Origin of the sequence: Quadrisphaera setariae (assembly GCF_008041935.1) — a bacterium.
Classification (GTDB): Bacteria; Actinomycetota; Actinomycetes; order Actinomycetales; family Quadrisphaeraceae; genus Quadrisphaera; species Quadrisphaera setariae.
In genome coordinates this window covers 29,053-129,458 of record NZ_VKAC01000014.1, presented here as the reverse complement: position 1 = coordinate 129,458, position 100,406 = coordinate 29,053, and the positions used below count along the sequence as shown (strand labels likewise).

At 71.1% G+C, this 100,406-nt stretch carries 91 protein-coding genes, 1 pseudogene and 3 riboswitches; of the genes and pseudogenes, 51 read left to right on the top strand and 41 right to left on the bottom strand.

Features of this window, described 5'->3' with window-relative positions; translation table 11 throughout:
* Positions 1-493: 493 nt before the first annotated feature.
* The 3 genes from FMM08_RS20090 to FMM08_RS20080 all read right to left on the bottom strand — a co-directional run bounded on the left by FMM08_RS20090 (position 494) and on the right by FMM08_RS20080 (position 3,351).
* Entirely contained in the window at positions 494-2,251 is a 1,758-nt protein-coding gene (locus FMM08_RS20090; RefSeq protein ID WP_139713824.1) for a ParB/RepB/Spo0J family partition protein, read from the bottom strand.
* Between the two features lie 175 nt (positions 2,252-2,426).
* The gene (locus tag FMM08_RS20085) at positions 2,427-2,993 is read right to left on the bottom strand and encodes an antirestriction protein ArdA (protein ID WP_147928123.1); all 567 of its coding nucleotides are present in this window, start codon (positions 2,991-2,993) and stop codon (positions 2,427-2,429) included.
* Between the two features lie 103 nt (positions 2,994-3,096).
* Entirely contained in the window at positions 3,097-3,351 is a 255-nt protein-coding gene (locus FMM08_RS20080; RefSeq protein ID WP_139713828.1) for a hypothetical protein, read from the bottom strand.
* Positions 3,352-4,123: 772 nt separating this feature from the next.
* Between FMM08_RS20080 and FMM08_RS20075 the strand changes: the two genes are divergently transcribed.
* The gene (locus FMM08_RS20075; protein ID WP_139713830.1) at positions 4,124-4,483 is read left to right on the top strand and encodes a YolD-like family protein; all 360 of its coding nucleotides are present in this window, start codon (positions 4,124-4,126) and stop codon (positions 4,481-4,483) included.
* Between the two features lie 487 nt (positions 4,484-4,970).
* On the top strand, positions 4,971-5,246 hold the full coding sequence (locus FMM08_RS20070; protein WP_139713832.1) for a hypothetical protein: 276 nt from the start codon (positions 4,971-4,973) through the stop codon (positions 5,244-5,246).
* Positions 5,247-5,250: 4 nt separating this feature from the next.
* Here the strand turns inward: FMM08_RS20070 and FMM08_RS20065 are convergent, their stop codons facing one another.
* The 5 genes from FMM08_RS20065 to FMM08_RS20035 all read right to left on the bottom strand — a co-directional run bounded on the left by FMM08_RS20065 (position 5,251) and on the right by FMM08_RS20035 (position 15,590).
* Positions 5,251-5,829 carry a hypothetical protein gene (locus FMM08_RS20065; RefSeq protein ID WP_139713833.1) on the bottom strand — a complete coding sequence of 193 codons (579 nt, stop codon included), beginning with the start codon at positions 5,827-5,829 and terminating at the stop codon, positions 5,251-5,253.
* Entirely contained in the window at positions 5,826-6,743 is a 918-nt protein-coding gene (locus FMM08_RS20060) for a glycoside hydrolase family 6 protein (RefSeq protein ID WP_187279889.1), read from the bottom strand. The genes FMM08_RS20065 and FMM08_RS20060 overlap by 4 nt, the downstream gene beginning before the upstream one ends.
* A 195-nt stretch (positions 6,744-6,938) precedes the next feature.
* Positions 6,939-10,814: a glycosyl hydrolase gene (locus FMM08_RS20055; RefSeq protein ID WP_187279888.1), complete on the bottom strand. Its 3,876-nt coding sequence runs from the start codon at positions 10,812-10,814 to the stop codon at positions 6,939-6,941.
* A 7-nt stretch (positions 10,815-10,821) separates the two neighbouring features.
* Positions 10,822-14,724 (bottom strand): LysM peptidoglycan-binding domain-containing protein, encoded by a 3,903-nt coding sequence (locus FMM08_RS24030; RefSeq protein WP_147928120.1) that lies wholly within the window; start codon positions 14,722-14,724, stop codon positions 10,822-10,824.
* A 26-nt stretch (positions 14,725-14,750) separates the two neighbouring features.
* Entirely contained in the window at positions 14,751-15,590 is an 840-nt protein-coding gene (locus tag FMM08_RS20035; protein WP_139713844.1) for a hypothetical protein, read from the bottom strand.
* A 910-nt stretch (positions 15,591-16,500) separates the two neighbouring features.
* On the opposite strand from FMM08_RS20035, the gene FMM08_RS20030 reads away from it, so the two are divergent.
* The 12 genes from FMM08_RS20030 (at position 16,501) to FMM08_RS19970 (ending at position 30,306) form a co-directional block, all read left to right on the top strand.
* On the top strand, positions 16,501-16,701 hold the full coding sequence (locus FMM08_RS20030; RefSeq protein ID WP_139713847.1) for a hypothetical protein: 201 nt from the start codon (positions 16,501-16,503) through the stop codon (positions 16,699-16,701).
* Positions 16,702-16,728: 27 nt separating this feature from the next.
* Entirely contained in the window at positions 16,729-17,577 is an 849-nt protein-coding gene (locus FMM08_RS20025) for a VirB6/TrbL-like conjugal transfer protein, CD1112 family (protein WP_139713848.1), read from the top strand.
* 1 nt (position 17,578) lies between these two features.
* The gene (locus FMM08_RS20020; RefSeq protein ID WP_180357942.1) at positions 17,579-18,019 is read left to right on the top strand and encodes a PrgI family protein; all 441 of its coding nucleotides are present in this window, start codon (positions 17,579-17,581) and stop codon (positions 18,017-18,019) included.
* Between the two features lie 142 nt (positions 18,020-18,161).
* A complete protein-coding gene (locus FMM08_RS20015) occupies positions 18,162-20,414 on the top strand; it encodes a VirB4-like conjugal transfer ATPase, CD1110 family (RefSeq protein ID WP_139713852.1) in 2,253 nt (750 codons plus the stop codon).
* Positions 20,415-21,150: 736 nt separating this feature from the next.
* Positions 21,151-22,371 (top strand): NlpC/P60 family protein, encoded by a 1,221-nt coding sequence (locus tag FMM08_RS20005; protein WP_187279887.1) that lies wholly within the window; start codon positions 21,151-21,153, stop codon positions 22,369-22,371.
* Between the two features lie 206 nt (positions 22,372-22,577).
* Entirely contained in the window at positions 22,578-23,180 is a 603-nt protein-coding gene (locus tag FMM08_RS20000) for a hypothetical protein (protein ID WP_139713857.1), read from the top strand.
* Between the two features lie 1,171 nt (positions 23,181-24,351).
* Positions 24,352-25,371, top strand: a complete 1,020-nt coding sequence (locus FMM08_RS19995; protein WP_222711003.1) for an AAA family ATPase — start codon at positions 24,352-24,354, stop codon at positions 25,369-25,371.
* Positions 25,372-25,716: 345 nt separating this feature from the next.
* Positions 25,717-26,499 carry a helix-turn-helix domain-containing protein gene (locus tag FMM08_RS19990; protein ID WP_147928118.1) on the top strand — a complete coding sequence of 261 codons (783 nt, stop codon included), beginning with the start codon at positions 25,717-25,719 and terminating at the stop codon, positions 26,497-26,499.
* 301 nt (positions 26,500-26,800) lie between these two features.
* Positions 26,801-27,361: a hypothetical protein gene (locus FMM08_RS19985; protein ID WP_139713863.1), complete on the top strand. Its 561-nt coding sequence runs from the start codon at positions 26,801-26,803 to the stop codon at positions 27,359-27,361.
* Between the two features lie 102 nt (positions 27,362-27,463).
* On the top strand, positions 27,464-28,591 hold the full coding sequence (locus FMM08_RS19980) for a hypothetical protein (protein ID WP_147928117.1): 1,128 nt from the start codon (positions 27,464-27,466) through the stop codon (positions 28,589-28,591).
* A complete protein-coding gene (locus tag FMM08_RS19975) occupies positions 28,588-29,472 on the top strand; it encodes an oxygenase MpaB family protein (RefSeq protein WP_147928116.1) in 885 nt (294 codons plus the stop codon). Before FMM08_RS19980 ends, FMM08_RS19975 begins: the two co-directional genes overlap by 4 nt.
* 477 nt (positions 29,473-29,949) lie before the next feature.
* Positions 29,950-30,306 carry an ATP-binding protein gene (locus tag FMM08_RS19970; protein WP_139713930.1) on the top strand — a complete coding sequence of 119 codons (357 nt, stop codon included), beginning with the start codon at positions 29,950-29,952 and terminating at the stop codon, positions 30,304-30,306.
* Between the two features lie 214 nt (positions 30,307-30,520).
* Here FMM08_RS19970 and FMM08_RS19965 read toward each other — a convergent pair whose 3' ends face one another.
* Positions 30,521-31,948: an MBL fold metallo-hydrolase gene (locus FMM08_RS19965; RefSeq protein ID WP_147928115.1), complete on the bottom strand. Its 1,428-nt coding sequence runs from the start codon at positions 31,946-31,948 to the stop codon at positions 30,521-30,523.
* A gap of 162 nt (positions 31,949-32,110) precedes the next feature.
* On the opposite strand from FMM08_RS19965, the gene FMM08_RS19960 reads away from it, so the two are divergent.
* The 4 genes from FMM08_RS19960 to FMM08_RS19945 all read left to right on the top strand — a co-directional run bounded on the left by FMM08_RS19960 (position 32,111) and on the right by FMM08_RS19945 (position 34,911).
* Positions 32,111-32,695: a rhodanese-like domain-containing protein gene (locus FMM08_RS19960; RefSeq protein WP_139713871.1), complete on the top strand. Its 585-nt coding sequence runs from the start codon at positions 32,111-32,113 to the stop codon at positions 32,693-32,695.
* Positions 32,692-33,549: a GntR family transcriptional regulator gene (locus tag FMM08_RS19955; RefSeq protein WP_139713873.1), complete on the top strand. Its 858-nt coding sequence runs from the start codon at positions 32,692-32,694 to the stop codon at positions 33,547-33,549. Before FMM08_RS19960 ends, FMM08_RS19955 begins: the two co-directional genes overlap by 4 nt.
* The gene (locus FMM08_RS19950; protein ID WP_139713875.1) at positions 33,546-33,932 is read left to right on the top strand and encodes a rhodanese-like domain-containing protein; all 387 of its coding nucleotides are present in this window, start codon (positions 33,546-33,548) and stop codon (positions 33,930-33,932) included. The genes FMM08_RS19955 and FMM08_RS19950 overlap by 4 nt, the downstream gene beginning before the upstream one ends.
* A 64-nt stretch (positions 33,933-33,996) precedes the next feature.
* The gene (locus FMM08_RS19945; protein WP_139713877.1) at positions 33,997-34,911 is read left to right on the top strand and encodes a sulfite exporter TauE/SafE family protein; all 915 of its coding nucleotides are present in this window, start codon (positions 33,997-33,999) and stop codon (positions 34,909-34,911) included.
* A 181-nt stretch (positions 34,912-35,092) separates the two neighbouring features.
* Here FMM08_RS19945 and FMM08_RS19940 read toward each other — a convergent pair whose 3' ends face one another.
* The 5 genes from FMM08_RS19940 to arsM form a co-directional block, all read right to left on the bottom strand.
* Positions 35,093-35,515: an arsenate-mycothiol transferase ArsC gene (locus FMM08_RS19940; RefSeq protein WP_139713878.1), complete on the bottom strand. Its 423-nt coding sequence runs from the start codon at positions 35,513-35,515 to the stop codon at positions 35,093-35,095.
* Positions 35,512-35,865 carry an arsenate reductase ArsC gene (locus tag FMM08_RS19935; RefSeq protein ID WP_139713931.1) on the bottom strand — a complete coding sequence of 118 codons (354 nt, stop codon included), beginning with the start codon at positions 35,863-35,865 and terminating at the stop codon, positions 35,512-35,514. The genes FMM08_RS19940 and FMM08_RS19935 overlap by 4 nt, the downstream gene beginning before the upstream one ends.
* Positions 35,866-35,987: 122 nt before the next feature.
* The gene (locus FMM08_RS19930) at positions 35,988-36,695 is read right to left on the bottom strand and encodes an arsenate reductase ArsC (protein ID WP_139713879.1); all 708 of its coding nucleotides are present in this window, start codon (positions 36,693-36,695) and stop codon (positions 35,988-35,990) included.
* Complete coding sequence (arsB, locus tag FMM08_RS19925) at positions 36,692-37,840, bottom strand: ACR3 family arsenite efflux transporter (protein WP_147928114.1); 1,149 nt, start codon at positions 37,838-37,840, stop codon at positions 36,692-36,694. The genes FMM08_RS19930 and arsB overlap by 4 nt, the downstream gene beginning before the upstream one ends.
* A 34-nt stretch (positions 37,841-37,874) precedes the next feature.
* Positions 37,875-38,663 carry an arsenite methyltransferase gene (gene arsM / locus FMM08_RS19920; protein ID WP_139713881.1) on the bottom strand — a complete coding sequence of 263 codons (789 nt, stop codon included), beginning with the start codon at positions 38,661-38,663 and terminating at the stop codon, positions 37,875-37,877.
* Positions 38,664-38,785: 122 nt separating this feature from the next.
* Between arsM and FMM08_RS19915 the strand changes: the two genes are divergently transcribed.
* The 3 genes from FMM08_RS19915 to FMM08_RS19905 all read left to right on the top strand — a co-directional run bounded on the left by FMM08_RS19915 (position 38,786) and on the right by FMM08_RS19905 (position 40,182).
* On the top strand, positions 38,786-39,163 hold the full coding sequence (locus tag FMM08_RS19915) for an ArsR/SmtB family transcription factor (RefSeq protein WP_139713882.1): 378 nt from the start codon (positions 38,786-38,788) through the stop codon (positions 39,161-39,163).
* A gap of 46 nt (positions 39,164-39,209) precedes the next feature.
* A complete protein-coding gene (locus tag FMM08_RS19910; protein ID WP_139713883.1) occupies positions 39,210-39,740 on the top strand; it encodes a GNAT family N-acetyltransferase in 531 nt (176 codons plus the stop codon).
* A 70-nt stretch (positions 39,741-39,810) separates the two neighbouring features.
* Positions 39,811-40,182, top strand: coding sequence for a hypothetical protein (locus tag FMM08_RS19905; RefSeq protein WP_147928113.1), 372 nt, complete (start codon positions 39,811-39,813; stop codon positions 40,180-40,182).
* A 162-nt stretch (positions 40,183-40,344) separates the two neighbouring features.
* On the opposite strand, the gene FMM08_RS19900 is transcribed toward FMM08_RS19905, so the two are convergent.
* On the bottom strand, positions 40,345-41,295 hold the full coding sequence (locus FMM08_RS19900) for a LysR family transcriptional regulator (RefSeq protein ID WP_147928112.1): 951 nt from the start codon (positions 41,293-41,295) through the stop codon (positions 40,345-40,347).
* A gap of 197 nt (positions 41,296-41,492) precedes the next feature.
* Here FMM08_RS19900 and FMM08_RS19895 point away from each other — a divergent pair, with 197 nt between their 5' ends.
* The 6 genes from FMM08_RS19895 (at position 41,493) to FMM08_RS19870 (ending at position 46,782) form a co-directional block, all read left to right on the top strand.
* On the top strand, positions 41,493-42,542 hold the full coding sequence (locus tag FMM08_RS19895) for a YeiH family protein (protein ID WP_147928111.1): 1,050 nt from the start codon (positions 41,493-41,495) through the stop codon (positions 42,540-42,542).
* A gap of 103 nt (positions 42,543-42,645) precedes the next feature.
* A riboswitch (Fluoride riboswitch) is annotated at positions 42,646-42,722 on the top strand.
* A gap of 18 nt (positions 42,723-42,740) precedes the next feature.
* Positions 42,741-43,340, top strand: a complete 600-nt coding sequence (locus FMM08_RS19890; protein ID WP_147928132.1) for a universal stress protein — start codon at positions 42,741-42,743, stop codon at positions 43,338-43,340.
* Positions 43,341-43,426: 86 nt separating this feature from the next.
* Positions 43,427-43,831, top strand: a complete 405-nt coding sequence (crcB, locus tag FMM08_RS19885) for a fluoride efflux transporter CrcB (RefSeq protein WP_439653576.1) — start codon at positions 43,427-43,429, stop codon at positions 43,829-43,831.
* Positions 43,828-44,208 carry a fluoride efflux transporter FluC gene (locus tag FMM08_RS19880; protein WP_147928109.1) on the top strand — a complete coding sequence of 127 codons (381 nt, stop codon included), beginning with the start codon at positions 43,828-43,830 and terminating at the stop codon, positions 44,206-44,208. The genes crcB and FMM08_RS19880 overlap by 4 nt, the downstream gene beginning before the upstream one ends.
* Positions 44,209-44,944: 736 nt before the next feature.
* A complete protein-coding gene (locus FMM08_RS19875) occupies positions 44,945-45,766 on the top strand; it encodes a DUF305 domain-containing protein (protein ID WP_147928108.1) in 822 nt (273 codons plus the stop codon).
* A 404-nt stretch (positions 45,767-46,170) separates the two neighbouring features.
* Positions 46,171-46,782 carry a uracil-DNA glycosylase family protein gene (locus FMM08_RS19870; RefSeq protein ID WP_187279886.1) on the top strand — a complete coding sequence of 204 codons (612 nt, stop codon included), beginning with the start codon at positions 46,171-46,173 and terminating at the stop codon, positions 46,780-46,782.
* A gap of 7 nt (positions 46,783-46,789) precedes the next feature.
* Here FMM08_RS19870 and FMM08_RS19865 read toward each other — a convergent pair whose 3' ends face one another.
* Positions 46,790-47,752, bottom strand: coding sequence for a LysR family transcriptional regulator (locus FMM08_RS19865; RefSeq protein WP_147928106.1), 963 nt, complete (start codon positions 47,750-47,752; stop codon positions 46,790-46,792).
* Positions 47,753-47,983: 231 nt separating this feature from the next.
* Here FMM08_RS19865 and FMM08_RS19860 point away from each other — a divergent pair, with 231 nt between their 5' ends.
* Both FMM08_RS19860 and ribA read left to right on the top strand, forming a co-directional pair.
* Entirely contained in the window at positions 47,984-49,108 is a 1,125-nt protein-coding gene (locus FMM08_RS19860; RefSeq protein WP_369431777.1) for a TDT family transporter, read from the top strand.
* Complete coding sequence (gene ribA, locus FMM08_RS19855) at positions 49,108-50,598, top strand: GTP cyclohydrolase II RibA (protein ID WP_147928105.1); 1,491 nt, start codon at positions 49,108-49,110, stop codon at positions 50,596-50,598. The genes FMM08_RS19860 and ribA overlap by 1 nt, the downstream gene beginning before the upstream one ends.
* A gap of 15 nt (positions 50,599-50,613) precedes the next feature.
* On the opposite strand, the gene FMM08_RS19850 is transcribed toward ribA, so the two are convergent.
* Genes FMM08_RS19850 through FMM08_RS19830 form a run of 5 tightly spaced genes read right to left on the bottom strand, consistent with a single transcriptional unit; the run spans position 50,614 to position 55,123 of the window.
* Positions 50,614-51,600 (bottom strand): lysylphosphatidylglycerol synthase domain-containing protein, encoded by a 987-nt coding sequence (locus FMM08_RS19850; protein ID WP_147928104.1) that lies wholly within the window; start codon positions 51,598-51,600, stop codon positions 50,614-50,616.
* Positions 51,597-52,430 carry a methyltransferase domain-containing protein gene (locus FMM08_RS19845; protein ID WP_187279885.1) on the bottom strand — a complete coding sequence of 278 codons (834 nt, stop codon included), beginning with the start codon at positions 52,428-52,430 and terminating at the stop codon, positions 51,597-51,599. The genes FMM08_RS19850 and FMM08_RS19845 overlap by 4 nt, the downstream gene beginning before the upstream one ends.
* Before the next feature lie 11 nt (positions 52,431-52,441).
* Positions 52,442-53,608, bottom strand: coding sequence for a glycosyltransferase family 4 protein (locus FMM08_RS19840; protein WP_147928102.1), 1,167 nt, complete (start codon positions 53,606-53,608; stop codon positions 52,442-52,444).
* Positions 53,609-53,626: 18 nt separating this feature from the next.
* Positions 53,627-54,031: a 6-pyruvoyl trahydropterin synthase family protein gene (locus tag FMM08_RS19835; protein ID WP_147928101.1), complete on the bottom strand. Its 405-nt coding sequence runs from the start codon at positions 54,029-54,031 to the stop codon at positions 53,627-53,629.
* Between the two features lie 9 nt (positions 54,032-54,040).
* On the bottom strand, positions 54,041-55,123 hold the full coding sequence (locus FMM08_RS19830; protein ID WP_147928100.1) for a zinc-dependent alcohol dehydrogenase: 1,083 nt from the start codon (positions 55,121-55,123) through the stop codon (positions 54,041-54,043).
* A 29-nt stretch (positions 55,124-55,152) separates the two neighbouring features.
* Here FMM08_RS19830 and FMM08_RS19825 point away from each other — a divergent pair, with 29 nt between their 5' ends.
* Positions 55,153-55,920 (top strand): CDP-alcohol phosphatidyltransferase family protein, encoded by a 768-nt coding sequence (locus FMM08_RS19825; protein ID WP_222710999.1) that lies wholly within the window; start codon positions 55,153-55,155, stop codon positions 55,918-55,920.
* A 291-nt stretch (positions 55,921-56,211) separates the two neighbouring features.
* On the opposite strand, the gene FMM08_RS19820 is transcribed toward FMM08_RS19825, so the two are convergent.
* The 9 genes from FMM08_RS19820 to FMM08_RS19775 form a co-directional block, all read right to left on the bottom strand.
* Positions 56,212-57,930: a VirD4-like conjugal transfer protein, CD1115 family gene (locus FMM08_RS19820; RefSeq protein ID WP_139713884.1), complete on the bottom strand. Its 1,719-nt coding sequence runs from the start codon at positions 57,928-57,930 to the stop codon at positions 56,212-56,214.
* A 29-nt stretch (positions 57,931-57,959) separates the two neighbouring features.
* The gene (locus FMM08_RS19815) at positions 57,960-58,760 is read right to left on the bottom strand and encodes a DUF3801 domain-containing protein (RefSeq protein WP_187279884.1); all 801 of its coding nucleotides are present in this window, start codon (positions 58,758-58,760) and stop codon (positions 57,960-57,962) included.
* A gap of 2 nt (positions 58,761-58,762) precedes the next feature.
* The gene (locus FMM08_RS19810) at positions 58,763-60,922 is read right to left on the bottom strand and encodes a relaxase/mobilization nuclease domain-containing protein (protein WP_255472641.1); all 2,160 of its coding nucleotides are present in this window, start codon (positions 60,920-60,922) and stop codon (positions 58,763-58,765) included.
* 17 nt (positions 60,923-60,939) lie between these two features.
* The gene (locus FMM08_RS19805) at positions 60,940-61,356 is read right to left on the bottom strand and encodes a MobC family plasmid mobilization relaxosome protein (protein ID WP_180357947.1); all 417 of its coding nucleotides are present in this window, start codon (positions 61,354-61,356) and stop codon (positions 60,940-60,942) included.
* Positions 61,357-61,871: 515 nt separating this feature from the next.
* Positions 61,872-62,069: a hypothetical protein gene (locus FMM08_RS19795; RefSeq protein WP_147928098.1), complete on the bottom strand. Its 198-nt coding sequence runs from the start codon at positions 62,067-62,069 to the stop codon at positions 61,872-61,874.
* Positions 62,070-62,604: 535 nt separating this feature from the next.
* Positions 62,605-63,798, bottom strand: coding sequence for a zeta toxin family protein (locus FMM08_RS19790; RefSeq protein ID WP_147928097.1), 1,194 nt, complete (start codon positions 63,796-63,798; stop codon positions 62,605-62,607).
* Between the two features lie 53 nt (positions 63,799-63,851).
* Positions 63,852-64,313, bottom strand: coding sequence for a helix-turn-helix domain-containing protein (locus tag FMM08_RS19785; RefSeq protein ID WP_180357948.1), 462 nt, complete (start codon positions 64,311-64,313; stop codon positions 63,852-63,854).
* A gap of 479 nt (positions 64,314-64,792) precedes the next feature.
* Positions 64,793-65,305, bottom strand: a complete 513-nt coding sequence (locus FMM08_RS19780; RefSeq protein WP_147928096.1) for a hypothetical protein — start codon at positions 65,303-65,305, stop codon at positions 64,793-64,795.
* A 260-nt stretch (positions 65,306-65,565) separates the two neighbouring features.
* Positions 65,566-66,510 (bottom strand): YfbU family protein, encoded by a 945-nt coding sequence (locus FMM08_RS19775; RefSeq protein ID WP_147928095.1) that lies wholly within the window; start codon positions 66,508-66,510, stop codon positions 65,566-65,568.
* A 153-nt stretch (positions 66,511-66,663) separates the two neighbouring features.
* Here FMM08_RS19775 and FMM08_RS19770 point away from each other — a divergent pair, with 153 nt between their 5' ends.
* Positions 66,664-67,911 (top strand): site-specific integrase, encoded by a 1,248-nt coding sequence (locus FMM08_RS19770; RefSeq protein ID WP_147928094.1) that lies wholly within the window; start codon positions 66,664-66,666, stop codon positions 67,909-67,911.
* 211 nt (positions 67,912-68,122) lie between these two features.
* Here FMM08_RS19770 and FMM08_RS19765 read toward each other — a convergent pair whose 3' ends face one another.
* The 4 genes from FMM08_RS19765 to FMM08_RS19750 form a co-directional block, all read right to left on the bottom strand.
* On the bottom strand, positions 68,123-69,160 hold the full coding sequence (locus FMM08_RS19765; protein ID WP_147928093.1) for a hypothetical protein: 1,038 nt from the start codon (positions 69,158-69,160) through the stop codon (positions 68,123-68,125).
* Positions 69,161-69,197: 37 nt separating this feature from the next.
* A complete protein-coding gene (locus FMM08_RS19760; protein ID WP_139713895.1) occupies positions 69,198-69,863 on the bottom strand; it encodes a hypothetical protein in 666 nt (221 codons plus the stop codon).
* 150 nt (positions 69,864-70,013) lie between these two features.
* Positions 70,014-71,018: a ComEC/Rec2 family competence protein gene (locus tag FMM08_RS19755; protein ID WP_139713896.1), complete on the bottom strand. Its 1,005-nt coding sequence runs from the start codon at positions 71,016-71,018 to the stop codon at positions 70,014-70,016.
* Positions 71,019-71,477: 459 nt separating this feature from the next.
* A complete protein-coding gene (locus tag FMM08_RS19750; protein WP_439653575.1) occupies positions 71,478-72,524 on the bottom strand; it encodes an arsenic resistance protein in 1,047 nt (348 codons plus the stop codon).
* 98 nt (positions 72,525-72,622) lie between these two features.
* On the opposite strand from FMM08_RS19750, the gene FMM08_RS19745 reads away from it, so the two are divergent.
* Together FMM08_RS19745 and FMM08_RS19740 are read left to right on the top strand one after the other, a co-directional pair.
* Positions 72,623-73,042 carry a MerR family transcriptional regulator gene (locus tag FMM08_RS19745; protein WP_139713898.1) on the top strand — a complete coding sequence of 140 codons (420 nt, stop codon included), beginning with the start codon at positions 72,623-72,625 and terminating at the stop codon, positions 73,040-73,042.
* 432 nt (positions 73,043-73,474) lie between these two features.
* A complete protein-coding gene (locus FMM08_RS19740; RefSeq protein WP_222710998.1) occupies positions 73,475-75,745 on the top strand; it encodes a cell wall-binding repeat-containing protein in 2,271 nt (756 codons plus the stop codon).
* Positions 75,746-75,876: 131 nt separating this feature from the next.
* On the opposite strand, the gene FMM08_RS19735 is transcribed toward FMM08_RS19740, so the two are convergent.
* The 5 genes from FMM08_RS19735 to FMM08_RS19715 form a co-directional block, all read right to left on the bottom strand.
* Entirely contained in the window at positions 75,877-76,995 is a 1,119-nt protein-coding gene (locus FMM08_RS19735; protein ID WP_187279882.1) for an acyltransferase family protein, read from the bottom strand.
* A gap of 576 nt (positions 76,996-77,571) precedes the next feature.
* Complete coding sequence (locus FMM08_RS19730; protein WP_147928090.1) at positions 77,572-78,117, bottom strand: hypothetical protein; 546 nt, start codon at positions 78,115-78,117, stop codon at positions 77,572-77,574.
* Between the two features lie 92 nt (positions 78,118-78,209).
* Positions 78,210-80,123 carry an apolipoprotein N-acyltransferase gene (gene lnt / locus FMM08_RS19725; RefSeq protein ID WP_306821823.1) on the bottom strand — a complete coding sequence of 638 codons (1,914 nt, stop codon included), beginning with the start codon at positions 80,121-80,123 and terminating at the stop codon, positions 78,210-78,212.
* A gap of 274 nt (positions 80,124-80,397) precedes the next feature.
* Positions 80,398-81,234, bottom strand: coding sequence for an undecaprenyl-diphosphate phosphatase (locus FMM08_RS19720; RefSeq protein WP_147928089.1), 837 nt, complete (start codon positions 81,232-81,234; stop codon positions 80,398-80,400).
* 216 nt (positions 81,235-81,450) lie between these two features.
* Positions 81,451-82,056: a cadmium resistance transporter gene (locus tag FMM08_RS19715; protein WP_139713904.1), complete on the bottom strand. Its 606-nt coding sequence runs from the start codon at positions 82,054-82,056 to the stop codon at positions 81,451-81,453.
* A 73-nt stretch (positions 82,057-82,129) separates the two neighbouring features.
* On the opposite strand from FMM08_RS19715, the gene FMM08_RS23855 reads away from it, so the two are divergent.
* The 8 genes from FMM08_RS23855 to FMM08_RS19675 all read left to right on the top strand — a co-directional run bounded on the left by FMM08_RS23855 (position 82,130) and on the right by FMM08_RS19675 (position 88,728).
* Positions 82,130-82,534 carry an ArsR/SmtB family transcription factor gene (locus FMM08_RS23855; RefSeq protein ID WP_222710997.1) on the top strand — a complete coding sequence of 135 codons (405 nt, stop codon included), beginning with the start codon at positions 82,130-82,132 and terminating at the stop codon, positions 82,532-82,534.
* A gap of 75 nt (positions 82,535-82,609) precedes the next feature.
* Positions 82,610-83,134 carry a signal peptidase II gene (lspA, locus tag FMM08_RS19705; RefSeq protein WP_139713905.1) on the top strand — a complete coding sequence of 175 codons (525 nt, stop codon included), beginning with the start codon at positions 82,610-82,612 and terminating at the stop codon, positions 83,132-83,134.
* Positions 83,135-83,286: 152 nt separating this feature from the next.
* Positions 83,287-83,787, top strand: coding sequence for a TlpA family protein disulfide reductase (locus FMM08_RS19700; protein ID WP_218974814.1), 501 nt, complete (start codon positions 83,287-83,289; stop codon positions 83,785-83,787).
* A 44-nt stretch (positions 83,788-83,831) separates the two neighbouring features.
* The gene (locus tag FMM08_RS19695; RefSeq protein WP_255472639.1) at positions 83,832-84,536 is read left to right on the top strand and encodes a cytochrome c biogenesis CcdA family protein; all 705 of its coding nucleotides are present in this window, start codon (positions 83,832-83,834) and stop codon (positions 84,534-84,536) included.
* Complete coding sequence (gene resB, locus FMM08_RS19690) at positions 84,536-86,197, top strand: cytochrome c biogenesis protein ResB (protein ID WP_139713907.1); 1,662 nt, start codon at positions 84,536-84,538, stop codon at positions 86,195-86,197. The genes FMM08_RS19695 and resB overlap by 1 nt, the downstream gene beginning before the upstream one ends.
* Before the next feature lie 50 nt (positions 86,198-86,247).
* The gene (gene ccsB, locus FMM08_RS19685) at positions 86,248-87,225 is read left to right on the top strand and encodes a c-type cytochrome biogenesis protein CcsB (protein WP_139713935.1); all 978 of its coding nucleotides are present in this window, start codon (positions 86,248-86,250) and stop codon (positions 87,223-87,225) included.
* A 117-nt stretch (positions 87,226-87,342) separates the two neighbouring features.
* Positions 87,343-87,840 (top strand): signal peptidase II, encoded by a 498-nt coding sequence (locus FMM08_RS19680; protein ID WP_222710995.1) that lies wholly within the window; start codon positions 87,343-87,345, stop codon positions 87,838-87,840.
* Positions 87,841-88,078: 238 nt separating this feature from the next.
* Positions 88,079-88,241, top strand: a riboswitch (cyclic di-AMP (ydaO/yuaA leader).
* Positions 88,242-88,248: 7 nt separating this feature from the next.
* A complete protein-coding gene (locus FMM08_RS19675) occupies positions 88,249-88,728 on the top strand; it encodes a C40 family peptidase (protein WP_139713908.1) in 480 nt (159 codons plus the stop codon).
* A 200-nt stretch (positions 88,729-88,928) separates the two neighbouring features.
* On the opposite strand, the gene FMM08_RS19670 is transcribed toward FMM08_RS19675, so the two are convergent.
* The gene (locus FMM08_RS19670; protein WP_139713909.1) at positions 88,929-89,240 is read right to left on the bottom strand and encodes a hypothetical protein; all 312 of its coding nucleotides are present in this window, start codon (positions 89,238-89,240) and stop codon (positions 88,929-88,931) included.
* Positions 89,241-89,602: 362 nt separating this feature from the next.
* Here FMM08_RS19670 and cmtR point away from each other — a divergent pair.
* The 10 genes and pseudogenes from cmtR to FMM08_RS19620 all read left to right on the top strand — a co-directional run.
* A pseudogene (gene cmtR / locus FMM08_RS19665) lies at positions 89,603-89,953 on the top strand (Cd(II)/Pb(II)-sensing metalloregulatory transcriptional regulator CmtR); the annotation flags it as partial.
* A 533-nt stretch (positions 89,954-90,486) separates the two neighbouring features.
* Positions 90,487-92,424 (top strand): heavy metal translocating P-type ATPase, encoded by a 1,938-nt coding sequence (locus FMM08_RS19660; protein WP_255472638.1) that lies wholly within the window; start codon positions 90,487-90,489, stop codon positions 92,422-92,424.
* A 268-nt stretch (positions 92,425-92,692) separates the two neighbouring features.
* Positions 92,693-93,124: a hypothetical protein gene (locus FMM08_RS19655; RefSeq protein ID WP_139713911.1), complete on the top strand. Its 432-nt coding sequence runs from the start codon at positions 92,693-92,695 to the stop codon at positions 93,122-93,124.
* Between the two features lie 741 nt (positions 93,125-93,865).
* Positions 93,866-94,507, top strand: a complete 642-nt coding sequence (locus FMM08_RS19650) for a DsbA family protein (protein WP_255472637.1) — start codon at positions 93,866-93,868, stop codon at positions 94,505-94,507.
* Entirely contained in the window at positions 94,504-95,256 is a 753-nt protein-coding gene (locus tag FMM08_RS19645; RefSeq protein WP_139713913.1) for a copper resistance CopC family protein, read from the top strand. Before FMM08_RS19650 ends, FMM08_RS19645 begins: the two co-directional genes overlap by 4 nt.
* A 110-nt stretch (positions 95,257-95,366) precedes the next feature.
* A complete protein-coding gene (locus FMM08_RS19640) occupies positions 95,367-96,083 on the top strand; it encodes a TlpA family protein disulfide reductase (RefSeq protein WP_218974816.1) in 717 nt (238 codons plus the stop codon).
* 121 nt (positions 96,084-96,204) lie between these two features.
* Entirely contained in the window at positions 96,205-96,975 is a 771-nt protein-coding gene (locus FMM08_RS19635; RefSeq protein ID WP_255472634.1) for a cytochrome c biogenesis CcdA family protein, read from the top strand.
* Between the two features lie 132 nt (positions 96,976-97,107).
* Positions 97,108-98,178, top strand: coding sequence for a cytochrome c oxidase assembly protein (locus FMM08_RS19630; protein WP_139713940.1), 1,071 nt, complete (start codon positions 97,108-97,110; stop codon positions 98,176-98,178).
* A 44-nt stretch (positions 98,179-98,222) separates the two neighbouring features.
* On the top strand, positions 98,223-98,564 hold the full coding sequence (locus FMM08_RS19625) for an ArsR/SmtB family transcription factor (protein ID WP_147928128.1): 342 nt from the start codon (positions 98,223-98,225) through the stop codon (positions 98,562-98,564).
* The gene (locus FMM08_RS19620) at positions 98,564-99,562 is read left to right on the top strand and encodes a cation diffusion facilitator family transporter (protein ID WP_139713914.1); all 999 of its coding nucleotides are present in this window, start codon (positions 98,564-98,566) and stop codon (positions 99,560-99,562) included. The genes FMM08_RS19625 and FMM08_RS19620 overlap by 1 nt, the downstream gene beginning before the upstream one ends.
* A 272-nt stretch (positions 99,563-99,834) precedes the next feature.
* Here the strand turns inward: FMM08_RS19620 and FMM08_RS23845 are convergent, their stop codons facing one another.
* Positions 99,835-99,963 (bottom strand): hypothetical protein, encoded by a 129-nt coding sequence (locus tag FMM08_RS23845; RefSeq protein WP_255472631.1) that lies wholly within the window; start codon positions 99,961-99,963, stop codon positions 99,835-99,837.
* A 281-nt stretch (positions 99,964-100,244) separates the two neighbouring features.
* A riboswitch (cyclic di-AMP (ydaO/yuaA leader) is annotated at positions 100,245-100,406 on the top strand.

The window sequence follows — 100,406 nt, the reverse complement described above, 5'->3', positions numbered from 1 at the left end:
GGAGTCCGACCTCGGGAGTCCGACCTCGGGAGTCCGACCTCGGGAGTCCGACCTCGGGAGTCCGACCTCGGGAGTCCGACCTCGGGAGTCCGACCTCGGGAGTCCGACCTCGGGAGTCCGACCCAACCTAGCGTGCCATCCAGCGCGCAGCATCGACTCCGTCAAGACGTTGCAAGTCTTCGTCGTCGAGCTAGCCGGCGTCGGTGTTCGCCTGCTCAGGGCCTATGAGGCTTCGTGGCGTGGACCAAGGCCGAGGCGCTGCCTGCTGGCGATGGTGGTGGTGCGCGGGGTGACGGTGCTGAGCCAGCCGCGGTGGTGAGGTGCCGTCAGGCGCTGCCGCCGGGGCTCGATGCCCCGGCGGCAGCGGTGCCGTGCCGCTCGGTGGTGGGGGGCTGGGGTCTTGGCGGGTGGCGGTGGGTGGCCGCCGGGGGTGGTGCCCGGCTCGGGCCGCCCCGGGGGCGGTGCGGGTGGGCACCGCCCCCGGGGGCTGGCGTCAGGCGGCTGCGGGTGCCTGCCCGTCAGCGGGCTGGCCGTCGGACTGGTGGTCGTGCGCGTCCTCCTGCGCGTCGTCGAGGGCCGGGGCCTGATCGGCCACATCGCCCGCGGCGGCGTCGGCGGCCTCGTCGGCGGTGGGCTGCTCCCCGCACGCCAGGCGCTCTACGTCCGAGCGCTCGTAGCCCCATCCGGCCAGTGCCGTCAGCAGCAGCCGCGTCGTCGGGTCCTCGCTGCGCCAGTGGTTGCGGTCGGTGTTGGCCTCGCACGCTGCGACGCAGGTGCCTAGGGCGATGACCAGGGCGCGGGCCTCAGTGGTCTTGGCCAGCGCGGCGGCGGCCTTGGCGGCGCCCGCGTGCCAGCGCCCCGAGGGGAGGGAGGCGCCCCCCATCAGGTTCCCCGACAGGCTGTTGGCGTTGTGGTGGCCCAGGACTGAGGCGTGCTGGGCGGCCACGGTGGCGATGAACGCTGCCGCCCCCTTCGGCGCCGTCTTGCGGGACAGCAGCGTCGAGCGGATCCAGTCGCGCCGGACCGGCTCGGCCACCCGCCACGCGGTGTTGTTGGCGATCACCCGGCGCCGCTCGGCGCGCTGGGCGGCCTTCTCGGCTTCGGCATCGACCGGTGACGCGCTGCTGGTCGTGGTGCGGGCGGGGGAGCGGGTGGGGTCGGTGTGGCCGTGGGCCTCGGGGTCGGTGCAGGCCCAGGTCAGCGCCCACACCTGCAGCCGCTGGCGCTCGTCGTCGTCCTCGTCGTCCTCGTCGTCGACGGACTCACCCGCGTCCTGAGCCTCGGCCTGGCCGTCCTGCTGGCTGTCCTGCTGGCCGTCCTGCTCGTCGGCCTGCTCGTCGGCCTGCTCGTCGGCCTGCTCGACCTCCTCCTCGGCCAGGGCCGACAGGTCCATGCGCTCGGGGCCGTCGATCACCGTCCATGCGTTGGTCAGGTAGACCGCCCGACCCGGGCAGGCCCGGTGCTCGGCGGGGGTGATGCGCGCCCCGTCCTGACGCAGCCGGGCCAGCGGTGCGGGCTTGTCCTGCCACGAAGGGCGCTCGATGACCGGGACGCCGCGCTCAGCCAGGACCGCCAGCGCTGCGCGCTTGCCCTGGGCCATGGCGCGGTTCTCCCGCTCGGTGGCGGCGACGTGGGCGAAGCGTCCCGGGCTGCTCTGCGCGGCGGCGTAGAGCCGCTGGGCGGCGTCGAGGTCGTCCTCGAACTCGGCTAGCACCGCGACCTGCGTCAGGTCTAGGTCGGGCGTCTTGGCCAGGGCGTGCCGGGCCACCTCAGAGCCAGCCACCGCCACGGCGGCGGCGGTGTAGGCCGGGCTGGTGTGGGTGCGCGCTGCGATCTGCTCGCTGCTCAGGCCCAGCAGGGCCATCTGCGCGACGGCGGCGACCTTGTCGGTGGCCGACAGGCCCTCGCGGTGCTCGTTCTCGGCCCACTGAACGGCCAGGCGGTCCAGAGCGGCAGCTGCTGCCTCGGGGTCGTCGGCCTGGCCGCTGGCCCGGGCCACGATGACCGGCAGGAGCCGGTCGGTCGCCATGCAGGCGGCGGCGCGGCGGTAGCCGTAGCGCAGCCGGACCTTGCCGTCCTCGGTGAGGATGCCGCGTGCGGGGGTCAGGACGCCGTGCTCGCGCACGGAGGCGATCAGCGTCTCGTCGGCGTCGCGGGCGGTGATGTTGCGGTCCAGCAGCAGGGTGTGGGGGTCCAGGTGCTGCAGCGTCTCGGTGACCTGCTCGCTGTGCTGGGCGGTGTTCGTGTCCACGAAAGCTTTCCTTTGTGTGGGAGGTGAGGCTTGGTGCCTTTCCTCTTGGCTGTGTTTTAGCCCCCCTCCTCGGCGCCTGTCTACTTTTCCCGCCTCAATTTTCCTTGCATTTGGCCGACCCAGGAGCGGGCCGGGGGTATTTTTGGCCCCCGACCCGCGCTGGGCTCCGTAAGGGTCAGTGAGAGCGAAATACCGCGACATTCCCGTGGGGCAGGAGGATGGAGAACATGACGTCAGAGAACATGGTGCAGGCGTAGGCGTCGATGTCGACGTAGGACGCGAAGGGCTCGGGTACAGCAGCGCCTGTGGCGATGTGCTGCTCTTTGAGGTCTTCGAGCCATGAGCCCGCGTAATCGCGTTCGGAGTCCCACATGCCCGCGTAGTTCTCGATGAATGTGGACAGGTGCTCGGCGGTGGTCTCGACGTTCTGGTGGGAGCAGTAGGCGGCGAACAGGTCCGGGTCGATGCCTGCGGCGCGGACTGCGGCGACGGCCTCGCTGGCGTCGTCGGCGGCGTCGGCGGTGGCACTGGCGCTGGCGCTGGCTGCGGGGTAGTACACCGGGCAGTCCGTCCGTCCACACACGTTGTGGGCGGCGAGGGTCCTGGCCAGCACCGGAATGCACCGGGCCGGGGGAGTGCCGGGGTGCCAGCCGGGTCCGTGGTCGGGGTTGGTGCAGTCCTGGCGGGTGTCGAACGGGGTAGCGGCCGGGGTGGCTCTGTGGGCGTGTGTAGAGGTGCCCATGGGCTCTCCTGGGCTTAGGGCGGGTGGCGTGGGGGATAGCTGCTGCCTGCTCCGAAACCGGGTGGCGACGGCCAGGAGGGCTGTCCTGGCCGCCGCTGGGGGCTTAGGCGGCGGCGCTGAGCAGGACCCGGAAGCGCTCCCCGTTGGACAGGAAGTGGGTGCTGGACTGGACCCCGTCGTGGGTGTAGGCGTCGACCTCGACAGCCTCGATGAACGCCCAGCGGCTGCCGGCGAAGGCGACGATCATCTGAGAGACGATTTCCAGTGGCGCTTTCTGCAGGCCGCTGCGGATGTGGCCCTGGGCGATGGGGGCTGCGCCGACCTTTAGCGCGTCGGAGATTTCGTAGTTGAATCCCATGCAGTGTGTCCCTTGGCGGGGAGGGTGTGCCTTGATGGCTTCCCTTGTGCTTTTATTCTATGTGGTGCGGGCTGTTATCGGCAAGCCATCGGGGCCCTTCTCGCCGCCTATTTCAGGGCCTTGGTTAGGGCGTCTCGACTTTATTGGCACCTGGGTCTGGGGGTGTCTATGCGTGAAGCCTGGGGGTGCCTGCTGGCCTTTTTGTGGTGCGCTTTCTTGGCTTCTCGAGCGGGGCTGTGTGTGGCTTTTCGGATGGTGGGTGGTGTGGGTGCGAGCCGCTGTGCGGGTCTGTGGCGGGCTGGGACCGGGAGCCCCGTGGGCTCAGCCGGGCGGGCTCGGCGGTGCCCGTGGCGGGCCACCTGGCCCCGGCAGAACCCCTCCCCGCCTCTGGGCCTGTCCGTCGGTGAGGGACCACACCAGCTGCGGCGCCTGGTGGGAGCCGGGACGCGCCCCGGGCCTCGCGCACTGCCTCGCGCGGTGAGGCAGCCCCGGCACGCACCGTGCTTACGCCGCTGCACCATCCTGCGACGCCGGCATCTCTGCTCCCCACGGCTCACGCGCGACAGGGGGACGCCGGCCTGGTCGTGCAGTGCCACCGCGGGCGCCGCGCACCCACGGTGGTGGCCACCGGCAAGTCGTGGCCACCTGGGGGATGGCGGAGGCCCCACGGGCCACCGCGACGTCGACGTCGTTCGCCTCCCGGTCGCCCACCCACCGCGAAACTACAGACGAACACGTGTCTCAGGCGCTGCGAGCCAAGTTCCTACTCCCGATGCCCGCGAACAGCATCAAGCCCGGCGCCACCGTCCAGCCCACCGTCCGGGCCCGCGGCGGGACCTACTGCTACGACCACCCCGTCCACGTCCGCATCCAGTGGGACAACGGCGACCTGGAGGAGGTCTGGGGGACGGTGACGGAGTGGAACGAGGAGGCGATGAGGGTGCACCTGAACCGCCATGGCGAGGGCTGGTACTGGTTCGCCCGCGCTGACGTGCGTCCCTGCACCGCCACCGAGCTCCCCCCGGACTGGACCGGCGTGCGCTCCCTGGGCCCCTCCCTGGGTCCGCTGATGCCCACGCCGGCTGACCGGACCCGTGACGGCCCGATCAGCCCTGGTGGGGTGCTCAGCTGATGCGTTGCGCCAGCTGTGAGCACGTCTAGCACGCCGGGGCCTGTGAGAGGGCAGTGCTGGTGGAACGTTCGATCAACGGCCACGTCTACGAGACGTTCGTGCGGTGCGAGTGCGCGGGACCAGAGCCCCTGGCGCCTGGCCTCGCCTGAGGCGGATCAGCCATCTCCGAAGACGTAGCCATTGGCGCAGCCGGGGCGCGGCTCCCGGGGCGCGTCCCGGCCTGGTCGGAGCGCTGCACGTCAGGTGGTCCCTCACCGCAAAGCAAGCCCTGAGGCGGGGAGCGGTCGCGGGGGGGAGAAAGGTGGCCCGCCACGGTCGCCACCGTGCTCGAGCACCTGGCGCACGGGGCCCTGGCGCCTGGTCACCGTGATGCCGGTGGCGCCCGCACCGCTGACGGCTGGGACCGTCACGGTGCTGCCAAGGGTGCTCGCCGTCGCTGACGGCGTGTCACCCTGCGTGTCGCTGGCTGGTCTGCCGATGCAGCGCCATGGCCGCGCGCACCCTCGCCCTGACTGCTGACATCCGCTGCCTGCTGGCCGGGGTGGCGGCCCTGCTCGCCGGGGGCCTGGCGTTCGTGCTCGTGGCGCTGCTGGCTGTGATCCTGCCCGCGGTCAGCGGCGCCTGGTTGGCGCTGCCGTGCGCGGTGATGCTGATGGGCGTCGGCGCGGCCGGCGCCTGGCTGATCTTCGGCGAGGGCGCGCGGCGCTTCGACGCGGCAGTCGTGGTCGACCAGGACTGGCACTGGGGGTCGGCGTCGCGCTGAGCGCTCAGGACCTCGTACCAGGAGGGTCCGTCGACGGGGGCGCCGTGCCGCCGCGGTGCTCGGCCAGCAGCCGCGGTGCCTCCTGCATGAGCTGGCTGTGGGCGCGCAGCAGCCTCGCATTGACCGCGCCGCTGCGGGTGCACAGGTAGGGCACGCCGATGGTGGAGGGGTCTCGGACCAGGCGCAGGTACTCCAGACCCGCCTCGATCTCCTCCACCTCGGCGTCGGTGCCCAGGAAGTAGGCCGGTGTGAGCCCGTAGCAGTCCGCCAACGTCGTCAACTGCACCGCCGTCAGGTCCACGGTGGCGCCGTTGTCACCGGCTAGGACGCGGTGCAGCAGGTCCGCGGGGATGACTCCGTCGGCGCGCAGCGCCGCGGTGTCCCGCTCGATCTCTGCGGGGGTCTTGGGCGCCTCCTTCAGGGAGCGGACGGTGTCGACGACGGTCCGCACCCGCGCGCCCAGTGGTGCCGGGGCTGGCGCGGGCCGCTCACGCCCCATGGAAGGCGCAGCCATGAGGCGCGCCGCGGGCTGGGTGCGCGCGGCGGGGCCTCGCCGCCGCAGCGCTCCCAGCCACGGGCTCACTGCTGCTCCTCGGTCCGAGTGGCTAGCTGACCGGGCTGACCGGGCTGAGCGGACGCGGCGTCGGCCAGGTCGATGGCGTACTGCGGCATCCACGTGCCCGCCGGCGGGTCGCCGCGGTCGCACTCCCCGTCGCTCTGCCCGACCTGCTTGACCCACAACAGCGCGTCATTGTGGGGCGCCGCGGGATCGTTCGGGCTCGTCGTGGGGGTCTGCCCCAGGGCGCGCCCGGCGGGGTTGCACCAGGCCAGGTTGCCGGTGGCGGGGCCGTTGCCGTTGCGGCTGGTGTCGATGACGTACCCGACCCCGCCGAGCTTGACGCTCAGGGCCTCCCCGTAAGCCTGCTCGTCGGAGGTGCGGTTGAAGTTGGAGGTGTTCAGCGCCACTCCGGCGGCGTTCTCGAGCCCGACGGCCTGCACGCGGGCGGCCATGGTGTCGGCGTCGACCCACCCGGAGTTGCCGGCGTCCAGGTAGGACGTCGCGCCGGTGCCCGCCAGGATGGCGAGCGCGTCGCGGAGCATCCCGGTGCGCTCATCGCCTCCGCCGACCTGGTCTATCTGTGCCAGGGCGTCGGGCTCGACGATGACGATGGCGCGCCGGTTCCCGATGCCGTCGGCGACGGCCTGCACCCACGCCATGTAGGCGCCCGCGTTGGCCGCGCCTCCGGCGGAGAAGCCGCCGGCGTCCTTGTCAGGGATGGCGTACAGCACTAGCACGGGGGCCTGTCCGGCGGCGGTAGCGGCGGTGGTGACCTGCTCGGCGCGGGCACGGGCCTGCTCCGCGCTCATCCAGTCGCCCAGCCAGACGGCGTTGGGGGTCTGCGCGATCCGGGCCAGGGCGGCAGCGCCGGGACCGTCCTGGCCGCGCTGGGCCAGCTCGCGGGCGGCGTCGCTGTCGGGGTCGGCCCACAGCTGCACCCCGGCCAGCGGGTTGCTGCCGCTAGCGGCGGCAGGGGTGGCCTGAGCCGCGGCAGCCCGCGTGCCCGTCGAGGTGCTGCTCGACGTCGTCGCCCGCGCGCCCGACGGCGTGCTGGTCGGCGTGCTGGTCGAGGGGCCCGTCTCAGGTCTCGGGGTGGGCGACGGGGTGCTCTGCGGCGCGGGGTCCGCTGATCTTCAAGTGTCGCCCTCGCCGGTGCGGTCCTCGAACCCGGCGGTGGCGTTGACATCGCCTGACTGCTCGGCATCGCCGTCGCCACCGCTCTGGCCAGCATCCTCGGCGACCTGCTGCTCGTCCTCGGCGGGCGCCTGGTCGCGGCTGGCCGCAGTGACCGCCGTCGCGCCGGAGCTTTCGCCGCCGCCGTTGGCGGCGGGTCGGGAGAACACCTCGCGGTAGGCCTCCGCGGACTGCGGCATCCGTGTCCCGTTGAAGAGGCGGAAGTTGTCGTTGTTGCGGTCGACGTTGAACATCACCTCGTACAGGAGCTGGCCGGGGCCGCTACCAGCGTTCTCCGCGAACCAGGTGCCGATCCCGGTGATGAACGCAGGGTCGTCGCCCTGCTCAGCGCGCCCGGACCACTCAGGCACCGCCAGCGGCACGCCCCACTCCCGGGCCTGCGCGGCGTAGGCGTTCAGGCCGATCGGGATGCCGTCGTCCCCGGTGACGTCTAGGCCGCTGGCCCACTCCTCGGCGGAGTCGTAGCGCTTGGGCGAACCGTTGTACATGTCGACCCCGAGCACGTCGACCTGGTCAGCACCGGGCCAGGACTTGCGCCAGTCCAGCCCGCCGGTGGAGTTGACGTTCGGGTTGTAGACCAGCTTGGCGGAGGGGAAGACCTCCTGCTGGATGGCGCGGTAGCGCGCCCAGGCGGTCTTGAAGATTTCTTCCTGGCCGGGGGCGACGGACCAGGGGTACCAGGTGCCGTTGAACTCGTGGAAGGGCCGGATGTAGGTGGTCCCCTTGCCCTGGCGGTAGCTGGCGGCCTTGGTCAGGCCCTCACGCCAGCGGTCGTCGTAGGCGCCGCTGGCGGCCGCGGCCCAGGTGTCGCCGTCGTTGAAGCCACCGGGGGCCAGGTCCAAGGGCTTGTCCCAGTCTCCGAACTCCTCTCCGGGGGAGAGGTTCCACATCTGGGTCTGGGCGTCGCCGGTGTCCTGCCAGGTGCCGGCGATCTGGACGGGCTTGCCGCGCCACTGGCCCAAGGAACCGTCCACGACGCCGTCTCCAGCGGCTCCGGAGAGCCAGCCGCCGGCGCTGTCGGCGGCGACCGTCCCAGCGGTCCTGGCGCCAGCGGTCGGCCCGCCGGCCTCAGAGGTGGACCGCTGCGTGGTGGTGGGCTGCTCGGTCGTGCTCGAGGTGGTAGCTGCGCTGTCCTCGGCCTGCCCGTCCTCCTGCTCGTCCACTCGCTCGTCCTGGGCCTGGTCGCGCTGGTCGACGTCGCCCTCGGTGGGCTCGTCGCCTGCGTCCTGCGCGGTCGGCGTCGAGGCGGTGGGCTCCTCGCTCGCCTCGCCGTCGCCCTGCTCGACCTGCTCGCCCTGCTCGGCGGCACTGGTCGCCGGCGCAGGCGCTGCGGCACTCGTCGCCGGCGCAGGCGCTGCGGTGCTGCTGGCGACGCCGTCGGAGTAGGCCTGCTGGTAGGCAGCGGAGGACTCCGGCATCCGCGTGTCCCCGAAGAGCTTGAAGTTGTTGTCGTCCTGGGGTGCGTTGAAGACGATCTCGTAGAGCAGCTGGCCGGGGCCGCTGCCGGCGTTCTGGGCGAACCAGCTGGTCATGCCCTCGACGTAGGCGGCTTCGTCGCCCATCTCCGCGCGTCCGGACCACTCCGGCACCGCCAGCGGCACGCCCCATTCGCGGGCCTGCTCGCTGTAGGCGTTCAGGCCGATGGGGATGCCTCCGTCACCGCGGGCGTTGGCCTGCTCGTTGAACTGGGCGTCGCTGTTGATGGTGGGCCAGCCGTTGTAGGTGTCCACGCCCAGCACGTCGGCGTTGTCCTTGCCGGGCCAGGTGGTGCGCCAGTCCAGGTCGGTGCCTGAGCTGGTGACGTTGACGCCGTAGACGAGCTTCGCCTCAGGGAAGACCTCGCGCTGGATGTCGCGGTAGCGCGCCCAGGCGGTCTTGAAGTCCTCGGCGTCGCCGGGCTGGACCGACCAGTCCCACCCGCCGAGGTTGAACTCGTGGAAGGGGCGGATGTAGGTGGTGCCCGCACCGGCGCGCAGGTCGGCCATCTTGGCCAGGGAGGCGCGCCAGCGGTCGTCGTAGGCCCCGGAGGCGGCGGCCGACCAGGACTCGCCTGCCAGCAGGCCGCCGGGGGCGATGTCCAGGGCGCCGTCAAAGCCGGCCCATTCCCCGCCATCAGCGATGGACCACAGCTCGGTCTGGTTGTCGCCCCGGTCGGCCCAGGTGCCGCCGATGGCGATGGGCTTGCCGCGCCAGGCGCCGAGCTGGCCGTCGTCGGCGCCGTCTCCAGAGGCCCCGGACAGCCACCCACCGCCGGCGGTAGCCGTCGCGGTGGTGGTGGCGTCATTAATGTCGGTGCGCTCAGGTGCCGTGGTGCGGGTCTGCTCCCCGGTGGGTGAGGTCGTCGAGGACGCGGAGCCCAGCTCCTGCTGCTCGTCCTCGTCGTCGGGGACCGGCACAGGGGCCGGCTGCTGCTCGCGGGTGGTGGTGGTCGACGTCGGGCCGGCGGTCGGCTCCGCAGCCGCCTCCGCGGTGGGCTCGGCGGTGGGCTCCGTGCTCGGCTCGGCGGTGGACGTCGAGGCAGGGGCACCGGCCCGCTGGGTCGCGGTGGGCTGCGCCGAGGGAGTCGAGGTCGCTGCGGGGGTCGACGTCGACGCGCTGCTCGCCGTGGCGGTCGCTGTAGGAGCCCCGGTCGGGGCGGCCGACGGGGCGGCCGTGACCTGGCCCTCGCCGGCCGGCAGGGTCGACGTGGCGGAATCGGTGGGGGAGGCGCTCGGGCGCTCGACTCTGTCCGGGTCGGCGGTGATCCCGGCCTGTGCCAGCGCGTCAGCGTTGTCTCCGGCTCGGGTCATTGCGTCGATCGCCTCGTCGAGCTCGGCGTCGTCGGCGGCCGTCCAGGTCGGCTCGTCGCTCTCCTCGCCGTTCGCCTCGACGCTGCCGGCGCTCGGGGAGGCGGACGCCGTCGTCCTGGTCAGCGCGGTTGCGGCCGAGGTTGGCGTCGCAGAGGGCCTGGCGGTGGCGGTGCTCACCGGCGTCGCGTTCGAGGGGACGGAGGCAGCGGGCGTGATCGTCGAAGCACTGGCCCGTCCCGAAGGGGTGGTGCTTGGAGTGGTCGTCGGCGCTGGCGCTGCCACCGCCGGGGCCGCCGAGGCGGTGGGAATCGGCGTCGAGGTGCTGGCCTGCCCTGTGGCGAAGGTGCTGGACGCTGCCGACGGCGCGGCTGTGGTCTGCGCGGGCTGGGCCTCGGTGGCGGTGGGCTCGTTGGTGACCACTGCGGCTTGGCTGTCGCCGTCGACGATAAGCGTGGCCGTGACGGGCCCCTCGGCCTCGATGTGCAAGGTGGCGCGCACTGGGGCCGCTGCGGGGGTGGGGGTCGCGGTCGGAGTGGCCGCAGTCAGCGCGATGTCGGACTGGCGTCGGGGGAGGTGTCCGCTGGCGGCGACACCTGCGGCGATGACCGTGGCGGCCAGCAGCGTCGTCCCACCCACGCGGGCGACCTGTCCGCGGTCGGTCCAGCGCAGCTGCCGCGGTAGAGATGCCTCGCCGCTGGTGATGTCGAAGGCCTCCGTCGAGGCCGAGGGGCCCGAGGCGGCCGGGGGTGTCGGCGTGGTGAGCCCGAAGCTGTCATCGCTGAGGCGAACCGCCCCCTCGGGCGTGACCATCAGCTGGCAGTAGCCCTCGGGGTCGTGGGCGTCCACGCGCACAGCCCTGCCGTGCACGCGAGCCACGTGCTCGGCCACGTACGCCAGGGCCTCTGTTCTCGCGAGCTCCAGGGACGTCGCCTGGACCCGGTGGTGCTCGTTGTCGACCCGGACGATGCCTTGGCCGGTGGGAAAGGCGACGACGGAGACGAGCGGCCAGCTGGGAAGGGTCTTCATGCAGTCCTCACCAAGACAGAGGGACGTCATAGGCGATCTGGCCGGCGCCGGTGCCCGCGTGGCTGGCGACGTAGGTGCGCAGGCCCTGAGCGAACCCGGCGGCGGGTCCGCTCTGGCTGAGGTGGGACCACTCACCGATGACCAGGGGCTTGCCCTGGCTCTCGGCGTGGAGGCGGTGGGCCTCCAGGCCCACCGGGGCGCCGAACCGGTCGCGCTGAGGCAGTCCCGCGACGAAGTCGTCGGGGGAGTGCTCAGCGCCCTCGTCGCTGGCGATGTAGTAGTCCACGCCGAACAGGTCGACGTCGTCTGCGCTGGGGATGGCGTCGGTCCAGGCGGCTCCGAGGCCGTCGGACTGGCGCGCGACACAGAAAACGAGCCGGGCCTCGGGGAAGACCTCGCGCCGCAGGGAGCTGTACAGGCTCCACGCGCGACTGAAGGGGGTCACTTCCTCCTGGCGTACCCGCCAGGGGTGCCAGGGAGCGTTCCATTCATGGGCGAAGCGGATGTAGGTCGATCCTTGGCCCGTACGAAGTTCGCGCAGGTGACTCAGACTGGTCCGCCAGCGGTCCGCGTAGGTCCCCTCGGCGGCGGCCTGCCAGGACTCTCCGTCCTCGATTGCTCCCACAGCGATGTCCAGGTCGCCTGCGTGGGAGTGCAGTGCGCCGCCGGGGCGCAGCGCGGAGAGCTGGATCTGCTCGGTGCTGCTCTCCGCCCATGCACCGACCGGCCGGGTCAGAGAGGTGACCATCGCGCGCAGGGTGGCGGCGGCCGACACGTCGCGGCTACGGCGGAGCTTCTTGGTACTGCCCACCAGCAGGAGGCTGCTGGCGATGCCTCCGGCGAGACCACCAGCGCCGTCGCTCGAGCCCTCGCCTGTGCGCGGCTGAGAGACCGTCGCCATCGTCGAGGTCAGGTCAGCTGCTGGGAGGTCGGTCGGCTCGGCCCATAGCGAGGGGGCCTCACTCGGCTCCGCAGACGGCGTTGCGCTGGACGGGTCGGTCAGCGTCGACGTCGACGCTGCAGTCGGCTCCGCCCGCAGCGAGGGGGCCCCATCCGGCTCCACGGACGGGGAGACGGTCGGCGTGCTCGACGGCTCGACGGTCGGCGTGCTCGACGGCTCGACGGTCGGCGTGCTCGACGGCTCGACGGTCGGCGTGCTCGACGGCTCGACGGTCGACTCGGCAGTCGGCTGCGTCGTCGGCTTCGCGCCCGGGACCACCCCAGGCACAAGGTCCCCGAGGTCAGGCACGCCGGCGCTCGGCTGCGTCGTCGGCTGCGTCGTCGGCTCGCCAGTCGGCTGCGTCGTCGGCTCGCCGGTCGGCTGCGTCGTCGGCCCTGCGCTCGGCTGCGTCGTCGGCTGCGTCGTCGGCTGCGTCGTCGGCTGCGTCGTCGGCTCGCCAGTCGGCTGCGTCGTCGGCCCTGCGCTCGGCTGCGTCGTCGGCTCGCCAGTCGGCTGCGTCGTCGGCTCGCCGGTCGGCTCGCCGGTCGGCTCAGCGCCCGGGACCACCCCAGGCACCAGGTTCCCGAGGTCAGGCAGACCCGGCAGACCCGCACTCGGCTCCGTCGTCGGCTGCGTCGTCGGCTGCGTCGTCGGCCCTGCGCTCGGCGCCGTCGTCGGCTCGCCGGTCGGCTCCGTCGTCGGCTCGCCGGTCGGCTCAGCACCCGGCCCGGTCGTGGGCTCAGCGCCCGGCTCAGGCTGTTCCTCCGGCGCGAGAGCATCTGCGTCGTCCGCAGCAGCGGGCGCATCGGTGACCGGGGGAGCGGTCAGTAGCTTCTGGCCGGCAAGGATGAGGTCGGGGGAGGGCAGCGCGTTCAGTCCAGCCAGCTGCTCGACGCTGGTGCGGGTCCGCTCAGCGATCTCCGTCAGGGTGTCGCCCCGCTTGACCGTGATCTCCTCCCCGGCCGCGGACTGCTCGGGCGCAGCCTCGGCGGCGGGGGCATCGCCATCTGAGGCAGCCGGCTGCTGCTCCGCGGTGTCCGACTCGGCGGCCGCGCGCAGGGCCGGACCCGCCACGACGAGCTCCTGACCGGCCTTGATCTCGTCTGCGGACGGCAGGTCGTTGGCGGCCACCAGGGCGGCGACGCTGGCGCCGACCTGGTCGGCGATGGCTCCCAGGGTTTGTCCGGCGGCCACGACGATCGACCCGTCAGCAGCGGGGGTCATCTGTGCGCGGTGCGGCTCCTCACGGCTGCTCTCCACACGCGGGGTGTCCTGCCGCACCGGCGCGGGGGTGGAGCGCTGCTGGGCTGCCTGCTCCGCGGCCTCCTGCACGGCAGGACCGGCAACGACGAGCCGCTGGCCGGCCTCGATCTCGTCAGCCGAGCGCAGGTCGTTCGCGGCCACCAGGTCCTCGACGCTCTCGCCGACCTGGTCGGCGATGGCGCTGAGGCTGTCCCCGGCCGCCACGGTGATGGACCCGTCAGCCGCGGGGGACGGCGAGGTCGTGCGTCGAGGCTGGTCCGGGTCGGCATTGGCCGGCGCGCTGGTGTCCTGCGGCTCGCGGCGGTCATCGCCAGAGGACGCTGAAGGTGCCGCTGACGGCGCCGAGGACTGGACGGGGGAGGACTCAACAGCGCTCGGCGCCGATGTGGGCGCCTGCTCTCCGGGGGTGCTGACCGGGGCAGTCGGTGCCGTGGGCGCCAGCGCGTCCGGGGTGGTCTGGGGTGCTCCCGAGGACTGCGGAGCCACTTCGGTCTCCTCGCCGCCGCTGCGCGGGGACGCGGTAGTGCGACCACCCGTAGGGCTCTGGCCGCCAGCACTGCCGCCCGCGGAGCCCTCAGGTGCAGTGTTCGCGCTGGATGGGGCCGGGGTGGGCTCGGGGGTGGCGGTAGTGGCACCGGTGGGCTCAGTTCCCAGGCCGAGCACCGTGGTGATGGGGGAGATCGACTGCGGTACTGCCAGGGCGGCGATGACCAGGGCGGCCAGAGCGGAGGTGGAGCCGATCACCAGCAGCTGGTTGCCCCGACCCGCGTGCTTACCCGCCGGTCGCTGGCGGGGGGCCGACTTCTTGCGGGGGCTGGCCGCCATGACCACGGGGACGACCGGGGGCTCCTCGGCGCGAGTTGATGTCGGTGCAGCGCCGTCGGGAACGCGAGTGACGTCTCCGTCCAATCCGACGATGACCTGAGTGGGGTCCGCCGTGGGGTCGATGACGTCGGCGCGTACGGGCCGCCCCAGCGGCACGGCACCGTGCTGGCGGATGTGCTCGAAGGACAGGGCACGCACCGCAGCCATCGACTCCGCCCGCAGGGGCCACTGCTCGGCGTCGATCCTGACGTTGGCTCCGCCGTGCTCCATCAGCATGACCAGCACCAGAGGCCACGTCGGCACATCGTGCGAGGGGTCGTGCACCCCTGCGCCGTTGGGCTCCTCGACCTGGCGGTCCTCGTCGAAGGGGTCGTACTGGCCCTCGGGTGCGCCTTCCTCACCTGCCTCCTCAGGCAGGGTCGCCAGCACAGCCAGCGGCACCTCGCCGTGCGCCGAGACGCGCAGGGGCTCCACGGTGCCGCACTGCGAGCAGCTGGCCGCGATGACCTCCTGCTCCTCCCCACAGGCACGGCAGGGCCCGGTGAACTGCGCGAGGTCTTCATCGCCGGTGATGGTCCCCTCGGAGCTGGGGACCTCCACCACGCCGTCGGGGCGGACCGCCAGGTCACGGGTGTCCGTGGCGCCCGTGGCATCGGTGACGCGTAGCAGGACCGGACGTCCCAGCTGAGCGGCGATGACGGCCGCGACGGCGATGACGCCGGCGCGCAGACCCGCGTCGGTGGGAGCACCACAGGTCAGCACCGACTCCCCGATGTCCAGGGTTCCGGTGTGGACCTGGCCGGAGTCGACCTCTGTGCCGTCGAGGCTGTCGCCAGCGGCGACGAACTCCAGCCGCGGCTTAGGGTCGACGGTCTGGTGCATGGGCGTGCTGCCCCCTTCGGTTGTGCTCACAGGCCACGCGCGACGGCAGCACCAGCAGAGAGCCAGGCGCGTCGGGTGGCCGGGCGCAGGGCGTCCAGCCGGAGCTGGCCCTCGACCATGGCCGGGTCGAACGGGATGGTGACGACGGTGCGGGCCTGCTTGGCGAAGCCACCGGCGACCCGCTGCAGGTCCGCCTTGGTGGCGTTGCGGTCAGCCTGGCTGACGATGACGACGGCGTTGCTGGCCAGCTGAGCGCGGTGCGGGTCGCGCTGGGCGAGGGTGTGCAGCAGCAGCGATGCGACCTCGGCGTGGTCGTCGCGGGTGGTGGTGACGACCACCAGCTGGGCGGTGTGGTCGACCATGCGCCGCCACATCGGGTCGGACTCGTCGTTGCCGGAGTCCATCACGATCAGCCGGTTGTACTTGCTGGCGACCTCGTGGATCGCGCTGACGTCCTCCGGACTGATCCGCTGCTCATCGGCCAGCAGCATCGGCTGGGCGCGCAGGACCGCGTAGCGGTCCTGGGTCTGGTGGTGGACGAAGGAGGCCAGGTCTCCAACTTGCGCCTGGCGCTCCAGCAGTGAGGGGACGGCGGGCAGCAGGTCCATCAGCGTGGCGTCGTGGAAGCCTTGCTCGGTACGCCAGCCCAGGGTGCCGCGGGTCTGGTTGTTCTCCCACGTCAGCACCCCCGTGCCGCCGTAGCGGGCAAAGACGGCTGAGAGCAGCGCGGCGGTGGTCGACTTCGAGCTGCCGCCCTTGGAGTTGACCACCGAAACCGTCCGCGGCCCTCGCCAGTGAGCGGCGACGGCGGCGATGTCGGCGCGCTCGGCGGCCTCACGCGGTCCGGGTGCCTGGGGCAGGCCCATCCGGGTCAGCAGTCCGCGCCAGCCCTGGGTGGCCGGGCTCCGGTCACTGTCCGGGCGCAGGAAGGAGGAACGGTCCTCCGTCGAGGGGGCCGCAGCGGGCTGCGCGACCTGGTGTGTGGCTGACCGTGCAGGCGGCTGCGCGGCCGACTGCGCAGCCGGGCGGGTAGAGGAGGACAAACCCGGTTCAGCCGTGGATTGGATGGCCGGGCGAGACCCGTGCGCTCGGGGCGCCGTCGCGTCAGGCCGGTCGGCGAGCTCGATCGGGCGACCTGGGCCCTCACGCTGGGCGCTGGGCGCTGCTGCGGCAGGGCGTTGCTGAGTCAAGTCTGCAGCGCGGGCCAGGGAGACCGCCCGCGGGGACATCCGCGGGGTCGTCTCGATGCTCGGGTCGTTGGACTCGGCTGGTCCCCCGGCGTACTGCGGGCTGGCCATCGTCTACTCCCAGGCTAGGCCGATCGTCGTGTGATCCTACCTAGAACAAGTACCGGTGACTCAACTGACATAGACAGGCGCGGGCTGCCGTCCCGGGGCCACGTCGCCTCCGAGGTCGACCCACGGTCCCGAGCGTCCAACGGGGCTGCCACCTGCGCTGGTTCGTCATCCGGGGCCAACACCGCGTCTTCGATCCTGCTCAAATGGGGTCAATGCGGCGCCCGTGACGTGAGTGATCTCGCCTCCCCGGGTCTCATGAAGGGTCGGGAGCCACTCGAGGGAGGGGTTGCCGATGCCCCGCCCTGGCCCCCGAGTAGTGCCCCCAGTACGCAGGCTGGGCCGCTATGGTTTTCCTACAGAAACGGTCCAACGGAAGGACGGTCGTGGAGAGCTTGCTTGATCGACTCTCTCGGCTACCGGTCAGCGTCATCGCTGACCATCTCCCCGAGGCCTTCGGCAGCAGGGAGGCCTGACCGGCATGCTCACCACCGTCCTGAACCTGATCGTGCAGTTCGTGACCGTGGGCGGCGGCCTGTGGCTCGTCTGGGGCGTCATCGTCCTGGCGGGGGGCCTGCGCAACCAGGAAGGTCCCCAGATCCAGTCCGGCATCTGGCAGGTCGTCGGCGGCGGGCTGATCATCGCGGCGGCTCAGCTGTTCAACACCATCGCTGTGCCCTGACGCCCCAGGCATCACCCGGAGGCGCCCGTGGACCAGTTCATCATCGCCATGCTCAACACCCTGTCCCAGGGTGCTAGCGCCGGGACCACCGATGACCTGCTGCTGAACCCTGCGGCCTACAACGCCACGCTGTACCAGGCCGCCGTCGACCTGCACCAGGCGGCGGTCGTCCCCATCACTGCACTGGTCCTGGCGATCATCGCCGTCCTGGAGTTGGGCAGCAACGCCGCTCGCATGGACTCCGGTGACGGCCAGATGGGCGTCCGCCAGATCACGGTCACCCTGATCAAAGTCGCCATCCTGCTGACCATCACCTCACAGGCCACGCTGTTGCTGGGCGGCATCGACGAGGTCGTCACCCGCATCGCCAACAGCGCCAACGGCCTCAACGTCGGCGCCGGCACTCCCACGACTCCCCTGGGCGACCAGCTGACCGACCAGGTCGAGTCGCTCGGCATCACCGACCAGCTCACCGTGCTGATCATCCTGCTGATCCCGTGGCTGGCCGTCGCCATCATCTCCGGAGTTGTGATCGCCATGATCTTCGTCCGGTTCTTGCAGCTCTACCTCATGACGACTTTCGCCTCGCTGCCCATGGCCTTCTGGGGGCACCAGGAGACCAAGAGCATCGGCACCAACTACGTCCGCGCCTACGCCGCCATCGCGCTGCACGGCGCCGTGCTCATCATCGCCATCAAGCTCTACCAGGCCTCGATCGGCGCTCGCCTGACCCAAGGGATCACTGTGGCGCCCGACACCGACGTCTTCGCCCTGGTCACCGACAACATCGGCCAGTTCTTCCTGGGCCCGCTCATCCTCGGCCTGCTGCTGTTCGGGTCGGTCAAGGTCAGCCGCGCCGTCGTCGGGGAGGCCTGAGGTGGCACTTGAGGTCAAGGTCTACCGCGACATCCGCGCCTACGAGGCGAAGGTCCTCTTCGGGTGCTCTTGGCGCCAGCTGGCCGTGGTGGCGTGCGCGTTGCCGGTCATGGCGCTGTTCACCTGGCTGCTGTGGGGCACCGGTGCCAACGGCTACCTGCTCTGGCCGGTCCTGGTCCCCGTCGTAGCCGTGGGCTGGTGGAGGCCCAGAGGGCTCAAGCCCGAGCGGTTCATGCCTTACGTCTTCGAGCGTTTCGTGGGAAAGAAGGTGCTGGTCCATGAGTCCGGTGATGCGCAGATCGAAGAGGAACGACGTCGCCAGCGAGACTCCCAGCGCCCCGACGTCGCCGAACTCGAAGGACGGGGCCTCCCTGCCCGGGCGCTGGGCCCGAGCCGCCCCGAGCCCCAGCGTCAGCCCCGCGGGCTTCGGCGCTCGGCGTAAGCCCTCCGCCCTCTCAGACGGCTCCGCGACCAGCACCTCAGGCGGGTCCACCGACCCCAACGGAAAGGCCAACGGCAGCTCCGGCAAGCGCAGCAGAGCGCGCAAGACCAAGATTCCTCCGACCGGCGGCGCGCTGCGCGTGGTGCCCTACGAGGCCATGCTCCCCGACGGTGTCGCCTGGCTCGGGGAAGACGCCTGGTCCATCAGCGCTGAGGCTGGAGACATCTCCTACCTGCTCAGCCCCGAGGAGGTCCAGACCGACATCCTCAACCGCTGGGGACGCTGGCTGAACGGCTTCGGCGGCGCCGTCGCCCTGCACATCACCATCGTCAACGAGGTGCGTGACTCCGACGCCTTCGGCCGCCTGGCCCGCATGTCCTACGCCGGTGAGGCCGAGGACGACCTTCGCGAGGACTTCAACACCCACATCACCCGCAAGCTGTCGACCTCTCGCGGCAACGTGCTGACCAGGCGCTACATCACCTTCACCCTCAAGGGCGAGAAGAACCGCGAGCAGGCCTGTGAGCGCCTGCACCGCACCATCACCGACGCCCAGGCCAGCCTGCGCCAGCTCGGCTGCACCGTGCGCCCCCTGGGACGCGCCGAGCGCTTGGAACTCCTCGCCAGCAAGACCCGCCGCGGCGAGCGCTTCACCTGGACCCCTGACCACCCCACCCTGGAGGCCGTCGCGCCACGCAGGGTCGAGGTCGCGCCCAGCCACCTCGTGCTGGGCGAGGGAGCGGACGCCTGCTTCCATGCCAGCGTCTGGGTCGGGAGGCTGCCGGCGTGGCTGTCTGACCGCCTCATCAGCGACCTGGCCGAGATCCGAGGTGACCTGACGATCTCGATGCACCTGCAGCCCTACGACAACGCCGACGGGCTGGACCTGGTGCGCGGCCAGATCGCCAACCTCGAGATGCAGTACATCAACGAGAAGAAGCGAGCCGCCAAGAAGGGCCTGGACGCCGACCAGGTCCCCCACGGGCTGACCACTGCCCGCGACGAGGCCAAGGAGCTGCGCCGGGAGCTGGAGTCCAGCACCGAGCGCCTGTGGTCGACCTTGACGACTATCGGGGTCACCGCCCCGACCAAGGCCGCGCTGGACTCCCTGGTGGAGATGGTGACCACCACGTTGCGCTCGCACAGCTGCGGCGGTCAGCGGCTGACATGGATGGGTGTCGACGCACTGCGCACCGAGCTTCCGCTGGGGTACCGAGCCCTGCCGATGGAGCGCACCTTGACCACCGGTGTGGTCTCAGCGATGCACCCCTTCACCACCCAGGAGCTCATCGACGCCGGCGGCATCTGCTACGGCATCAACGCCCGCTCCGGGAACCCCGTGATCGCCTCCCGCGCCGAGGCGATCAACGGCAACGGGTTCATCTTGGGCACCTCAGGATCGGGCAAGTCCCACGCCAGCAAGGCCGAAGCCCTCTCGGTACTGCTCACCACCGACGACGACGTCATCATCATCGACCCCGAGCGGGAGTACGCCGCGCTCACCGAGGAGCTGGGCGGACAGCGCATCGCCCTGAGCGCTGACGGACAGACCCACATCAACGCCATGGCCATCGACCTGGACAGCGCCGCGGAGAACCCGATCCTGGCCAAGGCACACTTTGTCCTGGGCCTGGCCAAGGCGCTCATCGGTGGCGCGGACGGCCTCAGCCCCGGCGAGCTCGGCCTGATCGACCGCAGCACCGTAGAGCTGCTGCGCGCCTACGCCCTGGACCCCGAGAACCGGACCCCACCGACCCTGACGGACCTGCGCGATGCCCTGCGCGCCCTGGAGGACCCCGAGGCGCGCGGCCTGGCGCGCTCTCTGGACCTCTACACCGACGGCTCGCTGGGCTCGTTCAGCAGGCAGACCAACGTCCGCCTGGAGGGCCGGCTGGTGTGCTTCGACATCGCCGATCTTTCCGCGGAGCTCAAGACCATCGGCATGATGATCATCCTCGATCAGGTGTGGCAGCGCGTCACCGCCAACCGCGCCCGCGGACGACGCACCTGGCTGTACGTCGACGAGTTCCACATGCTCTTCCGCAGCGCCGACACCGGCGAGCACTTCCTGACGATGTTCAAGCGCGCCCGCAAGTGGGGCCTGATGTTGACCGGCATCACCCAGAACATCGAGGAGCTGCTCGGCTACCAGAACGCGCGCCTGATGCTCGCCAACTCCGACTTCCTGATGCTGCTGAACCAGTCGGCCACCGACGCCGACGCCGTGCGAGACCTGCTGCGCATGTCCGAGGAGCAGCGCGACCTGTTCACCGGCGTCGCTCCCGGCACCGGCCTGTTGAAGTCCGGCAACGCCTTCATCCCCTTCGACAACCAGATGGAACGCACCGGGCGCCTCTACCGCCTGTTCAGCACCAAGTTCGCCGAGACGGCCTGACCCGATGGCCGCACCGCGCCCCAGGGGGCAGTTCAAGCTCAGCTTCCACGAACTGAACGTCGCTGCCGGCGCTCGACGCATCGCCCCGGTCAGCACCGCCATGGCCTCTAGTGCTCGCGGTGCGAGTGCCGTAGCCGGCCTGGCGCGCGCTGAGGAGCCCTCCGGCACTCACGACGGCGACAACGACCGCGGGCAGGACCTCTCTGTTGATGCGCTGCGCGTGGGAGCCGGCGCAGCCAGAGTCGCTTCGGGAGCCGCCGAGCACCGCATCCGCCGGGTACAGCGCAACGCCGGTGAAGGCGCCGAACGCATCCGCACCGCCGCAGCACCGAACACCCCAGCTTCCCCGGGCAGCAGTCCTCGAGCGGGTGCGGTGCCCACCGCGCGCAGCGCTGGGGCCTCGACCGCCAGTGCCCCCACGGTGCCCGGGACTGCTCCCGGCACCAGTCCCGACACCAGACCCGGCGGCAGTCCCGGCGGCAGTCCCGGCGGCAGTCCCGGCGGCGGTCCTGGTAGCGGTCCTGGCAGCGCTGCCGGCACAGCCGCAGCGGCGCCCCCGGGCACTGATCTCACCTACGGCGGCACGACCCCGACGTTGCCGCGCATCCGCTCCCGAGTCACCAGCAGCCCAGTCGGCAGCGCGCGCACCCCCTCTGCGCGCGCGGTGTCCAGCCGGACAGGCACCCCCGTCGGTCCCCGCCTGATGCGAGGGCCCCACCTCACGCGACGCAGCCCCTTGCTGCGCCGCACCCGCGCGGCCGCCGCCGGAACGCCCGGCACGGCCAGCCGGGTCGCGGCCCTGCTCAGTGGAGGCGGTCGCACCGGTGGGATCTTCGTGGCCCGCGCCGCGGCCGTCATCACCCAGCGCATCGCCGCTGTGATCGTCTCGGTGCTGGCCGCAGTCACCGGCGTCAGCTCAGGAACCATCATCGTCGCGGCCGTCGCTGTCGTCGCCGTCATCGCTGTCGCGCTGGCGTTCCTGCCGCTGATGAACCAGACCGCCCAGCAGCAGGCCACCTCCGGCAGCCTCACCGGAGCGTTGGCGGCGACCGGCACGGAGGTGCCGCCGGACCTGGTGCCGCTCTACAACGCTGCCGGGACGCTGTGCACCCAGATCCCCGCCACGCTGCTGGCCGCCCAGGGCAAGCAGGAAAGCGGCTTCAACCCCGAGGCCACCTCTCCCGTGGGGGCCCAAGGCATCTCCCAGTTCATGCCCGGCACCTGGGCCACCTGGGGCGCGGACGCCAACGGCGACGGCCGCGCTGACCCCTTCGACCCGGCCGACGCCATCCCCGCCCAAGGCCGCTTCATGTGCGACCTCGCCGCCAAGATCGAACCCCTGATCGCCAGCGGCGCGGTCCAGGGCGACGTCCAGCTCCTGACGCTGGCCGCCTACAACGCTGGCCTCGGCAACGTCACCAAGTACGGCGGCGTCCCACCCTTCGCCGAGACCCAGGCCTACGGCCCGCGCATCCTGGCGCTCGCTCAGACCTACGGCGCGACCCTGACCACCACCGTCGGGCTGCCGGGTGGAGTCGCTGGCACCGGCGACTACGCCGCAGTGATTGACGTGCTCACCGACGCCCTCGGCACCCCCTACGTCTGGGGCGGTGGGGGCGTCAACGGACCCTCCAAGGGCTTCGGGCGCGGCGCTGGCACAGTGGGCTGGGACTGCTCGAGCTTCATGCAGTACGGCTTCTACCAAGCCACCGGCGGCGCGCTCACCCTCCCCAGGACCGCCGCTGCCCAAGCCAGCGCCTACCAGGGCAACGCGGTGCCGGCGGACCAGCTACAGCCCGGTGACCTGCTGTTCTACGGCGGTATTGCCAGCGCCAACCACGTTGCTATGTACGTGGGCGACGGCAAGATGATCGAGGAGCCGAGGACCGGGCTGGCCGCACGGATCACCACAGCCCGCATGGACTTCACCCTGGCCGCGCGGGTGCCGCTGCCATGAGCGACAACGAAGGACCCCGCCCCATGAGGACCACACCGACGGTCCCTGCTCGCCTGTGGGCTCCCAGACCCACCCGAAGTGGCGACCGCGCTGCCAGACCGGCTCGCACCACCACTGCCCTGGCCCTCGCCCTGGGGGCCGTTCTCACCCTGAGCGCGTGCGGGTCACCCGACGCCTCGGACCCCACCACCACCTCGAGCACAGCGATGAGCGCCGCCTCCAGCAGCAGCGAGCCCAGCATCCCCACCGGCGGGACTACCAGCGCCTCCAGCACCCCGGCCACCACCTCGGCCGCCACCGGCGACGCCACTGCGAGCGCGAGCGGCAGCGCCAGCAGCCAGGCGGGCACCGAGACCCTGACCGTGCCCGCCGGCAGCCGGCCGCCGCAGCTGACCTGGTCCAGGACCGCTGACCCCGACGTCATCGCTGCCACCTTCGTCGCGGCCACCTGGCAGATGGACACCACCACCGACACCAGCCCCAGCGCAGCCCAGCAGCGAGCCGCGCAGCTCAGCACCGAGACCCTGGCGGCCACGCTCGCGCAGGCCCCCGTCAGCAGCGGCGGGGCGGCGTGGAGCGACCTGGCCTTCCGCAGCGGCTGGACCAGCGTCGAAGCAAGCTCCACCAGCACCCCAGACGCTCCCGACAGCGACACCGAGAGCTACCGGCTGGTCAACGCCACCATCACGGCTCACGGCTCCGACGGCTGGACCAGCGCCGACCTGTTCCCGCCGGTGGTCGTCTACGTCTCCCTCGTGCCCGATGGAGCTAGCTGGCGCGTCGAGGACGCCACCACCTACTCCTCATGACGACCTCCCCGCAGGCGAGACCTCAGATGACACCTCAGATGACCCAGCAGGCGACTAAGCAGACGAGATGGCAGGAGCCGGCGTGAACGCCCCCGAGCCCATGCGACCGGCCTCTGACCTGCCCGGTGCCACCCCGGGGCCGTTCGAGGGGACCAGTCCAGTCCAGCGTCATCACCTGCACTTCTTCGTCCAGGACGCAGGCGAGGGCCGCGCGATCTTGCGTCTGAGCCCCGCTGAAGATCGCCAGGGTCGGTCCTGGGACTGCCGCACGACGGGGGCCGCCGAGCGCGTGGCTCTGCGCTACGCCGCATCCGTGGCTGGCGAGAGCGGCCTAGCCCGCGTCGTCATCGAGTCCGAGCAGGACCGCCACCTGTGGGACGTGAGCGCCGCAGGCCCGCATCCGGTGCCAGCCCAGCATCCCGGCAGCAGCTCCGGCCAGACCACCTCGCGCTCCACCTCACCGCCGACCCCGGCCGCGCAGCCTCCCCTGCCGCCACCGGCGCTGTCCCCGCCGCCCTCATCACCGCCGGCTCCCAAGCGTGAGGTTGAAGACCCCTGGGTCTCCAAGCCGCGCCGCCTAAAGATCGTTCCGCCGCTATCCGCCCCGGCCGAGCCCCCTCCCAGCCAGGTGGACGTCAGCGAGGCAGCACAACCTGTTCGAGCAGAGACCCCCGCCGCGGATCTGCGTGACGACCCGTCGTCGGCGCCCACCGGCGCGCCTGGCGGGCAGCAGGCGTCAGCGGCCCCGCGGTCGATGCAGGAGCAGCTGCTCGCCTCACGCAACCGCTTGGCCGGTGCCAGCGCCCGGGTACCGCAGCCGGACTGGGACAGCATCGTCAAGGGCACTGATCCCACCCCTGCCCCGGCCGCGCCCCCGCTGGGGCGCGAGCCGCGCCCCAGTGACCTTCCGACCGCCGAGGTCATCGTGCGACAGACCGCCCCGGGCACCACCAGCGTCGTCGTCGACCCCGTGGTGACTCCGGTGATCAAGCCAGAGGCCCCGCCCGCCGCAGACGCCAGCCGATGGGTCGTCGCTTCCGCCGTCTCTGCGCCCCTGAGGGACCCTGTCGAGCAGAGGCTCGGCGGTCCCTTCGACGACCAGCTTGACGACCAGCTCGACGATTGGCTCGACGACGACCTGGTCGAGTCCGAGGTCATCACGACCGGTCCCATGCAGCAGCCAGCCCCCAGCGCCCTCCTCAGCGCTCCCGCACCGCAGTCCTCTCCCGCCTCGCAGCCTGCACCCGAGCCGCTGACCAGCCCAGCCCCGGCTGCCCTGCCCGCCCAGCGCGGCTGGCGGGGACTGCTGGTGCGAGCCGGATTGCGCGTGGGCCCGGGCGCCGCCGAGCGCAGCGAGCGCGCAGACCACGCCGCGGCCCGACGGTTCTGGACAGGGCCGCGCACCATCGCCGTGGTCAACCCCAAGGGCGGTGCAGGGCGCACCCCCACGACAGCGATGCTGGCAGCGGTCTTCGCCCGCCACGGCGGCGCTGTGGTGGCCTGGGACGCAGCCGCCGGCGCCGGCACGCTGGGCTGGCGCACCCAGCACCGCCAGCACGACGCCAGCGCCATCGACCTGCGCGACCACCTGGACGACTTTCTGTGGACCGACGCGCGGGCCAGCGACCTCATGTCCTTCGTCCACCACCAAGACGAGGACCTGTACGACGTCCTGCCCGGCCGTGCGATGGCGGCCGGCGCCCTGGATGAGTCCTGGAGTGCAGCCGACGTCGCTGAGCTCCACGGCCTGCTTGCCACCTACTACCGCCTGGTCGTCGTGGACACCGGCGCCAGCGCCGAGGACCCCGCCTGGCAGGCGGCTGTCGCCGCCGCCGACCAGCTCGTGGTGGTCGCCACCCCCCACCCGGCCGTCATCGCGAGCGGACGGCGTCTGCTCGAGGCGCTGACTCACCGCGGGGGCCACCATGCGGCGCTGGCGCGTGGCGCGGTCGGTGTCCTGACCGAGGCCGAGCCGGGAACCCACCGCGCCGCCGTGGCCGCAGCCGCCAGCGGCCAGCTGCTTGCGCCAGAGCAGGTCAGCGTGGTCCCCCACGACCCCGCCATGGTCGACGGCGTGCTCACCTACGACCGCCTTCACCGACGCACCCGACGAGCCTGGCTGCGTGCCGCAGCGATGACGGCGGCCGCCATGCCCGAGCACTCTGACGTCGTGGTGGGCGACCTTGCCTGAGCCGTCGCCACGGCCGCGGGTCATCAACGCTGGCCGGCAGTCGTGACGACCGGCGTGCGGGCGCCCGATGTGACCCTGCGTAGCCTTGACGTGCCTAGAACGACCCGCGGGCCGGTGACGTCCCCGGTGACGTCCCCGTTGACGCCCGCCTGCCCAGGATCCGGAGAACGACCCTGTGAGACCACCGGCAACCGGTCAACACCGTCGCGCCGCGGACCAGTTCTTGGCAGGTCGATGGGCCCCACCAGCGCCTAGGCTTGAGCACCTGACAGCGGCTCTCGGGCAGCCAGTAGATGCAGAGGTCAACAGCGCGGTGAGCCGGGGGTGACGGTGACGTCAGACGAGGTGCCCCGCCGCCTCCCCCTGGGCGAACGCATCCGCATCTGCATGGAGCGCGGAAGGCCGAACCGGGACGTCCCGTGGTCGCTGCAGCAGGTGTGCTCGGCCATGGCCGAGCACGGTGTGAGCATCACCCCCTCTTATCTGTCGAACCTGCGTCGGGGTGGTCGCACCGAACCCAGTTCGACGGTCCTGCGGGGGCTGGCCAAGGTCTTCGACGTCCACTGGACCTACTTCATGGCCGACGACGAGGAGGCAGCAGCCGCCGAGCGCCAGCTGCGCCGCCTGGAGGAAGCCGGCCGAGCAGCCAACAGCGCCGCGGTGAGCCTGGGTTCTTATGGCCAGAGCGCTGAGGGCGGCCAGCTCAGCTTGGCCGAACGCCTGGAGCGGTGCTTTCAGGTGATGCACCCCCGTGACCGTGACGCCTTCACCAACAAGGAGGTCGCCGAGGGTCTGCAGGCCCACGGGGTGCAGGTCTCTGAGCAGTACGTGCACATGCTGCGCACCGGAGCGCGCGACAACCCCACCATCGGCGTGCTGCGTGCCTTGTCCCACTTCTTCTTCGTGCCCCCGACCTACTTCTTGGGATCGGACCAGGAGATCGAGGAGATCGACGCGCAGCTGGCGTACCTTCAGGCCGTCCGCAGCCCCGAGGCGAGGGACTTCATCCTGCGCGCCGGTGAGGCGACCCCCGAGACGCTGCGGGCGGTGGCTCACCTGCTGACCATGCACAACCCCAGGGATGACGACTCCACCGGAAGCGGGCCCCGTGAGCACCCGCATGCTTGACCCGTCCAAGCAGATGGCGGGACGGGCCCCCACCTTCTGAGGCACCGCTGCTGCGGGGTGCCCGACACCCCTGACTGCGCCCTCCCCACCTGACGCGCCGTTCGCTCGAGCGGACCGCGCTTGCGCTGCCGGCGGCGCTGCCACTGCGCTGCGTGATGACCCCGGGCACCCCACCAGGATTCTTTCACTCTCTGTATTGGCTGGTCAGAGGATCAAGAGCCCACAAGGTGGACGTCGAAGAGGCGATCTAGTGTGGGCGACTCAAGTGCGTGGGGAGCGACTCTCTGGGGAGGGGTGGAGCGTGAGTCTGACGGGTGATGAGGCCACCGAGCGGCGCTGCCGCGCCCTTGCAGCCTCCGTCAAGCTGCCCCAGCCCTTCACAGTCCCGGGGCTGCTGGAGTCCGTCGCGCAGATGACAGGCAAGCGGGTCATCTCTGCCCCCCCACCCTCTATGGGCCTGACGGTCTCGGGATGCACCGAGCACCTCGGCGACGCCTTTCGCGTGCAACATCCCGACGGGGACGACACCTGGTCGCTTCTGGTGACGTGTCACGAGGTGGGGCACATCCTGGCCGACCACCTGCTCCCGCCCGGGCCCGCGGTCCGCCGCAAGCACGAGAGCAGCACCGAGCTCTCTCACTTCTCTGAGCACCCGTGGCTGGACTACGCCTGTCGCAGCGACTGCTCGGATCAGAACGAACGAGAGGCCGAGACCTTCGCGGCCCTGCTGGTGAGTCGCATCACCGAGCAGATCAACGAGGAGCAGCGGTGGGTGACGCGCAAGGCGGTCACCCCCACACAGCGGCGTGTCATCGGACGCTTCGAGGACATCCTCGGCGGCAGGACCCGCGGCGATGGCTGACACCGCGGCCGCCGACCCCCAGGCGGTATGAACGCCCAGCTGAGTGGCGTCCTGCTCGACGTCCTGTTCCTGGGGGCGCCGCTGCTGCTGGCGTGCGCCTCGGTGGCCACCATCCGCCGCAGCTCAGGAGCAAGCGGCGCACTGAGCATGCGCGTCGGCCTGGCTGCCGTGGGAGTGGGCACCACCTTCCATCACCCCGGCGTCCGCGACGCGGTCACCGCAGCCCTCGGTGCCCCCCTGATGTCCACCGCGTACCACGCGGCCTTCCTCATCGTCGGCATCTGTGTTCTGGACGTCCTGGCCGCGGGACTCGGCCGGTCCGAGCGACGGCGCCGTCGGCAGCTCATGATCGGCGTCGCCGCCTTGATGCTGTTGGCGCTGCCATGGGTGCTCGACCCTCCCGGCCCCCACGGTACGAGCGCGCTCTACGGGCCGGACTTCTTCAACGACGGCTGGCAGACCGCCGCTCACGCTGGAGTGCTGGTGACCTTCCTCGGGTGGGCAGAGATCAGCCTCCTGCGCCACTGCCTGAGCAGGGGCCTGCCCATCGCTCGCACCGCGGTCGGCGTCAGCCTGCTCCTCATCGCGGCCACCGCCGCCTGGGCGCTGGTCTGCCTGGGCACCGCGGCGATCACCTCAGCGCTGTGGTCGATCGGTCTGGGCGGCGCGATCTCCGCCGACCTCTACAACGCCATGACCGCCGGCTCGATGGGCCTGGCCACACTCTTCGTCGCCGCCGGCGCGGCCTGGGCTCCCCTCGCCAGTGCCTGGGGGCGATGGCGAGGCGACCGAGAGCGCAGGAGGCGCGTCGACGTGCTCCTGCCGCACTGGCAGGACCTGCGCGAGGTGCTGGCAGACCACAGCCCCTTCACCCCGGGCATCCGTGAGGCACCCCGTAGCCCCGAGCAGGCCAAGCTGCAGGAGCTGCTGCTGTTCGGCGAGATCAGGGAGGCCCACTGGCGGCTGTACGGACTCGTCACCCAGGACGAGGTAGAGGCGTTCCTCAACGAGGCTGAGACCCTGGGCCTGTCTGCACTCGATGTCATGGCCTACGCAGACCAGTGCTGCTTGCACCTGGGCCTGCAGCGCTGGCGCGCGGGCCAGCGGGCCGTACGCGGCCGGCGCACCCAGCCCACGGCTCCCACAACGCACCGGGCGCTGGTGGAGCACCTGCTGCGAGGGAGCCAGATCCAGCGCCGTCTGGTTGCCGCACACGGGGAGAAGCGATGAACGCCGAAGGTTCGGGTCAGGTCGACCCGCCAGAGGGGGCACCGGGGTGCCTGACCAGCGAGCGGCTGCAGCACGCACAGGCCACCTACCGCGCCCTCGTCCAAGAGCACTACCCGGTGGAGTTCAGCATCGGCCACCGCCTGGCCTACCTGCGCACCTACGCCTCCCCCAGGGTCGCAGGCCTGCTGGTGCAGACCGGCCACGTCGCCCACACCCCCCTGAAGCGGGCCACCGACACCGGCCTGTTCATCTACGAGCTCATCCACGCCGGGTTCGACAGCGAGACCGGGGAGCACGTCGTGGCCCGCCTGCGAGCGATGCACCTGAGGTGGAAGATCAGGAACGAGGACCACCTGTGGGTCCTGGGGACCTTCGTCGTCCTCAGCCTGCGCCTCATCGACCAGGTCTCCCACCGCCCCCTCAGCGAGGACGAGCGCCAGGCCACCGTCGACTTCTACCGCGAGCTCGGCACGCGCATGGGCGTGCAGGACGTCCCGGCCGACTTCGCCACCTTCGCCGCCACCTTCGACGCGTACGAGCTGGCCAACCTGCGTCGCTCCCCCGCCGGCCAGCAGCTGCTCGCGGCCACCTGGCGAGCGGCGCTGTCCACGATGCCCGCGGTCCTGCGTCCCTTCACCGGTCAGGCCATCGCCGCGCTCACCACCGAGCCCGCGCGGACCGCTCTGGGTCTTGACCGACCGAGTGCGCTGACGAGGTCAGCCGTCTTCCTCGCGCTGCGCACCCACTCGCGCACGGGTGTGCTCGCCAGCACCGCACCGCAGTTCACCCCTGGCGGACCCCAGGTGGTCTACCCCGGGGGTTACCGCCTCGAGCAGCTCGGCCCCGACGACGCTGAGGATGCGCAGCGGTCCCTCGACTGACCCGTCGGTCAACGAGCACCGGTAGCGCGCCAAGTCGTGAGGTCCTGAGCGGTACGCCCTCAACAGAGGTGATCGCCGACCGTCGCAGAAGGGATCGCTGGCCGGACTCGTTGGCCGAGCAGCGGCTCAGCCCTCTGCGTAGAGGCGCGGAGGATCACCACAGCGTTGCGAGACCCATGGGCGCCGTTCAGCTGATCGGCGCCCTGTCACCTGCAGCGATGAGCGAAGCCCTGTCTTGACACCACCCACCGTGACAGCGGCTGTCTCACTGCGCTCCCAGTAGACACCCTCGGGGCGCATCCCGCTGATCCCTGACCCACGCTCGCCCCCGGTGCCGACCGTGAACTCGGCCGACATCTGAGGGCATCGGCAGTCCCAGCAGGTGGGACGGAGCACTGCACAGCACATGGCCGGTGCTGTTCAGGGCAGACCGCACCTGTGTGCGCTGCGACCCCCACCGCGTCCTTGACCCTGCCGATGGATGCGGTGGCAGCTGCCCGCTCACGGGCCTTCGTAGAGCAGGCGCACTGCCGCACCCACGCTGCCTCGGTGCTGGATGACGCGCGGCTGCTGATCAGTGAGCTGGTCAGCAACGCGGTGCGCCACGGCAGCCCACCGATCACCACCGAGATCGAGTGCCGCGGGTCGGCGGGGTTGCACGTGCGTGTCAGTGACGCTGCTCCGGGTGCGCCGGTGGTGCGCGATGCGGATGACGATGCCGTCAGCGGTCGGGGGATGCGGTTGGTGGACCTGCTGTCCTCGGCGTGGGGTGTGGAGCCGGGTCAGGCTGGCAAGGCCGTCTGGTTCCAGCTGGGTCCTGCAGGATCCTGCTGAAGGAGCCGCTGCTTGGGGGATGGGGCCTTGCGCAACCGTGCACCGGAGGCCGGGAGGTTCTTGGGGCGCTTTACCGGCCGCCGGCTATTTTCGCCGCCGTAGGGATCACTGTCCGAGCCGCCCTGAAGCCTGCCTCGACCACTCTTCCGCGCGGCCGAATATGACTTAGGGCCTCACCGACCGACCATCTGGCCGGTCGGTGAAGCCCTCACGATCAGCGGGCGCCAGCGTCCGCCGGCTGCTGCTGCCACGCGCTCCACCCGGCGTAGCTGCCCTCCAGCTGGACCACGCGGTGCCCGGCGCGGCGCAGGGCGCTGGCCACGACGGCGTTGCGCATCCCGGACTGGCAGTAGGTGACCACCGGGGTGCCCGAGGCGGGGTCGGGCAGCTGGTCGGTGTGCCACAGCGCCCGCCCACCAGACAGCTGTGTGGAGCCGGGCACGTGGCCGGCGGCGTGCTCGGTGCGGTTGCGGACGTCGACGACGGCGGCGCCGGTGGCGGCGACGAAGTCCTCCAGGGCAGCGGGGCTGACGGTCTCTGCGGGTGCGAGGTCGAGCCCGTCCAGGGTGGTGGTGTAGCCGGTCAGGGCGTCCACCCCGACGCGCACAAAGTGGGCGCGCAGCTCCTCGGCGGCCTCGGCGTCGGCAGCCAGGGCCACCAGCGGGCGGTGCTCGGTCTCGGGGTCGTAGACCCAGGCGACGTAGCTGGCGGCCTTCGCGGCGCCCGGGACGTGCAGGGCGCCGGCCGGTGAGCCGGCGCGCACGGCGGCGGCGTCGCGGGCGTCGAGCAGGACCGCCTCGTCGGCGTCCAGGCGGGCGCGCAGCGCCTCGCCCTCGACGCGCTCCAGCGCCGGCAGCGGGCCCAGCACGACGGGACCCTGGCGGTTCTCGCGCTTCATGCGGGCGAAGTAGGCGTGGGCGTCGGGCTGGCCCTCCAGCAGCTCGGCGACGAAGCCGGCCTCGTCGTCCTCAGCCAGGTAGCGAGCCCACCAGGCGTACAGGCGCTCGTAGCCGACGGTGGTGGAGGCCACCGCGCCGAGCGCCTTGCCGCACGCGGAGCCCGAGCCGTGGGCGGGGTGGACCTGGACGTGGTCAGGAAGGGTCAGGAAGACGCGCTTGAGGCTGGCGAAGAGGTCCTTGGCGCCCTGGTAGCGGGTGTCGAGGCCGCCGGCGGCCTCGTCGAGCAGGTCCGGGCGCCCCAGGTCCCCGGCGAAGACGAGGTCACCGGAGAGCAGGTAGCCGGGGGCGTCGGTGAAGGCGCCGTCGGTGAGGGTGAAGACGAGGTGCTCGGGGGTGTGCCCGGGGGTGTGGCGGGCCTGCAGGACGAGGTTGCCGACGCGCAGCTGGTCGCCGTCGTGCAGGCGCTCGGCGGCGAAGCCGTACTGCCAGTCCGCGCCGCCCTCGCCGGAGACGTGGGCGGTGGCGCCGGTGGCGGCGGCCAGCTCGCGGGTGCCGGACAGGTAGTCGCCGTGGATGTGGGTCTCGGTCACGGCGGTGATGCGCATGCCGTGCTTGTCGGCCAGCGCCAGGTAGTCGGCGATGTCGCGGCGGGGGTCGACCACGACGGCCTCACCGGTCTTCTGGCAGCCGATGAAGTAGCTCGCCTGGGCCAGGTCCTCGTCGTAGAGCCTCTCGAGCAGCACGGGTTCCTCCTGTGGTTCCGGTCAGCGGATCGGGCAGCTGCTTGCGCAGCCCCCATCCTGTACGTACATTTACTTCCAGCGCAAGGTGCGTACATTCCATTCCGCTCCTCGCTCCGATCCGCACCGACCACTGGTCGCACACCGACGAAGGGATCCGCTCCGATGAGCACTCGCACCCCGGCCACCCGGCTGCACCCCGCCCACCTGAACACCGACGCCCTCTCCGACCACCTCGTGCTGGATGTGCGCAGCGAGGCCGAGTTCGCCGCCGGCAGCCTGCCCGGCGCCCACAACACTCCCTTGGACCGGATCGAGCAGGCCCTGGCCGACCTCGAGCTGGAGTTGGCCCAGCGCGACGTCGTCCTGGTCTGCCGCTCCGGCGCCCGCGCCCAGCGCGCGGCCGACGCCCTGGCCACCTCCGGAGCGAGCTCGCTGAAGGTCCTGGACGGCGGGCTGGAGGCAGCCTCCAGCGCCGTCCAGGGCGCCGGCACCTCGCAGGCGGTCCCCTCGATTGGCTGGTCCACCCCCGCCTCCGAGGCCGGCTGGGGCATGGAGCGCCAGGTCCGCCTGGTGGCGGGGAGCATCGTGGCCACCAGCATCCTCGCCAGTATCTGGAAGCCCAAGGCCCGCTTCGTGGCTGGTGGTATCGGCGCAGGTTTGACCTTCGCCGCGCTGAGCAACACCTGCGCGATGGGCGCGGCGCTGAGGCGGCTGCCCTTCAACCGGCCTCGCGCGCCCCGCTCATGAACGCGGCGCCCACGACACCCGGTCCCGCCGACGCGGTCCTGCCCGAGCGGGGAAGCGGCACCCCGGTGTGGGCCCAGGTCCAGGCCGACGTGCGCCGCCGCCTGGACGCCGGAGCCTTCGCCGACGGCGTGCCCGGTGAGAACGCCCTGGCCGAGGAGTACGGCGTCTCCCGCCAGACCGTGCGCCAGGCGCTGCGGCCCCTGCGCGAGGCCGGCGCCCTCACCGCCCAGCGCGGACGCACCTCCCGCGCGGTCGGCATCACCCAGCCGCTGGGGGCGCTGTACAGCCTGTTCGCCTCGGTGCGCGCCACCGGCATGACCCAGCGCAGCCGGGTCCTGGCCCTCGACGTCGTCACCGACGGGGGCGCCAGCGCCGCCCTCGGGCTGCCCGCCGACGCCGAGCTGGTGCACCTGCGGCGGGTGCGCCTGGCCGACGACGTCCCCCTGGCCCTGGACGAGGCTTGGCTGCCGGCGGCGCGCACACGGGCGCTGCTGCAGGCGGACTTCACCGAGACCGCCCTGTACGACGAGCTGGCCCGCCACTGCGGCATCCACGTGCGCGGCGGCGCCGAGCACCTGCACGCCGTCGTCACCACCCCGGCCGAGGCCGCGCTGCTCGGCGTCGCCCCCGGCAGCGCGGCGTTCCTGGTCGAGCGCCTGGGGTGCTCGGAGGGCACCCCCGTGGAGCACCGCCGGTCCCTGGTGCGCGCGGACAGGTTCAGCGTCAGCGCCCACTTCGCGCCCAGCTCCGGCTACCAGTTCCAGTTCGACGCCGAGCGTCCTGGGCGTCCTGACGGCCCGGCCGCCAACCCCGCCCACCACCACGCCCCCACCCTGCGAGAGGCCCTCTCATGACCAGCCCTACGAGCCCCGCCAGTTCCGCGCAGCAGCTCCCCGCTCCTCAGCCGAGCGTGTCCGCCCGCACCGCCGCAGACCTCGTCGCTGGCGGTGCCCTGCTCGTCGACGTCCGCGAGGACGAGGAGTGGAAGGCCGGTCACGCCCCCGACGCCGTCCACGTGCCGCTGGGGGCCATCACCGCCGGGCAGCGCCCAGCGCAGGTCCCCGACGGCGCCGACGTCGTCGTGGTGTGCCGCTCGGGCAAGCGCGCGGCGCAGGCCGCCGACCGCCTCGCCGCGGCCGGGGTGGCCGTGCGCAACCTCGACGGCGGCATGCAGGCCTGGCAGGACGCCGGGCTGCCCGTCCGCACCGATAGCGGCGCCCCCGGCACCGTCGCCTGAGCCACTCACCTGCGACCGCCCCGCCACACCCTCTCGACGCCTCACCAGACCGAAGGACAGACCGATGACCGCTGCGCTGATCGCCGTCGCCCTGGGGGTGGCCGTCGGTCTGGTCCTGGGGGTGCTGGGAGGAGGCGGGGCGATCCTGACGGTGCCCGCGCTGGTGTACCTGCTAGGCATGCCCGCCGCTGAGGCCACCACCGCGAGCCTGGTCATCGTCGGGGTCGCCGCAGCCACCAGCAGCCTGACCCACGCCCGTGCCGGGGCGGTGCGCTGGGGGACAGCGCTGGTCTTCGTCGGTGTCGGTGTACCCGCCACCGTGGCGGGAGCGGCGCTGAACCACCGAGCGCCCGCGGCGGTGGTGCTGGTCAGCTTCGCGGTGGTGATGCTGGCTTCGGCGGCGGCGATGGTTCACCGGACTCTGAAGCGCCCCGCGTCCCCAGCTGTTGTTCGGCTGCTGGCCCCGGCTGGCCGGGTGAGTACCGCGGGAGGCGGGCTCGTAGCTGACGGCGCTGTCGGCGCAGAAGGCGCTGGAGGTGCGGTGGCCGTGCGCGCACCAGCAGCGCCGCCTCGCACACCTGCCCGTCAACCGCTCACGGCCCGGCGCCGCAGGGCGGTTCCGGTCGCCTTCGCGGGGCTGGTGGTCGGTCTGCTGACGGGGTTCCTGGGTGTGGGTGGGGGCTTCGTCATCGTGCCCGCGCTGGTGCTGGTGCTGGGGCTGTCGATGCCGGTGGCGGTGGGCACCTCGCTGGTGGTCATCGCGCTGAACTCGGGTGTGTCCCTGCTAGCGCGTGCCGGCACCGCGCACTTCGACTGGGCGGTCATCGTGCCCTTCACCGTGGGAGCGGTGGCGGCCTCGTTCGCGGGTCGGCCGCTGGCGGCGCGGCTTTCTCCTCGCGCTGCCAGCCTGTCCTTCGCTGGACTGCTGGGGCTCGTCGCGGTCTACATCCTGCTGCAGTCCACGAGCGTCCTCGCCTGATCCCGGCCTGCTCTTGAGGTCGAACCCCGCCTCACCTTCGAAACCTGAGGGTGTGTCGTACGGGGACCGCTCACCGCCCGCCCCGGTGCGCGTCGCGATGCCCTGCCGCTCATGGCCGCCGTCTGTCGCAGATGGGATCGCTCTCCGGACACTGACCTGAGCCGTCGTCCGTCGAGGTGACTCAGCCGAGGCGGTCGACGAGCTCCTCGACGCGGGCGGCGATGTCGTCGCGGATCAGGCGCATCCGCTCCGTCCCCTCGACACCGCGGGTGGAGGGCTCATCGGTCTCCCACACCTCCACCGGGGTCCCGTCGACGGGCTCGACGTGGGCTTCCTTCCCGAGCACGACGACGAGGTCAGCCGCGCGCACGTCGTCGTCAGTGAGCTGGTGGATGCGCTCAGTAGAGATGTCGACGCCGACCTCGGCCAGGCTCGCCACCGACTGGGCGTTGAGCTTGTCGCCGGCCTGGGTGCCGGCCGAGGAGACCTGCAGATCCAGGCCCCGCTTCTCGGCGGCGTGGCGCATCAAGCCGGCTGCCATCTGAGACTTGCCGCCGTTGCGGACGCACACGAAGAGCACGCGCGGCGTGTCGGTGGTGCTCATGCGCGAGCCGGCAGCAGCTCGGCCAGCAGCGCCTCGACGCGGCCGCGGATCTCATCGCGGATCGGGCGCACCGCCTCGATGCCCTGCCCGGCGGGGTCAGCCAGGGCCCAATCCTCATACCGCTTGCCCGGGAAGATCGGGCAGGCGTCTCCACAGCCCATGGTGATGACCGCGTCGGAAGCCTCAACCGCTTCGGTGGTCAGGACCTTGGGCACCTCGGCGGTGATGTCGATGCCGACCTCTGCCATCGCGGCGACGGCGACGGGATTGATCTGGTCGGCGGGCATGGAACCGGCCGAGCGAACCTCGACGGCGCCGCCGGACAGGGCGCTCATGTAGCCAGCGGCCATCTGGGAGCGGCCGGCGTTGTGCACGCACACGAAGATCACGCTCGGGCGGTCAGTGGTGGGCGCGGTGGTGGGGTCGGACACGGGAACTCCTGGTTAGTGGTGGGTCAGCAAGGTGGGGCGGCTCAGCGGGCCGCGGTCGGCGCGATCTCCTCGACCAGTGCGCTCACGCGCCGGGCGATGGCGTCGCGGATGGCGCGCACCACGGCCAGGCCCTGGCCGGCGGGGTCGGCGACGTCCCAGTCCAGGTAGCGCTTGCCGGGGTAGATCGGGCAGGCGTCCCCGCAGCCCATGGTGATGACCACGTCGGCGGCCTGGACCACGTCGTCGGTCAGCGGCTTGGGGAAGGCCAGCTCCTCGGGGTCGGTGCTGGCAGCCCCAGCACCAGCGGCGGGTCCGAGGCCGACCTCGGCGAGAGCCTGCAGCACGACGGGGTCGACCTGGGCGGCGGGCAGGGACCCCGCCGAGCGGACGTGGACACGTCCCTTGGCCAGGTGGGCCAGGTAGGCCGCGGCGATCTGGGAGCGGCCGGCGTTCTGGACGCAGACGAACAGGACCTCGGGTACGTCCTTGGCCCAGGTGCCCTTGGCCTGGGCAAGGGCGGTCAGGCGCTCGGTGGCGAAGCGGCAGGCCAGCACCGGCACGTGAGTCTTGACCTTCGCGGTGCGCCCGAGGGCGGTGTAGGACTCGAAGACGATGCGCTCGATGGTCTCGCGGCTGACCACGCCGGCGAAGCGGGTGGTGAGGTCATCGACGTGGCGGTCCAGCACCGCGCGGGGGTCGATCAGCCCCGTCGCGGTCGAGACGGGAACGGTGGCCTGGTCGGTGCTCATCGGGTGCTCCCAGAAGTCGTCGAGGCAGTCGAGGCAGCGATGCGAGGGGCAGGGACGGTGGGGTCGTCGGGGAAGAAGCGGCGCCCGGCCCACAGGGCGACGTAGACCAGCGCGACCAGCACCGGGACCTCGATGAGGGGGCCGACGACGCCGGCCAGGGCCTGGCCGGAGGTGACCCCGAAGGTGCCGATGGCCACGGCGATGGCGAGTTCGAAGTTGTTGCCCGCGGCGGTGAAGGACAGCGTGGTGGTGCGGGCGTAGTCCAGCCCGATGAGGCGGCCGAGGAGGAAGCTGCCGCCGAACATGAGGACGAAGTAGGCCAGCAGCGGCAGCGCGATCCGCGCCACGTCACCGGGGGCGGAGGTGATCGCATCTCCCTGCAGGGCGAAGAGCAGCACGATCGTGAAGAGCAGCCCGTAGAGGGCCCAGGGGCCGAGCTTGGGCAGGAAGCGCTGCTCGCACCAGTCCCGTCCCTTGGCGCGTTCGCCCAGGGTGCGGGTCAGGAAGCCGGCGACGAGCGGGATGCCGAGGAAGACCAGCACGCTCACGACGATGGCGACCACGGAGAAGTCCGCACTCGTGGTGGGCAGACCGAGCCAGGCGGGCAGCACCTGCAGGTAGAACCAGCCCAGGGCGGCGAAGGCGAGGATCTGGAAGACGGAGTTGATGGCCACCAGTACCGCGGCGGCCTCCCGGTCGCCGCAGGCCAGGTCGTTCCAGATGAGGACCATGGCGATGCAGCGGGCCAGGCCGACGATGACCAGGCCGGTGCGGAACTCGGGCTGGTCGGGCAGGAGCAGCCAGGCCAGGGCGAACATCAGCGCCGGGCCGAGGACCCAGTTGAGGACCAGGGAGGCGATGAGGAGCTTGCGGTCGCCGGTGACCCTGCCGAGCTGGGTGTAGCGGACCTTCGCCAGCACGGGGTACATCATGATCAGCAGGCCGAGGGCGATCGGCAGGCTGACCGAGCCGACCTCGACGGCGGACAAGGCGTCGTCCAAACCGGGGACCAGCCGGCCAAGGGCCAGACCGAGGACCATCGCGGCGATGATCCAGACCGGCAGGAAGCGGTCCAGGGTGGACAGGCGAGCGAGCACCGGGGCCTGGGGCCCAGCGGCGGGACGCTCGGAGACAACATCGCTCATCGGGTGGGGTCCTCGTACTTCGTTGGCTGAGGGGTCAGCTGGTCTGGGCGGTGGGCTTGGTGGCCTTGACGATCGCGCCGTGCAGGCCGGGGGCGACCTCGTGGGTGAAGTCCACGCTGGCGTCGGTGAACCCGGCCGCTGCCAGTCCCTCGAGGTACTCACCGCGGGACAGGGCTCCAGCGATGCAGCCGACGTAGGAGCCGCGCTCGGCACGCTGGTCGGGGGTGACATCGTCCTCGGCCACGACGTCGGAGATCCCGACCCGTCCGCCGGGGGCGAGCACGCGGTAGGTCTCGGCGAGGACGGCGGGCTTGTCGGTGGACAGGTTGACCACGCAGTTGGAGATGACGACGTCGATGCTGGCGTCATCGAAGGGCAGCGCCTCGATGGTGCCCTCGCGGAACTCGACGTTGCTGACGCCAGCGGCGGTGGCATTGGTGCGGGCCAGGTCGAGCATCTCGCCTGTCATGTCCACGCCGTAGGCGAAGCCGGTGGGCCCGACGCGCCGCGCGGAGAGCAGGACGTCGATGCCGCCGCCGGAGCCCAAGTCCAGCACGCGCTCGCCGGGGTGCAGGTCGGCGACCGCGGTGGGGTTGCCGCAGCCCAGGGAGGCCAGCACCGCCGCTGCGGGCAGGTCGGTGGTGGAGGCGGAGTCGTAGAGGGCTGCGCCGAAGCGGTCATCGACCTCAATGGCGGCAGCGGGACTCGGAGCGCAGCAGCTGGCCCCGTTGGGCTCCGAGGCGGCGCGGGCGGCGTCGGCGTAGCGGGCGCGGACCTGCTCGCGCAGGTCGGCGTCGTCGCTGTGGTGCGTCGTGGTGGTCATGTCCGTCCTCCTGGGCAGGCCCCCGCAAAGGTGGCATCGACGATCATCGATGCCGACCCTGCCACGGACATGGACGATCGTCAATATCGACAGAAGTGAATGTCTGGTGACAGACTCCAGCGATGGCCACCGCTGTGCAGATCGCCCCGTCCGCGCGCTCGTCGAGCGAGGGCGCGACAGCAGGCGTTGCCTGCTGTGCTCCGCTGGCGCGCGAGCCCCTCGGGGCCGAGGACGCCGTCGTCCTGGCCCGCACACTCAAGGCCCTGGCCGACCCCGCGCGGCTGCGACTGCTCAGCCTGGTCGCTGCCCACGAGGGCGGCGAGGCCTGCGTGTGTGACCTGACCGAGCCGCTCGGCCTGACCCAGCCCACCGTCAGCCACCACCTGAAGGTGCTGGTGGAGGCGGGGCTGCTGACCCGGGACAAGCGGGGTGTGTGGGCCTACTACGCCTTGGTCCCCGGCGCCCTTGACTCCCTGGCCGGGGTCCTGACCACCTGCTGATCAGCCCGAGGGACCGGGGCGAACGCGGCGGAAGGGGAACCTGGCGATGGGCGGCACCGACGTCGGTGGCAGTGATGTGGCCGTCCGGCCGATGACCGCGCAGGACTGGTCGGCTGTCCACGAGATCTACGCCTCCGGCATCGCCACCGGCCATGCCACCTTCGAGGCGTCCCCGCCGAGGTGGGAGGACCTCGACGCCGCCAAGGCGCCCGAGCACCGCCTCGTCGCCGTCGACGCCGCAGGGCGAGTGCTGGGATGGGCAGCCGTCGTGGCGGTCTCGGACCGCTGCGTCTACGCCGGGGTGGTGGAGCACTCCGTCTACGTCGCCCCAGACGCGCAGTGCCGCGGAGTGGGCCGGCTGCTGCTGGACGCGCTGGTCGCCTCCACCGAGGCCGCCGGCGTCTGGACGATCCAGTCGGGCGTCTTCCCGGAGAACACCGCCAGCTTGGCGCTGCACGCCGCCGCCGGCTTCCGCACCGTTGGGGTGCGCCAGCGGCTCGGGCGGATGAGCCACGGCCCGATGGTGGGGCAGTGGCGAGACGTGGTGCTGCTCGAGCGCCGTAGCGCCTCGCTCTAAGCCTGTTGCACCCAGGGACCGCTCTCCGAACGCCTGCACGTCTGATGAGTGGTGATCCACACTCAGTGGCGTGAGGGAAGGTCACGGCTACCGTCAGGAGTTCCTGCTCGCACTCCGTCAGATCGCTGAAGAGGAGGGCAGCCGTGACCCCAGCGCACCCGAACTCGTGGCGTGCGGTGCCTTCGGTGAGCGGGACGTGGTGGTGCTGTATCGCGAGTTCGACGGCGGTCCCATCCTCGGCAGGCGCTACAACCTGCAACTGCACGTCAGCCTCTTCGCGCCGACCCCTCCGCCACCCGTCTTGGCGGAGATCGTCTTTTGGGACGACCTGTGGGACCCCACCGGTCGTGGAGAAGTCCTTGACGTCGGCTGGGCTGACGGCCTGGGCGCCGAGCGACGCCTCATCCAGTGGGTGGGCGCAGCTGAGCGGCTTGAGGCGTGAGCGGCTGTGAGGGGGGCAGGAATCGGTCCGTCGTCTCGCTGACGACCGGTCACCGGACGACGTGAGGCCCTCGGGCCGCTTCACCGGCCGACGCCGCCAGCCGTCGCAGGTGGGATGGCTCACCGGATTGGGCCGACGCCTTCTCGGCGATGTCGCGGTCGCTCACGTCCGTGGTGCTCCACCAGCAAGGGCCAGCAGCTCTTGAGCGGGACCGCTCAGGCGCTGCCCGTGCGGCCACACCGCCCTCAGCACCCGGGTCAGGTCCACACCACCGACCTCGACCTCGACGAGACGACCAGCAACCACGTCGTCGCGCACGGCTTGCTCGCTTAGCACCGCCGGACCGGCGCCGCTGGCCACGGCCGCGCGGATCGCGCTGGCGGTCGACAGCTCCAGCAGCGGCACCGCACTGACCGGCTCACCCAGGGCTGCGTGCAGCGCGGTCTCGAGGGCGGCGCGGGTGCCGGAGGTGGGCTCGCGCTGCACCAGCCGCGTCGTAGCCAGCTCGGCTGCGCTCACCGGTGAGCGGCGCCGCGCCCATGCGTGTGCAGGGGCGACGACGACGACCAGCCAGTCACGGGCCACCACGCGCGCGTTCAGTCCCGCGGGGAGGTCGGGGCCTTCGACGAACCCCAGCTCAGCCTCCCCGGTGAGCACCGCGGCAGCGACCTCCACGGAGTTCATCGCCCGCAGGCTCACCTGCGTCTGGGGGCGCTGCTGGGCCAGGCGCACCAGCCACCCGGGCAGCAGGTGCTCGGCCACGGTCATGCTGGCGGCCACCCGCAGCCGGCTGGCGCCTTCCCCGCGCAGTGAGCTGGCGCCCGCGTCCAGCGCCTGTGCGGCTGCGAGCACCTGCTGCGCCCAGCCCGCCACCAGCTCCCCGGCCGGGGTGAGGGTGGATCCCCGGGGGCCGCGGACGATTAGCGGCACCCCGATGAGCCGCTCCATGGTGCGGATGCGCGCTGAGACCGCGGGCTGGCTGATGCCGTGCTCGCCCGCGGCGCGCCCCAGGCTGCCGGTGGCTGCCACCCTCAGCAGCAGCTGCAGGGAGTCCAGGTCGGGGACCCGTTCCAGCGCCACCGGCTCACGGTAGCCGTCCGGAGCCCCACCCATCAGCGCCGCTGATGAGCTCAGCAGGAGAAGACCCCTACTGGCGCAGCGGGCGCACGACCACGCTGGGGGAGGCGCACCACGGTGCTCGTCGTCACCACCAGCCCTGAGCCGGGCGCGAACCGCGGTCGCGGCGACGGCGGCGGAGCTGACAGCAGTGGTGCAGACGACAGCGATGACACGGGAGCCGCACCAGCATGATGACCGCAGGACCAGGCAGCAGCACGACGAGCACCCGCGCCGGGTTGCTGGCCCGGCTGCCGGCGCAGCGCGACCTGCTGCCCGGGCTCGCCGTGGTGGCGGGCGCCACGGCGCTCTCCTTCGCTGCCGCCCACCTGCTGCCGGGGCTCAACGCTTCGACTGCGGCGGTGGTGCTGGGTGCGATGCTGGCCAACGCCGGCCTGCACGGCGCGGCGCTGCGCCCGGGGACGGCGTTCGCCGCCCGGCGCCTCCTGCGGATCGCGGTAGTGCTGCTGGGCCTGCAGCTGGCCCTGCCGCAGCTGGCGGCCCTGGGCCTGAGCGGACTGGCGGTGGTGGTGATCACGGTGGCGGTCACCTTCACCGGTACCCGCTTGATCGGCCGCTGGCTGGGGGTCCCGCCCGCACGGGCCCTGCTGGTGGCGACCGGGTTCTCCATCTGCGGTGCCTCGGCGGTGGCGGCAATGAAGGACGTCGCCGACGGCGATGAGGACGACACCGCGGTCGCGATCGCGCTGGTGACCCTTTGCGGGAGCCTGGCGATCGTGTTGCTCCCGCTGCTGCGCGGGCCGCTGGGGCTGGACCCGGCGGCATTCGGGTCCTGGGTGGGTGCCAGCGTCCATGACGTCGGTCAGACGGTGGCCACCGCCTCCCGGGTGCCGGGGGCGCTGACGGCGGCGGTGGTGGTCAAGCTCAGCCGGGTGGTGCTGCTGGCGCCGCTGGTGGCCGGGGTCGCTCTGGCCCGCAGCCGCCGCGCTGCGGCCTCAGGCACCGCGGTCGCGGGCCGGCGACCTCCGCTGGTGCCGCTGTTCGTGGTCGGGTTCCTCGCCGCGATCGCGCTGACCAGCACCGGGTGGGTACCGGCGGGGGTGCTGTCGGCGGCCAAGACCGTGCAGGAGGTGCTGCTGGTGGCGGCGCTGGTGGGGCTGGGCACGGGCATCCACGTGGCGGTGCTGCGGCGCACCGGGGGCCGGGCGCTGGTGCTGGGCCTGAGCTCGTGGGTGCTGGTGGCGGGGGTGGCCTACACGGGGGTGCGCCTGCTCGGCAGCTGAGCACCGCTGTGGGCAAACACCCAGGAGATGGCGATGAGTCGTGTGGATGCTCGGGACGGGGGTCCTCAGGTCTCGCGGGCGAGCGTGCACCGGGCGGCAGTACGCTCCTTGCGGCGATGGATCCCGCCGGGGCTGTGCACCAGCCCGAACCGCCACTCGGCTGATGGTTCCTGTCCGCTGGACGTGGGCAGGAGGACCATGTCTTCATCACCGATCCAACCACCGACCCGGCCCTCGACCGACCACCGTGACCACCGAGATCACCGCGACTCACGGCCCACCGTGGTCGTCGGCGTCCTTCCCGGCCAACTTGCGCGGGTGCTGCACGAAGCTGCAGCCCTGGCCCGTGACCTCGGCGGCTCACTGCTCGCGGTGCACGTGGACACCACCCACTACCGCCGCAGCGGCCCCGACGGCCAGGAGCACTGGTTTCCCATCGACCCCGACAGCGGTGGCGATGCCGCTGCCAGCGAGGACGGGAGTGAGGACGGGGGTGAGGGCGAGGACGGCAGCCGGGAATGCGCTGACCTGGACGACCTCGTCCAAGCGGCCGCCGGTGGCGTGCCTGTCACCACGGTGCACGTCACGGGCGACCCGGTCCGCGAGCTCGCGGCGGCGGCCGAGCGCGTCGACGCGCGAGTGATCGTGGTAGGTGCCGGTGCGGGGGGCTGGCGAGGATCGGTGGGTGAGGTCTTCAGCGGTTCGGTCGCGGTCCACCTGGCCCACCGCCAGCACCGCCCGGTGCTCGTGGTGCCCCACGGTGACGGCCTTGCGCACGAGAGGGCGGTGCGGCGGTGACCCCGCCCAGCAGCCCACAGTCCCAGCCCCAGCCGGTCGATCCCGACTCGGAGGTCACCGAAGCTGAACGGACCTCCCGGCGGCCGCTGCACCTGCAGCCACGACTCATCCTGTGGGTCGCCTCCGGAGGAGTCCTGGGGGCCGCCGCCCGCATCGGGGTGACCCACCTGAGCCCGGCGCCGGCGGGGTTCCCCCTGGCCACCTTCGTGGTCAACGTCGTCGGCGCCTTCGTGCTGGGACTGCTGCTGCAGGGCCTGTCCGATGCCGGGCCCGATCAGGGACGCCGCCGGTTGGCGCGGCTGTGGGCGGGCACGGGGTTCTGCGGGGCGTTCACCACCTACAGCTCCTTCGCCGTGGACACCGACGAGCTGCTGCGCGCCGGCCAGCTCGGCCTGGCGCTGGCCTACGTGGCCGCCACGCTGATGCTGGGAGCGGTGGCCACCCTGGCCGGTGTGGCCGCAGCTGGGCTGCGCCGGAGGCGGTCGGTGTGACCGAGCTCCTCGCAGCGCTGGCCGGTGGGCTGGGCGCTGCTGCGCGGTTCGTCGCCGACGGCGCGTTCACCGCGTTCGTGGACCGTCGCGGTGGGTCGGTGCTGCCGTGGGCCACCACCCTGATCAACGTCACGGGGTCCTTCGCCCTGGGGGTGGTCGTGGGACTGGTCACCGTCGGCGGCGCGCCGAGCGCGGCGGCGCTGATCGTGGGGACGGGCTTCCTGGGTGGGTACACCACGTTCTCCACCGCCTCCTTCGAGACGGTGCGCCTGGCGAGGCAGGGTCGGTGGCGCGCGGCGGGGGTCCATCTGGCGGTGATGGTGTCAGGGACGCTGCTGGCGGCGGCTGCGGGACTGTCCCTGGTGGCGGCGGTGTGAGCCGTGCCCGGTCCGGCTCGTGGTGGTCCGTCGCGGCTGCACCTCGGTGGTGAGAACCGGCTCGAGGTCGACCTGGTCCAGCAGCACGGCGTCGGTTGGGAGGAGCGCGACTAATACCCCCCAGGGGTATTGTCGTCCCATGCGGGATCAGCAGGGAGGGTCGGCGAAGCGCCGCCGGTCTCTGCGCGGGGCGCTCCTGCTGCTGGTCGTGGTCGTTCTGGTCGGTCTCCTGTCCATGCACACGCCGTTGGTGGGCACTTCAGACGGGGTGGGCTCTTCGAGCGCTCACGCCGCGACACCTGACCCGACACCTGCAGCGATGACCGAGGTGCAGGCCTCCCCACCCGTCCCCAGCCATCTCCTGTGGGCAGCTGCGCTGTGGATGGGAGCGAGGCCCACCGCGATCTGGACCGGTCCCGGGTCGGAGCCCTCGGCGGCAGCGCCAGCACACCCAGCAGGCGGCACCGATCACGGTCCCGACACTCACGCGCACGCCGTCGCGTGCGACCTCTTCGCGCCCCAGGTGAACGCCGCGATTGCGCTCGGGGCGGCCGTACTGGTCGCCGTCGTCCTGGTGGCCCTGCTTTCACTGCCCAGTGGTGCGGCAGCGGGCGGGTGGCGCCAGCGCCGGGGCCCGCCTCAGGGCCAACTGCTGGGTCTCTCCCTGTGCGTGATCCGGGTCTAGGAGCGGGCTCACCCCGCCCCTGTGATCCGCACACCCACATCTAGGAGAGTCATGCCTCGCACGAGTTGCGACCTGCGTCACCACCTCGCCCGCACCTCCGCCCTGCGAGCCCTGGGCGCCGGCGGCGGCGTCGTCGCCCTGGCGGTGGTCCTGGCCGCCTGCTCCGGCGGCGGACACGACATGGCCTCGATGTCCTCGGCCACACCCGGTTCGAGCGCGTCCGCCTCTCAGACGCCGATGAGCTCGGCCGCGGTCACGCCTGACCCGGCTGCCGTGGCCTCGGCCTCCTCGGCGGTCTCCGCAGTGCACAACGACGCCGACATCACGTTCGCCCAGCAGATGATCGTCCACCACCAGGGCGCGGTGGCGATGGCGGTGCTCGCGCCCGACCGCGCCGGGGACCCCGCGGTGCGTGACCTCGCCTCGCGCATCCAGGCCACCCAGACCCCTGAGATCTCCTCGATGACGGGGTGGTTGCAGGCCTGGGGCGCGCCGACGACGGCTGGCTCCGGCGGCGGGCAGATGGGCTCGATGGACCGCAGCTCCATGGGCGGGTCGATGGACATGGGCTCGATGGGCTCGATGGGCTCGATGGGCTCGATGGGCTCGATGGGCTCGATGGGCTCGATGGGTTCCATGGGTTCCATGGGCATGAGCGAGCAGGACATGGCCGCGTTGGAGGGGGCCTCTGGCGCGGAGTTCGACAAGCTCTTCCTGGAGCAGATGGCCGTGCACCATCAGGGCGCTGTCGACATGGCCAAGACCGAGCAGGCCGAGGGGTCCAACCCCCAGGCCATCGAGCTGGCCGGGGCGATCGTGACCTCCCAGACCGCGGAGATCGCCGAGATGGGACAGCTCCTGGAGTCTCTGTAGGGCGGAGCTGGGCACGCTGCTGAGAGACGGCAGTGAGATGCGGTTGGGAGATCACCTCATAGCCGCCTTGTCGACGAACCTCAAGCAGGGTCTTGGCCCTGCGCGCCGCCCGCTCGTTAGATCGTCGTCACGGCTACGCCTGACCCACCTCGACGCTCCGAAGAGCCTCATACCCGCGTGGGTGGCGGTGGTGACCAGAGCTGTGGGCCGAAGGCGGCCCTTGGGAGACCGTCGCCGTCGAAGGGAAGATGAGCACGCCCGCACCTCGGGTCGTCGCAGCACTCGGCTGCGACGACCCGAGGTAGCGCGTGCCGATGTTGACTGGCGAGGGAGGAGTAGGTATGACGGGCCCGCAGTCGACTGCCTGGGCGGAGGAGCGACGGGCCCGTGTGCTCGAGGCGCACGTGGCTGAGCTGAACGCCCTGGTGCAGACCTGGAGGCAGGAGGAACCGGAGCGAGTGGTCCCGTGGTTCGACCCGGCCGACGGCGGCACCACCGCCTCGGTGTTGCTGCTGCTGGAGTCACCGGCCCCCTCGACCACCTCCTCGGCGGGCTCGCACCTGTGTTCAGAGGACAACGCCGATGCCACGAACCGGCTCCTGCGGAGCCGGCGTCTGGCTGCGGGCCTGCCGCGCAGCGCCTGCGTGAAGTGGAACGCGGTGCCGTGGGCCTCCACCACGCCGCACCGCGCCCCCGACCTGGCCCGAGCTGCCTCCCGGTTGCGCCAGGTGCTGGCACACCTGCCGCGGCTGCAGGTGGTCATCACCTTCGGCGGCACCGCAGCGGCCGTGCTGGCGACGGCCTCGACCCAGGCGGACCCGCCGGTCCTGCTCCCGGCGCTGGCGGTGCCCCACCCCTCCCAGCGGAACACCCGGGCTCGTCAGGAGGCGCTGGAGCGCATCGACAGGGCACTGACCTGCGCCGCTGGCCTGGTGCGCAGTCCACTCGTCCTCGGGGCCCTGGCGGACCGCCCATCCGCTCCCCGCTGTGAGGCCGGTACCAGCGCCCGCAGCTGACCGCCGGTCACCGGAGGCGGGGCTCGCGCGCGCTCCCGGGGGTGGACCTCCTGGCCGCGGCGAGGGCGACGAGGTCTCGCGCCGGACCGGCCGGGGGATGCTGTCCGCTCGCCCACACCGCCCGCAGGGTGCGGCTCAGGTCCACACCCGCCACCTGGCGAGCCACCAGCGCCCCGGCCGCGACATCGGAGGCGACGGCCAGGCGCGACAGGACGGCGGCCGCCGCCCCCGCCCGCACCGCCTCGCGAACGGCGGTCGCGGTGGTCAGCTCCAGCAGGGGCACCACCGGGGCGTGTCCGGCTGCGGCCAGCGCCTCATCCAGCACCTGCCGGGTCCCGGAACCGACCTCCCGGCACACCAGGGGGGCTGCGACCAGGTCGCGGACCTGCACCGGACCACGACGGCGCGCCCACGGGTGACCGGGGCCCACGACGGCGACCAGCTCGTCCTGCCCGACCGCCCGCCAGGACAGTCCCACCGGGGGCTGGCTGCCCTCGGTGAAGCCGATCTGGGCAGTTCCCTCGCGCACGGCGGCCACCACCGCGGCGGTGTTCGTGGCCCGCAGGGAGACCGCGGTCGGCGCATGGGCGGCCCGCAGCTGACGAGAGCGCAGCGCCACCAGCCAGCCCGGCACCAGGTGCTCGGCCACCGTCATGCTCGCCGTGATCGACAGCTCGCTGCGCCCCTGCTCCCGCAAGGCTCCCAGGGCCGTGTCGACCTGCCCGGCCACCTCCAGCAGGCGCTGGGCCCACTCCACCAAGACGACCCCGGCTGGGGTGGGGGCGGCACCGCGCGGACCGCGGACCAGCAGCACCGCACCCACCTGCACCTCCAGGGCTCGCAGCCGTGCTGAGGCGGACTGCTGGGTGATGTCCTGCGCGCGCGCCGCGGCGCCGATGCTGCCTCCGGCGAGGACCTCGCAGAAGAGCTCCAATGTGCGCAGATCGGGGAGACGGGCGCTCAGCGTCACAACGCCACAGTAGTGGTCGTCACAGCTTCTGCCTGTGACCCCACAGCCACTCGGTCCCTACCGGTGCCCTGGCCGGGGGACCACCCTCGAGGGGTGAAGACGCTGCACGCGACGACCTGGGCCCCGCGACCGAGTGCTCCTGCCCCCTCCACCGTCCCCTCCACCGTCCCTTCCACCGTCCCCTCCGCCGTCCCCTCCGCCGCGGACCGGACGCAGAGCCGGGGGAGCCGACTGGAGCGGGGTTTCCTGCACGCCCTGGAGGACCGTCGGCTGGCCTTCGCCGCCATCGGGCCGAACTGGTACGCCTCGGTCATGGGGACCGGCATCGTCGCCAACGCCGCCGCGACGCTGCCGGTGCGCGTCCCGGGCCAGGGCGTCTTCGCCGAGGTCGTGTGGTGCCTGGCCACGGCGCTGCTCCTGCTCGTGTCCGCCGCGACCGTCGTGCACTGGGTGCGCCACCCGGACACCGCCCGCGGCTGGCTGGCGCACCCGATCATGTCGCACTTCTACGGCGCCCCTGCCATGGCCCTGATGACCGTCGGGGCCGGGGCGCTGCTGGTCGCCACCCCGCTGCTGGGCACCACCGCCGCGGTGTGGACCTCAGCGGCGCTGTGGACCGCGGGGACCGCGCTGGGTCTGTGGACCGCGGTGGCCGTCCCCTACCAGGCCTTCACCCGCCACCGGGTCGAGCCGGCCTCGGCGTTCGGCGGCTGGCTGATGCCGGTGGTGCCGCCGATGGTCTCGGCGGCCACGGGAGCGCTGCTGGTGGCCCACCTGCCCGTGGGGCAGTGGCGCTCGAGCATGCTCGTGGCCTGCTACGCCATGTTCGGTCTGACGCTGCTGGCGTCGCTGGTGGTCATCACCCAGATCTGGAACCGGCTGCTGCACCACAAGGTCGGTGCTGCTGCCGCGGTGCCCACCCTGTGGATCGTCCTCGGTCCGCTGGGGCAGTCGATCACAGCCGCCAACAACCTCGGCACCCAGGCCGCCAACGACCTCCCCGCTCCCTATGGACCGGCGCTGCAGGCCCTCGGGGTGGTCTTCGGGGTGCCGGTGTGGGGCTTCGCCCTGATGTGGGCGGCCCTGGCGGTCGCCATCACCATGCGCACCGTCCGGGCCGGGATGCCGTTCTCCCTGACGTGGTGGTCCTTCACCTTCCCCGTCGGCACCGTGGTCACCGGGACCTCGGGCCTGGCCGCTCACACCGGCTCGGACCTGCTGGTCGTGGCCGCAGTGGTGTTCTACGTCGGTCTGCTGCTGGCCTGGGCCGTGGTCGCGGTGCGCACCGCCCGCGGGGTCTGGAGCGGACAGCTCCTGGCCACGGCCGCCGCTGCCCGTCCGACTACCCTTCGTTGATGATCGAAGTACCGGTCCAGGGCGGCGGCCAGGTGCAACACGTCGCCACGACCCAGCTGCCCACCGCCCACGGGGTCTTCGCCGTCCACGGGTTCCGCGACGGACGCGGTGAGGAGCACGTGGCCCTGGTGCTGGGCACCCCTGAGGCGCTCCTCGCTGACGACGCCGCCGCCCCGCTGGTGCGGGTGCACTCTGAATGCCTGACCGGTGACGCGCTGGGGTCGTGGCGCTGCGACTGCGGCGACCAGCTCCTGGCCGCGCAGCGGGCCATCGCCGCCGAGGGCCGCGGGGTCGTGGTCTACCTGCGCGGGCAGGAGGGGAGGGGCATCGGGCTGATGGCCAAGCTCAGCGCCTACGCGCTGCAGGACGCCGGCGCCGACACCGTCGATGCGAACACCTCCCTGGGCCTGCCCGTCGACGCCCGCGACTACGCCGCAGCAGCCGCCGTGCTGAGGCACCTGGGGCTGCGGCGGGTCCGGCTGATGACCTCCAACCCCGACAAGGCCGCAGCGCTGCGCGCGGGCGGGGTCGAGGTCGAGCAGGTGGTCGGTGTGCCGGTGCCCGTCAGGACCGACAGCGCCCGCTACCGCCAGACCAAGGTCCAGCGGATGGGGCACCTGCCCCCGGTCGGCCCGCGGTGGTCAGGTGAGCGCGCCTGGGAGGCGCTGCTCGCCGCCAGCTCCCACAGCGGCGCGGACGACCTGGCGGACGACCTGCCTGACGCGCACGCCGACACCGACGCAGCGGCGTCGGTGCTGCTGGAGCGGTACTCACCGCTGGCGACCGGCAGGGCGCTGGTCATCGCCCAGGTCGCGCAGAGCCTGGACGGCTTCACCGCGGCGCGCACGGGCGACGCCCACTACGTCTCAGGAGCGCAGGACCGCGAGCACCTGCACCGGTTGCGCGCCCTGGTGGACGCCGTCGTGGTGGGGGTCAGCACCGTCGTCGCCGACGACCCCCAGCTGACCGTCCGCGCGTGTCCCGGGCCCCACCCGGTGCGGGTGGTCCTGGACCCGCGGGCCCGTGCGCCCCTGGGCGCCCGGGTCTTCACCGACGGCGCAGCGCCGGTGCTGTGGTGCACCAGCTCCGAGCGCGCCGAGGCCGCGGCCCAGGGGGTGGCCGGACGCAGTCACGTGCAGGTGGTCGGGATCGACGTCCCTTCCGTCGTCCCGGCGGGAGCGCTGGAGCGCTCCCGGGTCGTCACCACGGTCCTGCGCGCCCTGCACGACCGCGGCTTCGGCCGCGTGCTGGTCGAGGGGGGAGCCACCACGGTCTCGGCGTTCCTAGCCGCCGGTGCGCTGGACCGGCTCTGGATCACCACCGCGCCGGTCCTGGTGGGCGACGGCGTCCCGGGTCTGCGCTTCGACGGCGCCGACCTGATGGCCGACGCGCTGCGGGCCCCTTCACGGCGGTTCGTGCTCGGGGAGGACGTCGCTGTCGAGCTCGACCTGGCTGCGGCCAGAGCGTCCAGCGCCTCCGGTACTTCGTAGCCGTGGCGCGGTGGGTCAGCCGCGCACTCGACCGTGCACTCGACTGCGGACCCGGCCGAGCACGCGGCTGAGCGCTCGGGGGCGCGAGGACCCCGTGAGGTCGGCGAGCAGCAGCACCGCGCCGGGTGCGGTCGACAGCACGGCCAGCACCCCGTACCCGGCGGCGAGGGCGACAGCGACCCCCGGTGTGGTGCCGGCGGCGTCGGAGGCCGCTGCCGCCAGCGCCTCCCGCGGGCCGAAGCCGCCGGCACCGACCGGCAGGGACATCCCCAGCAGCGCCAGGACGGCCAGGACTGCGGTCCCCGCCGCGTCCGGGCCCGCGCGCAGCGCTGCAGCAGCGACGGCGAAGAGCGTCACCAGCGCCGCCAGGCCCAGGGCCGACCACCCCCAGACCGCCAGGTGCACGACCGCGGGCGCCGACGCGAGCGCGCGGGTGACCAGGAACACCAGCACCGCCGCGGTCACCGCCACCGCCAGCGCCCACCGCTGCAGCTGCTCCAACTGATCAGCGGCCGTCCACAGCACCACCGCCGCGACGGCGAGCAGCAGGGCGGTGCCCGCCAGCCGCTCCACGCCCACCGAGGTGGCGCTGCGCCACCACCCACCGTGCCGCCGGGCCCGGTGAGCGCGCAGCGCGTCGCCGGCCAGACCCCCGGGCAGGACGGCGTTCAGCACCCCAGCGCGGTAGCACTCCCCGACGGCGCGGCCGGGGCCCATCGCCCGCCCCGTCCCGGCGTCGTCCGAGCCGCCGTCTGAGCCGCCGTCTGAGCCGCCGTCTGAGCCCACGTCCGAGCCGCCGGCCCGCACCGCTGCCACAGCGCGCCACCGCAGCGCCTGGGCCGCCGTGGCCACCGCGCCCAGCGCGAGGGCCGCGACCGCGGTGGGCGGGGTGAGCACGCCCAGGGCCTGGCGGAAGGGCCCGGCGCCCACCAGGTGCACCGTCAGGGCCAGCAGCCCGACTCCGGCAGCCGCCTGGAGCGAGGCCCGCAGCCACCGGTTCACGAGGTCGCGCCCGCCGGGGGTCCCGCTGCCAGGTCGACGTGGTGGACCACTGCGTGCAGCTCACCCCGGTCGACCTCCCGGCTGCGCTGCTGCAGCCAGCTGCGCCCGGTACCGGCCAGCGCGGGATCCTGCTCCACCGCCGCCTCGACCCGCCCGGCGGCCCACTCCAGCACCAGCTCGGGTTCCTCAGGCCCCAGCCGCCACGGCGTGGGCACGGTCAGCACCGAGAAGCCGGCCCGCGCGAGGGCCTGGACGGTGTGTCCAGCAGCGAGCGGGCCGAGGCGCCCGTCGCGCTGCTGGTGGTCGTCGAAGGTCCTCGCCAGCTCCGCGTCAGCGGGGTGCGGCGGGTCCAGCTGCACCTCACCGGTGACCGTCAGGGCCATCAGCGCAGGCACCCGCGCCGCCGCCAGCGCGGCCACGAGTCCGTCGACCTGGTCGGCGCGCAGCACGTCGAGCAGCGCCGTGCAGGTCAGCAAGTCGGCGCTGCCGCGCAGGTCCACCCCTGCGAGGTCACCGAGACGGGTGGTGACCGTGGCACGCGCGGCGACGGGCTCCTCGTCCAGGAGCTCCTCGGCGCGCTCCAGCACCTCGGGGTCGTGGTCGAGCAGGAGCCAGTCCTGTGCGCTCGAGAGGACCGGGGCCAGGTGGCGCAGGTTGGCGCCGGTGCCCGCGCCCACGTCCACCACCCGGAGGCGCCCCTGCGGCGCAGCGGTGGTGTCGAGCCCCAGGTGGTGCAGCAGCTGCGGGGTCGCGCTGCGCCGGGCGCGCTCGTCCGCGCCCTCGCGCAGCGCGAGCCACTCGGTCAGCGTCGGGGTGGCGCCATCACTCACGGGTCGTGACCTCACTCGGGTCGTCGGTCGGGTCGTCGGTCAGGGCCTCGCACGCGTCGTCGGCCGGGTTGTCGGGCGGCGCGGACGTGGTCGAGGACCGCCGCCGCGGTGCTGTCCCAGCCTCCGCCGTCGACCAGCTGTCGCCGCGCGGCGCCAGCTGCGGCACGGGCGGCGGCACCCTCGGGGCCGAGGAGGCGTCGCAGCGCGGCGGACAGCTGCTCGGGGTCACCGGGAGCGACCACGGCACCGGGCAGCCCCCCCTCGTGCGGGCCTCCGAGGGCCTCGACGGCGCCGGTGCCGGCGCTGACGACGGCGGGGACCCCACGGGCGAGGGCCTCGGTGACGACCATGCCCCACGTCTCGGCGCGCGAGGGCAGCAGGAGCAGGTCGGTGGCGTCCCAGAGGCGCTCGAGCTCGTCGTCGACCACCGGACCCGGCAGACGCACGCGGTCGCGGAGCCCAGCGGCGTCGACGGCGGCCTCGACGGCCGCGGAGTACTCGGCATCGCCGACGGGTCCGGCCAGGACGGCGCTCCACGGGAGGTCCTGGAGCCGGCTGAGGGCGGCGACCACCCCGAGCTGGTCCTTGACGGGTCTGAGCGAGGCCAGGTGCAGCAGCTGCGGGACGCGCGGCGGCCGGTCCCGGGAGCCCCGTGCTGCCGGGGCGGGCTCGGCCCCCGGCCGCGCCACGCCGACGGCTCCCAGGCCGTGGCGCCGCTGCAGCTCGGTGGCCGCCCAGCCGCTGGTGGCCAGCACGGAGGTCGCTGCGCGCAGCGCTGCTGCCTCGCTCCGGTCGAGCTCGGCCGCGACGGCCGGGTCCAGGCCGCTCTCCAGCGCCAGGGGCAGGTGCACCAGGACGTGCACCCGCGTCCCGTCGTCGACCGCCGCCAGCACCTCGGTGGGTGCGGCGGCAGCCACGAGGCCGTCGACGACGACGTCCGCCGCCCCGGAGCGGACCAGCGCCTCTGCCAGCGCTCGTCGCTCGCCCGGCGACGGTCGCGGCCACGCGCCGTCCACGACCTCCACGCGCACCGGGGTCCCACGGGTGCGCAGCGCGGCGACGAGCCGCCGGTCGTAGGTGCTGCCGCCGGACAGGGCCTGCCACGGCGCCGGGACGACGACGGCGAGGCTCCGCTCCGTCTCAGTAGCCGTCTCAGTAGCCGCCTCAGCGGTCGTCACAGCACCATCACGGGAGCGTCACAGGGCGTCGAGGCGGTAGCTGGCCCAGGCGTCGGGGGTCTCGTGGAGCACCACCTCGAGGTGGTCCAGCCCTTTGACCAGACCCGCGGCCGGTCCTTCGCAGTGCGAGGCAGCCGCCACGCGGTCGGCCACCCAGCGGGCGAGGACCTCGGTGGTGGTGAGCTGACCGGCGAAGGCGGGGTGCTCGTCGAGGTCGCGGTAGCGCAGCTCGTCCAGCACGGAGCCCAGCGCCGCCGAGGCCGCCCCGATGTCGACCACCACGCCGTTCTCGTCCAGCGCCGTGGCCGCCAGCACCAGCTCCACGACGTAGGTCGCCCCGTGCTTGCCCTGCGCGGGGCCGAAGAAGGGGCGAGGCAGGGAGTGGGCGACCATCACGTGGTCGCGGACGCTGACGCGGTACACGGCGGCTCCTCAGGAGGCGAGGTCGGAGGGTACGGTCGGATGGTCGACGACCAGGCAGAGCGCGCTTCGCCGTCCCGTGGCGAGGTCGACCATGGCCGCCGGCAGGTCGTCCAGACCCACGGATCCGGACAGCAGGGCGTCGAAGACCGGGTCCGAGAGCAGTTCCAGCGCCAACTGGAGGCGCTCGGAAGTGCTGCGCCGCGCTCGGCGGGCTGTGGCGACAGTGCCCACCTGGGAGGCGCGGATGGCCAGGCGCCGGGCGTGGAAGCCCGCTCCGAGCCTGACGGTCACCGGTGCGTCGCCATACCAGGAGACCTCCACCACCTCACCCTCCGGGCCCAGCAGCTCCAGAGCCCGCGAGAGGCCCTCGCCGCTGGCGGAGGCGTGCACGACGATGTCGCACCCCCCGGCGGCCTGCTCGGGCAGGGCGAAGTCAACGCCGAGGGAGGCGGCCAGCTCCGCCCGGGAGGGATCGCGGTCGACCAGCTGCAGGCGCTGCAGGGGGAAGCGGCGCGCCAGCGCGGCGACGGCGGCCCCGACCATGCCGGCGCCGACCACGGCGACGCGGTCGCCGAACCGGGGTGCGGCGTCCCACAGGGCGTTCAGGGCGGTCTCGACCGTGCCCGCGAGCACCGCCCGCCGCGCCGGGACGGTGGTGGGGACGGGGTGGACGGCGTCGGCGGGGACGACGTAGCGGTCCTGGTGGGGGTGCAGGCAGAAGACGGTCTTCCCCAGCAGCGGAGAGCCGCCCTGCTCGTCGTCCTTGTCGGCTCCCCGGCCGACGGCCTCGACCACCCCGACCGAGAGGTACCCGTACTTGACCGGGCCGGGCAGGTCGCCCTGCTGGAACGGTGCCCGCATGCTCTGCGCCACCTCCGGTGGCACACCGCCGCGGTGGACCAGCAGCTCACTGCCGCGGGAGACCCCGGAGTGCAGGGTCCGCACCAGCACCTGACCCGCACCGGGGGGCGAGAGGGTCTCGCTGCGGAGCTCACCGGTCCCGGGCCCGGTCGTCCAGTACGCCGTGGCGTGCAGGGGGGAACGACCCGGCTGCCCGGACGGCTCAGAGGACTGCAAGGCCTGCACGGGCATGATCGAGCAAGGTACGCGAGGCTCCTGGGGTGGGCGAGGTGAGCGGCTCGGCGAGACCGACCGGTCAGGCGGCGCGAGCGGACGGAGACGGCTCGGCGCGGCGTGACGCGCTCCTCACGGTGCTCGCCGCCGCGGTGGTGTGCGCGCTGGTGTCACTCACCTCGGTGATGCCGGGCGGCGGTCACCGGGCGGCCCTGGCGGCCGGGACGGGCACCCTGCTGGTGGGGGTCGCGGCCCTCGGCGTGGCTCGACGCCGCGACGGGTGGAGCGGTCCGGCCGACCGCGTCACGCTCCTGCGGACGGTCCTCGGGGGCGGGGTGGCGACCCTGGTCGCCCTCGACCTGCTCCGGGGTGAGCTGGGTTCGTCCTGGCCGGTGGTGCTGCTCGCAGCGCCGGCGCTGGCGCTGGACGCCGTCGACGGCGCGGTGGCCCGCCGGACCCGCACCGCCAGCGCGGCGGGCGCCCGGTTGGACATGGAGGTGGACGCCGCACTGATCGCGGTGCTGTGCCTGCCGTCCGCCGCGGTCGTCGGGTGGTGGGTGCTGGCCATCGGCGGCATGCGCTACGCGTGGGTGGCGGTCGGCGCGGTGTGGCCGCCGCTGCGGGGCCAGCTGGCTCCGCTGTTCTCCCGCAAGCTGGTCGCCGCCGTCCAGGGCGTCGTCCTCGCCGCCGTCGCCGTCCCCGGCCTGCCGCAGCCGCTCGCTGTGGTCCTGGCGGCAGGTGCACTAGCGTCACTCGCCTGGTCGTTCGGGCGTGATGGGCTCACCCTCGTGCGTGAGGACCGCTGCCGCGGGTGACGCGTCATGCGACGCGATCGCTGGGTGTTGAGAAATGAGGTGCCAGAGCCAGCTCCCGATGTCGCTAGGCGGCTGTGGAGCTGTCTGCTCGATCCTGGTGAGTGAGGTCGCACATGACGACCGCTGAGCGGACGGACTGGGCGTCGCCGGTCTGGGTCTCGTCACGCCGCGTGCTCGAGTCGCATTTGGCCTGTTCGTTGAAGCGTCTCGTTCAGGTACGACATACGAACATCGCGTCTGGGCATCACCGGTCACAGAGGAGCACGAAGAGTGATCATCAGAGTTGGCCGCTCACCCGACGTAGATCGGCACCTTGCGGGACTTGAACGGCTTGACTCCGCGCAGCAGGTAGATGCACTCCTCCTCGTTCATCCGACCCAGCTCGTCGGGGGTCATGAGGTCGCGGTGGGTCTTCTTGAGGCTGCGTGAGGAAGAGCTGTTGCGCCCGCTGCTCTGGCTGGTGTCTTCCACCTTGATCGTGGAGCGGCCCAGGCGTTTGGACAGCCAGTCCAGCGTCGTCGCGTCGTTCCCGCCCAGGAAGAGGAAGCTGTCGCAGTTGCCGGCGATGACTTCCCACTCGTCGCGGTACAGAGCTTTCAGTTGACCGAGGGTCTGCAAGATGACGGCGACGCTGATGCCGCGGCTGCGGATGGTGGAGATTACCTGCGGGAAGTCCGGGATGCGTCCGATGTTGGCGAACTCGTCCAGGTAGCACTGGATCGGTACTTCTAGCTGACCTTCAGGGGAGTGATCGGCCGCGTAGACATTCACTGAGAACATCGAGTGCCAGAACAGTGCCGAGATGAAGCGGAAGGTCTGGTGAGTGTCCGGCAGGATGCAGAACAATACGCCTGGATTGAGCCCCAGCTGCTCGATCGCGAGTTCGTCATGTGAAAGCAACCGGCGCACGTCGGGAACATCCAACACGGCCAGGCGAACCCCCAGGGAGATGATGACTCCCTTCTTGGTCTCACCGGCGCCCTGCTGGAAGATGCGGTACTGGCCGGCGGCGAAGTGCAGGCCGTCGCGGATGTGGTCGGACTCCTCCGGGCGCATGTCCGGAAGGTCGCTCCAGTTGTCCAGCAGGTCGCGGACGACTTCCATCATCTCGTCGACCTCGGAGGTGTGCTTTTCGTTGTCCTCGCTGGCTTCGAGCTTCTTGACCAACTCGACCACGTCGATGAGGGAGGCCGGCCCCAGGCCCTTGGGCGGTACCGACCCGGGGCTCTTGGCCTCATCGGCCAGCGCCGCGAGCCGCGCTGCCTCACCCATGAAGTAGGCGTACGCGGTCAGCGACGTCAGCAGCGCCCGCTCGGCACGGTCCCAGAACGCGTCCTTGCCGTCGACGCCCTTGCTCTCGGTGTTGCTGACGATGGTGGCCGCCAGCTGTGCGATACCGACCTCGGGCTGGTCGCGGTCGATGTAGGCCAGCGGGTTGAACCCGCTCGAGGAGCGCAGGTCGACCAGGTTCAGCGCCCGCACGTCGTACCCGGCGGCTCGCAGCGGCTCGGCAGCCTCGCGGTACAGCTCACCCTTGGGGTCGGTGGCAGCGAAGGAGACGCCGTTGCCCGAGAGCAGGTTCGGCAGCACGAAGCTGCGGGTCTTGCGACTGCCTGCGCCTCCGACGGCCAGGACGTTGAGGTTGCGCCGGGTGGTCCGGGTGTCCAACGACAGCGTCTCAGTGGCGGTGAAGCGCAGCCTCGGCTCACCCCGTCGTCCCGCGTAAGGGGCGATGTCACGTCCCCCTCCCCAGGCCGCTGATCCGTGCTCCTCGCCGATGCGCTCGGTCTGCCGTCCAGCACGGCTGTAGGCGATCATCAGCAGGACCACCACCAGCAGCCCGAGTCCGCCGAGCCAGTCCATCCCCTGGACGTCCAGGGACCACCACCGGCGGCCTTCCTGCTGCAGTGCGGGGGTGATCGCCCCCAGACGCTCGGTGATCACGTCAGAGCTGGCCCAGGACTCGCGCACCGCGCGGGTGGCCTTGGCGCCGACGGCGACCAGCAGCACGGCCCCCAGCCCAGGGGCGATCCGGCCCTTCACCGGGGACCGCGCGGGGTGCGTGATGCCGTACGTGCGGACGTGGACCGTCCCGCGCGCACCGGCGCCGAGCGAGCAGCGCCACGAGGGCGAGCCTCCCCAGTGCGCGCGCCGGTTGCCCGCTGCCGCGCCAGGTAGGGGGTGCGCTGCTCCAAGCTCATGCGGGCGAAGTTCGCCGGGACTTCTGGGCCATCGGTGCGGCTCACAACTCCTGCTGCACGCGACCGCCCCGCGACCGGGCCGACGGCCTCCCGGGCAACCTCTCGGGAAGGAGCTGGGTCCGGCTGTCGAGTCTGGGAAGGCACGGTGCGGTCCACGACGCGGTCCGCGGTGCGCTCCGGCGTGGTCGTCCTGCGCTGGGGGGTTGCTGCCTCCCGCTTAGCTGCGCGGTCCTGCTCCCGCTGGATCTGGCGGGCCACGGTCGACTCGGCGTGCTTCATTGCGGCGTCCAGGAGCGCGGCGTTGCCGGCGCCGATGTGCACGCGGAACTCCCCGGCCTCCTTGGTCACCGCGAACGTGACGCCGTAGCGCCGCAGCGTCTGGCGCACCACGCGAAAGGTGCGCGGGTCCTCCAGGTTGACGATGGCGCGCTGGCCGTTGGTGAACTTCTCCAGGTCCACCGTGGAGACGCGACCACCCATGGACCCGCCGCGGCCCGGCATCGTCGTGAGCGCCTTGGTGACCAGGGCGCGCGAGGCAGCCCACAGGAGGTTGCTGAGCGGCCCGACGAGTTTGACCGCCTCCACACCCATCTCGAACGAGACTCGACGGGCTGTGCTCTCGATGCTCTCGACCGACATGGTCAGCGCCTCCGCTTCGGTGTGTTGTCGTCGGTGTCGCGTGCGCTCTCGCGCACCGACCTGCCACTGAGCCAGGCAGCGCGCTCCGTCAGGCTCATCGTCTTCCATCCCGCGGGCCGCTGGGACACGTCCCGCCCTGGCCCACCACGTGAGGCACTGCGACGCTCGGTAGGACGCGCGGCGCGCTCCTCTTCCACGTCGAGACCTCCGGGGTCACTGGCGCCGTCGCCCGGGCCAGCCGGGCGGACCAAGCTGTCGGACATCTCCACGACGTCCTCCCAGGACATCTCGACGGCGTCCTCGCGCGGCTGGGCGTGCTGGCCGTCACGACCTTCGGCGGCCTGCGGGGGGAGCGTCTCGTCCCCCGCGAGGTCGCCATGGTCACTCCGCCCAGGCGCCTCGCGCGCCCGCTCTGGCGCGTCGGCCAACAGGTCGGCCGGTGCCTCAGCTGACACGTCGACACGGTCTGCCGACGCGTTGGCCGGCCCTCCCGCCGGCCCCTGTTCCGGCCGCTCCGAGACTCCGCCGGAGGCCGGCTGGTCCAGCAGCTGGCTCACGCGTTCCGCAGGGACGCCTATGGCGCTGAGGTCAACGGGGTCGACGTCGCCCAGCCGCTCGCGCAGCGCCACGTCGGCCAGGTCAGCCAGCTCGGTGCGGCCTGTTCCGGGGTGCCCGTTCTCCCGCGGCGGCGCGGTCTTGGCCCACTGGATCAGTTCGGTCGCGGTGGTTTGCAGGTCCCCCATGCTGCGACTGGCGTCGGCGAGCTGCACGCGCAGGTCCGCGCGTTCCTGGCTCCCCGGGGCGCTCTCATCCAGGGCGACCGCCAGGTGCTGGATGCGGGTCTCCGCGCGCTCGATCTCCGCGCCCAGCGCAGCGACATGCGCCAGCGCGTCGGTCTCGGTGAGGATCCCGAAGCGGCCCCGCACATTGAGCAGGTTCGCGCTCGTCGCTAGGCGCTCCACCTGCTCACGAACACGCTTGCCGCCGCGCAGCCCACGCGAGCTTTCGATCTGGTGGAGGCGACCCGCGAGTTCCCGCGCGGGCGGCGTGAAGGCCGCGTAGAGGGCTTTGGTCGGGACGTTGGCCACGATGCCTCCGCTGCGGTTCAGGATCGCCTGGGTGCCGTGCTCGGGCAGGTAGATCCGCAGCATCTTGCCATGCTGAACGACTTGGTCAGGGTGCACCGCGATGCAGCGCTGCCCTGCTGTGCCCGGCACCTTGATGGTCACGGCGTGCTGCATCGAGGCGTTGGCCGCGTCATGCACGGGCGCAGTTCCAGGCGCCTCCCGGTGCACCTCTCCATGCGACTGCACAGGCACGCGGCTGGACGCTCGTGAGGATGCTCGGACCGGCACGACCAGGGACTCGTGGGCATCGAAGCGCAGCACGCTGGTCTTACCCAGCCGCGCCATCACCGCCCCTTCGGCATAAGCAGGCCCGAGCCGAACGTCGCGCACCGCGCGGGCCATCGACTCGGTGCGGTAGGTCACTGCTCGCTTCTGGCTGCGACCGACCTCGATGCCCTGGGCCTCCAACGTCAGCTCGTAGTCAAGCCAGTTGCTAGACGCAGACACCGCATGGTCGATCGCGAGGCGCACCTGCTCGTGCCGCGAGGCGCCACGAGCACGCGTGTAGACCTCCGCCAGCCGCGGACGCACCACCGTGTCCGTGCGCGTCTCATCACGCTCGACGGTCCGCTCGATGACGCTCAGACCCATCCCGCGGCACAGCTCGTCACTGATGGCGCGGTAGTCCCCGAGTGTCTGCTTCTGCACCCGCAAGGCCCTGCCGTCGACGTGGCTGACGGCGTTGATGATGAGGTGGTTGTGCAGGTGGCCCTTGTCCAGGTGCGTCGCCAGCGTGTACGCGAACCGGCCCTGCGTGATGCGGTCGGCGAAGGCCACTCCGAGGTCATGGGCCTGGGCTCCGGAGGTGATTTCACCGGGCGCGAACGCCTGGATGACGTGATGGGCGAGCACGGTGGACTTGCGACCCGAACCCTGCCTCAGCTCCCGTGAGGCCTCGAAGGATTCCGCCGTCGCGTTCCAGTCACTGGGGTCGATGACCGCCGCCGTCGTGGACACCAGCAGCCCGCCCTGGGTCGCCTCCGGTCGCACGATGTACCGCAGCGCCTTGCCCAGAGTCGACTTGATCTGGTGCATCGTCACGACCGCCACCGCTAGTCCCCGCCCGTCTCGACGGTGCGGTCTTCGGTGCGGTCTTCGGTGCGGTCTTCGGTGCGTTCGTTGACGCGATCTTGCGGGCGGGTGGCCGCACTCAGGAGCTGCTGCACCTCCTGCATCAGCCGACGTGCAGCGACGGCCTCCGACAGCGTCAGCGATGACTCCGTGTTCGCGTGGCGGGCGATCTGGTTGAGGTTGTTGCCGATCCGCCCGAGCTCCGCGCGCAGCACCTCCGCGTCGAACGCGACCGTCTGCACGCGCAGCTCCCCGTCGACCAGAACACGTCGCGCGTAAGCGCTGAAGTTCGAAGTCCCAGCCAGCGCCATGCGCTGCTGAATGCGCTCCCAGTCCATCGTCGTCAGTCGCAGGGCCTTGAAGACCTCACGGCCATCGGAGGCGGCGCGACGTGCCACGGGACCACCTCCTAACGGGTTTGGGCGGAGCCCATAACGGTCTGCGGCGAAGCCGCTAGACCAGCAAATGTTTAACATTTGCTATGCTTGCTGCTCCGGTGGTCGGCACCATAGACGATGGGCCGGACACCCTCGGTGAGCACCCGCCGACCGGCCCGGCGACTGGCCCGCAGGGCCGGCGCCGCTACCGTGCGGCCATGGTCTTCCCCGACACCCGCGATGCTGACAGCGGCCGATCCCTGCTCGAGCGCGAAGAGAGTGCTCTGGCGCGCAAGCGCCAGGCGATCAACGCCGGCGCCAAGTCCTTGGAAGCTGTGCGACGTGCCAGCGCAGACGCACGCGATGCGCTGCAGACGCTGCGCGACCTTGGGTTCAGCCAGCGAGAGCTCACCAATGCGTTCGGGCTGTCCCGCGATGAGGTGGCCCAGTTCTTCCCTCGTCGACCCCGCTCCGCGGGAACCGCCAGCACCGCCGAGCTCGCCGCCGGGGCCGAGGACGCCTCGGCCTCGGATGACTCAGGCGCGACGGGCCCTGGCCCGGGCGAAGACCTCGGTACCGCCGTCGACGACGAGGCCCAGCAGCCACGACAGCAGCCTCAGGCTCGCTAGCAGCAACGCCCACAGCACCCGGACCAGCAGCACGACAATCATGGCCAGCACGCGGAGGCAGAACAGGAACACCGCGATGGCAATGGCGAACAGGAACGTCGTCATGGCCTGCATGTGACGCCTCCCTTCGGCCCTGCCTCTGCACCGCGGACCGATCCAGAGGCGGTCGAGATGCGGTCGTGGATCAGGACAGCATGCCCCGACCGACCGACACCACGTCAATCCGTGAGCGGGCAGCACGTGGGTTCACTAGCACTGGCGGCCGGGGCGCAAGCGCCCCGGCCGCCAGCATCAGTAATCCCTCGGGGCGCCGGATGCGCCCCTCGGCGCGATGGGTCGACCACTGGCGGCGGGCTGCGCGTCCCCCCACCAGTCGCGGGCGCTGGGTCTAGGGAGGCCCTGGAAGGGGGAGGGGTCCCGCGGTGGTGGAGTCATCCGCCACGGGCACTACCGAGCCCACGAGAGTGCTCGACGTGGGCCCCGGTTCCAGCGGGCGCTCCTCGCGCTCAGCGGTTCTCCACCTGCTGTAGGGCCTACACCACCACCGCCGGCCACCAGCAGCCGTCAGACCCCTCACCGCGACGCCGACCACGACGTCGACCACGAGGACGACCATGACGGCGGCCGCCACGGCGTCATCTCACCGAGAGCCGCCAGGACCGCGCGGCTTCCCTCCCGGACTCAGGTTAGGCCCGCGCCCAGCCGGCGACGTCCAGCCTGGTGCGGCAGCGCTGCGCTGTGCCGCCTCACGGAACTGCGCTTGCCGCGTGACGCGATCAGCCAAGGACATCGACGCCGGCCCACGCGGCGGGTCCGTCCGGCCCGACTGGACCGGCGCCGAGGACTGGCGGCCGTCGCCCGGTGCCGTTGGTGCCGCCACGCTGCGGGTCGAGCGAGCAACCGGCTGCAGGGGCCCTCCCGGGCCGCTGCGCGCCAGGTCGACCTCGAGCTGGGGCTGGCCCTGGAGGACCTGCTCTCGGCCCCCCGGGGTGCGGAGAACCTGGTAGCGCAGGACCGCCGGGCAGGTCTGTGCCAGCCCGGCCGCGGCCGCCTCTGAACGCGAGGGGCCACCCGGGCCCTGTGGGCCGTCGAAGACCTGGCGGGCGTACTCCGAGGGCACCCAGCGGCCACCGCCAGCGCTGCCCACACCGGTGAGTGCTTCGCGGTAGGCCAGAGCCCAGCGGTGCTCGATGCGCGCCTGGGAGAGCTCGGCGGAGACCTCCACGTCCAGGACCGTCACGGTGTAGCCCATCGCCTCCAGCCGGCCGCCCAGCTCGACCGCCTTGTCGGGGTTCGACAGGACCGTGTCGATGATGACGTTGGCACCTGCCCGCAGCAGCTGACGCTGCTGCGCCCGCGCCAGCAGACCGGACTCCTCCTGCAGCAGCGCGGACATCTCCAAGGGGAAGAACCGCTCCCCCGCAGCCTCTAACTGTCGGATCTCGCTGGGCTTGATGAACCGCTCGTAGGAGCCATCCGCCAGGGCCGCGTGGACCAGCCCCTCCTTGAAGTGGTCGGCGTCGATGACGGTGTAGGACGCCGGGTCCAGACCTTCGGCTGCCATGAACGGAACCCGCACCGTGGACTTGCCGGCGCCGGGGGGCCCGGCCATGACGATGGCGTGCCGCTCCTGGTCGGCTCGAGCACCTGCGTTGGCCTCGACGAGCAGCTGCCGGTGCAGTCGCCGTCTGAGGGGTGTGGGTTCTCCGCCCCTGAACCAGGCACCGACATTCGTCGTCGCCGTCGACCCTTCCACCGACAGCGGTCCGCCAGCTCGGCTCAGGCGGCGGACCTGCGCCATGTGCGCGGCCACCTGAGCGTCGAGGTCACTCACCGCGCGGCCAGCACCACCACCGGCACTGCCACCGGCGCCGTCGCTGGGGTTGCTCACTGGCCTTCGGGGGCAGGGTGGCGCCGGTTGAAAATCTCTTCGTAGACGTCCTCCTCGATCAGACCGAGCCCCTCGGCGTCTTCCACCTCCGACCACGCCCCTGGCGGGTCGGCACTGAAGTCGTCGAAGGGGTCACGCTCGACCGCGGCGTAGGGGAAGCGCACCAGCTCGTCGACCAACTGATCCCGTGCGAGCAGGCCGGCGGCGTACCGCTTGCAGGCCTCCATCGGCGTCGCACTGGAGAAGCCCTCCGCAGGCTGCGGCAGGTTCGCAGCTCGCTTCAGGATGCCGTTCACCGTGGGCTGGGTCACGCCCAGAAGGGCGGCGATCTCGCGCTGACTCACCCCACCCGCAGCGAGCTGCAGCATGGCGCGGCGCTCATCCATGTCGACGATCTCGCTCTGGTGATGAAGCCTCACCAGGGTGCGCGCCGCAGGCAGATCGTTGATGAGAGTCATGCCGCCTCCTTGCCCGTGATAGCCCATGCTATCACGATCGGGTGGTGCCGCCCGGTCCATGAGTCTGCACGTCTGTTGCCTGTGACCGCGAAGGCTCTGACGGCGGCCGGCCGGACTCTCGCCCCACCTTGCGATCGCTGCGCGAAGGCCTCCGCGTGCTTTCGGTGAGCAACCGTGTCACTTCCTAGGTTCTGAGACGATGAGTGCTCGCTTGGCGGCCAACGCTCAGGTTTCGCGTAGGTAGCGCCGATGGAGGGACTGCCAGCTGGAGCGTGCTGCATCCCGTCGTCATCAAGGGCAAACGCGCTAGACTGGTGGTAGCCCGCTCCCGCTGGGGGTTGGGAAGTGAGGCCGGGACCCCCGCCGGACGACGGGACCCGGCCTTCGCGCTGTCTGGCTCTGGCTAGCGATCATCATGTGCGCTCTCGTGGACACGCTGCGCTCTCACTCTGCCGCTGCCACGCCGAAACGAGCGGCCTTCAGCGCATCGGCACGTCGTGGTGCTGGATCGCCAGCGAGAGCCTGGCCAGGTGCTCAGGGTGCCCCTCTCGTGCCAGGCCTGCGGCCCCCGCGATGGTGTCGGGCAGCCACAGCAGTGGCTCTTCGATGGGCTGGGCGAACTCGACGCGGACGGCGGCGGACAGCAGGTGCGCCGAGCGCAGGGCGTCGACCATCTGCAGGTCGCGGCGGTTCTGCTGCGGGGTGCGCTGTTCTTGGACGATGAGGCTGACCCCGTGGGCCTCCAGGGCTGGGTGCAGCGTCTCCAGGCACAGACGGCGGGCGCGCTCCTGCTTGGCGTCGGGAACGGGCGCGGCCACGACGACGACGGAGTGCAGTGCAGCGCTGAGGGCAGCGATGCCCGCAGTGATCTGCAGTCGACGTGCCTCGCTCTCGTCGCGCCAGTGCAGGCGGTCCTGGCGCGGCAGCAGCAGTCCCCGCAGGGCCGCGCGCAGTCGCTCCTGCTCCTCGGCGGTGCAGATGGCAGCAGCCATGAGGTAGATGCGTTCCCCGGGCTGGGCTAAGAGCGCAGGCCCGAGGGGCCGCTCAGTGCCCCGCGCGTCGAGCGCGGGGCTGCCTGCATCATCGGCTGACGCACCGCGCACGCGAGCGGTGAAGCCACCGGCGTGCGCGCTGGCGCCGAGGCGGCGGGAGGACTCATCGACGAAGGCGACGAGCTGGCTGGCTGAGCGTGCCCGCTGGGCAGACCCGGAGATAGTCGTTGAGGCGCGCCGCCCAGAGCGGTTCTGGGGAGTCATGAGACGGCAGAACCGCCGTCGCCTGCGGGCGGGTTCGTAGCCAGGCGGGTCCTGGGCAGCATCGAGGCCCTGGCCAGGCCGTGCAGCTCTTCGGCGGTCAGGGTCAGTGCGCCACGTCCCAGGCCGAAGCCGCGAACGGCCTCGTCCTGCTTGGCGCGCCACAGGGGCCGGTAGGCCGCCAGCAGTCGCTGGTAGAGACCCAGCTGACGGGCGTGGGAGTTGCCGTCGTCGTGGGCGGCGAAGGTCTCGCGCAGGTCGACGTAGAGGCCCTTGCTGAGCAGGTAGCGCGCGTAGCCGAGCAGCCGGGACTCGACGGGATCGTTGGCGTCGAAGCCGCGAAAACTCAGCATGTCTTGGGCGTAGCGCTCGCTGCGCTCGATGGCCTGCTGCTCATCGGGCGCCAGCTGGGACCAGGCGAACTGCAGGACGCGGAACATCGTGAGGATCTCGTGGACCAGGTCACAGGCCTGGTCGCTCAGCTCGGGCTCCATGGCCACGAACAGGTCGGGGTACTCCGCGGTGTAGCCGTGCTCGAGGGCTTCGGCGGCGCGCAGGTGACTGCCGGCGTCGCCGTCGGCCAGGTCCATGGGGTCGAAGCGCTCGCCCCACTGGTCCTCGACGGCGCGCCCCGCCGCGCCATGTGACGGGTTGGCGCGCTGCCCGAAGTTCTGCCCCGTTGTCTGCCCGGAGGGTCGCGTGCCCAGCAGCGCCAGGATGCGGTGCTGCATGGCCAGGGTGCGCCGCTCGACGTAGCTCAGGGTGGCGGGGCGGGTGTGGTTGTAGGGGTTGACGTAGCCCTCGGCTCCGGCGGCGCCAGGATCTTTGATCGCCTGGTCGATGAGCTGACGCACGAGGTCGCCGGTGGCGATGCCGCGGGCTTCGGCGTAGGCGTCCAGCCCGGCGCGGGCGGCCTCGTCGATGCGGATGTTGAGCTGCGCCATGGCAGCAACCTAGCAGCGCGCAGCGCAGTGCTAGGCGCTAGCAGAGCGCTGCGGCGTGTCGCGCTGGCGCGGTAGCACGGGATAATGAGGGGAATCCCGTCCTATGCCGGCAACCTTTCCCGCACGGTCGGGGGCGGCGCCTACCGTCAGGTGGTGGCCTTCCCCGCCTCTCCCGGTGTCGATGCCGACGCCGACGTCGACGCCTCCGAGAGCGTCGGCCTCGACGGCGTGGTCGACGACGGCTTCGCTCCTGAGATCGTCCCGGGGCTGGATACCGGCATCGCCGTGGACGGCGATGATCGCGACAGCGTCGATGAGGACCTTGGCGACGAAGCCGTCCTCGATGGAGCGGCGATCGAGGGGCAGCTGGAGCTGGCCTCGCTCGGAGTGCTGCCACAGCTGGCGGGGTTGCCCGAGCGCGAGGCGGCTTACGCCCGCGCCGCCCGGGCGGAGAACACCCTGCGCGGGTACCGCTTCGACTGGGCCGACTTCACCACCTGGTGCACCACCCACGCCGCAGAGCCGATGCCCGCTTCTCCCTCAGCGCTGACCGGCTACCTGGTCGCGCTGGCCGAGGCCGGCGCGAAGGTCGGCACCCTGTCCCGGCGCTTGAGCTCGATCAAGTTCGCCCACGCCAGCGCCGGCCACCCCGACCCCGCCACCCACCCCCGGGTCATGGCCGTCTGGGAAGGCATCCGCCGCCTCCACGGCGCCCCGCCGCAGCAGGCGGCCCCGCTGATGCCGCCGCTGCTGTTTGACGTGCTGGCGGCCTGTCCGGTCACCAGGACCTGGCCCGCGCCAGCCTTGACCGCGTCGGGGCGCCCCTCGAGGGCAGCAGTCCGAGCACCGGAGCCGGATCTGACCGGGGCGCGTGACCGCGCGCTGCTGCTGGTCGGCTTCGTGGGCGCCTTACGCCGCAGCGAGCTGGCAGCCCTGGAGGTCGCCGACGTCGCCGAGCACCCCAACGGCCTGGTGCTGTCCCTACCGCGATCCAAGACCAACCAGACCGGCAGCCGCGCCGAGCTCGTCGTCCTGCCCCGCGCCGGCAACCCCGACCGCTGCCCCGTCCTGGCGATGCAGCGCTGGCTCGAGCTCGCCGACATCACCGAGGGCCCGGTGTTCCGCGGCGTCACCAAGGCCAACCGTCCAGCTCAGCGCCGCCTGCACCCAGAATCGGTGACCACCCTCGTCAAAGGCGCCCTGGCCCGCACCGGCGCCCCGACGACGGGGTACAGCGGGCACTCCCTGCGGGCAGGGTTCGTCACCTACGCCCACCTGCGGGGCTCGAGCGACCGCGCGATCGCCCACCAGACCCGGCACCGCTCGATGGCCTCCCTGGGCGGATACGTGCGGGTCTCACACGCTTGGACCGACAACGCGGCAACGGCTCTGGGGCTGTAGGGACGTGGACATGGCGAAGCGCACTGCTCCGGCGGACCTTGCTGGGCAGCTGATGTTGCAGGTCTCAGCTGGCCGCTTCTTCCGCCCCGAGGCACACCTCAACGAGACCCTGCACCGACGCGTCATCCACACGAACGTGTGGACCCCCAAACGCTGCCGCCAGCGGTCGACTGACCATGCCGCTGCTGGGTGATTCTGGGCGCACCTGCAGCTACTTCCCGAGTCGGCGGTCGACCTCCCGCTGAACCTCCATATCAATCTCATCGATGAACCGCGCCACCGGCTTTTCCAAGGTCGTAAGGGGTTCTTCGACGTCAGCAAACGCCCTCAATGCTTTCAGGACCTCATCAGTACGTTGCAGCGATTCAGCGCGGGTGCGCCACGACGTCAGAGTTCCTGAAGTAACGGGTAGCTGGCGGGTGAGGAAGTTTGCAGGTGGTTCACTCTCAGCCGCGCGCCTGTCTTCTGGGAGTTGCTGAAGCACCCTTAAGATGAAGTCTCGACCTAGGCCCGGGAAGGTTTCCGATTCGATCTTTTGCAGGTCAGCTTCTAACGCCGTCAGTCTTCCCAAAAGATGTCTAGATAGCGCCGAAGCGACTTCCTGGACGTCAAGGTTTAGGTCTTTCAGGAGGTGCTCGGCGACGGCCCGCGTCAGCATCTGTACGCTTCCGGTGCTCTTCGGTCCAGTCCCTTGAGGCGTGTCCTCCCCCAGGATTTCCCGTACCCCTGATGGGATGATGCCAATTTCACTCATAACCCACTTCTCGTGCAGCAGGAAGGTACAGCACAAGAAGAAGTAGATGCTATTGGTCGCCTGTAGGATGTCAGGGTGCAGGTGGTCGCGGTGGTAGGCGGCGTTTCGAAATCGGTGAAGCGCTTTCGCGCAGGCGCCGTACTCCTCAGGTAGATCCAAGCCTGAAGCACCCAGGGCGTAGGTAACGAGGTCCTTGAAATTTGATTCAATTTTGTCTTGACGTTTCCTGGAAATAGCTTGGCTCATCAAATCTAATTGAAGAGCCTTGCCCTCCTCGTCGAGGTCCTCAGCGGCTCCTAGGGACTCGGCGAGGTCGCGGTACTTCTCAGCCCAGACCAGTCCAGCGCGTGCGGTACGCATTAAGGAGATTTCCGCGGCGTTGTCCAGCAGCAGGAACGCCAGGCGGACGTGGGCGACGTCGTCGTAGGCGGCCAGCCGCCTAGCTTCGAAGAGCTGGACGGCGATGCGTTCTAGCTCCTCCATCGTCGAGGGCACAGGGTCTCCTCCTTCAACCGGTGGAGTGGTGAGGTGGCTATCGTCGGCGACGGGACCACCACGGAGGTCGCGACACGTCGACAGCTCCGACCAAGCCCTCCAAGGCGTCCAGGAGACGGTCGGCGTAGATCTTCGCGACGTCTCGCACCCAGCTCTCGCGCACGAACGCCAGCCACACGACGACCATGACTAGCGAGTAGGCGGTGGACAGGACCACTGGCATCTGCCAGTCATCCTCGGCCAGCAGGCGGCGCACGCCTTCGCCGGCGATAAGCAGCGCCACTGCGACACCCACCCACTTGATTGCCAGCATGTTGCGCGCGAAGTTGTAGTTGACCAGCTCCTCACGCACCAGCGGCGCTTCCTTGGGAAACCGGCGCGCCTGAATCTGCAAGCGCTTGGTCGCCGCCGCGTAGCGGTGCTTGGCCTCCTCCGGCCGCAGACACTCTTCTCTCGCCGTCGGCAGCGGCCGTCCGACCAGCTGGGCGAGCAGCTCACGGCGGCGTGCCCTGATCAGGGGGTTGCCCTCCCCCGTCGCCTGGAGCAGCGCCTCGAGGGGGAGCACGCCCCAGCGCTTGGCCAGCGTGCGCTGCAATGCCCGTCCCCGGGTGCGCACGATGGCCGAGATGATCGCGAGCACAGCCACCAAACCGGCCGTGAGAACGTCAGCGGAGTAAGTGAACCGGAACACCAAGATCGCCATGACGATCGCCGGGGATGCCGCGGCAACGGCCGGCCCCAGCCGGGCTCGCGTGTCGAAGATGTCGATGGGGCATCTTAGCCGGCTTCGGTATCCACCAGAATGCCGAAGCCAGGCTGAGCATGGTGCCGCCAGATTGAGACTAGGTGGCCATTATTCGTCAAGCCAATCCTGCGTGACCATCGGCGAGTAGTCGGGACGCGCGTCAGCACCGCGGCTCCAGCAGATGTCCTTTCCGCGCGTGGCCTGCCAGGGATAACCGCGCCGTTTGAGTGCGTTCGCCACCTCGGGGCGGGGGAAGTCATCCGCCTCCTTACCGACGCTGATGATGGACTCACCGCGATGAGTAAATGTCTCTACGCCGAGAAGCCGATCGAGCAGATCCTTGGTCAGGTTGTGCCGAGAACCATGGTGGGGAACGTCGAATAAAGAGATAGCAGATGAGCGTCCCGCCGCGTCGAGGTGGTCGGCGGCAAGCGTCAGGGCCGGTGCACCGGCGTCTCCAGTGAAGAGCACGCGGTAGCCATCGACCTGCAGATCCATAATAATGCTGGAGTTATTTCTCGGGGTAGTTCCCCCATTGTCGTCAGTAAGCGTTTCTCCGGGGTCACTGCTACGCCAGTTAAAAACCTGGCGGATGGCTTGGGTGGCCTTGGTTACGAGTCCGCCGAGACCTTGCGACTTCTGCGCCAGCAGAAGCTGCGCGCTGAGTTGCAGCTCGTAGTATTCCTCACTGGGGCCAGCGACCCGCAGCGCGCCACCGAATAGGTCAACGCCCGCAAAGTCGTGCCTCAGCGTTGTCCCCTGCTCGACGGCAGCTTTGACCAAGTCCTCGACAGTGCCGCTCTTCACGGCATCGCTGGAGTACCCGTAGAGAGAGGGGCGGTGGACGAGCAACTCGCCAACGCTCATGTTCTCGAAAATTCCGAAAAGACCCTGAATGTGGTCATCATCTGGATGTGTACAGACAACGAGGTCAGCATGAGTGGTGTCGTAGTACTTCTTGATGAGCGCTGCGAGCCTAGCTCCATCATCTCGGAAACCGCCGTCGATGACCATGACGACGTACTGACCTGTGGACGGATGCGTGAACCGGCATGCGATGGCGTCACCGGTCTTCGTCTTCTCGCCCACCCACATGAAGTCAACTTCAATCATGGAAGCCCCCCCCTTGGTCGTTGCGGCGGACCCTAGAGGCGACCACCGACAGCCCGTGACTGCAGGAGGGCAGCAGATCGGCGGACAAGGGCGGTACGCGATCCACGCGACGAGCGCCGTCCCACTTCCTAGATAGTGGGACGGTCGCGGTCTGACCCAACCAAGATCACGCGCGACGCTCGACGCGCCGTCTCAGAGGTCGTGTTCTTTACGCCGTCCCACGTGCTCGTCCGGAGACGATTTCCGGGACGCTGCGCTCGGGTATGGCCTCCTCGCTCAGCTCCCTGGGCCACCGCACCACCCATAGGCCAAGTTTCGATCTTCAATCGCCGCCCGTTGGGGTAGACGGAACACCGAACTGGGCAAATAAGACTCCAGCACGCGGTGTGACGTCAGCAGGCACGGTTGCCTCGCCCGCGTCCGGTGGGCGGTCGTCGACCGGGCACTGTTGTCGGGTGGCTAGCGCTCGACCTCGTCGAGGGCCACGGCCTCGGCACCTGCAGGCTTGGGCCGGTTCGTTAACGGCAAGACCCGAACCAGCACCACCATGACCACCAGCTCCACCAGTGTCTGGGTCACTACCACCAGCGGCGTCAGAGACTGCGACGCCGGCAACGCCAAGGCCAGTGGCAGCACCACCAGGGAGTTGCGGGTGACACCGCTGAACACCACCGCCCGACCCGAGGTCACGTCCAGACGCGCGAATCGCGCGACGACCAGGCCCAGCAGGACCATCGCCACCGCGAAGCCCACGTACAGCGGCACCAGCTCCATCAACCTCCCGAGTTGACCGCTGACCGCCCGCACCTGGGAGGCGATCACAACAGCCAAGGTGGCGAACATCAGCGGCACCATCGCCGCTAGCGTCACCTCCTGCAGCTGAGCGGCCCACCGCGCCCACCACGGCCGTCGACGGTCATCCTTGCCCTGGCTCTGAGTGCTTTGGCCTACCAGGACCTGGGTCAGCGCCGCTGCTGCCAGTGGCAGCACGATCAGCACCACGAGGGCGTGCGCGAAAGGGCCCACCTCCACGGCCCGGGCGGCCCGGGGACCGACCATCACCCACAGGTACACCGGAAGTAGCAGCGCCTGGGCGAGCATCAGCAGCGGCGCCGCCGCCAGCAGACGGTCTGCGGCTCCGCCGGCCAGGCGGGCGAAGACGATGACGTAGTCAATGCACGGGGAAAGCAGCACCAGCAGCACCCCGAACAGCACCGCCGGCTCATCGGCAACCACACGGCTGAGGGCGTACACGACCACGGGCACGAGGGCGAAGTTCAGCGCCAGCACGGTCAGGAGGAAGCGGGCGTCGGTGAAGGCGCGGCTGATAGCGGTGAAGGGGACCCCGAGGAAGGTGGCGTACAGCAGCAGCGCGATGACGGGGTTGATGGCCGCCTCGAGGTGGCGTGCACCGGGAATGAGCAGTCCAGTAGCCACTCCGGCGGCGATCCCGGCCAGGTAGATGGCGATCTGGTGGCGCTCCAGGCGCTCGGTGGTGGCGCTCAGCCGACTCATCAGTTCGGGCTCGAGGCGGTCGCATCGAGGTGCATGCGGTGGACCGTAAACGTTGGAGTCGACTCGAAGGTCAAGCTTTACGGTGGTGTGTGCGCATCTCCGAGGTCGTTCAGCGCAGCGGCGTTCCGGCGACGACGCTGCGCTACTACGAGGCGCTGGGCCTGGTGAGCTCGCGGCGCTCGGCCAACGGCTACCGCGACTACGACGAGGCGGTCTTCGAGCAACTGGGCTTCATCGCCTCGGCGAAGGCGCTGCGGCTGGAGCTGCCGCAGATCGCGGAGCTGTTGAGGCTGTCGCGCGAGGGCACATGCACCCAGGTCAAGCAGCGCCTGCATCCGGTGCTGGTGGCCGAGCTGAAGCGGGTGGAGGCTGCGCTGGAGGCGTTAGCGCTGTTGAGGGGGCAGCTGGTGGAGGCCGTCGAGCAAGTGGCTGGATGTCCGGACAGTGAGTCGGCGTGCCGTTCGGAGTGTGCGTTGGTGGTACTGCAACGTCCTGCCAGTGTCATATGACGACCGCTGCCCGGTCAGTGTCTCGCTGACCACCCCGACCGGACGGCCGCGAGGCTGGCGCGTCCAGCATCGTCACCTCGCGAGCCCATTTCGCTTTTGTCGTGTTCGGTGGTCCCTCTCAGTGAGGTGCGTCGGGGAAGATCAGCGCGAGCCTGGTCAGGGTGGACCAGGCCATGCTCGGCGCGTGCGCGGGCTTGCTCCGCGAGACGACGGAGACCGCCTTGGCCGCCGGTCCATCACTGATTGCGTTGACGTGAAACGAACTATCGGTGGGCGGAGGAGTTCCGGTCACGCTGCTGTTGCTGTCCTCGCCTTCGGCGAGTCTGCGCTGCTCGTCGGGCGAGCGCTCCTAGGCTGCGAAGGGCTGACTGCCGGTGGCCCATGGCTACCGATGATGAGCCACGAGGTGAGCCCAGGCGGAGGAGGGTGACGGTGAGTGACCCTGGTGCGTCTGCCGGGGCGATCCGTCGACGGGCGTTCCTCACGGGCGCGGGCGTGCTGGGCGGAACAGTGATCTTGGCTGCTTGTGCCGGCGAGGGACGCGTACGCCTGGGTGCTGAGGCGCAGGTCGACGGGCAGCTCCCACGGGCTGGCGGCACGGGCCAGGTGCGCCTGATCGCAGCTGAGGCGGTCTCACCCTCGCAGATGCAGATGCAGGTGCCGCAGACGCAGGTCCAGCAGATCGACGTGCAGGACATGACCGCCTCGCGCGTGGCGGGCTCGAGCGGGCTGGCGGCCACGGTGAGAGCTGATGTGGGCGGTAAGTGGGTCAGCGCCACCCACGAGGTCCGATCGTTTCGGCTGCTGGGCATGACGTGGCCGGCAGCTGCTCGTCAGGGGGCCCAGCTGGTGCTGGCGGTGCGAGTGCGCAGCGGTGGGCAGTGGAGTGCCTGGCAGGTGCTCGAGGTGATGGAGACCGCCCCAGCCAGGTCGGAGGCTTCCTCGGCGCAGGTGCGGGAGGGCACAGAGCCGCTGGCAGTGGCCAGCAGCGACGCCGTCCAGGTACGCGTGTCCTCCGAGACGGTCGCGGCACCTGCCGGGCTGCGTCTTGAGCTCATCGACCCCGGCGAGTCCACAGCCCACGGCACAGCTGAGGGGACAGCTGATGGCACGGCCCGGGTCGCGCCGACGACGTTCACCAACCAGCCCGCGATCGTCACCCGCGCGCAGTGGGGCGCAGATGAGAGCTACCGCAATGACGTCCCCCACTACAACGCCACCATCAAGGCTGCCGTCATCCACCACACGGCCGGGAGCAACGACTACACGAGCCCAGCCGAGGCCCAAGGCGAGGTCCGAAGCGTTTACGCCTACCACACGCGAAGCCTGGGGTGGGATGACATCGGCTACCACTTCCTCGTGGACAGGTTCGGCACGATCTACGAAGGGCGCGCCGGCGGCGTCGACCGGCCCGTGCGAGGTGCCCACGCCGGTGGCTTCAACACCGACACCTTCGGTGTCTCGGTGCTCGGCAACTACGAGACAGCAGCTGCTACCCCGGCCATCGTGGACAGCGTCGCCCGCGTGACGGCGTGGAAGCTCGGACTGCACGGAGTGGACCCCAACGCCACGACCCAGCTCGTCTCCGAAGGTGGGGGGACCTCTCGCTACGGCGCTGGGACCGTGGTCGACGTAGCGACGATCATCGGCCACCGCGATGTGGGGGCCACTGCATGTCCCGGTGAGCACCTGTACGCCCAGATGGATCAGATCCGCTCCACGGTCTCGTCCTACCTGGACGCGGACGTCGACCCCGAAGTGACCCGGCTGGCCGGTGGTGACCGCTATGAGACCAGCGCCGCCCAGGCGCGGGAGATCTACCCGGACAGCCGCACCGTCCTCATCGTGGCCGGGGAGGACGACCACCTCGTCGACGGCTTGGTGGCCGCACCCCTGGCCGTGCAACGCCAAGCACCGATCCTGCTCTCGAGGCGGGACCACCTGCCTGATGTCGTAGCCCGAGAGGTGCAGCGACGAGCAGCGAACACGGCCTACCTCATCGGTGGTGCTTCCTCCTTGGGGGAAGGGGTCGAGCAGGCGCTGCGCGCGTGCGGTGTCACCCAGCTGGTCCGCATCGCAGGCACCGACCGGTATGACACAGCGGCCCAGGTGGCTCTGAAGATGGCTGAGGCGGGCACCGACGACGTCGCGGTGCTGGCCTCGGGGGAGACCGAGCACATGATTGACGCTCTGGCGGTCGGGGGCCCGGCCGGTCTGACCGCGCGTCCCATCCTGCTGACCCGCGCCGGCGGGACTCCGCAGGTCACTTTGGATGCCCTGCAGCGCCTGAAGCCGAAGTCCCTCGTCGTGGTGGGCGGCTCTGCGTCCGTCTCGCCACACAGCGCCGCTGCAGCGCTGGCCAAGGTCGGCCTGACGACCAAGTCCTTGGTCCGCATCGCTGGCCCTGACCGCTACAGCACCGCTACGGCCATCGCTTCAGCGTGGTCGGGCAAGACCGGAACGCATACGATCATCATCGCCTCGGGTGAGCAGGCCAACGTCGCCGACGCCATCTCCGCCGGAGCCCACGGCCGCCTGACACTGCTGGTGCCCCGCGGGGACCTGCCTGGTGCCACCGTGCAGTGGCTGCGTAGCCGTGCCATCAGTCAGGTCATCGTCGTCGGCGGCGCCAGCGCCGTCTCCAACAGCACGGTGACGCAGATCATGGACGCCCTCAAGGGCAAGCAGGTGCGGTCGGTGTAGGCCAGGCCGGCGCACCGCCCTCCCGTGAGGGCCCTCGAGCCGACAACGCCCACCCGCCCCCCGCCTGCCCCCGCCCGCGGCACAGCCACGGTGCTTTCTCCGCCTCGTCGCTTGCAGCGCACGCGTCGACCTCACGCGGCGGCGATGGCCAGGGCGCCAGCGAGCACTCCTGCACCGGTGAAGCAGGCCCCTAGCAGGAGTCCTCGGCGCGAGCTGGTGCTCCATGCTGGCGCGAAGCGGCACGGTCGCTCGATCACCACAGCTGTGACCCATGCCAGCGAACCGGCCACCACGATCTCCAGGGTCAGTAGCAGCGGCCAGCCCTGGATGCCTACATCCTCGGCGACGTAGATCACGGGCAGGTGCCAGAGGTACCACACGTACGACAGTCGACCGGCTGCTTGCACGGGCGCCCAGGACAGGATGCGCTGCGCCAGACCTGGCGCTCCTGCGCCGCCGGCGATGAGGGCGACGGCACCCAAGGTGGGGATGATGGCAGCTGACCCTGGGTAGTCCACCGTGCCTGTCCATTGAGCACTCGTCGCGATCAGCAGCAGGCCGGTGGTGCTCGCGCATGCCGCAGCGGCCGGCCACCAGGATCTGTGGATGAGCTCGTGCACAGCCGGGACGGCAAGCGCCAGGAGCGCACCGGCGGCCAGCTGCCAGGCGCGCGTCGGCGTGGACAGGTAGGCCACGGTTCCCGACAGGGGCGTCAGGATGATGGAGGTGCTGAGGGAGACCAGCGCCAGTCCACCAGCGACCACGGCCAGCCAACGGCGCACCGAGCCCCCGCGCTTGTGAGCTAGCCAGGCGGTCAGCATCACCAGCGGCGGCCAGGCCAGGTAGAACTGCTCCTCAACGGCCAACGACCAGTAGTGCAGCAGCGGACTGCCCACCCCGATCGGGTTCAGACCTGCCACGTCGGCTAGGACGTAGCGCCAGTTGGCGGCCTGCAGGCTCGCCGCGACTGCGTCGACGCCGACGCGCGCCAAGGTCGCCGGGGCGACCACGGCGACGATGAGCAGGACCGCGATGGTGACGCTCACGGCGCTGGGAAGGATGCGCCGCGCCCGGCGGGCGTAGAAGCGCGCCAGGTCCACCCGACCGGAGGTTTCAACCTCCCGCACCAACAGTCCGGTGATCAGAAATCCGGAGATCACGAAGAAGACATCGACACCGAGCCGCCCGCCGGCGATCCCGGGCACTCCGGCTTGGTAGAGCAGCACCAGCCCGAGCGCCAGAGCGCGCATGCCCTCGATGTCGGGACGAAAGGCGCTGCGGTGCCTGGTCGCTGGCTGGCCTTGCACAGGTGGAGCTGTCTGAGGCATGGGTGCTCCCTTCGAGCCCGGCTACGGCGACGAAGATCGCCATGAGCGCGGGCGTGGGTCGTGGTGGGGGGCCGAGACCGACCGGGGACGCCGTCACCGGCGGGTCGGTCAGGCGGTGCTGATGAAGTGCTCACCGGGGACGTCGCGGTCAACTAGTGAGCGGCCTGCAGGAGGTGGTGTCACCGCTGGTGCCCGCCCGCACAGCCGTCATTCGGGAGTGCGGACGGCCGTGCACGGTTCTTCCCAGGCTGAGCGCGGGACAGTCGCGAGACAGCCCTAGGACGGCCCGCGGTGAACAACCACAGGCTGGCGTCGTTGCGAACAGGTGCGGCTGCTCGACAGCAGAGCGCTACCTGCCGGCTCCGTCACGCTGACCTGCCCCAGGCGTGTCAGCGACGGCCCTCCCAGCGGCCTCGCTGGGCGGCCTTGTGTGACACCGCATCCAATGAGTCGCTGCCTGTCAGTTCCCGGCGGGGTTGGACATCCCGGCGCGGCAGCTCAGTCAGGAAAGACGTCGGTGACGAGGTCGACCAGCAGCAACGAAGTTGTAGCGCCGGGAGCTGGCGTGGTCAGAGTCGATGGGTAGACCAGGGACACATCGGCGGTTCGGGTGTCGAGGCCGACGCAGCGGTGGTCGACGCAGGTGTACTTCGAGGAGGGCTCGGTGACCTCAGAGGACGAGGCGGCTGCTGCGGCTCCCCACGCATCAGCGGTCGGTTCCTCGAAGGTCGTCAGGGGTGCCTGCACCAAGGAGGCCGAGGAAGCCGGATCGGGTGCGTTGGTGAAGGAGCCACCAGCTTTGAGCATGTTCGGCTGCGGTGAGGATGCAGTGTCGCCGGCCGCGACTGCTTCAGTGCCTCCAAAGCCGATCAACGCGTAGCCGGAGCTGATAGCTCTGTTCAAGGGCTCCGACAACGGCAGGTTCAACAGGCCGACGACCATCAGCGCAGTCAGGGCAAGCAGATACCCACCTGCCCCACAGCGACTGCGTCGTCGCTGCGCGCACGTCTGCTCGCGCAGACGGGCCATGACCGGAGCGGGCACTCGCGAAACGTACCGGCGCGGGACGCAGCGCAGCGGATCGAGCTGACCAATCACTCTTTCGCCGGCCTCTCGCAGCGACGGCAGTAGAGCGATCAAAGTGTCTGATGCTGTCCGTGAGAGCTTTCGCCGTTCGGATTGCCAGCTGGGGGTGCAGAGCGGGAATCCCGCAGGCGGACTCTCAGGCTGACCATGACCATGACCATCAGGCAGAAGGCGAACACCGGTAGGTCAGCCCAGCGGATGTAGGGCGTCTGACCCTCGTGCAGATCCACCGTGGCCGTCAGCACCTGCGCTCTACCCAGATCGCTGGTCTGGACGATCTGGCCGTCAGCGTCGACGATCGCGCTGTACCCGGTGGGGGCGCTCTGCACCACCGTGCGATGGCTTTCCCGGGCCCGTAGCTGGGCGGCTGCGAGCTGCAGCGCAGGGACGACATCGTAGGAGTAGGACGCAGCGTTGGTGGGCACCAGGATCGCCTGGCCTCCCGCCTGCACCGCCTCTCGTACCCGGTCGGCGAAGAACCCCTCATATGAGATCACCGTGCCGAGCCGGACCGTTCCTCGTGCGGTAGGGACGTCCAGGGCGGCTGTTCCCACCCCGACCAGCGCATCGCGTGGCACCAGGGTCCCGGCTGAGGAGATGCGCGACAGCAGAGCCCTCGCAGGCAGGTACTCACCGAAGGGAACCCGGTGCTCCTTCTCGTAGCGCCCCACGATGCGCCCTTCGCCGTCCCACAGCACTGCTGCATTGCGGAAGGTGGTCGAAGCCGTCTCCACCACCCCCACCACCACCGCAGCGCGCAGGCGCTCGGCCAGGGCGGCGACACGACGCTGTTGCGGTGCGCTGGCGACCGGACCGGACACGCTCAAGACGTTCTCCGGCAGCAGCACCAGGTCCACCGGCGGTACCTTCCCGGTCGCGATGTCGTCGCCCAAGTCCTCCGCCAAGACCAGGTGACGCTGCGTCACCTGGTTCGGATCGCTGAAGACAGCTCGCAGTCCACGCGGCCCACCGCCTTGGACCAGGGACAGGTGCAGCTGCCCGTTGCTCTGGGAGTGCACCTGCGCGCCCAGCGCGATCGGTGTTGCCAGCACCAAGGCTGCAGCTGCGAGAACCGCCAAGGACGGCAGTGACCGCTTCCCCGCTGACAGGAGCCAGCGACCACCGGTGCGGTGATGGTCTCGCGTCCTGGCGGGCGCTGGGCTGACGCGGACTGCTCGATGGCCCGCCCGCTCGGCCCACCCCGTCTGCAGCACACGAGCCAGTGCGACACCGCTGGCCACCGACACCAAGGTCACCAACGGTGCCCCACCCCACGCAGCGGCCACCGCGAACGGGCCTGAGGCCTGCCCCAGCGACAGGGCCGGCAGGGGGAACCCCTGCAGCGGAAAGCGCGCCAGCACCATCTCCAGCAGGGCCATGCAGGCAGGTAAGGCCCCGTAGTCGCGCACCAGATCTGCCGCGGTTGTCCGGCCAGTTCCCCCGAGGGGCACACGCCGCCCAGGGCCAGTGGTGGACCGGCTGGCGGGGCGGGGCAGTCGCCCCGGAGGGGCCGCCAACCGCAGCGCAAGGGTGAGCAGGCTGCCGATGACAACGCTGGCTGCGACGTACCCGATCACCGTGATCTCGGTCAACCACCACAGCGACGCCGTCGCCCACAGCCATCCAGCAACCCAACAGCTCCATGCGCGACTTCGGCCCCGCAGACCGTCCAGCCCCATCACCACCAGCAGTGACCCCGCAGGCAGGCACCACCACCACGAGCGCGGGGGGGCGGACAAGAACCACACCAAGACACCCGTGAGCAGCGATGTTGCCGACCATAACGGTGCCGACGTCCACCCAAAAGCACGGACGAGACCGGCAACAGGACCCCCGACACGGTCACCGGCCGGACCACTCCAGCGTGTCCTCGAGCCACGCGCGCCGTGTCGTCGCAAGACGTTGATGTCGTCACCCTTTCGCTTGCTGGACGCCCACCCGAGCAGGGCCCGTCGGTGTGCCATCTCGTGGTCCCACGGCGTGATCGTCAGTGATGCGCCGTGAGGGACCAGCCGGGATCGATCCCGGGATCCCAGCCGAGTGATCTCCACGGCGGGCGTCAGTTCCTGATGCGCACGGCACCCTGGCCGTCACGGACGTCTTGCATGCACGCCGCTGCAGCCCGTGGGCGAGCGTGCCCGCGGTGGTCGCGCGGGGCCCGTCCTTGACCGCAGCCCCTCGCATCAGCGCTGAGCGGTGATCGTCGTGGCAGGTTGCGCCGTCCTCGGGTGTCCCGCTTCACGTGGCGGCCACCACGCCGGTGCCCACCAGGGCTAGGACCAGCGATCCCGCAATGATGCGGTAGGCGATGAACAGCGAGTAGCTGTGGCGGGCGATGAACTTCAGTAGCCAGTCCACGGTGAGGTAGGCGACCACGAAGCTGACGAGGGTGGCCAGCAGCGTTGGGCCCCAGCCGATGCCGCTGGAGATCTGCGGCGCGGCGCTGACGCTCTGGTAGACGCTGGCCGCGGCCAGCGCGGGGATGGACAGGAAGAAGGACAGCCGGGTGACGGTGACGCGGTCCAGGCCGCGAAGCAGGCCGATCGACATGGTGGCGCCCGAGCGGGAGACGCCCGGGACCAGCGCCAGGCACTGCACCAGGCCGATGGCGAGGGTGTCGCGCCAGGTCACCGCGCTCTCGGGCTTGTTCTGGCTGGCGGTGCGGTCGGCGTAGAGCATGACGACGCTCCACCCGATGAGCGCGATGCCCACCACCCACAGGCTGCGCAGGGTGGTCTCGATGAGGTCGGAGAAGAGGAACCCGACGATCCCGATGGGCAGGGAGCCGACGATGACGCCGACCGCCATCCGCCAGTCGGCGTTGTGGCGGGCCTGGGAGTGGCGCAGCCCGTCCAGAACAGCAGCGATGAGGCGGATGAGGTCGCGGCGCAGGTACAGCAACGTCGCCAGCACCGCGCCGATCTGGATGATGACGGTGAAGGCGGTGACGTCGGGATCGTTGACCCTGTAGCCCAGCAGCTTCTCCAGGATTGTCAAGTGCCCGGTAGAGGAGACCGGAAGGAACTCGGTGACCCCTTCCACAGCTCCCAACAGGACGGCGTGCCACCACTGCACCTGAGGTGCTCCTCTCGTGGACGGACTGGCGCTGCAATGGATGCGAGCGCATGGCTAGCCGCCCTCAGGTGGACTGAGGGCTGAACGAGGTGCGCGCGCTGCATGATCGATCGGTGTGCTCGCAGGGTGCAGCGACCGCGCGCCGATCCCTGTCCGACCGCCTGCAGCTGCCAGGCCAGCGTCAAGGGCGGGTGCGCCCTACCGCTGCTCGCGTGCTCAAAGGCCGAAAGCGCCACCTTCGACCAGGATCACCACGCCGAGAACGATCAGCACGAGCGGGAACAGGATGTGCTCCCACCGCTCGAGGACCTCGGCGATCGGTCGGCGGGTGGCGATGTAGCGGGCGGCCAGGACCAGCACGGCGACCAGGGCGAGGAAGACCACCACGTAGGCGGTGATCGCGGCCGGGCCGACGGCCAAGAAGACCGGGACGTAGACGCCGATGTTGTCCCCGCCGTTGGCGAAGGTGACAGCGGCCACGCTCCAGATGGCCACGGCCCTGCCGGGGTCGTCGTCATCATCATCATCGTCGTCGTCACGGTTGCGCCAGGCCTGCCAGGCGGCGCGCAGGCCGATGAGCAGCGGGATGAGCCCGAAGTAGGGAATGACTCCTTCGGGCAGGAAGGCGCCGGCGCCAAGAGCGATGAGGATGGAGGTCACCAAGATGGCGCCGAAGCCGAGGTACTGACCAACTGTGATCTTGAACGTGGTGCCCGGGGCTCCAGCGCCGCGGGCGAAGAAGAGTGACAGCACGATGATGTCGTCGATGTTGGTCACCAGGAACAACCCGACGGCCTGCAAGGCGGAGACGGCGAGGGTCATAGACGTACCTTTCGATGATCAAGGTGATGTTGCTGCCCGCCGAGTCATCAAGCAGTACATGTAACATCAGTGCATGCAGATGATAGCCACGCCTGGTCATGGGACGGACCGTGCAGTGCTGGCTCCGGCTGCCGCGCTCTTCCGGGGGCTCGGAGACCCCACACGCCTGTCGTTGGTGCGTGAGCTGGCTCGCGGGGAAGCGCGCGTGGTGGACCTGTCCACAGCACTAGGACTGGGACAGTCCACGGTGTCCAACCACCTGGCGTGCCTTCGTGAGTGCGGCCTGGTGGACTTCCGTCCACAAGGGCGGGCCTCGGTGTACCACCTGACTCGCCCTGAGTTGATGGACCTGCTGATCGCTGCTGAGGCCCTCCTGCAGGCGACGGGGAACGCCGTGGCGCTGTGCCCCTCCTACGCGGACTCGGCGCCCGAGAGCTGCGCACTGGTCCCTGCTGGGCTCGGGCAGCCCGGTGAGTGAGACAGCGCTCAGCAGTGGTGCTGGGCGCGTGACGCCCCGCCGTCTGACCGGTCAGCGCCGGCAGCGAGCGTGGTGATGAGCGTCGACACTTCGGCCGGCGGCTCTGCTCGGACCAGCGCGGCATTCCTGCGGCGGGTCGTGGCGGGAACCATCGCAGCATCGGTCGTCGCTGTTGACCTGAGCGCCAAGGCGTGGGCGCAGAGCGCGCTGCAAGGCCGGGTGGTTCCGCTGGGGCCGGTGGACCTGCGCCTGGCCTACAACCCCGGGGTGGCCTTCTCCGTGGGGGCGAGCGCTCCGGCTGGGATCGTCCTGGCCGTCACCGCGCTCATCACTGTGGCCGTCGCAGTGTTCGCCTGGCGCACCGCAGCGACCCCTGACCGAGGACGCCTCGGCGCACTCGCCCTGGTCCTGGGGGGCGCAGTGGCCAACGTGGTGGACCGCGGCCGTGACGGGGTCGTCACCGACTATCTGCACAGCGGCTGGTTTCCGACCTTCAACCTCGCAGACACCGCCATCGTCGTCGGAGCGGGCCTGCTGGTGTTGAGCTCCCTTCGCCACGGCGGTGCCAGCGACGGTGACGACAGAGGCGCACAGGCATGAGCGCTGGACGCACGCGCCGGCCCCTGACGCGTCGGGCGCTTCTAGTCGGAGCGTTCGCTGCACCCACAGCAGCGCTGGCAGGCTGCTCGGGACTGGGCCAGCCCGGCCAGGACTCGGGCAACCAGCAGGGCTACGTCTCCGGCAACGGTGACGTGACCCTGCTGCCCGCGGCCGAGCGGGGCGAACCGGTCCAGCTCAGCGGAACAACCACACACGGCGACACCGTGGACGTCGGCGACTGGCGCGGTCAGGTGGTAGTGATCAACGTCTGGTACGCGGCGTGCGCGCCGTGCCGCCTGGAGGCGCCTGACCTGGCCCGGGTCGCCTCACAGACCCCAGACGTGCGCTTCCTCGGGCTGAACACCCGTGACGGTCAAGCGGTGGCGAACACCTTCGAGAAGGAGTTCGCCATCCCCTACTCCAGTGTCCTGGACGCGGGCTCTGGCCAAGCGCTGCTGTCGCTGCGCGGCACCATCCCGCCGCAGGCCGTGCCTTCCACGCTCGTGCTCGACGCCGAGGGGCGTCCGGCAGCACGAGCGGTCGGCCGCGTGGAGGAGAGCGTGCTGCGCGGCATGATCGATGAGGTCCGCAGTGGCCGAGCCGACGGCGCCGGCAGCTCCGGTGGCGCAGCGACCGTCAGCGGTGGCGCGTGAGCGCGGCTGATCTCTTCCAGCAGCTGGCAGGCGGCGGTCCGCTGGTGGTGGCCGCGCTCGTCGCGGCTGTGGCGGGCGTCGTCAGCTTCGCCTCCCCGTGCGTGCTACCGCTGGTGCCGGGCTATCTGGGCTACGTCACCGGCCTGACCGGTGTTGACCTCGGGCGCCAGCGCCGCGGCAGGCTGCTGCTCGGCTCGGTGCTCTTCGTGCTCGGTTTCTCGGCGGTCTTCGTCGCTGCCGGCGCAGCGTTCGGGGCTCTGGGTGCCTTCCTGGTGAGTCACCAGCTGCAGCTGACCCGGTGGATGGGCGTCGTCGTCGTCCTCATGGGGCTAGCCTTCCTCGGCCTCGTGCCCGGTCTGCGCGGGGAGGCGAAGGTGCGATGGCGCCCGGCAGCAGGCTTGGCCGGAGCGCCGCTGCTGGGAGCGACCTTCGGGTTGGGGTGGGCACCGTGCATGGGGCCGACGCTGGCGGTGGTGCTGGCTCTGGCCACCGATGCCGCCACCGCCTCGCGCGGGGTGCTGCTGTCAGTGGCCTACTGCCTGGGCTTGGGGCTGCCGTTCGTGCTCGTCGCGCTCGGACTGGGACGATCGACGAGGGCCCTGGACTGGGTGCGCCGACGGCGCTTGACCATCACCCGCGTCGGTGGCGCCGCGCTCGTCGCGGTTGGCGTGTTGCTGGTCAGCGGCCTGTGGACGCAGTGGCTGCTGGCTCTGCAGGGCAGCATCGGTGCCTTCGAGACGGTGGTGTGATGACGAGCGTCCAAGAGCGCCGCCCGGCCCTGCCCGAGCCGCCGGGCAGTGATCGCCCCGCAGGGCTCGGTCTGGTGGGCTGGGCCCGCTGGACCTGGCGTCAGCTCACGAGCATGCGCACGGCGCTGCTGCTGCTGATGCTGCTCGCGGTGCTGGCGGTGCCCGGCTCGCTGTTCCCCCAGCGCAACATCGACCAGGTCGCCGTGGCCCAGTACTTCCAGGACAACCCCGACTCTGCGCCATGGCTGGACCGGCTCAGCCTGTTCGACGTCTACTCCTCGCCGTGGTTCTCCGCGGTCTACCTGCTGCTGTTCATCAGCCTGGTCGGCTGCGTGCTGCCGCGCACCAAGGTGCACGTGGCCAACTTGCGCCAGGCCCCTCCGCGCACCCCGGCACGCCTGTCACGGTTGCCTGAGCACCGCACCGTCGAGGTCGATGCCGCTCCCGGTGACGTGCTGCGCGTCGCCCAAGACGTCCTGCGCAGCCGCCGGTACCGCACCGCGGACTTCGGCGACGACCGCCACGGCCCGTCTATGGCAGGGCAGCGCGGAGAGCTCCGAGAAAGCGGCAACCTGCTCTTCCACCTGGCCCTGGTGGGGGTGCTCATCGCCGTGGGCATCGGCGGCCTGTACGGCTACCGCGCCCAGGTGATCGTCCAGCAGGGGCAGGCGTACACCAACCAGGTCACCGCCTACGACAGCTGGGACCCGGGTGCCTACGTCGACGGCTCCGCTCTCCCGCCGTTCTCCTTCGCTCTGAACGCGTTGCGCGTCGCCTTCGACGAAGACTCCAGCGGCAACCAGTTCGGCGCCCCCCGCAGCTTCGAGGCGGACGTCACCGTCACCGACGCCCCTGGACAGGCACCGCGGCAGGAGAAGATCCGCGTCAACGAGCCCCTGCGCGCCGGCGGGGCGTCGGTGTACCTCGCCGGGAACGGCTACGCCCCGGTCATCACCGTGCGCAACGGCGCCGGGGAGGTCGTCTTCGACCAGGGCACACCGTTCTTGGTGCAGGACGCCAACTACACCTCCACCGGTGTGGTGAAGGTTTCCGACCCGGCCGGCGATCTCGGCCTGCAGGGTCTGCTCCTGCCGACAGCTTCCGAGGACTCGTCCGGGCCTCCCGTCTCGACCTTCCCCGATCTGCGCAACCCCGAGGTCCTCTTCTTCGCCTACACCGGTGATCTCGGTCTGGACGATGGTGTACCGCAGAACGTCTACGAGCTGGACACCTCGCGCATGCAGCGCGTGACCGACGTGGACGGGCAGCCACTGCGCTTTTCGATGAAGCCCGGTGACACCTATGACCTGCCGAACGGACTCGGCTCGGTGACGCTGGACAGGATCGACAGGTTCGCGGGCTTCACCGTGCGCCACGACCCGGCGCGCGCAATGGCCTTGACCTTCTCCCTGCTGGCCATCGTCGGCCTGACCGCGTCGCTTTTCGTCCCGCGGCGGCGCGTCTGGGTGCGGGCAGCACCCGCCACCGGTGACGCCGCGCAGGGCCGGACGCTGCTCGAGGTCGGCGCCCTGGCGCGCAGCGAGGACCACGGCCTGGCCGGCGAGGCCGACGCGGTCCTGTCCGCCGTGCTCGCGCGCCTGCCCGCCCGAGACACTGACCAGACCCCGTCCGACAAGCCCCCGCGACAGGAGGAGCCGTGAGCGTCGACGAGACCCTGGCCTCGGCCAGCAACTCCCTCGTCTACTCGGCCATGGCCGTGTACACCCTGGCCCTCGGCGCCAGCGCCATGGACCTCGCCGGCCTCGGCGAGCGCGCCACGGCGAGGAACCGCCGCAAGCAGCAGGGCAGGCAGGCGCTGCAGGCGGCGTCGCGCCAGCCGGCGGTCGTCGGGGCCGGTGCTGCCGGTCCGGTGGTGCGCACCTCCGCCACGCAGGAGCCGGTGCCCCTCGCCGAGGACGGCGCCCCCCGCAAGGCGGCCGGCATCGCCACCTCGCTGACGGTGCTGGCGCTGCTGCTGCACCTCGGCGGCGTGGTCACCCGCGGTCTCTCGGCGCACCGGGCGCCCTGGGGCAACATGTACGAGTTCTCCGTGACGGGCACCTCCGTCGTCGTCCTCGTCTACCTGCTGGTGCTCACGCGGCGCGACGTGCGCTGGCTCTCCACCTTCGTGCTGGCCCCCGTGCTCCTGAGCCTGGGCCTGGCCGTCGCCGTCCTCTACACCGACTCCGCGCCGCTGGTGCCCGCGCTGCAGAGCTACTGGCTGATCATCCACGTGTCGGTGGCGTTCGTGAGCTCGGCGCTGTTCGTGCTGGCCTTCTCCACCACCGTGCTGCAGCTGGTGCAGGAGCGCCGCGAGGCGCAGCGCGCCGCCGGCGCCACCCCGGGTGCCGGCCGCTTCATGGAGGCGCTCCCCAGCGCCGCCGACCTGGAGAAGCTCTCCTACCGCCTCATCGCCATCTCGTTCCCGCTGTGGGCGTTCACGCTGGTGGCGGGCGCGATCTGGGCCGAGGTCGCCTGGGGCCGGTACTGGAACTGGGACCCCAAGGAGGTGTGGACCTTCATCATCTGGGTGGTCTACGCCGCCTACCTGCACGCCCGGGCCACCGGTGGCTGGAACGGGCGTCGCGCGGCGTACCTGTCCATGGCCGGCTTCGCCTGCCTGATGATCAACTACGGCGTGGTCAACACGGTCTTCCCGGGCAACCACTCCTACGCTGGTATCGGTTGAGAGCGCGCCGTCCATGCACCTCGAGCGCTTTCAAGGTCCTGATCGACCTGCGCTGGTGGGGATCCAGTGAGCGCTGACGCTGGCCGGCGTCCTCGGCGATGGCTCCTGGCCCTGCTAGTGGCAGCTGCGGCCGCTGGCCTGGACCAGGTCACCAAGGCAGTGGCCGAGCGCACGCTGGACGGCTCGGCGCGCGAGCCATTGTTGGGTGACTTCCTCGGGCTGCAGCTGTCCTTCAACCCGGGGTCTGTCTTGGGGCTGGGGTCAGGCAGCACGTGGCTCCTGACGGTCGCGGCTGGCTTGGCCTTCTTGGCCTTGACGCGGGCAGCGCTGTGGGCCCCTTCGAGGGGATGGGCGCTGGCGACCGGTCTGCTGTGGGGCGGCGTGACCGGCAACCTGCTTGATCGGCTGCTTGCCCCTCCCCGCTTCGGGCAGGGACACGTCACCGACTTCCTGACCTACGGACACCTCTTCATCGGCAACCTTGCCGATGTGTGGCTGACCTTTGGCGCTGCCCTGGCTGCTGTGCTGCTTATGGGGGAGGCGCTGCAGGATCCCTCCGCCCAGCACCCCGTCCAGCCTCCTGGGCATCCACAGCAATTGCGCGAGCGCAAGTGAGCGACGCGCCGTGGTGGACATCACGCCTTGGCCCTAGGCGACAGTCCGTGTGCCCGCAGGCTGCCCGTGGGAGGCGCGCGAGCCGTAGGGAGCCGTGAACCCTGGGCAGGACCACACAGCGGCAGACTCGCTGCTCAGGCGCCAGGAAGGTTGTGACCAAAAGTAGCTTTCGGGTACGTTCTGGTGACTTTCGGGCATCCGAGAGCTCTCAACGCGCACGCCGAGCCCCTGCCAGCGCGGTCGAGGTCCACACATCCTTGTGGCAGGGGACGGGGGAACCACTTCCGGGCGCGCTGCTCTTCGGAGCGTCGTCGCGTCCTCGGGGTGAAGCTCGCCTAGCGAGCCGGGGGACCTCACCTCCCGAACCCGACAGCTCACCTCGCAGGCGTCGGAGAGGCTCACCCCCACATGTCGATGACTCCCGCCCTCAAGCCTGCCCGCAAGCACCAGCGCGCCCTGACCCGGCTCGTCGCCGGCCTCGCACTGTCCGGCGGCCTCGTCGCCGGTGCCGCGATCCCGGCCAGCGCCGCACCCGTGCTGAACAGCGGGGCCGTCCTGGCCACCGCGAGCCAGTACATCGGCACCCCCTACCGCTTCGGCGGCACCAGCCCGTCCGGCTTCGACTGCTCGGGCTACACCCAGCACGTCTACGCCGACAACGGCATCGCGCTGGCACGCACGACTTCCGAGCAGCTGGCCACGACAACGCGCATCAGCAAGTCCGAAGCGCGCCCTGGCGACCTGGTGTTCTTCGTCAACGCTGCGGGGCGGCCCTACCACGTCGGCATTTACACCGGCGATGGCCGCATGATGGACTCCCCGCGCACAGGCAAGTCGGTCAGTGAGCGCTCGATCTGGACCGAAGACGTGATCTACACGCGCGTGTGAGCCCACCTTGGCGCCCACCTCGGGGCCGATGAACAGGGTCGCTCTGACCCAAGGTGGGCGCCAAGGAACTTCACGAACGAGTCGTGCTGTGATCGAGAGGTTGACCGCGAGGGGGACGCCCCACAACGCCCTGCCCTTCCTGCAGCAGGTACCACGAAGGCGACCCAAGCCAGTCCTCGTGCCACAAGTCTTCAGGGGCATCAGACGGCCAGGCCCTTCACGTGTGCGCGAAAGCCGTGCAGCAGTATTTTCCGAGCGGGCAGTGGAACCGACGGCGCTCTCGGGCGCGGGGGTGCTCCTGGGGTGTAGTTCTGCTCGTCGACAGCCGATGAAGTTGGCGTGACCCGCATCAGTGCTGCGACGATGGTCCAGGCCTTCGTCATTCTTGTGACGGCCGTCGTGTTCGGCTTGATGGTCTTTGGTCCGTCCGACCCTTCGGGGCAGGGCTCGATGAGCGGCTCGAAAGTGAGCGGCATGAATATCGGCGGCATGTCCGCGGGCAGCAGGTCCATGGACTCCCATGACAGGAGCGGGCACTGACGCCGCCCCACGGGGCCTCGTCTCTGTCTCGCTTACTCCAGCACCCTTTCCGGACCCAACCGCTGGCTGCTGCGCCCGTCGCCTCTCTGAGCAGGTAGGACAGGGCGTCTGCGCGCATCTGCCCTGGTCGGCGATGCAGTCGGGCGGTCACTGGTCAGGCGATGAGGCGATGAGTGGCCAGGGGTGTTGCCTGGCGCCGGACAACCTCAGCTGACCATCGAGGGGCAGGTGGCCTCGACACGGAGGTCACGCGATCCGGGCACGCCGCCAGATCGGTACCACCTGCCGCACCACCGACGGGCCATATGGTCAACCTCCGCTGTACAGTCAGTACATGCTGACGATGGCGTCCCGCCTGCAGGTGATGCAGCGGCTCGGTCGAGCGATGGCCGACCCGACCCGCTCCCGCATCCTGAGCCGGCTGCTGGACGGCCCCTGCAACCCCGCCCAACTGGCCCGGGACCTGCAGCTGACCCCCTCCAACGTCTCCAACCACCTCACCTGCCTGCGCGGCTGCGGCCTGGTGGTCGTCACCCCCCAGGGTCGCAAGGCCAGCTACGAGATCGCTGACCCCCACCTGGTCAAGGCCCTCACCGCCCTGGTTGACATCGTCCTGGCCGTCGATGACGGACGCCCCTGCGCTGATGCTGACTGCGACGTCCCGCTGTGCTGCGGCCCGGGCGCTCTTGAGACGGCTAGGACCCCCCAGGCCGCCCCGGTCGCGGACGGCACCGAGCCCGCCGACGCCACCGGGGTCCGACCGTGAGCGGCGCCTGCTGCGGTGAGGACGAGCCCCGCTCCACGCCAGTGAGCCAGCGGCGCAGTGAGCGACCCAGCCAGCGCATCCAGCTCACCCTCCAGCCGCAATCTGCACCACCGAGCGGCTCCCTGCAGGCCCAACCCGCGGACCCAGCCACCACGAGCACCACAACCACCGAACCAGGGTGCGACTGCTGCTCCCCAGCTCCGACACGGGTACGCCTGGATCTCGGGCCGGCCACCTCCGGTGAAGCAGCCCCCCACCTAACCGACATCGCCGACATCACTGACGGCGCAGACCGCAGAGATCGCCCAGGCCCTGCTGACCTCGATGACTGCTGCGCCCCCAAGGCCCGCCCTACCGACGCTGAACTTGTCCACGAGGACCTGCCGCCGTGGTGGCGCGAATCGGCGCTGCGCCTGCCGGCGGCCTCGGGGCTCCTGGTCGCCGCCGCCCTGGTGCTGGACCACCTCGCCGGCGCCCCGACCGCCGCGGCCGTGCTCAACGCCGCCGCCCTGCTGGCGGGAGCGTGGACGTTCATGCCCGGGGCGCTGCGCCGCCTGGTGCGCGGCCGTCTTGGGGTCGGGCTGCTCATGACGATCGCCGCCGCGGGCGCGGTGGCCCTGGGCCACCTCGGCGAAGCAGCCGCCCTGGCGTTCCTGTTCTCCATCGCCGAGGCCCTCGAGGACCGCGCCATGGACCGCGCTCAGCACGGCCTGCGGGCTCTGCTCGCCCTAGTCCCACCGACCGCACGGGTTGAGCGCCCCGCCCAGCCGACCGGCAGTCCAGGCGAGCACGTAGTGCCCGCCGTGCAGGTGCGCACCGGGGATGTGCTGCTGCTAGCCGCCGGTGAGCGCGTGGCCACCGACGCCGTCGTCCTGACCGGCCGCTCAGCCCTGGACACCTCCGCGGTCACCGGTGAGTCCATTCCCGTCGCGGTCGGCCCCGGCGAACCCGTCCCGGCCGGGTCGGTCAACGGCACCGGCACGCTGCGCCTGCGGGCGGTCGCCGATGGGCGGGACAACTCCCTGACCCAGATCGTGCGCCTGGTGGAGGCAGCCCACGCACGTAAGGGCCAGCGCGCCCGCCTGGCCGACCGCATCGCCCGACCCCTGGTGCCAGCGGTGCTGGCCCTGGCGGCGCTGGTGGCGCTGTACGGCGTGCTCGTCGGCGAGCCGGAACTGTGGCTGCAGCGGGCTCTGGTGGTGCTGGTGGCGGCCTCCCCCTGCGCGATGGCGATCGCGGTCCCGGTCACCGTGATCTCTGCGATCGGCGCGGCCAGCAAGCTGGGGGTGGTCATCAAGTCCGGGCAGGCCTTCGAGGACCTCGGCGCGGTGCGCCAGGTGCACCTGGACAAGACCGGCACCCTGACCCGCGGCACCCCTCAGGTGGTCGCTGTGGCCACCATCTCCCCCGTTGCCGCCAGCACCTCCTACAACATCTCCAGCAGCGCCTCGGGGACGTCTGCGGACCGGGTGCTGCGAGCGGCCGCTGCTATCGAGGCAGGCAGCACCCACCCCCTGGCTCACGCCCTGCTGACTGCGGCCACCCTTGAACAGGCAGACAGCGCGACCCTCCCCGACGCCACCGACGTGCACGAGCACCCCGGCCAGGGCATTAGCGGCCACTGGGGCGGCACCGCGGTGCGGGTGGGCAGCACCCGCTGGATCGACCCCGGTGCCCTGACCGGCGACGTCGAGCAGATGACCGCCGCGGGCATGACCGTCGTCCTCGTCGAGATCGACGGTCACCTCACCGGCGCCATCGGGGTGCGCGATGAGCTGCGTCCCGAAGCCGCCGAGGCCGTCGCCCTGCTGCGCCAGCAGGGCCTGGCGGTGTCAATGCTGACCGGGGACGACGCCCGCACCGCTCACGCCCTGGCATCCCAGGCCGGCATCACCGACGTGCGCGCTGCGCAGACCCCGGCGGACAAGGCCAGCGCCGTCCACCCCACCGCATCCTCCCGAGGTGGGACGGCGATGGTCGGGGACGGAATCAACGACGCCCCCGCCCTGGCCACTGCCACCGTCGGCATCGCCATGGGCCTGACCGGCTCGGCCGCCGCGATCGAGTCCGCCGACGTCGCCTTCACCGGCACCGACCTGCGCCTGCTGCCCCGCGCGTTCGCCCACGCCCGCCGCGGCCGATCGATCATGACCGCGAACATCGCCCTCGCGCTGGCGATCATCGTGGTGCTGGTGCCGCTGGCGCTGTTCGGGGTGCTGGGCCTGGCGGCGGTGGTGCTCGTCCACGAGGTCGCCGAGGTCATCGTGATCGCCAACGGCGCCCGCGCGGCGCGCCTGCCCCGACGACGCCGCGTGACCCTGGAAGGCGCCGAGGTGACCGGCACCGACAACGCAAACCGCCGCGCTGCCAGTGCCACACCCTCTCGTTGAGCCCGGTGCGTCACAGCGACCCACGGCCGGTCGGTGTGCTGTCGCTCACCGGTGTGACTCGCGCAGCAGCGTGCCCATGCGCGCGGCGGGAGAGCCAGACGGTGGCTGTAGCGTCGAGAGGGTGAGTTGCCATCGAGTCGCCGCAGTCGCGGCATCCGGTGGCACACACGTCGACCTACCAGTCGATCCATCAGTGCGTCTGGCCGTCGCTGTGCACGGGGGCCTGGCCGAGGACGCCCGAGGCGTGCGACAGGCCCTTCCAGGACGCGTGCTGCTGGCAGGGTTGGCGCTGGTGCTGGCGGTGTTGAGCTTCTGCCTCGCGGGTGCGTACACCGCCGACCACGCCCGCGATGCCCGGGCCTCCGCGGCCGCGGCGATGGGGGTGCAGCGCAGCCTCGTCGATGCAGCACCAGTTGGCCTGCAGCCGGCGGTGACGGCGGAGATGGCGGAGACGGCGGCTTCGTCTGCCAGCTCGTCCCCGGAGAGTCACCTCACGGACCCGTCAGTCGGGTCCAGCGTGACTGACGGTGGTCACGACCAGGGCGAGGACGGCTCACGCGGCGCTCATCAGCACGTCGAGCACGACGTCTTGATGGATGTCGCCCCGCGCGCAGGTGCGCCAGTCAACACCGCCGCCACGATCACTTCTCGGCAAGCGCCACCGCTGGTGCATGCCCCCATCGTTCTTCCTCCCGATTAACGGCTAGCGCCGGCTAGAGCTGGCTGCCCCCCACGACGCCTCGCAAGGTGTCGCGTCGCTGTGCCCGTGTGCCCGTGCCCTGACCGATATGGGCCCATCGTCTGGGTCCATCGCCGTGGACTTCGCGTGCGCCACGTGTCTGGGTCGTCCAGGCACCACCCGTGCAGCTGATCCGAGGGCTTGCCTGGCAGTTCGTCACGTCGGGAGTTGAGGTCAGCGCTGCACCTCCTCCATCTGCGTCCTGGCTGTTCCCCGTCTGCAAGGAGCTCCCATGTCTGCTCGTACCCGCGCCGTCATCGACTGGCTGAACAGCGCCGGCTTCACCATCGCCGCCACGGCTTTCGGGCTCCTCTGCCTGTTCCTGGTCGTGTCCTACCTGTTCACCTGACCACTGGACCTTCACCTGACCACTGGACCGCCGAGGCCAGCGCCGAGCGGCGCTGCTGCCGCTTGGCCCTCCTGCTCCATCACCAGCGAAGGACTTCCGTCATGAACTCTGCGGACAACTCAGCGCCTCGTGGATCGGCGCCCGACCCACAGCCCGACGACGTGGGTGCCACCACCGATCCCACGACCCCCGGCTCCCCGACCAAGGCAAAGGGAGGGCCCGGTCCAACCGGGGCATCCACTGCGGCCGGCACAGCTGCTGCGTCCTCCGCGCATGTGAGGGCCACCAAGGTCGGCAAGGCGCAGGTGCGCCAGGAGGCACGGCCTGCTCGCCCAGCGTCGGCGCGCAGGGCTGTGAGGTTGTCGGTGTTCGTCGTGGTGGCGCTGGTGGCGGTGCTCGGTGCGGCTCTGCTGGGCAGCCGCTCGGGCGGCGGGCAGGCCGAAGCCGCTGATGTGGTGCGCCAGGACAGCCACCGCCTGGGCGCGCCGGGCAGCAGCGGGGTCACGCTGACGGAGTTCTTGGACTTCGAGTGCGAGGCGTGTCGAGCTGCCTACCCGCTGGTGGAGCAGCTGCGGCAGGACTACGCCGGGCGCGTCACCTTCGTGGTCCGCTACTTCCCCATCCCCGGGCACGCCAACTCCACCCCCGCTGCTGTGGCCGTTCAGGCCGCATCCGAGCAGGGTCAGCTGGAGGCGATGTACCAGCGGATGTACCAGACCCAGGAGCAGTGGGGCGAGCAGCAGCAGCCCACTCCTGAGGTCTTCCGCGCCATGGCTGTTGAGCTGGGGTTGGACATGGCCGCCTTCGATGCCGCCGTCGCTGATCCGGCCACCGCGGCCAGGGTGGCCTCCGACTTCGAGGACGGCATCGCCTTGGGGGTGCAGGGCACCCCGACCTTCTTCGTCAACGAGGAGAAGATCCAGCCCGCAACGGAGCAGGAGTTCCGCGCGTTGTTGGACCAGGCGCTGGCCGAAGCCGAGGGCGACAACTCGTGAGGCGGTTCCAGGTCAGCGAGCGCACCTCGATCGGGCCGCTGCTTGTCGCTGCGTTCGTCGCCGCCGTGGTGCTGCAGGCTCTCGCGCTCACCGTGGCGGGGCCGGCGGCGGCTCATGGGGCGTTGAAGTCGACCTCACCGGCTGAAGGGGAGCAGCTGAGCGTTGCACCCACGGAGGTGGTGCTGGATTTCAACGAGGTTCCTCTGCCGCTGGGCACGGCGGTGGCCGTCACCGATGCGCAGGGCACGGTGGTCTCCACCGGCCAGGTCCAGCTGGACCAGCGCCGCCTGACCCAGCCGCTGCAGCCGGGCCTTTCCCCGGGGAACTACCGCATCGCCTGGAGGGCGACGTCGGCGGATGGGCATCCGGTCTCCGGGGAGCTGGGCTTCGTCGTCGCGGCCGGTGCTGGTGCTGGTGCTGGTGCTGGTGGCGCATCGTCCGCTGCTGGTGGTGCAGCAGCCGGTACGGGCACTCCTGATGCTGACGATGGCGCCACCGGTGGCGCACCGAGCGATCCCAGCGCCGGCCCGGCATCGGCTGCGGACGCCTCCGCCTCACCGCAAGCCGAAAGGCCGCAGGTCTCGGCGACCGCGGGGGTGAACGACGGCGGGGGGATGTCCGGCGGGGCTCTGCTCACCGGTGGTGCTGCCCTGCTGCTCTTGGTAGCCGTCGCGGTCAGTGTCCTGCGCCGACGGCGGCGCACGGCCTTGACCGAGGAAGCCTCCACTCAAAGATCGCCACAGCGATGAGGCTCCACCCGGTGATGCGGCGCTCAGCTGCCCGGTCAATTGCTCGGTCAGCTGTCTGGTCAGCTGCTGGGCCGGCTGCGCGCCGTGGTCGAGCACCCAAGCAGGCTCGGGTGCTGTGGGGCGCCGGGCTGGTGGCACTGAGCGTGACGCTCTCAAGCTGCGCCGGCCTCGGGGTCCAAGGGGATGACGGCTCCCAGCAGGGCTTCGTGGCCGGCGACGGCACCTGGGAACTGGTGGCCGAGACCGACCGCACCGACGCCGTGCAGATCACCGGCCCCGGCAGCGACGGTTCGACGGTCGACGTCAGCGCCCTGCGCGGACACGTCGTGGTCATCAACGTCTGGTACGCCGCCTGCGCACCCTGCCGCGTGGAGGCTCCCGACCTGGCTGCAGCTGCCCGGGAGTACTCCGAGGCAGGCGTGCGCTTCGTGGGGATCAACACCCGGGACGGACTCGCAGCAGCGAACACCTTCGAGCGGCAGTTCTCGGTCCCCTATCCCAGCGTGATGGACTCCGGATCCGGACAGGCCTTGCTCGCGCTGCGCGGGGTGGTACCGCCGTTGGCGGTTCCCACCACGATCGTGCTGGACCGTCAGGGACGTCCCGCTGGACGCATCGTGGGGCGCGCTGACCCAGGAGTGCTGCGCGGCATGATCGAGCAGGTAGCGGGTCTGTCCTCTGTGTCGCCTTCCGCTGGAGCTGGTCAGGCACCGACGTCGAACGATGCTGCTTCCCGGGCGCCCTCGGCACCGGCTGGCGCTGCGGCGTCGCTGAACGTCGGAGGGCTCGGGGTGGGGCTGCCCATCACCCCGGTCGGCGTCGGATGACGAGGCCGCAGCCAGTGCCGATGTGCCGCCGGCACGACAGAGGTGCGTGCGCAGAGGGGTCTTCGCGCGGCGCAGCGGCGGCTCGGTGCCTCGGCGGGCCCAAGCCCCTGGTGGGGCGGTCGTGAGCGTTCCCACGGTGACGGGTCTGGGTTCGCAGTTCGCCCAGAGCGCCTTGAGCGGACCGCTGCTCGTGGCCTTGACCGTCGCGGGGGTCGCTGGACTGGTGAGTTTCGCCTCGCCCTGCGTGCTGCCTCTGGTGCCGGGCTACCTGAGCTACGTCACGGGTCTGAGCTCGGTGGCGTTGGAGGACCGGCGCCGCTGGCGCGTCGTGCTCGGTGCTGGACTGTTCGTGCTCGGCTTCGCCGTCGTCTTCATCGGTTTGGGTGCTGCCTTCGGTGCACTCGGTGAGCAGCTGCAGCGCCATCAGGTGCAGCTCTCGCGCTGGCTGGGGGGCGTCGTCGTGCTCATGGGGCTGGTCTTCCTGGGTGTGCTGCCCGGATCGGGGCGGCAGGTCTCACTGCGTTGGCGACCGGCGGCTGGCCTGGCGGGCGCTCCGTTGCTGGGGGTGGTCTTCGGGTTGGGGTGGGCGCCGTGCATCGGTCCGACGCTGTCGGCGGTGCTGAGCTTGGCCACCGATCAGGCCAGTGCGTGGCGAGGGGCTGTGCTGACGGCGGCCTACTGCGCCGGACTGGGCGTGCCCTTCTTGGTGGTCGCGCTCTTCGTGGGGCGCAGCCAGCGGCTGCTGATGGTGCTGCGCCGCCACCGCTTGCTGATCTCTCGGGTAGGAGGGGTCGGCCTGGTGGTGATCGGTGTGCTGCTGTTGACGGGTCTGTGGGGCCGCTGGCTGGCTGAGATGCAAGGAGTCATCGGTGGATTTCAGACGGTGGTGTGAGGACGTGGTCAGGCCTGCCTCGGCTGGCCCTGCACGGTGTGCCCTGCTGCATGCGGTGCTCGTGGTGGATGAGGCAGACGCCTGTGCCCCTGCTCCCAGGCCGCTCGCTCGCACCTGTGGGGCGGGCGCGTGATGGCGCTGGCGTCGGGCGAGGGTGAGCTGCCCGCGGCTGGCCCCTCGCTGCAGACGCTGCTGAGCCTGACAGCGGGGGGGCTGCACGTGCTGCCCGTCCTGATCAGCGTGGTGGGGCTGGCCTACTTCGCCGGGGCGGTGAAGCTGTGGCGCAGCGGCCGGCGCTGGTCGGTGTGGGCCACGACGTCCTTCATGGCGGGCTGTGCGCTGGTGCTGGCCGTGACGGTGAGCGGGGTGGAGGTCTACGGCAGCCGCATCTTCTCCATCTTCATGTTCCAGCAGCTGACGCTGATGATGGCAGCGCCCGTGCTGCTGGTGCTTGGCCGTCCTGGGACGTTGCTGCTCAAGGCGCTGCCGCGGCGCGGGCGGGCTGCGGTGCTGGGACGGCCGGTGCTCGCCGCAGCGCTGTGGGGGCTGCGCTCCAGGCTCGGGAGGGTGCTGTTGCACCCGGTGGTGTGCCTGCCGCTGTTCCTGGCGTGCTTCTACGGGATGTACCTGACCGACCTCGCTGGGGTGTTGCTGTCCTCACCTGCCGGGCACACCGCCGCTGAGGTCGCCTTCTTGGCAGCCGGGGTGCTCTTCACCGTGCCGGTGCTGTCCAATGACCCGCTGCCCGCGGTGCACGCGCCTATGACCCAGGCCGCGGAGGTGCTGCTGGAGGCGTTCCTGCACGCCTTCTTCGGGGTGATCATCATGATGGCTTCCACGCCGTTGGTTCCCCACTTCGCCGACCCACCGCCCGGATGGGGGGTGGACGTGATGGCCGACCAAGCCGTGGCGGGGGGTCTGGCGTGGTCCTACGGGGAGATCCCTTCGGTGCTGCTGCTGGTGGTCATCTTCGTGCGGTGGCGGCGCAGCGATGAGGCTGCGGCATCGGCTCGGGATCGCTACGTCGAGGAGCACGGCGATGCCGAGCTGGAGGCCTACAACGCTCACCTGGCGGCTCTGGCCGCCGGCTCGCCTGCGCGCCACGACGCGGATGGCAGGACCACCCCGGACCCGAGCTCGAGATCAGGCTCGGAAACAGGCTCGGAAACAGGCTCGGCAACGGGCCCGGGAACGGGCTCGTGAGCCCGGGGGAGGTGCGGCCGGACCTACCGTTTGTACATGCGTCGATGTACATTTGGCGCGTGCAGGTGGCTACCCATGCCGATGTCCTGGCGCGCTTCGGCCAGGCGCTGTCTGACCCGACCCGGGCCCGGCTGCTGCTGGCCTTGCGCGAAGGTCCCGGGTATCCCACCGAGCTGGCAGCCTCCCTGGGCACCTCGCGCCAGAGCCTGTCCAACCACCTGACCTGCCTGCGCGGCTGCGGTCTCGTGGTGGCCACCGCAGAAGGCCGGCGCACGCGCTATGAGCTGGTTGCCCCCGGTCTCGTGCACGCCCTGGAGGACCTGCTGCGCCTGACCCTGGCCGTGGACCCGCTGGTCTGCGGCTCGACTCCGAAGGAGTGCTGCTGATGCCCCACGATCACTCCAGCGCTGCAGCGGGCGAGCAGCACGCAGGCTGCGACCAGCGACGTCGGCTCGCCATCGCCTTGACCATCACCGTGGCCATCACCGCAGCGGGCCTGACCGGTGGCCTGCTGACTGGCTCCTTGGCCCTGCTCGCCGACGCCGGCCACGCCTTGACCGACGCCGCAGGTCTGGCGATCGCTCTGGTCGCGGCCACCTTGGCGCTTCGCCCGGCCACCGATGCGCGCACGTGGGGCTTCCGGCGTGCTGAGGTGATCGCCGCCGCCGTGCAGGCCGTGGCGCTGTTGGGCATCGGCGTCTTCGTCATCGTGGAGGCCATCCGCCGCTTCAGCGAGCCACCGGAGGTGGCCTCCTCGGGGATGGTCCTGTTCGGCGCGGTGGGGTTGCTGGGCAACGTCGTGGCGATCTGGGTGCTGACCCGCGGCGGCCACAGCCACGCCCACGGCTCCTCCTCGAACGGCGAGGGCGAGGGTGGCGGCTCCTCTCCCGCAGCGCTGCGGTCGCTGAACATGAAGGCGGCGCTGCTGGAGGTCATCAACGACGCACTCGGGTCACTGGCCGTCATCATCGCCGCGGTCGTGATCGCCACGACCGGCTGGACGCGTGCCGACGCCGTCGCCTCCCTGCTCATCGGGGCTCTGATCATCCCGCGCACGGTGCGGCTGCTGCGTGAGAGCGCTGAGGTGCTGCTGGAGTCCACTCCCCGGGGCTTGGACCTGGCCGCGGTGCGCGAGCACCTCCTCGCTCAAGAGCACGTGCTGGCCGTGCATGACCTGCACGCCAGCCAGATCAGCACGGGGTTGCCCGTGCTGAGCGCACACGTGGTGGTGGAGGACTCCTGCTTCCACGACGGACACGCCCCACAGGTGCTGGACGCGCTGCAGCAGTGCCTGGCCGGTCACTTCCCGATCAGCGTGACGCACTCGACGTTCCAGATCGAGCCGTCCAGCCACTCTCACCACGAAGCTGGCGCCCACTCATGATCAGTGATGAGCGCAGGTCGCGGAACAGAGCGGCTCCGGCGTCCCGACATGTGAAGCCGGCCCGCCTGTGACCCCCTGACCATCTCGACCGGAACGAGCCGCGGTTGCTGCGCCGGCGACTATCAGGTCCGAGAAGATTCGCTCATCGATACAGGGCGCCGTGGGCCTCACCCTGGCTGCTGTACGCGTGACGGCGGCCGCAATGGCCGGTGGGCGACGGTCGGCCAGGCGCCAGCCAGGTAACGATCAGCGGCGTGCTCGTGAAGGCAGGGTCATCGGGTCGTGGGTGCTGCCGTCAGAGCAGCATCCAAGCCGGTGACGGTGTCCGAGACCTGGCGCAGCTGGCCGCCGCTGGCCTCGACGGCACGGAGGTCCGTGGTCGCCGTCGCGACATCACTCACCGCCGACATCGTGGTCTGGATCGTCGCAGGTGGGCCTGCTGCCGAGCCGCCGTCACTGGTGCAGATCCTGACCTTTACGCCGACGCGGCTGAGCCGGCAAGAGCTCGAAGAGCCGGGGACGCCGTCAGGCCCGCAGCGCCGAGGAGCTGCGGCGAGGTGCTGCAGCGCGGCGGGCGCGGACGACGACGCCCTTGAGTGAATCTGTAACTTTCAGGTACTTTTCGGTCGCTCTCGGACATGACCGAGTGCTCTCGTCGCGCACGCCGAGCCCCTGCCAGCGCGTTCGAGGTCCGCAGATCCTTGTGGCAGGGGACGGGGGAACCACTTCCGGGCGCGCTGCTCTTCGGAGCGTCGTCGCGTCCTCGGGGTGAAGCTCGCCTAGCGAGCCGGGGGACCTCACCTCCCGAACCCGACAGCTCACCTCGCAGGCGTCGGAGAGGCCC

Excerpts from the sequence above, each read along its gene's own strand:
- FMM08_RS19675 (WP_139713908.1), top strand. The coding sequence starts at position 88,249 with ATGTCGATGACTCCCGCCCTCAAGCCTGCCCGCAAGCACCAGCGCGCC.
- FMM08_RS19625 (WP_147928128.1), top strand. The coding sequence starts at position 98,223 with ATGTACATTTGGCGCGTGCAGGTGGCTACCCATGCCGATGTCCTGGCG.
- FMM08_RS19760 (WP_139713895.1), bottom strand. The coding sequence starts at position 69,863 with ATGGCGATCTTGGTGTTCCGGTTCACTTACTCCGCTGACGTTCTCACG.
- FMM08_RS19930 (WP_139713879.1), bottom strand. The coding sequence starts at position 36,695 with ATGAGCACCGACCAGGCCACCGTTCCCGTCTCGACCGCGACGGGGCTG.
- FMM08_RS23855 (WP_222710997.1), top strand. The coding sequence starts at position 82,130 with ATGCAGATGATAGCCACGCCTGGTCATGGGACGGACCGTGCAGTGCTG.
- FMM08_RS19815 (WP_187279884.1), bottom strand. The coding sequence starts at position 58,760 with ATGTCGGTCGAGAGCATCGAGAGCACAGCCCGTCGAGTCTCGTTCGAG.
- FMM08_RS19970 (WP_139713930.1), top strand. The coding sequence starts at position 29,950 with ATGGATGCGGTGGCAGCTGCCCGCTCACGGGCCTTCGTAGAGCAGGCG.
- FMM08_RS19830 (WP_147928100.1), bottom strand. The coding sequence starts at position 55,123 with ATGCCCGTGCAGGCCTTGCAGTCCTCTGAGCCGTCCGGGCAGCCGGGT.
- FMM08_RS19895 (WP_147928111.1), top strand. The coding sequence starts at position 41,493 with ATGACCGCAGGACCAGGCAGCAGCACGACGAGCACCCGCGCCGGGTTG.
- FMM08_RS19960 (WP_139713871.1), top strand. The coding sequence starts at position 32,111 with ATGAGCACTCGCACCCCGGCCACCCGGCTGCACCCCGCCCACCTGAAC.
- FMM08_RS19780 (WP_147928096.1), bottom strand. The coding sequence starts at position 65,305 with ATGGCTGCTGCCATCTGCACCGCCGAGGAGCAGGAGCGACTGCGCGCG.
- FMM08_RS19630 (WP_139713940.1), top strand. The coding sequence starts at position 97,108 with ATGGCGCTGGCGTCGGGCGAGGGTGAGCTGCCCGCGGCTGGCCCCTCG.
- FMM08_RS19620 (WP_139713914.1), top strand. The coding sequence starts at position 98,564 with ATGCCCCACGATCACTCCAGCGCTGCAGCGGGCGAGCAGCACGCAGGC.
- resB (WP_139713907.1), top strand. The coding sequence starts at position 84,536 with ATGACGAGCGTCCAAGAGCGCCGCCCGGCCCTGCCCGAGCCGCCGGGC.
- FMM08_RS19670 (WP_139713909.1), bottom strand. The coding sequence starts at position 89,240 with ATGGACCTGCTGCCCGCGGACATGCCGCCGATATTCATGCCGCTCACT.
- FMM08_RS20070 (WP_139713832.1), top strand. The coding sequence starts at position 4,971 with ATGGCCGCGCGCACCCTCGCCCTGACTGCTGACATCCGCTGCCTGCTG.
- ribA (WP_147928105.1), top strand. The coding sequence starts at position 49,108 with ATGATCGAAGTACCGGTCCAGGGCGGCGGCCAGGTGCAACACGTCGCC.
- FMM08_RS19900 (WP_147928112.1), bottom strand. The coding sequence starts at position 41,295 with ATGGGTGGGGCTCCGGACGGCTACCGTGAGCCGGTGGCGCTGGAACGG.
- FMM08_RS24030 (WP_147928120.1), bottom strand. The coding sequence starts at position 14,724 with ATGCACCAGACCGTCGACCCTAAGCCGCGGCTGGAGTTCGTCGCCGCT.
- FMM08_RS19910 (WP_139713883.1), top strand. The coding sequence starts at position 39,210 with ATGGGCGGCACCGACGTCGGTGGCAGTGATGTGGCCGTCCGGCCGATG.
- lnt (WP_306821823.1), bottom strand. The coding sequence starts at position 80,123 with ATGGCACACCGACGGGCCCTGCTCGGGTGGGCGTCCAGCAAGCGAAAG.
- FMM08_RS19715 (WP_139713904.1), bottom strand. The coding sequence starts at position 82,056 with ATGACCCTCGCCGTCTCCGCCTTGCAGGCCGTCGGGTTGTTCCTGGTG.
- FMM08_RS19975 (WP_147928116.1), top strand. The coding sequence starts at position 28,588 with ATGAACGCCGAAGGTTCGGGTCAGGTCGACCCGCCAGAGGGGGCACCG.
- FMM08_RS19810 (WP_255472641.1), bottom strand. The coding sequence starts at position 60,922 with ATGCACCAGATCAAGTCGACTCTGGGCAAGGCGCTGCGGTACATCGTG.
- FMM08_RS19950 (WP_139713875.1), top strand. The coding sequence starts at position 33,546 with ATGACCAGCCCTACGAGCCCCGCCAGTTCCGCGCAGCAGCTCCCCGCT.
- FMM08_RS20030 (WP_139713847.1), top strand. The coding sequence starts at position 16,501 with ATGCTCACCACCGTCCTGAACCTGATCGTGCAGTTCGTGACCGTGGGC.
- FMM08_RS20080 (WP_139713828.1), bottom strand. The coding sequence starts at position 3,351 with ATGGGATTCAACTACGAAATCTCCGACGCGCTAAAGGTCGGCGCAGCC.
- FMM08_RS19755 (WP_139713896.1), bottom strand. The coding sequence starts at position 71,018 with ATGATTGAAGTTGACTTCATGTGGGTGGGCGAGAAGACGAAGACCGGT.
- FMM08_RS19915 (WP_139713882.1), top strand. The coding sequence starts at position 38,786 with ATGGCCACCGCTGTGCAGATCGCCCCGTCCGCGCGCTCGTCGAGCGAG.
- FMM08_RS19955 (WP_139713873.1), top strand. The coding sequence starts at position 32,692 with ATGAACGCGGCGCCCACGACACCCGGTCCCGCCGACGCGGTCCTGCCC.
- arsB (WP_147928114.1), bottom strand. The coding sequence starts at position 37,840 with ATGAGCGATGTTGTCTCCGAGCGTCCCGCCGCTGGGCCCCAGGCCCCG.
- FMM08_RS20085 (WP_147928123.1), bottom strand. The coding sequence starts at position 2,993 with ATGGGCACCTCTACACACGCCCACAGAGCCACCCCGGCCGCTACCCCG.
- FMM08_RS20075 (WP_139713830.1), top strand. The coding sequence starts at position 4,124 with ATGCCCGCGAACAGCATCAAGCCCGGCGCCACCGTCCAGCCCACCGTC.
- FMM08_RS19935 (WP_139713931.1), bottom strand. The coding sequence starts at position 35,865 with ATGGCCGCTGGCTACATGAGCGCCCTGTCCGGCGGCGCCGTCGAGGTT.
- FMM08_RS19995 (WP_222711003.1), top strand. The coding sequence starts at position 24,352 with ATGCAGCAGCCAGCCCCCAGCGCCCTCCTCAGCGCTCCCGCACCGCAG.
- FMM08_RS20055 (WP_187279888.1), bottom strand. The coding sequence starts at position 10,814 with ATGAAGACCCTTCCCAGCTGGCCGCTCGTCTCCGTCGTCGCCTTTCCC.
- FMM08_RS19795 (WP_147928098.1), bottom strand. The coding sequence starts at position 62,069 with ATGACGACGTTCCTGTTCGCCATTGCCATCGCGGTGTTCCTGTTCTGC.
- ccsB (WP_139713935.1), top strand. The coding sequence starts at position 86,248 with ATGGCCGTGTACACCCTGGCCCTCGGCGCCAGCGCCATGGACCTCGCC.
- FMM08_RS19875 (WP_147928108.1), top strand. The coding sequence starts at position 44,945 with ATGCCTCGCACGAGTTGCGACCTGCGTCACCACCTCGCCCGCACCTCC.
- lspA (WP_139713905.1), top strand. The coding sequence starts at position 82,610 with ATGAGCGTCGACACTTCGGCCGGCGGCTCTGCTCGGACCAGCGCGGCA.
- arsM (WP_139713881.1), bottom strand. The coding sequence starts at position 38,663 with ATGACCACCACGACGCACCACAGCGACGACGCCGACCTGCGCGAGCAG.
- FMM08_RS20000 (WP_139713857.1), top strand. The coding sequence starts at position 22,578 with ATGAGCGCCGCCTCCAGCAGCAGCGAGCCCAGCATCCCCACCGGCGGG.
- FMM08_RS19785 (WP_180357948.1), bottom strand. The coding sequence starts at position 64,313 with ATGACTCTCATCAACGATCTGCCTGCGGCGCGCACCCTGGTGAGGCTT.
- FMM08_RS19890 (WP_147928132.1), top strand. The coding sequence starts at position 42,741 with ATGTCTTCATCACCGATCCAACCACCGACCCGGCCCTCGACCGACCAC.
- FMM08_RS19775 (WP_147928095.1), bottom strand. The coding sequence starts at position 66,510 with ATGGCGCAGCTCAACATCCGCATCGACGAGGCCGCCCGCGCCGGGCTG.
- FMM08_RS19940 (WP_139713878.1), bottom strand. The coding sequence starts at position 35,515 with ATGAGCACCACCGACACGCCGCGCGTGCTCTTCGTGTGCGTCCGCAAC.
- FMM08_RS20035 (WP_139713844.1), bottom strand. The coding sequence starts at position 15,590 with ATGGGCCTGCCCCAGGCACCCGGACCGCGTGAGGCCGCCGAGCGCGCC.
- FMM08_RS19735 (WP_187279882.1), bottom strand. The coding sequence starts at position 76,995 with ATGCGCGCTCTGGCGCTCGGGCTGGTGCTGCTCTACCAAGCCGGAGTG.
- FMM08_RS19945 (WP_139713877.1), top strand. The coding sequence starts at position 33,997 with ATGACCGCTGCGCTGATCGCCGTCGCCCTGGGGGTGGCCGTCGGTCTG.